Raw genomic sequence first — 112247 nt, 5'->3', positions numbered from 1 at the left:
GACGCGGAATAGGGGTTTGCCCTGAGAAATGTCGGTGGCGGTCAATAGGTTTGTGTGCATGACTGATTCGCGTGCCCTGGCTTTACCCGCAGATTACAAAGATCTCTTAGACGCGCTCAAGAAACGCGTGCGCGATGCGCGTCAGACCGCCCGTCGAACCGTCAACACACAGCTGATCGAGTTGTATTGGTCGATCGGGAAGACTGTGTTGGAGCGCCAGCAGGCGGAGCAATGGGGGAGCGGGGTCATGGGACGCCTGGCCGAGGACCTCCGTGCAGAGTTCCCGGAGATGAAGGGCCTATCGCGATCCAACCTTTTCTATATGCGGGGATTCGCAGCCGCCTGGCCGGATTCAATTGTCCAACAAGCCGTTGGACAATTGCCGTGGGGCCACATCACAGTGCTGTTGGACAAACTAGACATGCCGGAGGACCGGGATTTGTACGCTGGCGCCGCAGTTGACCACGGCTGGTCTCGCAACGTCCTGCTGAACATGATCATGAACCGGACGCTGGAAAGGACAGGCGCGGCGCCGTCGAACTTTGTCCAACGGCTTGTTGGACAAGATTCCGAACTGGCCCAGCAGGTGGCCAAGGACCCCTACAGCTTCGAATTTCTCGGCCTGTCGGGGGAAGTCGCCGAACGGGACCTTGAACTGGCCCTTACCAGCCGAATCACTGAAACCCTCAGGGAACTCGGGCCGGGATTCTCGTTCGTTGGCCGGCAGGTCCACTTCGATGTCGACGGCGACGACTACTACGTCGACATGCTGTTCTTCCACATGGACCAGAACCGGTTTAACTGCACTAAGAGTTTGCGCCGTCTGGGGGAGCAATTCGCTTTAGCTGCCTGACTCAGTGTTCGTTGTATAGTTCGGCGCCCCTTCTGACCCGATCGCTGATTTGGGTTGCCTGCACCTGTTCCTCCCGGATGTGGCGCAATGATTCCTCGAGCGCGGCGACTTCACCGAGCCAAGTCTTTTGCTTGGCTTCAGCAAGTCGGGTGACCGCGTTCGTCTCCAGCTCGTGAAGCCTAGGCAGCTGGGCAGGGTCAACTTGGAGCATGGGACAGCGCACACAAGCATGCTCATGAACGCAGGGCGTGCCGTAGGGGCGGTGGCAGGTCCCAAGGGCGACCCTCCGGAGGGTGAAGTGGTTCTCGAATTCCGCCCATTCCTCCGAGGTGGGATCCCGGTACTCCTGTGCGGGCCGGAAGACTCGCCGGTTGTCGATGAAGCTACGGTAGCTTCTGATGACCTGTTCGGGATAGACGGCGATGTAGCCCTGGGTCGTATTGAGATTCAGGTGGCCGAGTAGGTGCTGGGCAATGTGGACGGGCAGCCCGCTGTTAACGGTTTCCGTTGCAAAGATGCGCCGTAGGTCGTGAGGGGTGAAGGTTAGCGGGGTTCCGTCGATGTCCTTGCAGTCCGCTTTGGCGGCCAAAGCGCCCAGGAGGGTCCGGGCACCTGCTGTGGAGAGTACCCGGGGAACTCCGCCAAGCCTGAGCTGGAAGAGGTGAGGAAGCTTGGCTCCCCATCTGCGTTCCAGCGGGTCGAAGCGGCTTACAAGGGGGAGAGTGTCATCTGGTCCCTTTACCCTGCGGATAATTGTGGCGAGGACTGAGGCCAGTTCCGGAGAGGCCGGGATGAGGCGTTCCCTGTCGGTTTTCGAGGGAGCGACGTGCAGCAGGACTGTCGCGTCTCCAGCAGTCGGATCGTAACGCCGGATGGAGGTATGGGTCAGTTCAACGAGCTCCTCAACACGCAGTCCTGTCAGGCGGAGGACCTCAAGAATCGCCCAGCTCCAGAACGCTGTTTCTTCCGCGCGGTGCAACCGCATGACCGCACCCGTCTCCAGGTTCTCGATCGATGGCCACCCGTTGTCCCGGTAGTGGCCACGGACAACGCGGCGGTAGGTCGTCCCATGAACGGTCAGGAGTTCACCTTCCGCTGCTTGGGCTGCTGCTTGGAGAAGAGCGGCCGTTTCAGCGCGCTCCTTCGCCGCTGCTGAAACGAGGGTATTGAGCCAAGGTGCGAGGGTTCGGGTGCGCTGATGCATGCGCGACTGCCGTTGGTGCTTTTGCTTGGCCAGGTTGCTGGTTTCTGCCGCGCTAACCGGAGAGGGACAGGCCCACAGCGCCCATCGCTCGGGCTCGGTGATTGCCCACTGGGCTAGGTCGGTGTAGAACGCCCGCACGGCGGTCAGGTGCGCAAAGTAGTCTCGGCGTTCCCGCCCTCCAGGCAGGTACCGAAGGCGCTGCTTCCAAGCTGTTGCAGTGCCGTGCGGGAGCCTGATGGTGTCCTGCCCTGGATGATGGCGTTCAACGTCTGTCCAGAAGTTCCGGACCAGCATGCGGGTCAGTCCGGCCAAGGAGGAGTAATCGAGAGCGGCAGCTCTCTCCGTAAGGTAGTCGATAAGCAACGAGCGGATCCTCGGGTTGCTTACCCCGTACGTGTCAACGAGCTGTGGGACCGTGCGCCGTCCCTCCAGCTGCAGTGCACGGTAGTCGGCTGGCTCTCCTGATAGAGCCCCGCACGCCTGGAGGGCTTGCCAGACCACGCCTACCGACCGGGTTCTGCCCAGGGCTTTCCATTCAGCTTCGGCACTGAGGAACTGTGATGCCGTGACGCTCAGCAACGGGCCACCTGTACGGATCCTCAAGAGGGTCATCGCGTTCAGGGCCAACATTTTGGAGGTTTTCGACAGGCGGAAAATGTCGAGCTTCTCATCCATTAGGGCAAACGTTTCGGCGTCGACGACGCTTCTGTATGTGATGAACATGTGCGGCGGGGTGGCGGTCCGCAACCAAAGCATGGACGGTCGGACGACGCCAAGCACCACGAGCGCGATCACCGCACTGCCCTGCAGCGATTTCCTGTAAGGAATGAGGTCCTGTTGCCCCCATGACGTGCCGGCCTGGTCGCACCCTGCGGCAATCCAACGCTGCTGCCAGTTATCGCCAGGGAAAGTGTCGAGCCATGCCAAGAGGTAGGTCAAACCTTTTGCCCGTTCAATCTTTCTATTCCTGGTACCGGGGATCAGCTCCGTGGAGCGGGCAGTAATTTCGTTCAGGCTCCACCGGGCGCCCTTAGGGTCGGGGCGGGACTCCCGAGGGGACAAGACCTCCAGGGCGGTCACGGTGGCTGTCATGGCAAGGGACCGAAAAGCTCCGCCATGTCGCACGGGTCGTATCCCCAAGCGGGTGGTGGGGTTGAGTCCCGGGGCGCCTTGTGGTGCTCCAGGACACGTTGAACCATGTCCTGGGTGTTGGTGTGGATGTATTTGGACGTCGTGGTGAGGTGCTTGTGCCTTAGAACGGCCTGCACGTCGGTAAGAGGGATGGACGGGTCATTGGCCAGCCGGGAAGCGCAGGTATGGCGGAAATCGTGCAAAGTAACGCCGGTTCCTAGGGCCTTGTTTACTCGCACCAGCATTGCCCGCAAAGCAGAGTATTGCAGTGGTCGGTAAGGCCGGCGCACGGTACGCCACAGAGCATCTTCAGGCGATTTCAAAGGCATCTCGCCAAGGTAGAGTCTCAGCCAGGTCAATGAGTCGGGGGACGTCGGCACCCATTGGTACGCGCGAGTCCCTTTGGATACGACCGCGATTAGCTGATTACCCCAGTCGACGTCCCGGGCCTTCATTCCGAGCAGTTCGCTGGCCCGGGCACCCGTGGCCAGGTACATGGCCACTAACGCTTTGTCCCTGGTTGATGTCAAAGCCGTGAAGACCCGGGTTACGAGATCTTGTGACAGCACCCGGGGTGCTCCCGTGACGGTCTGCTGCCGGTAAGGCGCCCGTTTCTGCGGCTGGTAAGGGGCCAGCGGGTTGTGATGCTCGTATCGGCGCATCCCCAAGGCCGCGCCAGGCACCGGATTAGCGACCGGGCCATGCCCTAGCCGGGCGTGATATTCATAGAACGCAAAAAGTACCGAGAGCATGTGGTTGATAGAGGTTGGGCTGTACGCCCTGCTGCCTGGCTGCTGTGGTTGCCTCATCCAGAGGACCAGATCGCGCACGTCCTCGCGCCTCGCGGTATCCCAGCGAATCCCGACAGCGGCCAAGAACCTCCACCAGCGAAGTAGGTCGAATGCGTAGGAACGGATGGTTTGCGGGCTGCAGTCATTAGTGGCAAGCGTGAGTAGGAAGTCGTCGATCTCCCTCGCATCCGCCGTGAAATCGGTGACGCGCCATGGCAGTGGGCCGTCCGCCGTCTTTGTGACTCGGCCGATCTTGGGCAAGTCAGCGCCCGATAGAACCCGTGAAGAATGAAACTCCTGACGGGAATCGTTCCAGTCCATAGCTGAGCCTTGCAGCACGGCAGGCCGTCGGCCGTACGACACTCCGCCAAGCACCGAACTCAGGGCGAGCGGTCAAATGAGTCAAAGCCCAAGCCGGCACCATTGCCGCGCAGGGACATAGATGTCGCGGCGAAAGCGACTTGCTCGAGGAAGGTGTTCACGATGTGATTATTTGGTGTAAACTTTCATTATGAAATCACGTAGCGAAGAGCTCGCCTCGTATGTCAGTCTTGCACCAGAAGGACTCAAGACCCTCGCGAAAATCATTGACCAGTCCATACAGGACTCCATTGAGGCGAGGAAAGCTCGGGGCGATAGGAAGAGCCCAACTTTGTTGCATGGTCTCATAAGGGAAGGTGTGATTGTTTCTGCAGAAGATTCAGAACTTCTCAGTGAGCAGGGCATCAGGATCAGGGCAGGTGCCTCAGACTCGATTCTCGTGCAGATCAAAGACGCACCAGCGATGCTGCCCCTCACCTGCCGCCCTCAGACCTCCCGGCCTGCGGAAGAGTTCCTTCAAGACCCTGACTGTGATGCCACACTGTTTCCCGTGCCCGAGGGCAGTTTGCGGCTTTTCTACTCTGTGGCCAAGGGCCGTTTGGGGCGCCTAACCATTTCCCGCACGTTGTCGGCCCCTACAGACTACTATCGTGACTGCCAAATTCTGGACGAGATAGTGCTGCAATCTGGATTCGACCTTATTGCGACAGTCATACCCGAAGAAACCCGCAACGACGCCGACGATCTGTCCGGCCTCGTTCGAAGCAAGAACAAGATAGAAGAAGGCGCAACCGATGCTGAAACTGGTAGAGGAGCTGTCGAGACCGGCTAGCCTCCGAATTTATGGCCCCAGATTGCGCGACGCCCGACTTCTTCGAGGCCTTACAGCCAAGGAAACGGCACAGCGTCTCGAGGTTGGCCCGGTCAAATACTCCCGGATGGAGAATGCGGACGACCCTGTGACCGTAACCGAGGCCGAACTGGAACGCATCGCAGCATCACTGTCGTTCTCGACGACTTACCTCCAAACGCCGCCGACCACTCTCGTTTCCACCGATGATCTCTGCTTCAGGGCCAAGAAGTCCCTTACGAAAACCGCCCAGGACGTGATCAACTCATGGGCAACGATCTGCGGCGACTTACTCCACGAGACCTTCAAGTCCATGGCACCGGTACCTGTTCTGTTGCCAAATTTCCCAGCCGGGACCTCTCCGGAAGTAGCCGCGAGGGAAACCCGTACTCTGTGGGGATACGACGACGCCGAACCCATCCCACATCTGACGAGAAGACTGGAAAGGTCGGGTATTTACGTATTTTCTGCTCCTTTTGAATCTGGCGATCGCGCACACCATGACGCCCTTTCAACCTGGGTTGGCGAACGCCGCGAACATCCCATAGTCCTGGTTCGCGACATTGATTCATGGGAGCGCATCCGATTATCCCTGGCTCACGAGGTTGGGCACCTCGCCCTTCACCGATTTGGCAAGCCGGAGCTAGCTGAGGAAGAAGCCTTTGACTTCGGAGCCGCCCTCTTGATGCCTGCCGCGGCGTTCCGAAAGATGTGGCCCAACCACGTGACGCTTGGTTCTTTAAAAAAGATCAAGCTGCATTGGGGTGTTTCCCTGGCCGCCCTTATAGAGCGCGCTTTCCGCATGGGGCTATTGCGGCCGGAAGAGCGCATGAACCTCTACAAGCAGCTCTCACGCCGGGACCGACAGACAGGAATAACCCTTAGGGCTCAAGAGCCAGGATATGACGATCGCGAACCCGAGAGGCCGTTGCTAGTAAGCAAGCTCTTGGAAGGACGCTTCGGTCCGGACAGCAGTGTAGAAGTAATTTCTAGGGCGTGCGCTGACCGCCCTAGCGAGTTCATCCGCCCGCTTATCGAAGGCCAGTACAGATTGCCTCACCAACGAGCAAACGTTGTCAGCCTCTCGGCACGACGAGCTGTAAATTAGCTGCCGCAAACCCCCTCACAGCCGGGGAGGCGTCCTCTTCACACTCAGCTGGCGGTGACAACGCCAACCCCAATTTTAAAACTGTTGGGCCCTGTCGCCCTATCCTTTAGGGGGCGCAGAAGACTCATCTGTACCTTACCTTTGATCCTGCCGCTCGACCGCCGCGCGCCCAAAACACTTTTGAAAGGATGCCATGACGGCTTCCCCCGGTTACCTGGTCTTCTTGATCCGCATGAATGAGCCCCATCGCGTGTCTCAGCTTCAGCGCCTCAGCGCCTTTGGTGAAAGGAAGGAGCTTGATCTGCTTGACCTGGCTGAGAAATCTCTGACGACAATCCAAGACAAGTACTTCCGCGAGAACGGAAGTACGGAGGGTTATCGGCTTCGCCAAGCCAAAAGTCAGGGACGGACCCTGTTCATCCAGGTTAACAAAGGTCCTCACAGTGTTGGAGGTGAGGCCTACGAAACCACAACGGGAACATCCGTGGATGTACCAACCACGACCGCCATGCTTAACAGGATGCGCGGCATGCTTGCCATACCCAAGGACTCATACTACGGACTCCTTTTTGCAGAACGGCAGGGCAACCGCAACCTGAAAGAGATCATTCGAGGTCAGGCTCTTGTACCTAACGCCGTATTCAACAATATGACCATTCACGTGGATGCTTTTGCTGAGTCCAAAGATTGGCAACGGCTCTTGAAGGACCAACAGGCGTTGAGCCTGACCGAGCACCTCGAAATAGTTGACACAACAACGGACGGCTCGACGGCCAGGACACCGATCAAACTTGTAGCCGAGGGACCCCGAGTAAATAGCATCACCAACGGAGTTGTCGGGGCAATCACTTCAAGAGTTCAACGTCGAGACGCATTACTCGACCGCATGAGTGCAGCTGCAGACCTTGAGGAGAAGAAGGTAGCTCATAAGAGCGCGTTCTCCGTGGCCGACCAAACCGAGCTGGCGCGTCAGAAGAAAGCAATCCAAGATCTGCGCAAATCGCCCGAACTAGCGGACGAAATCAGAGACCAGCTCCGGGATGCCGTGCCAGTCCACGTGGATGGGTCAGTACATCACAAGCGTTTCGAGGTGGTTACGGGTCAGGATCGTCCCGAGCGCACCTTTAGTGTGGACCGCAACAGCCTTCCGCAGTTTGTTTACGAAACTTCTGGCGTCCTCTCCGACGCTGCCCTTTTTAAGACTTGGGTGACGCATGCCGAGGGGATTCTTCGTGCGCGTGGCGTAAAAATCCCAGCGGATTGGGCCTCCTAATGTCCGCTGTCGGCGGCTTCGGGTACCGTCGTGCCTAGAGACGAGGGCGAGGGCGATCATGGCAATGATGACGATTAAAGAGCGCACAGGCCTCTTAGATGTCCTGCGGGACAACGTAGAGACGTGGTCTATTCGAGTAGGGGCGGAGCGTCGAAAGGACCAGCGCCGGGCATTTGCTTGGTACTACTTGGTGCCCACAACCGTGTCGTTAGTTCCAGTTGCTTTAGCCATTACTCATGTTCACGAGATCCGAGTAGGCGGCATTGGGCCTATCCTTTCCGGGGTCTCCATTTTTACCGGCCTACTTTTCGGGCTTCTCGTGCTGATGTTCAATACAGGCGTTGCTGTTAGGAAAGATAGAGCAGTCCTTGAGAATGCGCATGGCGTTGCTCAGGTCATTGACGATGCCCGAGCCAACGTGACTTACTCCGCCTTGGTCGCTCTGTCCCTAGCTTGTGTCCTTATTGCCGCCGCAGCCACCAACAGGTCATCGGATGGCGTGCTGGACTGGGGTTGGACAGTGCCCTTGGTCTGGCTGGGAACGCATCTCTTGCTAAATTTGCTGACGATTCTCAAACGTTTGCGGACAGCGTTTAATAACATAACTCGGTGAGTCTGAACAACCACCCATCTACCTCCACTTAGCCGGGGATTGACGAGACCCAACCTCGGGCGCTTCCGTACCGGCCGTCCAAGAAATCGCCTGAGGCACGTCTGGGTAGTCTCAATGCCGCAGCCGGGTGCAAGGATCTGGCTTATCCCACTGTGGGGATTGGCGCAGCTTAGTGCGGTTAACGGGCTACGTCGTCGTGGAGCTCAAGACAGGAAAGTTCCAGCCTGAGTACGCTGGCAAGCTGAACTTTTACGTTGCCCTGGTGGATGACATGCTTCGCCGGGAGCATCACAACGAAACGATTGGCATCCTGATCTGCGGCACTAAGAACGACCGCAGCGTCAGGTACAGCCTCGGGCGGTCAACCTCACCCATGGCAGTCGCCGCCTATACATACGACAAGCTCCCGGCCTCCGAACAGCAAGCCCTGCCCAACGAAAGCCACCTGGTCGCTGCCCTCGAATGGGCAGAACCTGACGAGGGACAGGCCGAACACGCTTAGGCGGTAACGCCAACAATTGAAGTCACTCCCGCCACGGCGTGAGCCGCGGCCACCACCCGCGGACATTGCGTCGGTAGCTCAGGTATTGCTCGCCGTAGGTCTCGGTGAGGGTTGGTTCCTCGTAGCCCTTCACAAACGCGAACACCGTGGCGAGGACAATCACTGCATAGATCACCAGTCCCCAACTCCCGAACAGCAAAGCCTGGCCGAGGATCATGCTGACGACGGCGATGTACATAGGATTGCGCACATAGCGGTAGGCTCCCGTCACCACCAGCATCTCGGTCGGAGCGACAGGAGCGGGCGTTCCGCGCTGAAGGGCAAATAAAGCGAAGGCGTGCAGAAGGAACGCGGCGCCCGCGGTAACAGCGATCCACGCGATCACCACCACCAACCACGCTCGGCCCCAGTCGAACCAACGCCAGCCGGAGATCAGTCCGGGAATGAGTCCTGCCACGATGCCAGGGGCGAGGAACAGGAAGAGAACCGTCCCGATCCATGCACGTACCGGCGAGCCTGCCTGTGCCATGCCCGCCAGAATAGTCCCGCTCGGCGTAGCTCGCGACCCTCCCGCCAACTCGGCGTCCGGACTAGGATGGCGCGCATCAAAGAGCGGCCTGGAAAAACTCACCAAGAGGAGCACACCATGGGAATTCTCTCCGTTGACCTTTTCATCACCCTCGACGGCGTGTATCAAGCGCCCGGCGGCCCGGACGAGGACCGTTCGGGCGGCTTCGAGTTCGGCGGTTGGCAGGCGGCATATTCAGATCAGGAAAGCGGTGACGCGATCGTCGCAGGCATCGATCGGATGGATGCGCTCCTGCTGGGCCGCAAGACGTACGACATCTTTGCCGGGTATTGGCCCAACCAAAGCGACCACATTGCCGACACCTTCAATGCCCTGCCAAAGTTCGTTGTCTCGAGGACCCTGACGGATCCAGACTGGACGGGGACCACACCGTTGTCGGACGTTGCGGAGGTGGGAGCCTTGAAGGACCGATTCCAGGACATCCACGTGATCGGCAGCGGCGACCTCGCCCGGTCACTCCTCGAAGCCGACCTCGTAGACCGGCTGAACCTCTACCTCTACCCACTCACGTTCGGCTCGGGTAAACGGCTGTTCCCGGACGGTGCCGGTGTGCCCGCTGCGTTCCGCTTGGCTCAGCCGCCGCAGGGGTTCTCGAAAGGCGCTGTTGCGCTCGTCTACGAGCGCGCGGGCGCACCCGTGACGGGCATCGACATCAGCCAGGCGTAGCGGCGCACCAACTACAGCCAAGCAAAACAGAAGCGTGGGGGGGGGGGGGGGCCCCCCCCCCCCCCCCCCCGGGGGTGGGGGGGGCGAAATTGCCGCGGGCCCCCCCCCCGGGGGCCGGGCGGCCGGCCCCCCCACCCCCCCCACCCAAACCGCGGGGGGGGGGGGGGGGGCCCCCCCCCCCCCCCCCCCGCTTCTGTTTTGCCTGCTCTATAGTGCCGCGGGAACCGCGAGCGGTGAGCGCTGCGCACGTCCCCGCACCACAATCAAGGCCACGACGGCGATCAGGATGTAGACCATGTTGGCAGGGCCGGCCATCAATACCAGCGGGCTCTGGGGACCGGCAGCAGCCTGGTCGATCCCGCCTGTGGACAGGAAGAGCGTGGGGTCGTAGAGGGCGTGCAGGATCATGGGCCAGATGAGGTTGCCAGTGACCCGCAGGGTCAGGTACATGCAGATGCCGAAGCCGAACGTGAACACGATGGTCAGCAGCACGGTGAGGATCGGCATACCGGACAGGGCGTTGGCAGAGTGCATCAGGGCAAACACCAGGGAGGACAGCACCATGACTACCCATTCGGACTTTCCAGAGTCGCGCAGCATCTTCACCACAATTCCGCGGGTCAGGATCTCTTCGGCAAAACCGATCAGTAAGCCCGTGAGAAGCGTAATCACCACAACGGAGGCCTGGTAGCTGCTGTAGTTGATGCCCAGGAAGCGCAGCACGATCGCGGCCAGCAGGAAGAACGGAGCTACCCACATCCACCAGCTCCCCTTAACAGGTTGCGGAGCGAACAGCGGTTTGAACCACTTCACGGAGTACACAAAGGCAGCCAGGGCCACGCTGCCAACAATCAACGACAGAGTCAGGCCGACGAAGACGCTCTGAGGCGTGCGGAAGATGTCCTCAGCCACCACCTGGTCGCCCGCAGCGGTCCCGATGACCAGGCCGGCGCCAAGGTAGATCGCCATATAGAGCACGGTTAGCAGGATGGCCCGCCACCATCCACCCTTGTCCCAGAATGCTTTCCAACGCGATGAATGGACGGTCTGGTCCACGTAGAGCTCCCTTTTTTGCGCAAAGGGGAGCGGCATGCCCCCGATCAGAAATCTACTTCATGAAGGCCCTGCGCCGATCGCCAGGCGTGCCGGTAGTACTCGGCGTGTGCCAAGCCCGCTGCAGCTGCTTCGTCGATGATCACCGTGGCCCGCGGATGCTGCTGAATGACCGAGCCCGGCACGGCGGACGAGACCGGCCCCTCCAACGCAGCTGCAACGGCCTGCGCCTTGTTTGCTCCAAAGGCCAAGAGGACCAATTGCCTGGCCCGGAGGATGGTTCCCAAGCCCTGGGTGATGCAGTGGGTAGGGACCTCTTCCGGAGAGCTGAAGAACCGTGCGTTGTCCTTACGCGTTTGCTCGGCCAGGGCCTTGATGCGGGTGGTGGACGCCAGGGAGGACCCGGGCTCGTTGAACCCCACATGCCCGTTGGACCCGATGCCCAGTATTTGCAGGTCGATGCCGCCGGCCTCGGAAATCAGGGCTTCATACTCTGCTCCGGCTTGGGTGATGTCAGGGCCAGTGCCCCGCGGCGTCCACACTTGGTCCGGATTGAGGCCCAAAGGTTCCACTACCTCGCGGGTGATCACCGAGCGGTAGCTCTCGGGGTGCTCCGGTGGGACGCCGAGGTACTCGTCCAAGGCGAAGCCACGCACTCCCGAGACGTCGATGGTCCCTTCCGTGACTGCGGCAGCCAGCGCAGCGTAGGTGGTCAGCGGCGTGGAACCAGTTGCCAAGCCCAGCACGGTGGCGGGGTTCGTGGTGATCTGCTGCGCGAAGATCGACGCGGCAACGCTTCCTGCCTCGATGGGGTCGCGGACAATGATGACTTCTGCCATGGGTTTTCCTTTGAGTAACGGGTAAGGGACGCTGCTAGTCGGCGGCGATCGCCGCACCGACAGAGCCAATGGAGAGCCCGGGCGGAACCAACTGGACACGGTCCCCAAGCGCCAAGCCGGAAAGGAAGGGGGAGGGAGCGCTGAACCGGGCAAGCTCCCGCTGGATACCGCTGAGAAGTGGCTGTCCGAGGGCGTTCAAGCCGCCGCCAATGTAGATGGGGGAGGGGTCGTAAGTCAGCCCGAGGATTCGGATGGCTGTGGCAACACCTTCAAAGAACCGCTGCTGAACAACTTTGGCGACGGGGTCGCCGTCGAGCGCTGCCTCGAACAGCGAGACGGCGGGCCACTGGCCGTCGCTGCTCCACTGACGGGCGATGCCCGAACCTGATGCGATCAGTTCAAGGCAACCTGCCTGGCCGCAGGGACATTCCTCGCCCTGCAGCCCGAGGGGGAGGTGCCCAATTTCGCCCGCAGCTCCGGACGTGCCACGGACCACGACGCCGTTGCTGACGTAGCCTGCCGCCAGCCCGGTGCCGAGATTGAGGTAGGCGCTGGAACCGGAGGCGTCTGCCAGCAAGTAGTGGGCGCCGATGGCGGCGGCATTGACGTCGTTCTCCACCGCTACCGGCAGTCCCTGCTCAGTCTCCACCAGGCTGCCGAGGGCCAAGCCGGCAACGCCAACATTTACGGCATTGGCTACATACCCGGACTCCGTATTAACCGTTCCGGGAATTCCAATGCCCAGCCCGGACACAGTGCAGTTCGCCAGGCTTTCCGCGCCGCGCAACTCGTCGAGGACGCCGAAGAGTGAGCTGAGCAGCGCTTCATTCCCGAACCCGGTGGGACGGCGGACGGTGTGCAGGACCGTGCAGTCCTGATCGATGGCGACCGCTTCGATCTTGGTGCCGCCGATGTCGACGCCGATCCTCACCGTCCGCGTAGCTGAGGGCTCAGCCGAGTGCGGGGTGGGCAAGACGGGGGTGGAGCTCAGTGTCATCAGTGATCTTTCGGGTTTGGCACCCAAGTAGGTCGCAGCAGATGTCGTTTTGGGTGCTCAAAAGGGCATCTGCTGCTACTTAGTTGGGTGAAAGGGGGACGGGGCGGCCGGCTTCCAGGCTTTTGTTGGCGGCTTCCACGATCGCCACAATGCTGAGGATCTCCCGCAGAGGTACGTTCGGTATCCCGCTGCGGACGGAGTTTACGATCCCCTCCAAGAGGCCCACCAGCATGGGCGGGCCGGCTTCGATCGAGAACTCGGAACAGCCGCCCTCGGATTCGATGCGCCCCATAGTGAACGGGCTCCAGGCCGCTTCCCCCGTCATTGCGACCTCGCGGCCGTCTCCCCACTGCACCCTCACCGTGGTGGCGCCGCCCGGCGTACCCGGCCTCCCGGCGTCGACCGTTACAGTCTCCGGACCGGCACCGAGTGCGGCTACTGCGAGGTCCACCAAATGCACGCCGTACCAGGCCAGGCCAGGGTGGCCGGGCTGAGTAGGCAGGGGGCCGTCCAAGGTAACGGACTGACGCCGCACGCCGGACAGCGCGGCTTGGAACTCCGGTGTGAACCGCTTGGGACTGCCGGCCAGGACCAATGTTCCGGAGGCCTGCGCCTGGGCGAGCATGGTCCGGGCCTCAGTCAGGGTGGGAGCGAACCGCGTGTCCACATAGACCGGCTTGCCGAACCGCACTACGCGCTCAAAATAGCGTGGGTGCGTCCGCGCATCCGAGGACACGATCAGCAGGGCGTCACAAGCCTCGGCCACCTCTTCCGGCGAGTCGCACAGGGTGACGCCCAGCCCACACACCTCGTCAGTGAAGGCGTCGATCCGGTCGCGGCTCAACGGAAAGTCCGACGCCGATTCCCCCTTCCAGGCGTGCGTCACCGTGCCGCCGGGGACCACGCCGTCGGAACCGTTGCCGAAGAGGCGGGTAAACGACGGCGCGTGCGGGGAGTCGACGCCAACGAGGCCGAAACGGATAGGCGCAACAGGCGTCATCCCTTCACCCCGCTGTGCGTGATGCTGGCGACGATGTGCTTCTGCAGGAGGGCGAAAATCACCAGGCAGGGGATGAAGCTGACCAGCGTTGCGGCCATGACGTTGGACGTGGAGGCTGTCTCGGTGTTCAACGTTGCCAATCCCACTGTGAGCGTCCGGGCAGCGTCAGACTGGCCCACCACCAGCGGCCACAGGAGGTCGTTCCAATGCCACAGGAAGACGAAAATGGCCAGGGTTGCCAGGACGGGACGGATCAGGGGGAGCACGATCTGCCAGAAGGTCCGCCATTCGCCGGCACCGTCAATGCGGGCGGCGTCGAACAGTTCCTCCGGCATGTCACGGACGAACTGGCGGATGAGGAAAATCGCTTGGGCGTTGGCCAGCGTGGGCAGGATCAAACCCCACAGGGTGTCCACGCCGCCCATCTTGGAGATGAGGATGAAGGTGGGGATCAGCGTGGCCTGGACGGGCACCATCATGGTGGCGATGATGGCCCACAGCAACGCGTTACGGCCGGGGAAGCGTTTGCGGGCCAGTGCGTAGGCGGCCATGGAAGCCGTCAGCAGGACAACCACCACGGACACCGCCGAGTACAGGAACGAGTTCCAGAGCCAGAGCGGGAATTCGCCCACGTTGAAGATGCGCACAATGTTGTCCAACGTCAGAGATGGCGGCAACGCGTAGGGGAGCGTGGGGGCATCCTCCGGGGAGAGGGCCAGCACGGCAACGGCAATCAGGGGCGCCACTGTGAAGAGTGAGATCACTGCCAGCACCCAGGTCAAGGTGCGCTGGCGGCGTTTTTCGGTGCTGCGGCGGGGGCTGCGCGGGGCGGGGCCAGTGGCGGGCCGTTGCCCAGCGGCGGGAGCAGGCAGAGTGGCAGTCACTTGGAGTCCTTACCTTCGAAGAAGCGCTGCTGGATGAGCGAGAGGATGAGCACGATGACGAACAGCACCACGCCAATGGCCGAGGCATAGCCGAAGTCGAAGAACTTGAATCCTTCGTCGAACAGGAAGTAGATGAGGCTGTGGCTGGCCCGGGCGGGTCCGCCTCCGGTCATGACGTAGATGGTGTCGAACACTTGGAATCCCACGATGGTCTCGATGACCAGGACAAAGAACACCACGGGCTTGAGCAGCGGCAGCGTGACGTACCAGAACGATTTCCAAGCGCCGGCTCCGTCAATACGCGCAGCCTCGTGGACTTCGGCCGGTTGTGCTTTGAGCCCGGCCAGGAAGATCAGCATGGAGTAGCCGAAGCCTTTCCATACGGACACCACGGCCAGGGAGAGCAGGACCAGCAGTTGGGGCCCGGACGTGAAGGGGACGGGGCCCATGCCCAGGCCAACCAATGCTGCATTCAGCGGACCGTCCGTGGAGAAGATCCACGTCCAGATGATGCCGGCCATGACGAATGAGCTGAGGTAGGGGATGAACAGCAGGGCCCGGAAAGTCCCGGTGAACCTGACCAGTTTGTCCAGGAGGACGGCGCCGGCCAGCGATACGGCGATGATGAACGGGACGAAGATCGCCACGTACAGGAGCGTCACCTTGAGGCTTTGCCAGAAGTTGGGATCAGCAGCCAACCGGGTGTAGTTGTCTGCGCCCAGGAATTCGAAGTCGCCGTTGAGGCTGTACTCGGTCAGGCTCATGGCACCGGCCCCGAAGATGGGGAGGAACTTGAAGAGACCGAAAATGACCAGGGTGGGCAGGACGAAGAGGATGCCGGCCAGTGCCTCGCGGCTACGGGCTTTCTTGGCCCCAAAAGGCTTGAGCGGTGACGCCGTCAACTCGGGATGTCGGCCGGCCAGCGTGGTTCTGGTGCGGGTGTTTACAGACATGGGGTGACCAATCGGTGGTTGGGCTGGGCTCAGGATGCCGAGCGCTGCAGGATGCCGCGGGCTTCTTTGGCAGCACGGTCAAGGGCTTCCTTGGCGCTGACATCGCCGCGGAGGGCAGCTTGGATGTTCGGTGCGAGGGCACCCATGACCTGGCGTGCAACTGGTGACGATTCTCCGGGGTTGGCGGTCTTCAAAGCTTCTGCCATGGCCAGGGAGTCCGGGTCGGTGCCCAATGCCGCGGCGTCGGTCCGGGTGGGGAGGTTTCCTGCGGCGGCATTGAGGGCCTTCTGGGACTCGGCCGAGCTCAAGTAGCTCATCACCTTGTAGGCGGCTTCCCGGTTTTCCTTCTTGTTGATGGAGGTCAGTGCCAGCAAACCTGGGTTGCCGTAGGTCGCCTGGACTTTGCCTTGCAGCGGAGCGCCCAGTGCAACGTTTTCGGCTCCGAGTGCTGCGCGCATCTGCTTCAATTCCGGCAACGACGTGGTGGCCCGCATCGCGGCCTTGCCGGTGGCGATCGGAGCACCTTCAACCTTGGGTCCATCGGTGGCCGCATCCGCGGGAAGGCCGCCGAGCTTCTTCAGGTCAATCAGCAACTGGAGTGCCGAAACACCGGCCTCTGAATCAAAAGCGATGTCCTTGGCATCATCGGTGAAAACCGTTCCGCCGGCCTGCCACAGCAGCGGATAGAAGGACAGGTTCAACGTCTGTTCAGGGCTGCCGGCGTAATCCATCACGGCGACGCCCTTCTTCGCCAGAACCGGCGCCGCGCTGCGCAGGTCATCCCAGGTCTTGGGCAGCGGCACTCCTGCGTCCGCGAAGATCTTGGTGTTGTAAGCGGTGGTGTTGATGTTCTGGAACAGCGGAACGCCGAACACTTCGTCGTCGAACGTCGCGGCCTCCAGCGTGCCGGGATAGAAGCTGTCCTTGTCCTGCTCCACGGCCTTGTCCACCGGCAGCAGCCCGCGCACGTTGCGGTAGGTGGCTGCCTGGTCGGGCGTAATGAGCACGACGTCGGGTCCCGAGCCCGCGGCCAACGCCGCCGAGATCTGGGCGTCCCGCTTGTCGAACGTCTGGAGTTCGATGGACAGGTCAATTCCAGGGTTCGCCTTCTCGAAGCTGGCCTCGGTGTCCTGCCAGAACTTCTTGCTGGCGGTCTCGTCCTTGATGACGGGGTACATCCAGAGCGTCACCTTGCCGGTGGCCTGGCCGCCGTCGGACGTTGTAGAACCGGCGGAACCGCAGGCGGTGAGCGCCATGGCGGCGGTGACGACGGCGGCTGTCGCCAAAGCTGTGCGGTGCATCTTTCGAATGAACATGGTGGCTACTTTCGGGTGAGGGTGGCTTCTTGGATCGCGCTGAGCGCGAGCAGGTGGCGGCTGGCTGCTACGGGGGCGGTGAGGAGGGGGTCGCCGCATTCCCGCATCCAGTCGAAGAGGGCAGCGGAGAGATCCCTGAGGTTTTCCGACTGCTCCGGATGGCGGGCGATGTTGTCCAGTTCCTCAGGGTCTGTGGTGAGGTCGTAGAGTTCCGTCGCCGGGCTGGTGCCGATGGTGGGCCCGCCAAGGTCCGCCGGGAGGCTGCGGTGGATCCAGGATTGTGTGGGATCCATGGCGCGTGGTGCGTTGGAAAAGTTGACGATCAGTTTGTGGGTGGGTGTCCGCACTGATCGTTTGGGGTCGTAGTACGTGTGGTAGCTCAGCTGGCTGAAACAGTGGGTTCGCGTGGCCTCGCCTGCTTCGACGGCGGGCCGCAGGGTTGTTCCGGCGAGGCCGTCGGGAGTCGGCAGTCCTGCCAGGTCAAGCAAGGTGGGCAGGACATCCACGTGGCTGACGATGTCTGTCACGCGTTTCCCGGACCATGCCGCGTTGCCGGGATGGCGAAGCATCAGCGCAACGCCGAGTCCGGCGTCGTACAGGGTGCATTTGGCGCGGGGCAGCGCAAGTCCGTGGTCGGTGGTGAACAGCACCAGCGTCTGGTCGCGGAGGCCCAGCGAATCGAGTTCCGCCAGGATGCTGCCGACGCCTTCATCCATGTGTTTGACCGCGCCCTGGAGCTCGGCGATTTCCTCGCGGGCACCGGCATCGTCCACCAAATGGGCCGGAACGGAATGCCCCAAGGAGACGTCCGGTTCCACGCCATCGGCCAGGAACCCCATCACCCCGGGGCGGTCCCTTGCGGAGGGCACCCGGTGCGGCTCGGTGAAGCCGACCTGCAGGTAGAAAGGCCGGTCGCTGCCGGACATCCGACGCAGGGCGTCAGTGGCGCGATCCACGACGACGTCCCGGGCACCTCCCGTACGGGCGTGGTCGAAACCGAGCCTTCCGGCCACCACGTCGTCGGCCAAAACCCGTGATTCGTGGTGCACGCCGACGAGCTCGGTTTGGTAGCCGACGGACTTCAGCCTGTAGGCGATGTGGTCTTTCGGCTCTTTGAGGTCCCAGCCGAAGGGCTCGTGCGTCAGCCCGAGGACACCGTTGGTCTGGGGATACGTACCGGTGAACAAGGAGGCCCGGGCCGGGCTGCAGTGGGGAGCGGTGGCGAAGGCTTGCTCGAAGAGCACGGACTCATCGGCCAGGGCGTCCAAGTGCGGGGTTGAGACCGTTTCCACTCCGTACGTGCCCAGAAAACGGCCGAGGTCGTGGCAGTGGATCAAGAGGATGTTGCGCATGTCAGCCCATCCGTTCGAGGTCGGTGCGGGTGAGGGCGTGTTCCAGGGGCCGGCCGCTGATGAAGCGGCGGAGTTCGTCAACGACGATGCCGCCGGCCCGACGCCGCGAGTCAACAGTGGCGCCGCCGAGGTGGGGAGTGAGGAGCACGTTCGGCAGGGAGCGCCAAGGATCATCTACGGGAAGGGGCTCGGCGTCGAAGACATCCAACGCCGCGTCAATCCGGCCCGAGTGCACCTCTTTGTAGAGGGCTTCCATGTCCACGATGGTGGAGCGGGCCGTGTTCACGAATGCTGCCCCATCCGGCATCAGGGCGAGTTCGGCAGCGCCGATCAGCCCCACGGTTTCACTGGTGGCGGGGGCGTGGATGGCGAGGACATCGCTGTTTGCCATCAAGCCATGCAAGGTGGTGGAGCTGGCGGCGAGGGGATCCCCCTTGAGGAGGTACGGATCATAGACACGTACCTCGGCGCCGAGTGCCCGGCAGGCGTCGATATAGCGGCGGCCCGTGCGTGAGGCGCCGACTACGCCGATGCGGGCGCCGGAGATTTCACGGGCCCTGGGTACGGTGCGGGCATCGTCCCAGTTGGTGCCGGAGCGGAGGCTGTGATCGAGCTGGTGCACGCGGCGCAGCAGGCTCAGGGTAAAGGTGAGCGAGAGCTCGGCGACGGCCGGGGCCATGGCTGCGCCCGCTTGGGTGATGGGGATGCCGGCGGCCCAGAATGCGTCGCTGACAAGGGCGTGCAGCGAAGACGCGGCGTGGACGACGCATATGAGGTTCGGCGCCGCCGCCAGATGTTCGGCGTCGAGACGGGGGAAGCCCCAGGCTGTGATGAAAATGTCTGTCTCTGCTGCCGCGGCGGCGAAAGCCTCCAATGACTGGAGCTGGGCCGGTGCGATGGCGGTGACCTCGCCCAGCTGGTTCAGCGCAGCGTGGGTTTCCGGGGAGATGAAGGCCGCCCGTTCCACGTCCGGGATGCTCAGGAGAATCCTCGGCCGGGAGGTGGTGGGTGGCGGTGGTGTCGATGCAACGCCGTTGTTGATGTTCATGGGTTGAGATTGCCAGTTTCAATATATTTTGTCAATGACTAAAGTAAGTATCATGGAGAGTGTGAAAGCAACCGCGCTACGGATGCCAGAATGGGTGGGATCCTTTGCCGCGCAACAACAGGAGCCACCAGCAATGAAGCCACGTGCAGGCAGCAAGGCCCTGATCCGTGAGATCAACGAGGCCCTGGTGCTCGACGTCGTGCGGACTCAATCGCCCGTCTCCCGGGCCGCCATCACTGTCCAGACCGGCTTGAGCGCTGCCAGCGTCACCGGGATTACGGGCAAGCTCATCAACTCGGGCCTTCTGGTGGAATCCGAGATCGCGCCCAGCACGGGCGGCAGGCCAGCCCGCCTGCTCGAACTTGGCCGCGAGGGCGTTTTCGCCGCTGGCGTGAGGTTGTCCGCTACGGAAGCGCACGCCGTCGTCGTCGATTTGCGCGGTGACGTGGTGGCCACGCACAGCGAGCCGTTGGCATCCACGGAACCTGCCGAAGCCGCAGCAGCCGCGGCGAGGGCTGTGCGCGTTGCTGCAGGCGACCGGGAGCCCAGGCTTATTGGTGTGGGGGCAGCCGTATCCGGAGTGGTGGACCAAGCAAGTGGCCTGGTGCGGCACAGCGGGGCCATGAGTTGGGCTGACATAGCGTTCCAAGAGCTCCTCGAAGAGGCCACGGAACACCCCGTCGTCATCGACAGTTACGTCAACGCCTACACACGCGGGCTGCTTTTCGACGACGTCTTTGCAGGCCGCGAGATGCTCATCTTCAGCGTCGGCACCAGCCTGGGAGCCGCCGTCGTGGTTGAAGGCCGTATCCAGCGTGGCTTCAATGGTTCGGCAGGAGGGTTCGCCCATTCGCGGGCGATCACCGGTCCCGAGCCTGCCAGGCCCTGCCACTGCGGCGCGGAGGACTGCTTCGAGACCCGCGGCAGCCTCTGGGGCATGCAGCGTGAACTGGAGCGACGCGGCCAGGACAGGCAGCTGGACCCCGACGGCGACTCCGCACTGATTGCCGACGCAGCCCTTCACTTGGGCATTGGCATGGCGAACATGGCCAAGGTCCTGGGTCCCGGACAGGTGGTGGCCGGGTTCGCTCCCGAAGCCGTTCTGGGCACGTTTGCCGAGCAGACCAAGGACGCGTTCCTGCGCCAATACGACCACGCGAATACTCCGCCTCCAATATTTGACACCGCCATAGCGGATCCCGTAGCGCTGGCCAGGGGTGCTGCCTGTTCGGTGCTTGCGGGACTGTTCACTGCCAGCCCAACCGGGTAGCAGCAGATGCCGTTTCGAGAGCTCAAAATGGCATCTGCTGCTACCTGGATTCGGCCTAACGCCGCATGGTTTGCATCGCCTGCTGATCGTCAATCCGCACGAGGTTGGGTCCCCGGAGCGTGTACAGCAGACCGTCCTCGTCGGCTGTGATGTGCGGCCCGCTGTACCAGCCGCCATTGATCTCTGCCACAACAACGGACGCCGCGAACGTGATCGGGTCAATGCGGAACACCGTGGTATCGGAGACGCCGTAGACAATCCCGCGGCTGACTTGGAGGGCGCCGAAGTCCGTGCACACGCTGCTCAGGTCGCCCCGGTGAACCACTTGGCGGGTGTCGAGGTCAATGACGAACAGGCCCGCAGCCTTGCGTGACATGCCATAGAGGAACTTACCGTGGATGGCCATTGCGGCGATCCCTTGGGGCTGGCCCGGGTCAAGGCGCCACAGCTCCTGGTTTGCTACCGGATCCCAGGCAACCACGGTGCTCCGGGGGCCGGTGGCGTAGATGTTGTCCCCGCCGAGGTATGCCACTCCGTCTTTGGTGGCGACGGCCCGGACCATCTGGAGGGCGTCGATTGGATTGACCTTGGTGATGACCTGCGTTGTCACCGGGTTGTACGCGGCGAAGCAGCCGCCTCCGCCAGTATCGTTCTGCGCGCCGGCAATGACCAACCCGTTGACGGCGTCCCAGCAGACATCCAGTGGGCGGTTTTGCCCGGCAGGAAGGGCAGCCACTTGATAGGGGAGCTGCCCGGTAGAGGGATCGTAGGAGTAGATGCCCCTGGAGTTGTACTGACCCGTGAACAGTATTCCGCCCACCACCACGGCGTCCTTGGCCTCGCCCGTCGCCCGGAGGTAGGAAACCTGGTTTGAGGCCAGCTGGTGACGCGCGATGGTTCCTGTGCCGCCCACATAGACGTCCCCGCCGCCCGCGGCGAGGCCCATGCACGACTGCGGTCCGCCCGGTGCTCCAGCCTGGGTGAGGTCATGCTTAACGGCGGTCTTCGCCACAGGATCGACTTCAATGACGTCGTAGGAAGAGACGGTGAGCGCCTTGTTGCCGTAGACGTCCAAGCCCCACATGGCGCCAACATCCTCCGTGAGGATCTGGGTGATCTTTTTGCTGACCATGTTGTAGGACCAGACGCCCGGCTCCTTGACGAAGAAAACGTCGTTGCCCAACTGCCGGAACATCACGCCGGTCTTGCCGATGACCGTGTACTTGGAGTGGTCCGCCAGATTGATCAGCACGGACTTTCCGGGTCCCTTGACCCCAACTCCCAGCTGTCCGTTCAGGACGCTCAAGGAGGTCACGGACACACCGGTAGCCACCTCGGCCGGAAGGATGTTCGTGGAGGTCTTCGTTGTCCGATCGAACGCAAAGAGGCGGGCCGGGCTGGAGCCGTTGCCACCTCCCAGTGTGCTGCCTGTGCCGAAGTACACGTGGCTGGCAGTAGCGGCCACAGCCTGGGCAATCGTGGCTCCAGGGTCCGGGACACCCCAACTGGTCATGGCATTCGTGGCGGGATCGTATTCCCAGAGGGAGGGTGCGTTGGTGGTCAGCCCGCCACCGGCGACGTAGACCTTGCCGTCAGGGGCTACAGCCAAAGCCCGGATGTCCCGGTCTCCTGTTTCGCCGACACCCACTGCCGGAGCATTGGGTGTGCTGAGGTCCCAGCGGTAGAGGTTGGGCTTCCCATCGACGCCTTCGCGCAGCACGCCGGCGTACAGGTAGCGGCCGGTGGAGTCAGCAGCCAGGGCTTGGATGCTGTACCCGGAGCCGAGGTCTGTCCTTGAAGTGATGGTGCGGGTGGGGAGGTGGAAGCCGATGATCCTTACAGGATTGAGGTTGCGGGAACCGATGTAGACGGTGTCGCCCACCAGCAGCGAGCTCATCAGTGAAAACTGCACGACGGCGGGTCCCAGGTCGGTGATTTGCGGACCACCAGCGGTCTGCTTTTGTGGTGCAGCGTGGGCTGCGCCGGAGGACATTGCTGACAGTGCTACGGCGAGTCCGCCGATGCCCCCGGTCTGCAGCAATTGACGACGATTGATGGCAAATGTGGACATGGAAGATCTCCTCATTGAGTATCCCGTGGGGCAGTGATCGTTGGGTGGTGTGGTGTCGATGGGGACGTTCCGGAGACGTCCTGTGCACTGCAATCAGGGTTTCAGGCAGGGGCTGGGAAATCCATGATTCGAACATTTTCAGACATTGGCTGAGTGGAGGTCAGTGCGGACTTTTCCGGTGATGATCCCGGCGGAATTGGCTCGGAGGAAAGCCCGTCTTCTTGGTGAAGAGCCGGCTGAAGTAGGCGGGATCGTCGTATCCGGTGAGCGTGGCGACGCGTTGGACCGGCAGGTCAGTGTCCGCCAGGAGCGATTGGGCACGCGACATCCGGAGCTGGATCACCAGCTCCTTCGGCCCCAAGCCCGTCGCTGTCTGAACTGCGTGCCGAAGTTCAGGGGCAGTCAGGTTCAAGGAAGCGGCCAATTGCGGCAAGCTGAGCGGGAGATGGGCCAGCTCATGAAGCCTGCTGAGCAGTTTCTCTTCATCTCCGGGGGAACCACTGGCGCCATGGTTACGATGCTTGCCAGCTTCGACGAGTACCCGCTGGCAGAGTAGCGAAGCGTCCAAGTCTGAGTGGTGGCCGCCCATCGAGAGAGCCGCACGCAGGGCTGGAAAAAGTCCAAGTAGATCCATCAGGCCGCGCTCTGAGGAACCATCAAGCTGCAGCAAGGGGTAGTCGCGGGCGAAGCACCCCAACTCTTCAAACGCTCTCGCCATAGGTCCGGTGAACAACAGCCAGTGTTCCTTCCACCCTGCAGGACCCGGTCCGTACCCATGGCTCATGCCCGGAAAAAGCCACATGATCGCGGGAGCGTGGACTTCGAATCTTTTACCGTCAACAGAAAAGTGGCCCAAACCTTCGGAGACCAACACGATGCCGTGGCTGCTGAGCGTCCGGCCGGCAAAAGACGGTAACAGGCCACTTTGTTCCCCGGCGCCCAGACAAGCAAGGCCAAGGTCACGAAGGGGGAGTGCCGGATGGCGGTAACTTGACCAATTGTCCATAGGCTCCCATGCTGCCCTTACCCGAAGGCCAAAACAAGCCGCACAAAAGTCCAAGTAGCAGGAAGCCGGAGTCCATTCACTTCACTGCCTTCCACTGACACAGTGGAGAACATGTTGACCTCTAACGGCTACGCCTTGGACGAATCGGAGACCCGCCTCGCTGAGCTGGAACCAGTACCGCCTGCCGAGCGCAGGGATCGTGACGCACTGTGGGCAAGGCTCCGCCGGGAAGGCTACCTCTACTTGAAGGGACAGCTGAAAACGGACCAGCTGCTGGATTTTCGGGAGTTCTACTTTGAGTCCCTAGCCGCCGCCAATGTGTACGCGGCTGGAACGGATCCACGTGATGGCATTGCAGCGCCGGGTGACGTGGACCGTGCCGCGTTGCGCCGGGGGCTCTTCGACCGCATCGTGCCGGGGCCGGAGTACCAGGCGCTGTGTACTGCGGAGGGGATTGCCGACTGGTTCGCTTGGTTCCTCGGCGATGATGTCCATCTGCACCGCCGCAAGATCATCCGCCACACCAAACCGGGCGAAAGCGGCATCGGCACGGCCACGCAGGCCCATTATGATCTGGTCTATCTCCGCGAGGGCAGCGATCGCGTGCTCTCCATGTGGATACCGTTGGGCGATTGCCCTCGGGAGCGGGGTGGCTTGGCCTACCTTGAGGGCAGCCACCACTGGGTAATGGCCCAGGAGCGTGAGGGAACCCTGAAGATGCCTGCCGCCTCAATCACCGCCGATCTTCCGGGGCTGGCGAACGAGCGCGATGCCAGGTGGCTCGTTACCGACTACGAGGTGGGTGACGTCGTAGTCCACTCAGCTCATATTGTTCATGCCGCTCTGGACAACACGGACCGCCACGGCACCATGCGCCTGTCCACCGACATCCGCTACCAGCGTCTCAGCGAACCTATCGATTGGCGCTGGCAGGAGCACTGGAGTTACGACGACGGCCTCTAACCCGCCGCGGCGACTTTCCACCACTCCACGGTGGCCGCTGCAGCTTCCGGCAGGGGAGTCGGTTCCAAGCCCAGAAGCCGCTGGCTCGCGGCCGAGTCCATCACGAACGGGCGCTCGAACTGATACAGGAGCTCGGCCAGCTCGCGCATGTCCGTGGAGAAGATGCCCGCCACCCGCAGCACCCAACCCGGCACGGCACTCACCTTCGGTGCAGCAGTACCCGCGGCGGTCGCATGGGCTATGGCCATTTCCCGTTGGGTCACCGCCGGGCCGGTGGGGGCATGCAGCACGCTGTTCCACAGCTCGGGCTTCTGCGCGGCTGCAATCATCGCCGCTGCGAGGTCCGGGACGTATGTGAAGGAGTGGGGCTGGCCCGTAGCTCCGATGAACTGCACCGCCTTGCCTGCCAGGATCGGCGTGACCATGCGCTCGCCGGCATGAGCTGTCTTCACGCGTGGCCCGAAGAAGTCGCCGGCAACCACACTGACCGTGGTGGACGCGTGCGCCTGCCGGGCCTTCAGCAGCTCAGTCCGAATGCCCCGTTTGCCGCCCGTTGCTTCCCGCGGGCTCGATTCCGCCATGATCCGGTCCGGCTCGCTGTACGAGTAGAGACTTTCGGGGAAGACGACGACGGCGCCCGCGGCCTCCGCTGCGTCCATCACCACCCGCTCGGCGTGGGGGAGTTCGGCAGCCCATGCTGATGCCCGGTAAGCGGAACCGTGAATGCAATGGAAAACAGCGGCTGCGCCCTCCACTGCTTGATCCAGTTGCGCAGGATCCGAGACGTCCGCCCGGATCCGTTCCACCAGGGGGTGCTCCGGACCGCTGCCCGAGCGGGTCAGCACCCGGACTCGATGACCCTGCTCTGCCAGTTGCTCCGCGACAGTGTAGCCAACGGGTCCTGCTCCTGTGACGACGTACATGGGTTCCTCTTCCGGTTTGATGACGCAAAATCGAAAAGCGAGAGCAATGCTCTCTCAATCAGGATGAGCGCTCAAAACCTCAATGTAAAGAGCACTGCTCTCGTTTGTTGACAGCGCTCTCTATTGTGGGAAGCTGTGATCATGACTTCAGCTGAACCCGCCGCCGTCAAAGCCAAGGAGAAGCCCTCGACTCCCCGCGAACGTGCCCGAACGCAGACCATTGCCGACATTGTTCGGCTCGGTCGCGAGCACCTTGCTGTTCACGGCGCGGCCGCCCTGTCCCTCCGCGCAGTGGCGAGGGATCTCGGCGTCGTGTCCTCTGCCGTGTACCGCTATGTAGAGAACCGTGATGAACTCCTCACGCTCCTGCTGATCGACGCCTACAACCAGCTTGGCGACGACGTCGATGAAGCAGTGAAAGCTGAGGCCGAGGATGACTTCGCAGCGCAATTCAGGGCACTGGCTAAGGCGGTGCGTTCGTGGGCCATCCGCGAACCGGCCAGCTATTCCCTCCTTTTCGGCAGTCCCGTCCCGGGGTATCAAGCACCGGGTGAGCGCACTACCGTCCCTGGAACGCGGGTCATCGTCCGCCTCGTCGGTATCTTCGATGCCGCCTACCGGGCAGGCGCGCTCAACGCCGCGGTGAGTCCCGCCGTCGTGTTTCCCGAAAAGTTGGCCGCGGACCTGGCAGCCATTCGCGGCGAGATGAATCTCGCCGCACCCGACTCAACCTTGGCGCGGGGTGTCCTGGTGTGGACGTCCGTGTTCGGTGCCATCAGTTTTGAGGTTTTTGGGCAGTACGGACGCGATACCTTCGCTGCGCGCGATGAGCTTTTTGACCATCAGCTGAGCGTCCTTCAGGGCGTGGTGGGGCTCCAAGGCTAGGGCGCTACAGTATTCAGATGGTTCGAGGGCTGGCAGACATCGGTGCGGAGGGCGTCCTGCTCGCCGGTGCCGGACGCGCCATTCTCCTGCAAATCGCCGACCCCAAAGTAGGGCACGGCGTAGCTGAGCACAGCAATTTCGCTGAGCGCCCCATGGACCGGTTGCGTGCCACCATGACATACGTATATGCGGTGGTCTACGGGTCCGAAGAGCAGCTTAAGGCCGTTCGTCGCGCCGTCAACCGCGCCCATGCGCCCGTTCGCCGCGGGCCGGACGGTGCCTCCAAGGGATACAACGCCTTCGACGCCGGGTCGCAGCTATGGGTGGTCGCCACGCTCTACGACACCGCCGTTACGGTTTACGAGCAGATCCATGGAACGCTCGACGACGTCACCGCCGACCGCATTTACCGGGAGTATGCGCGGATCGGGACAGCCCTGCAGCTTCCGGCGGACAGGTGGCCGGCCGACCGTGCTGCGTTCGCTGCCTACTGGGACAGTCACGTGCGCGGACTCCAGCCCGACGATAAAGCGCTGAGGGTTGCCCGGAACCTGCTCCATCCGACTGGTGGACCGCGGCTCCTGCGGCTGGCGATGCCGCTGGCACGCTTCCTGACCGCCGGCCTGTTGCCCGACCACCTGCGTGAAGGCTTCGGTTTTGAGTGGAGCGCCGGCCACGCCCGCCGGTTTGAGCGGACCATGCGGCTGATGGGTCGCGTTTATCCGCGGCTGCCGCAGCGGATCCGGCACTGGCCCCGCGATTACTACCTGGGCCGGCTTGATGTGAAAGCCGGGGCCCCGCATGCGTAACTCCACCTCGGTGGAAGAATCCATCGACGCCCTTGCCCACCGCTACTTGGACCGGTTCCGGGGAGGCCGCCTGCACGCCGGGCTCACCGAGTTCGTGGTCTTTGGACTGAAGCAGGCCTGGGCGTGCGTGTTCGGCGCAGCGTTGCTCGCGGTGATCATCGGGGCCCGTCTCTGGTATCCGTCCGATGCTGGTCTGGCCAGGAACGATTTCCTGACCCTTGCCGCCGTCGTCATTCAAGTTCTGATGATCGCCTTCAAGCTGGAAACCTTGCGGGAGCTGCGGGTGATCGTGCTGTTCCATGTGGTGGGCACGGTGATGGAGTTGTTCAAGACGGACGTCGGATCCTGGGCCTATGAGGCGGAGGGCGTCCTCCGGATCGGTGCCGTGCCCTTGTTCAGCGGGTTCATGTACGCCGCCGTGGGGTCTTACATGGTGCGGGTTTTCCGGCTGTTCGACCTCCGCTTCGATCGATACCCACGCCGGTGGATCACGGCCCTCGTTGCCGGCGCGATCTACGTGAACTTCTTCTCGCACCACTACATCGTGGACCTCCGCTGGATGCTGCTGGCCGCCGTCGTGCTTGTCTACGGGCGGTGCGTGATGCACTTCAGGGTGTTCCGCCGTCGCTTCCGCATGCCCATCCTGGTGTCGTTCCTGCTGGTGGCGCTGTTCATTTGGTTTGCCGAGAACATCGGCACCTGGTCCCGTGCGTGGCTGTATCCAAATCAGCTGGAGGGCTGGCAGGCGGTCTCCATCGACAAGCTTCTGGCGTGGTTCCTGCTCATGATCATTTCCGTGGTGCTGGTGGCGTGGGTGTACAAGCCGGAGCCGCTGGACGCTTCTGATGCCGCCGAGGTTCCTAGGCTTCGCCGCGTAGCGCCTTGAGTGCGTTGCGGCGCGCCTGAAGCAAAGGCTCGACGTCGGAGACCCGGCTTAGGGTGACAGCATCCGGTTGTGGTGGCTTGCGTTGGGCGTCGATGACCAGGCCGCAGCCACCAATGTGGCCGGCCGCGAGCCAGGCGTCGGTTGCGGGCCAAAGCGTGAAAAGAATGGGACTGCTCCCAGCGGTGATAGTGATTTGCTCACTATGGAGCGCGTTGAAGACGGCGTCCTGGCGCTGAAGTTCCTCCAAATTGTGTGGAACTCCGGCAGAAGCACGCCATCGGTTTCTTGCCACCTCGCGGGGATCCTGGGTTGTTGTGACGACCTCCACCAGCGGTCCCGTCGGGGAAAAGGCGTTGCCGTGCATCACGCCGCCCTCGCTGCCATCCAATTGCCAGGAGCCCAGCATCATTGGGCCATCCCAGCTGTTGATCCTGAAAAGCGGGAGAAGTCCGGCGCCGTCCCGGACCTGTTGATCCATCCGGCCATTCATGGCCCAGAACGCGTCCGGGGGCAGGAATCCAGTGAGCCTCATCGCGCCAGTCTCGCAGTTCACCGACGGCGAAACCAGCCCCTGCGCCCCGTGATTCCGGGGAACTTTTCGGCTTGGAAAACAAAGTTGAGCGTACTTCACTCAACTTTGGATTGACTTAAACCTGAGGCTGAGTACAGTTGAGTGCAGAACGCTCAACTAGCCGATTGTTGAGCAGGCTTCCGGCACGTAGACCGCCCAGCGGACCGCTGTCAGGTGCAATCTCCAACATCGGCCATTGAAAGGAAACAAGATATGTCACGTGCAGTAGGTATCGACCTCGGAACCACCAACTCCGTGGTCTCTGTTCTCGAAGGTGGCGAGCCCACGGTTATCGCCAACGCAGAAGGCGGCCGCACCACGCCGTCCGTCGTTGCGTTCTCCAAGTCCGGCGAAGTCCTGGTTGGTGAAATCGCCAAGCGCCAGGCCGTCAACAACATCGACCGCACCATCGCATCCGTCAAGCGCCACATGGGCACTGACTGGAACGTCGCCGTCGATGACAAGAAGTACACGCCGCAGGAAATCTCCGCGCGTATCCTCATGAAGCTCAAGAACGACGCCGAGAGCTACTTGGGCGAAAAGGTCACCGACGCTGTGATCACCGTTCCGGCCTACTTCAACGACGCCGAGCGCCAGTCCACCAAGGAAGCCGGCGAAATCGCAGGCCTCAACGTCCTCCGCATTGTCAACGAGCCCACCGCGGCTGCACTGGCCTACGGCCTGGACAAGGGCAAGGAAGACGAACTCATCCTGGTCTTCGACCTCGGTGGCGGAACCTTCGACGTCTCCCTCCTCGAGGTTGGCAAGGACGAAGACAACTTCTCCACCATCCAGGTCCGCGCAACCGCCGGTGACAACCGCCTCGGTGGCGACGACTGGGACAACCGCGTTGTCGAGTGGCTCCTGAGCCAGCTCAAGGTCAAGGGCATCGACCTCTCCAAGGACAAGATCGCCCTCCAGCGTCTCCGTGAAGCTGCAGAGCAGGCCAAGAAGGAACTGTCCTCCTCCACCAGCACCAACATCTCCCTCCAGTACCTGTCCGTCACCCCCGACGGCCCGGTCCACCTGGACGAGCAGCTGACCCGCGCCAAGTTCCAGGACCTCACCAAGGACCTGCTGGACCGCACCAAGAAGCCGTTCCAGGACGTTATCGCAGAAGCCGGCATCAAGGTTTCCGACATCGATCACATCGTGCTCGTCGGCGGCTCCACCCGTATGCCTGCTGTCTCCGAGCTCGTCAAGGAACTCGCCGGCGGCAAGGAGCCCAACAAGGGCGTCAACCCGGACGAAGTTGTGGCCGTTGGTGCCGCTCTGCAGGCCGGTGTCCTGAAGGGCGAGCGCAAGGACGTCCTCCTCATCGACGTCACCCCGCTGTCCCTTGGCATCGAAACCAAGGGTGGTGTCATGACGCACCTCATCGAGCGCAACACCGCCATCCCCACCAAGCGTTCCGAGACCTTCACCACCGCTGACGACAACCAGCCGTCCGTTGCCATCCAGGTCTTCCAGGGCGAGCGTGAATTCACCCGCGACAACAAGCCGCTGGGCACGTTCGAACTGACGGGCATCGCTCCGGCACCGCGTGGCGTCCCGCAGGTCGAGGTCACCTTCGACATCGACGCCAACGGCATCGTCCACGTGTCCGCCAAGGACAAGGGCACCGGCAAGGAACAGTCCATGACCATCACCGGTGGCACTGCACTGTCCAAGGACGACATTGACCGCATGGTCCGTGAAGCCGAAGAGCACGCTGCAGAAGACAAGGCCCGCCGCGAAGCTACGGACACCCGTAACTCCGCAGAGCAGCTCGCCTACTCCGTGGACAAGCTGATCGCCGACAACGACGACAAGCTGCCCGAAGAGGTCAAGACCGAGGTCAAGGCCGACGTCGACGCCCTCAAGTCCGCGCTGGAAGGCACCGACGACGCAGCCGTAAAGACTGCGTTCGAGAAGCTCCAGGCCTCGCAGACCAAGCTCGGCGAAGCCATCTACTCGCAGGCCGCCGCAGCTGATGCTCCGGGTGCCGGTGCTGAAGGCGCTCCCGCCGGTGACAAGGCTGCTGACGACGAAGACATCGTTGATGCCGAAATCATCGACGAAGACGAAGCGAAGAAGTAGCCATGCCTCACCACGGCAACGAAGCAGAGCACTCAGAAGGCAACGAGCCGCGCAAGCCAGTTATCCGGGACAACCGCAAGGTTGACCCGGAGACCGGCGAGGCACGTCAGCCTGACAGCGAAGCTGCGGCTCCCACCGAAGGCAACGCCGCTCCCACGGACGGTGACGCCCTCTCCCAGGCTGAGGAAATCCTCAACGGGGTAGAGGTGCCGGCCGAGGAATCGGTAGCCTCCGGTGCCGCAGCTGAAGCCCAGGCAGCGGAGCTCCGCAACGACCTCCTCCGCCTTCAGGCTGAGTACGTCAACTACCGCAAGCGCGTCGAACGCGACCGTGCCGTAGCAGGGGAGATGGCCGTCATTGGCGTCCTGAACTCCCTGCTCCCGGTGCTGGACGACGTCGACGCCGCACGCCAGCACGGTGACCTCGAAGACGGCCCCTTCGCCGCCATCGCCACCAAGCTGGAGAATGCGCTGAAGACGTACGGACTGGAACGCATCGCGGACACTGGAGTCGAATTCGACCCCACCATCCACGAGGCACTCATCCAGCAGCCCGGCGAAGACATCGAGGTTGACACGGTCAGCCAGGTGCTGCGCTCCGGATACCGCTCCGGCGAGCGGGTCCTGCGTGCAGCCCAGGTCATCGTGGCTGTCCCGGCGTAGGTCTCACCTTCCGCCTTCGCGGATGAGGGGGCCCCGCCCCTTCGCCGGGTGGCCGAGGATCTGCGATCCTTGGCCACCCGGCTTCGGCAGGCCCGATGCCACTCCCGGGCCCCCTCATCCGCTACGGCTTAGAGGTAGTCTCGCCGTACGCTTTGTTTGTTGTAGAAAGGAAACGCTCTTGGCCAGCCAGGACTGGGTTGAAAAGGATTTTTACGCGATCCTTGGTATCGCCAAGGACGCGTCCGACGCGGATATTAAGAAGGCTTACCGCAAGCTCGCCCGGCAGTACCACCCTGATACGAATTCGGGGGATGCTGCTGCGGAGAAGAAGTTCAAGGACATTTCCGAGGCTTATTCGGTGTTGTCGAGTCCTGAGGACCGGCAGCAGTATGACGCCATCCGTGCCATGGGAGGTGCCCGGTTTGCTCCGGGTGCCGGTGCTGGCCGCGGTGGGGCAGGAGCCAACGGCGGGTTCGAGGACCTGTTCGGTGGCTTGTTCGGCGGCGGGCCGGGTGCCCGTCAGCCTGCGGGCGGCGGCATTCCTCCGGAATTCGCCGACCTGTTCGGTGGCGGCTTCGGCGGCGCCGGACCGACCGGATTCCAGCGGGCTCCGCAGAAGGGCTCGGACCGTACTGCCACCTCGTCCATCTCGTTTGCCGGCTCCATCAAGGGCACTACGGTGAGCCTGCGCGAAAGCAACGGCAACGTGATCGACGTCAAGATCCCGGCCGGAATCAAGGACGGGCAGAAAGTCCGCCAGCGCGGCAAGGGCAACGTCGGCCCGGCCGGCAACGGCGATCTCATCATCACGGTGAGCGTGAAGCCGCATGACTTCTTCCACCGCGACGGCGACAACATTCGCATCCACGTGCCGGTCACGTTCGCGGAGGCGGCGCTCGGCGCCACCATCGAGGTTCCCACGCTCGACGGCGACACCGTCAAGGTGCGCGTCCCGGCCGGAACGCCGTCGGGCCGTACCCTCCGGGTCAAGGGCCGTGGCGTGAAAACGTCCAAGGCGACCGGAGACCTGTTGGTGACCATCGACGTCGCGGTTCCGCAGAACCTGAACAAGGAAGCGGAGGAATCCGTAAAGGCGTTCGCTGCAGCCACCACCGATGCCGACCCGCGTCACGACCTGGCCGCAAAGGCCCGGTTGTAAGGAGGCGGTCATGGCCATCGACGTCAACCAGCCGATTTTTGTCATCTCCGTCGCTGCGGAGCTTGCCGACATGCATCCGCAGACGTTGCGCCAGTACGACCGTTTGGGCATCGTTTCGCCCAGCCGTGCGCCCGGGAAGTCCCGCCGCTACTCGCAGAACGACGTCAATAAGCTGCGGGAGGTCCAGCGCCTCTCGCAGTCAGGCGTCTCGCTTGAGGGCATCAAACGCATCCTCGACCTCGAAAACCAGGTTGCTGCGTTGCAGTACCGGGTGGCCGAACTGACGGAGGAGCTTTCGCGCCGCCGCTCACCCTTGGATGCGCGCATCTTCGCGGCAGGTGCGGCGGGCGACGTCGTCAGCCTTGCCCGTGGGCAGAGGCCGCGGGCGCGGTCCCAAGCTGTTGTGGTGTGGAGGCCGCGGGTCGGGGAGTAGCCCGCTATGCCCGGCTGCGGTCCCAGCTCACCACTACCCGGGCAGCACCCTCTTCAGTCCGTTCCACGTTGGTGACGATCTGCGACTCCTTGGCACCCATGTCACGGATCTGCTGCCGGTAATCCTCAAGATGCGCTTGCAGCGACTCTTCAGTCCATTCCCCAGGCCGCATTCTGGTGGAAATCTCCACCGGCTCTTCACGGACAAGAATCTCATCGGGCTGGGCCCGGGGCTTTTTGGCCGGCTCAGGTTCGCCAGGCTGGACCAGCATCCGGAAGGCGAACGCTCCGCCGGCTATTCCGGCGACCAAGCCCGCTGCGATGAGCCAGATGGCGCGTCCCGGTCCGCGCCGTTTGGAACCCGTTCCGGTGAGGTTTGCTGCCTTGATGGAGTCTCTTCGTGCCATGGGGAGTTCAACTTTCCGTCGGCGTTCGGTGGTCCGTGCATGAGCAGGCCGTAACCCGCCACACCATCGTAAGCATGCTGAGAACCCTTAGTAAGTCGAACCTGGCAATGACCTTGCACGGGAGCTTGAGGTCGACGCCGCCCGGCTGGCCCGCGCCGGGTCTCCACTGAACAGCGTGGCTGGTCCCGTCAGGTGGACCTGTGGCTTGATCGGCAAAACGGGCAGATAATGAAGGCATGGCACGGCAAGCAGCGCGCGTGCTGATGGCCCGACCATCGTGAGGGTGATGACGGTGTCGTTGTCCGATGAAGAACGCAGGAGCTTGGAAGAGCTGGAGCGGGAACTCGCTTCGACCGATCCCGATCTCGCCTCCGAGCTGACATCGGGCCGACCTCGGGGAGAGGCTGCCCGTACTATCCTTGGCAGTCTGGCCGTTTTAGGCGGCTTTGCGATGGTAATCGCCGGCATCGTCACTCAGCTTGTTGTCCTGGGCGTGCTGGGATTCCTTCTGGCCAGCGGCGGGGCGTATTGGCTGCTGTCCGGGACCTCGCTTCGGAGAAAGTCTGGAAGGCACGACGGCGAACCCGTACCTTAGCTGGGTTACATGCCTGCCGGGTCGGGCACACAGCTATGGTGCTGCTCAGTGCACTCGTGCGAGAGGCGTCCCCTAGGGAACCGGTGGCACGGGCGGCTGGACCGGAGCCTCTGGCTGCTTGACGGGTTGAGGTTCGCCCGGGGGGACCATCATCCGCCACGCCAGGACAGCGCCCGCGCCGGCAACAGCCCCGATGAGCAGGCCGATCATCCACCCGGACAGGCGCGGAGCGCGCTGCCGGCTGTTCCGCTTCAAGGCCTGCGTTGCCCTTGTCACAGCTTTGGCCGCCGCGCGCTGGGCTTCTTTGGCGGCCTTCTTGTTTCCTGTCAGCGTGAGCATGACGCCGTGAACCACGGACGGGACATCGGCATGATTGATTCGGGTCAAGGCCCACCTCACCACTGCATCGGCTTGGGACGACGTTCCGTCCGCCGCGTGTGAAACCCACTCCCGGGCCAGATCCTGCGCGGCGGGAATGATGTTCTGTGCTTTGTACATGATGCACCCCTCCAGGCGTAGATGTCTCCGCTAGCCAGCCTACGCCGGAGCCCCTGCGCCTAACAGATGCCCCGGCGTGGAAACGTCAGTCGCGGACTACAGCAGCCAGCTCCACCGGGTTCTCCAACCCTGCCCACTGACCACTGAGGGTCAGCTCGCCGTGGAGCTCAGGAGCAGCCGCCGAGCTGGCAGAAGAGTCCGCGGCCACGTCAACCACCCGGGCCACTTTCAACCGCAGCTCGCCGGCATCAATGATGGTCACGCCGCTGCCCGAAACCGGTGCCGAGGCACTCAGGGCAGGGACGCCGCCGTCGAGTTTTCCGCTGCCTTTCACCGTCACTGAGCTGGGACGGGGCTCCGGCTCGCCGTCGACGATCAGTTGGGCCTCTTCCTGGCCCGTCAAAATGGCGGTGGCCAGGGCTTTCACGTAGATGGGGTCGGCGCAGGCGTCGTACACGTAGCGCTTGCCCAGGACCGAGTGATCCATGGTGCCGATGAGCCACTCCTCAGCGCCGGCCAGCTCGTAGCCCCGGTAGCTGAGGGGAACCTGGTAGATGCGATCGCCGGCGGCGACCACGTGTGTCTCGATCCCGACCTCGCCGGCGGGATCGTCAAAACGGTAGGCGCCAATAAGCTCCGGCGTGCCGTCCTGGATGAACCAGGGCTGCTTCGGCAGGTAGCCGGCGATGAGTTCGAGCTTGGACGGGGACAGGTTTGCCTTGTGAATGATCGCCATGCATCCCAGCCTAGGGCAGGGTGCGGCGGCTCCCGAAGACTGGACTGATCGGCTTCCCTACGCGCCGGGTTTGGAAGCGAGCGATCCGGGGGCCGCGCCCACCATTCCCTCCACCGCGCGGGCAAGGTGTGTGCCGCGATCGTTGACGCCGTCCCAGCGGACCAAGGCCTGCGCGTTTAGGCCGTCCACCATGCCGAGGATCTGCCAGGCGACGGCGGCGGCATCGGAAACGTTGAACGCTCCGGTCGCGTTCCCGTCCTCCACTACGCCTTGGAAGACTTTCTGCCAGGCGTCCATTTGCTCCCGGACTGAGGCGGCCAGGGCTTCGTTGCGGCGTCCCAAGGTCCAGGCCTCCACCCAGATTGCGGTGACGTCCAGCCTGCTGTTGTCCAGGAGGGTGTCTACCAATAGGCCGAGCCGTTCGGAGGGCCCGGGACGCTGGCTCAGCAAGCCTGCAACTTCTTGTGTTTCCGCGGCCACGATGGTGGCGAACGTGCTGGAAACGAGAGCGTCCATATTGGGCTGATAGTGCGCTACCAAGCCTGAAGCGACACCAACACGGGCGGCAACATTGCGCAGCGTGAGTGCGGTGAGGCCCGCCTCGAGGGCGATCTCGCGGGCGGCTTCGGTGATTTCTGCGGCGCGCTCGGCCGGGGACTTTCGGAGCGCGCGCTTCTGTGGAGTGCTTGACATCAAAGACCAGTCTAGATTACTTTTGCAGCATTGTTGATCGTGTGATCAACAGGAGAATTGTACTGAAGACGAAGGAGTCACCCATGGCTTGGAGAATGCCGGCCGAAACCGCACCGCATGAGCGCACTTGGATGGCGTTTCCCCGCACCGGCCTGACGCTCGGCGACGACGCCGCCTCGGCCGAAGAGGCCTACGCGGCCTGGACCGCCGTCGCCCATGCCGTGGCCGAATTCGAACCGGTCACCATGGTGGTGGACCCCAGCGAGCACCAACGCGCCGCCCGCATGCTGGGCAGTGACATCGAGCAGGTCGAGGCGCCGCTGGATGAGTTCTGGATGCGCGACGTCGGACCCACCTTTGTGCTCGACGATGAACGTCCCGGCGTGCTTGGCGCCGTGGACTGGATCTTCAACGGCTGGGGCGCTCCGGCGTGGTCCGAGTGGCAGAAGAGTGCCGGAATGGGGCGCTTTGTTGCGGAAAAGTCCGGTGCTGAGCTGGTCAGCTCCCTCTTGGTGAATGAGGGCGGCGCCATCCACGTGGACGGCGAAGGAACCGTGCTGGTCACAGAAACAGTGCAGCTCGATCCGGGCCGGAATCCTTTTGCGGACAAGGCGGGTGTTGAAGCCGAACTGGCCCGCACCATCGGAGCCACCAAAGTCGTTTGGGTACCCCGCGGACTGACCCGCGACTACGAGGATCTCGGCACCCGCGGTCACATCGACATGGTGGCCACCCTCCCCACTCCCGGCCGTATCCTGCTGCACTCCCAGACCAATCCTGAGCACCCGGACTACGAGGTCAGCCGCACGCTTCAGGCATTCCTGGAAACGCAGACAGACGCGGCGGGCAAGCCCTTCGAGATTGTGCCGCTGCCCGCGCCCGAAACGCTGCGCGACGACGACGGCTTCGTGGACTGGAGCTACGTCAACCACCTCGTGGTCAACGGCGGCGTGATCGCCTGCGGTTACGGCGAAGAACGTGCTGACTCCGTTGCAGCAGAAATCCTGGCCGAGGCCTACCCCGGCCGGCGCATAGTCACCGTGGACGCCCGGCCCATTCTGGCCCGCGGCGGTGGCATCCATTGCATCACCCAGCAGCAGCCGCGTCTCAGCGCGGCGCAGTTCAACGGGGACGCAGCGTAATGGCCCACTTCGACGTCGTTGAAGCCTCCATCGCGCAACTGCGCGAGGCCCTGGAGGCAGGGGAGGTGACCAGCGAACAGCTCACCCAGTCTTACCTCGACCGCATCGAGGCCTATGACCGCACCGGCATCAAGCTCAACGCTCTGGTAGTCATGAATCCCGATGCTCTGGCCGACGCCCGGGCTTCGGACGCGCGCCGGGCGCAGGGGACTGTGCGTGGCACTCTGGACGGTATTCCCTACACAGCCAAGGACAGCTACCTGGCCAAGGGACTCACGGCCGCGGCCGGCTCGCCGGCCTTTGAGAATCTGGTGGCGCAGCGGGATGCGTTCACCATCGAGCGCCTTCGGGACGCCGGCGCAGTCCTGATCGGCCTCACCAACATGCCGCCCATGGCCAACGGCGGGATGCAGCGTGGCGTCTATGGACGCGCCGAAAGCCCCTACAACGCGGACTTCCTGACGGCAGCGTTCGGTTCCGGTTCCTCCAACGGCTCCGGCACCGCGACGGCTGCCAGCTTCGCGGCCTTCGGCCTGGGTGAGGAGACCTGGTCAAGTGGCCGCGCACCGGCGTCGAACAATGCTTTGTGCGCTTACACGCCCTCGCGCGGCGTCATCTCGGTACGCGGCAACTGGCCGCTGGTCCCCACCATGGACGTGGTGGTCCCGCACACCCGCACCATGGCCGACATGCTGGAACTGCTGGACGTCATCGTGGCCGACGACGCCGAATCCCGCGGTGATTTCTGGCGCGCACAGCCGTGGATTTCGCTTCCGAAGTCCTCCGAAGTCCGGCCGGAGTCTTACGTGGCGCTGGCTTCGGAAACGCTCGACGGCGGACGGTCGGCTTTGCGGGGCAAGCGCTTCGGAGTGCCGCGCATGTACATTAACGCAGACCCGGATGCCGGAACCAGCACACAGCCTGGAATTGGCGGACCTACCGGCCAGCGCATCGAGACGCGGGCTTCCGTGATTGACCTGTGGGAAGCGGCGAAGCGGGACCTTGAAACGGCCGGCGCCGAAGTGGTGCTGGTGGACTTCCCCGTGGTCTCAAACTACGAAGGTGACCGACCCGGCGCACCCACCATCTCCACCCGCGGCCTGGTCAGCTCCGGGTACCTCAAACGTGAAATTGAGGACCTCTCAGCGTGGGCGTGGGACGACTTTCTGCGTGCCAACGGCGATCCATCCCTCAACAGGCTCGCCGACGTGGACGGTGAAAGGATCTTCCCGCACCCGAAGGGCGCCCTGGCGGACCGTTATGCCGGATTCGACGACCATATCTCCGCTTACCCCCGGCAGGTCCGCGAGCGCGGCGTATCCAGCTTCACCGAGATTCCGGAGCTCGAATCCGGGCTGCGCGGCCTGGAGGAGACACGGCGCGTTGACCTGGAGGACTGGATGGACGGCCTGGGGCTGGACGCCGTCCTGTTCCCGGCAGCAGCCGACGTCGGACCCGCAGACATGGACGTTAACCCGGCCTCCGCGGACCTCGGCTGGCGCAACGGCGTGTGGGTGGCCAACGGAAACCTTGTTCCCCGGCACCTCGGCATCCCCACAGTCACCGTACCGATGGGAACCATGGCGGATATTGGTATGCCCGTGGGCCTCACCTTTGCGGGCCGCGCCTACGACGACACCGCGCTGTTGACATTGGCCTCGGCCTTCGAAGCAACGGGCTCACGGCGGACGGCGCCACCCCGGACACCCGCGCTGTAACGGATTCGACGGCGGATTTGATTGCGGGCAAGCCGGACCTAATGCGTGACCGGGCCCCGGCTCTGATTACAATCAAAGGGACGTCGACCACTGAGGGAATCATGAAGAAACTCACCACTGTCCTGATCGCTGCCGGGCTCATTGCCTCGGCATCCGCTTGTTCCGCCCAGCAGCAGCTGACCACCGCGGAAACCTGCGACCGCGTTGGCGTCGCTGCAGCCGGCATTCCCCAGAACGCCAGCCAGACCGCCACCATCCGTGTTGCCAACGCAATCCGGCCCATCGAGCCCGTGGCTTCCAACGACATGAAGCCGGTTGTCAGCGCCATCCTGGAGTACATGGATGAGCAGGCCAAAGAAACACCCGACGAGGCCAAGCTGGCTGAGCTCGGCGCTGCCTACCAGGAAGCCGGCACCAAGTACGGCGAGCTCTGCCGCGGCTAAAGACGCCCGCGCGCTGAACGCTCAGTCGTTGAAGACATAGAGCTGAGAGCTGAACACGCAAAGGGACCGGTTGATCAACCGGTCCCTTTTGCGCGCCGCAAACCATCTCTCACTTCCCATCCCTTTGGGGGCAACCCTCTATCACGTCCCGTCCCTTAAACCCGAACCGTCTCTCACTTTCCTGAAGAAAGTGAGAGACGGTTGGGTTCAAACAGGTGGGATGTGAGAGACGGTTACTTTTCGTCGGGGCCGAGATCAGGCCCGACGGCGAAACCCACCTCGCGCGTCGCGCTTCCGTGGAGTTCCAGGATGGCGAGCTCGTTGGCACCTTCCCGGATCAGCGGACCCGGCACGTACAGCGTGCGCTGCGGTCCGCGGCTCCAGTAACGGCCAAGGTTGAAGCCGTTCACGAAAACAACACCCTTGGTCCAGCCTTCGAGGCGGAGGAATCGGTCTCCCGGGCCAGCGGCGTCGAAGGTCGCGAACGAAACCGACGGACCGGCCACACCGGCGGACGCGGCGCCGCGAGGAAGAGCAACCGCTGAGGCCCGGAAGGCCTCCAGCGAACCCAGATCAACAGCGCCGACTTCCCAATCAACAACTTCCACGCCGTTCAGCAGCGCGGGCCCCATCAAGCCCTTGGCTTCGCCGATCCTCTGCCCGTAGTTCACCCGGCCTTGGTCCTCCAGGAGAATCTGCAGACGGCCACCACCGGGGATCACAATCGAGCGCTCGCCCAATTCCCGGCTCAGCACGCCCACGGGCACGCCGTCCAGGAAGAACTGTGCCCTGTCACGAACCTCGGTGAATGACAGGACTCCGCCACCAGGAAGCGAGGCTTCGTAAAGATAGAAGCCCCGGTAGTGCCCCGTCACCTCGACGGGCGGAACGGTTCCCCTCACCAAAGACGTAGACACAGCAGTGAGCACAGGCGCCGTCGAAGAAACCGCCACCACAGAAGCAGGAACGGGCACCCGGGGAGCCGGCACCTCGGCCGGAACCGGGAAATGCTTGGCAATGACGTCCCGGAATGCGAAGTACTTGGCCGTCGGATGCCCGTCCTCGGACAGGGGAGCGTCGTAGTCGTAGGAGGTGATGGTGGGCTCGTAGATGCCCTTGTCGTTCGCCCCGTTGCTGAAGCCGAAGTTGGTGCCACCGTGGAACATGTAGATGTTCACTGAAGCCCCGGCAGTGAGCAGGGCATCGAGTTCGGCGGCGGAAGCAGCGGCGTCGGTGGTGTGGTGGTGTGTTCCCCAGTTATCGAACCAGCCGTTCCAGAACTCGGCGCACATCAGCGGTCCCGTGGGTTGCCGTTCCCGCAAAAAATCAAGCCGTTCAAGCGAACGCGAGCCAAACGTCCCGGTCTTGTGCAGTTCCGGCAGCGATCCGTCCTCGATCATGGTCCCGAACGGCTGGTCGCAGGTGAACAGCGGAACATCAACACCCGAGCGTTTGGACAGGTCCACCAGATGCTGCAGGTACTCCTTGTCTTTCCCGTAGGCGCCGTACTCGTTCTCAATCTGGAACATGATCACTGGCCCTCCCCGCGTGATCTGCCGGGGCACCACCAAAGCCAGCACGGACTCCATGTAGGAAGAGACGGCTGCCAAGTAGCCGGGTTCACTGCTGCGAACGCCCACCGTGGGGTCGGTGAACAGCCAGGCGGGCAGGCCGCCGTTGTCCCATTCGGCGCAAATGTACGGACCGGGCCGGACTATCGCGCGCATCCCGGCATCCGCCACGAGGTCCAGAAAGCGCCCCAGGTCCAGCCCGCCGTCGGCCACGAAAGCACCCGGAAAAGGCGAGTGCTCATTCCACGGCACGTACGTTTCGATGGTGTTCAACCCCATCAACCGGGCCTTATGGATCCGGTCCGCCCACAGATCGGGATGAATCCGGAAGTAGTGGATGGCACCGGAGAGGATGCGGAACGGCTGATCGTCCAGGAGGAAGTCCTGATCGCCGATTGCGAAGTTGCTCAAGAAAGGTCCTAACAGGGTCTACGCGGAACGCAGCACAGCGTGGAAAGCGTACGAGGCGTTGCTCCAGATCACGAACAGCAGCGGTGCCGGCGCCAACGCGATACCCAGGACCGGCTGCATCACGGCGGCGGACACGATGATTCCCAGCAGGATCAGCATGGCCAGGCTGAGGTACCAGCGCTGCGCCACCAGATAAAGCGAAGCCTTGAAGATGCTTTTCAGCTTCGCCTCAGGCAGGAGTACGACGCCGGCAATCGCCGTGACGGCAAGGCTCACCGTCACGGCGGCTGCTACGACAATCAGCGGCACCAAAAGAGCCGCACCGGGAAGGGTAGAAGCGTTGTTCTGGATGACGGCCAGGTCCACGCCGAGGAACAACAGCAGCGCCACGGCACCCACGCCGAGCAGTGCGGCCTTCGCGAAACTGCGTTTGTATCCCCGGAGGAAAGCGGCAACCGGCTTGACCGCGCCGCCGTCGTCGTTCAAGGCCTTGAAGGCAGCGAAGATGCCGGCGAGGGACGGCGCAACGGTGACCGAGAGCGCCAGGAAGAACGGCCACGCAGAAGCGGGGTCGGCCACCAGCGAAAGGCTGAGGACCAGCGGAGCGTTGGCCACGGCGAGCAGTGCGTTCCCGGCAAGGAAGGTGTAAATGAACCCGAAAATACTCCCGAAGGTCTCGAATCCCGGCCCGGCCCACCGCCGCGGTTTAGCGCTCACACTACTCATCCTTTCATCCCGCTGGTGGCAATGCCCTGGATGAAGTAGCGCTGGCCGATGAGGAAGATGATGAGGATGGGGATCACGGAGATCACGGAGCCGGTCATGATCATGGCGTACTCGGCATCGAACTGGCCCACGAAGGACCGCAGGCCCAGCTGGACAGTCCAGAGACGGTTGGACGTGAGGTAGATGAACGGACCCATGTAGTCGTTCCACGTGTTCACGAACGTGAGCAGCGCCAGGCTGGCGAGGGCCGGCTTGGACAGGGGCAGGATGACGCGGGCCCAGATGCCGTATTCGCTGAGGCCATCGATGCGCGCCGCTTCGCAGAGCTCGTCCGGGATGGTCATGTAGTACTGGCGCATCAGGAACACGCCGAAGGCGCCGAACGCCTGCAAGAGAATCAGGGCGTTGAAGCTGTTGGTCAGGCCAAGGTTCTGCATCATGATGTACTGCGGCACCATGTAGGCCTGCCACGGAACGGCGATGGTGCCGATGTACGCGAGGAACAGGACGTCGCGGCCCGGGAAGCGGACCTTGGAGAAACCGTAGGCAGCCAGGGAGCCCGTGAGGACCTGGAGGCAGGTGATGATGACGGCGAGGTACAGCGAGTTCTGCAGGTAGCCCATCATGGGAATACGGGTCCAGATGTCCGTGTAGTTGCTCCACACGAACTCCTGCGGAATCCACTGGATGGGCACCGTGAGGACCTGGTTGTTCTCCTTCAATGACGAGGAAAGCATCCAGATGAACGGCACCATCAGCGCCGCCACCAGGACCACCAGGACACCGTAGATTACGATGTTCGCGGTCCGCTTCTTCTGCTCGCGCGGGGAGCGTTTGCGGTCAGTACGACGGCGGTCTTCCGCAGTAGGTGCGCCGTTCGGGAGCGGTGCTGCGTCCGTCACATGAGTGGCTTTGAGGTCTTCGGCCATGTTGGTCATCAGCGTTCCCTCCGCTGTTGGATCTTGAACTGCAGGACGGTAACCGTCAGCACGATGATGAACAGGACCAGCGAAATGGCCGAGGAGTACCCGAACTTACCTTCGCCGATGCCCTCTTGGTAGATCAGCTGGGACAGCACTGTGGTGGAGCGGCCGGGGCCACCGTTGGTCATGACCACAATGAGGTCGAACACCTTGAAGCTGGAAACCGTCAGCATGACCACCACAAAGAACGTGGTGGGACGCAGGGACGGGATGGTGACGTTCCAGAAGCGCTGCCAAGCACTGGCACCGTCAACTTCGGCGGCTTCGTACAGTTCGGTGGGGATCGCCTGCAGGCCGGCTAAGTAGAGGACCATGTAGTAGCCCATGTCGCGCCACACGCTGGTGATGATCACAGCCGGCATGGCCCAATCGGAGCTGGAGGTCCAGCCCGGCGGGTTGGCGATGCCGATAGCGCCGAGGAACTGGTTGATGGGGCCGCTGTCCGGGCTGAACAGCATGTTCCAGACGACGGCGACGGCCACCAGCGAGGTGATGTAGGGGAAGAAGATGGCGACGCGGAAGAAGCCGATGCCCTTGAGCTTGCGGTTCAGCAGCATGGCCAGGATGAGGGCCAGGGCCATGGTGAGCGGGACGTGGCCCAAGGCGTAGACCAGGGTGTTCCGCAACGCGATCCAGAAGGAGTCGGATGCGAACATCCGCTCGAAGTTGGCCAGGCCAACCCACTTGGGAGCGCTGAATGAGGTCCATTCCATGAAGGAGAGCGCGAAAGCGGCCACGACTGGAATGAGGGTGAAGGCCAGGAAGCCAAGGAAGTTCGGAAGGATGAACGTCCAGCCGATCAGCGTGTTGCGCCTGGCTTGCTTCCTGTTGCCGCGGCTGTGCACGGGGGCAGGTGCCTGGGTGATTGTTTCTGTAGTCATGATGACCGCTCCCGGCGTCGGGGGCGTTCCTCCATTTCAGGATCCGGAGAATTCAGGTCCGGTTCCGGTGCCGCGTCCAGGGACGCAGCACCGGAACCAGTTGCTTGCCTGGCCTTACTTGCCCAGGACTTCGCTGGTGACGCGCTTGCCCATCTCGGCCAGGCCATCATTGACGGAGCGCTCGCCGACCATGATGAGGTCGTGCTCCTGGTTGAGGATCTTGTCCGTCGCGGCAGACTTGTCGCTGACGGGCATTTCCAGGGCGGTCTCATCCGGGGCGAAAGCCTTCTTGGAGAGCTCGTCGGTCGGCAGGCCGTCCAGTTTGAAGTACTCTGCGGTGACGGACTCGTTCTGCAGGGCCGGGACTACGCCGATCTTGGAGATGGCCTTGGCTCCCTCTTCACCGGCAGCCCATTCGATGAACTTTTTGGCCTCATCGGAGTGGGTGGCGTTCTTGTTCACGGCGAAGGCCGTGGGCGAACCGAACGTGGTGACCTTGCCGTCGTCGTTCTTCTGCGGCAGTGGAGCCAAGCCCCAGTTGACGTTGGTCTTGCCGTCCTTCTTGGCCTGCAGGATGCCCGCCGTGTACCAGGTGCCCATGGGCATCATGGCAGCCTGGCCGGTCTCGAACATGGTGCGGTAGCTGGTCTTCTGGCTCTTGGCGGTGCCGAAGTCCAGGGTGGTGCCGGACTTCTGGAGGTCCAAGGCGGTGTTGTACTGGTCCTCCATGAAGCCATAGTCGCCGCTGTTCTGGTCAGCACCGTTCTGCGCTGCCGCAATGGCCTGGACCACGGAACGCCAGATGTGGTGGTAGGTGCCGTACGTCTTCTTGCCGCCTGCTTCGGTGGTGAGCTTCTTGGCGATCTCCGTGTACTTCTCCCACGTCAGGTCTTTGGGCTCCTCGATGCCGGCAGCCTTGAACAGGTCCTTGTTGTAGTACAGGAGCCAGAAGTCCTGGCGGTAGGGGGCAGCGAAGTACTTGCCGTCGATGTCGAAGGCGTCCAGGCCGGCGAGGTTGTCCTTGCCCACCTTGTCCACCACGCTGTTGATCTCCTGCAGTTGGCCGTTGTTGGCGTAGCGGGAGTAGTCAATGACGTTCTTCATGGTGAGGACGTCAGTTGTGTCGCCGCCGGCAAGCATGGTGGTGACCTTCTGGGGGTAGTCATCAGCCAGGATGTCCACGGGTTCGATGTCCACGTTGGGGTTGGCGGCCTCGTAGCCGTCAAAGAGGGCCTTGAACTCCGGGGTGCCCTCGTAGTTCCAGACCGAGACAGTCAGCCGGGTCTTGCCTTCGGCCGCCTGCGGTTCGGCGGGACCGGCAGCGCCGGCACAGCCGGTGAGTCCGAGCCCTGCAGTCACCGCAAGGGCGATTGCGGCGAGGGTTGTGCGCTTCATTGCGTTCTCCTTAGTAGGGGTTTAAGTCTGCCGCAGCTGCGGCTTCATGGTGCTTGGGTTCAGGCGCTAAGGCCGAGGTCCTCATGGACTACCTGGGCCAGGAGGTCCTTGCCGGCGAGGTACCGTTCAAGGTCATCCAGTGCGGCATCGGACATCCGCCGGGTTTCAGTCCCGAGCGAACCTGCGATGTGCGGGGTGATGATGACGTTGGGAAGGTCGTACAGGGTGGACCCAGCCGGCAACGGCTCGGGTTCCGTGACGTCCAGCAGCGCAGTGATTCGACCGGTGGCACACTCTTTTTCGAGGGCTTCCGTGTCAACCAGCGAACCGCGGGCGGTGTTGATAAGCGTCGCGTGGTCCTTCATGGCGCTGAGCTGGGGCGTGCTGATCATGTTGCGGGTTTCGGGGAGGGCGGGTGCGTGGATGGTGACCACATCAGATACGGGCAGGAGTTCTTCGAGGGTGACCAGCTTGCCACCGGCCGCCGCCACATCCAACGGATCGGCGTACGGGTCGCTGACCAGGCAGGTGACGTCCTGGAGTTGCTGGACCAGTTGCACCACCCGGCGGCCTATGCGGGAGAACCCGACGACGCCTACCACCCGGCCGATGTTGCCCAGTTCGCCGCGATCACCGATGTAGCTCCAGTCTTCCCGGTGCGTGCGGGCGTCGTTGGCCAGCACATGTGCCTTCTTGCCCGCCAGGACGATCGAAGCGAAAGTGAACTCGGCCACCGGGATCGCATTCGCGTCGGCGCCGTTGGTGACGGTGATGCCGCGATCCCACAGTTCCTCACTGACGAAGCTACGCACTGTTCCTGCACAGTGGAACACTGCCCGGAGCTTGGGCATGCGCTCCAAACGCCCAGCGTTGAGCTGCGGCACTCCCCAGCTGGTGAGGAGGATTTCCACCTCTTCCAAGCGACCCGTCAGCTCCGGCGCGTCCAGGGAATCCGTCCACGGCTGATCGCCGAGATCCACCATTTCGGACAGCCGCTCCAGTCGCGTGGAATCGAACTGGTCAGCAAAGGTTCCGCTATTCATGACCAGCAGTGCCTGGGGCTTGAGCGACATTGAGGGGATCCTCCCTTCGAAATATTCGGCGGCCTGTTCGACCGTGATTTATGTGTTGCATCACATCTAATAATCAGTACATACTCATAAACAAGACAGTTCATTCAACTCAATCGAACTTGATCTAAAACATTCAAGATCGAACAAATGAGAGAAGAATTCCTATGGCAACCGGCACCGCCGCCGTTGAAGCGCCACCCCTGCTCACCGCCTGGGGCTCGTGCGCCGATGTGGCCTCCCTGATGACGTCGCTCCGCGGCGCCCGGGACCGTCTCACCGTTTGTCCAGCGTCCGACGCCGGATGGCAGCGCGCTGCTGACCGCCCCCTTGCGGAACTGCGCGCCCAAGCATCGGCAGAAAAGGGGAGTCCCTGGTCCCAACCACTCGTGTCCCACTACGCGCGCTACTTCCGCGACGGCAACCGCACGGCGTACGAGGGACTGGTGGCGAGACGGCAGCAGCGACTGACGCGCGCCGTCGTGATGGCTGCTGTTGCTGATCCTGTCCCCGACGACGGGTGGCTTGACGAGGTGATCGACGGTGCCTACCTTCTCTGCGAGCAGAGTTCGTGGAGTTGGGCCGCGCACGACGACGTGTTCACCCGCAGTGGCGACGTGGTCCCGGACCGCTCCCGGCCGTATCTGGATCTCGGCGCCGGGGAGGTGGTGGCGCAGCTCGCGTGGCTGGACCATGTGCTGGGTGCTGCCCTTGATGAGCGTGCTCCCGGCCTGCGCCGGCGTATCCGTCTGGAGACACAGGAACGGGTCATCCGGCCGTTCTTGGACCGGCTCGACTGGCACTGGCTGGGGTTGGACGGCGACGTTCATAACTGGAATCCGTGGATTCACTCGAACATCATCGCCGCGGCATTGCTGCTGGTTGATGACCCTGATGAGCAGGCGGCGGTTATTGCACGCTGCATTGAGGGCCTGGACCGTTTCCTCGCCTCCATTCCCGCCGACGGTGCCATCGACGAAGGCTTCGCCTATTGGTGGAACGGGGCCGGCCGTGCGTTGGAAGGCCTCGCCCTGCTGGAGGAGGCCAGCGGCGGTGTGCTCGATCCTGACCTGCCGGTAGTCCGCGCCCTCGTCGCTTTCCCGCACCGCATGCACCTTGGCGGACGCTGGTTCGTCAACGTCGCTGACGGGCCCGCCCGCGCCCACGACGGACTCCCGTGGGACATGCTCCACCGCTGGGCTGTCCGTCTGGGGGATTCCGAAGCCGCCGCGCACGCGGCCGCCTTTGCCGCCGTCGAACCCGAGCCCAACGCCGCCGCCGGCCTGGGCCGCGTCCTCACCTCCCTCACCCAACTAGCTCGCACTAGTGGTTGTTCTGAGCCCTCAAAACAACCGCTATTGCCAGTCAGTTGGGGGACGTACCTGCCGTCGGTCCAGATCATGGTGGCGCGGCAAAGTCCGGGATCCTCCGATGGGCTCACGCTCGCGGCCAAGGGCGGACACAACGGCGAGCACCACAACCACCGCGACGTGGGGTCAGTGGTGGTCGCCGTGGATGGCGTGCCCCTGTTGGTCGACGCCGGCCAGCCCACGTACACCGCGCAAACGTTCGGCCCTGATCGGTACCGGATTCGGGCCATGCAGAGTGCTTGGCACAGCGTTCCGGCGCCCTTCGGATTGGAGCAGGGGACGGGGTCTTCGTTCGCGGCGACCGTTCTCCAGGAGCCCACCGCCGAGGAACCGACTCTCGCCCTTGGACTGGGGGCGGCCTACGGACTGGACCACGCTGAGCAGTGGATCCGCACCTCGCTCATGAATCGGGGGCTGGGGTCCGTGGTCATTGACGACCGCTGGAACCTGCCCGCACAGGCGCCCGAGGCAGCGCCCGACGTCGACATCACCTATCTGGTTGCCGGCACCGTCAGCGTCGGTACAGACGCGACGGCGACCATCACCTCTGTCGGAATTCCGACAGTCAGCAGCCCCGTGGGACTGCACTTGCGCTGGAAGCCGGCCACCGCCGTCGTGCTCGTGGACGAATGGCACCTCGACGACCCTCTCCTCAGCGACATCTGGGGAGAAAAACTGACCCGGATCCGTTTCCGTATGCCCGCCGAAAACCGCGCTTCGGGCGCGTTTACCCTCACAGTGGAGGCAACACCTTGAGTTCTGAACAGACCCCGGAAGCGGGCGGCAAGTCGCTCTTCTCCCTGCAACGGCGTGAACGGCTCATGGAGGAGCTGCGGGCGCACGGTGCCATTACTGTGCGCGACATCGCCGTGAAACTGGGCGTCAGTGAGCTGACCATCCGGCGTGATGTGAACACCCTCGCCGACGAAGGACTCGTGTCCCGCGTGCATGGCGGCGCCACGCTGCCCAGCCCGCTGGATCGTTCGGTGGCTGTGGGGCGGCAGTCCGCGCACAGCTACTCCATCGGCATGGTGGTTCCGTCGCTGGACTATTACTGGCCGCAGGTGATTTCCGGGGCGCGCGGCGAGGCCGAAGCGCAGAATCTCCGCATCCTGGTCCGTGGCTCCGCCTACGACGCTGCCGACAACCGCCGCCAGGTCCAGGCGTTGCTGGATACGCAGAACATCGACGGGTTGATCGTGGCGCCCGATATGGGCGGTGAGCACGGCAAGGAGCTGCTCCGCTGGCTCAATGCCCTGCCCATTCCGGTGATCCTGGCCGAACGGCGGGCGCCGTCGGAAATCCCCGCGCATCGTCTGGAGTGGGTCGCCACAGATCACTCGTTTGGCGCCGGCATGGCCGTGCGGCACCTGTGGCAGGAGGGGCACCGGATGATCGGATGCCTCACGGATTCCACCAGTCCCACCAGCCCGCATGTGGTCCGCGGTTGGAAACAGGCCCTTGCCGCGCTCAAGATTCCGCTGGAGAAGTCCATCCACGAGGACTCGGCCAAGCTGGACAACGGCGATCGCGCCAAACACTTCGATCACGTCCTGGACCTGTGCCGTTCCACCGGAACAACGGCCATGCTGGTCCACTCTGATACCCAGGCTGTGGCGTTCGTGCAGCACTGCGTGGACCGGGGCGTGGATGTTCCCGGCAGCATGGCGATCGTTGGATACGACGACGAAGTTGCCTACCTTGCCGAGCCCGCCATCTCCGCGGTCCGGCCACCCAAAAGCTACGTCGGCAAGGTTGCGGTGCAGCTCATGGCTGCGCGCCTGGCCGAAGGAAGGATGCGCCCTGTGCATCGCATTGACCTGAACCCCGAGCTGATTGTGCGGGAATCCTCCGTCGGCGCACCGCGGGGGTTGGCTGGAGTCGTCCTGGAGGATTCGCTCTGATGCTCTTGCCACCCTTGGATCACAGGCTTTCCCCCTTCACCGGCCTGACCCGCGAGCACTGGTGTGCGTACGCGGATCACCTCCTGCGTTCGGCGCATCAGTTTGGCACCGACGATCACGCCAATATCCATCTGCCCGGAGCCAACAGCCGCTACGGCCCGCGAAGTGATTCGCTGGAGGCCTTCGCACGGACGTTCTTGCTGGCCTCGTTCCGGATGGCGGGCGACCCGTTGAACACCGGCTGGATCGCCGAGTGGTACGCCGCAGGTCTCGACGCCGGAACCAACCCTGCCAACCCGGACCGGTGGCCGACGCCTGGTGAGCTGGGGCAGGCGAAGGTTGAGGCGGCGTCGTTGGCTGTTGGTTTGGCGCTGACCCGCGACGTGCTCTGGGACAAGCTGCCCGAACGCGTGCAGGAGCAGCTCATCGCGTGGTTCGAGACCGTGATCGGCGAGGAATATCCGCCCATCAACTGGGTGTGGTTCCAGATTGTGGTGGAGACGTTCCTGGCATCCGTTGGCGGCCGGTACTCCGACGAGGACATCGACGCCGGACTCGCCATCCACGACTCGCTGTACCGGGGCGGCGGCTGGTTCGCGGACGGTCCCGAGCGTGCCTACGACCACTACGTGGGCTGGGCGTTCCAGGTGTATCCGCAGCTCTGGGCGTTGATGGCCCCTCATGATCCACGCGTTGCCGCCCGCAAAACGCTCGACGGCGACCGGCTGGCTGATTTCCTGGACGACGCCGCGTTCCTTGTCGGCGCGAACGGTGCTCCGCTTATTCAGGGCCGGAGTCTGATCTACCGGTTCGCGGCCGCGGCGCCGTTCTGGGTAGGGGAGTTGTCCGGGCACACGCGGCTCTCGCCGGGTGTGGCGCGCCGGGCAGCGTCCGGGATGCTCGATTACTTTGCCCGGCACGGCTCCATCACCGACGATGGGCTCCTGTCCATCGGCTGGCACGGCGAGTTCGCGGGCATGAAGCAGGCCTACTCCGGCGCGGGATCACCGTATTGGGCGGCGAAGGGCATGCTCGGGCTCGCGCTGCCCGCGGATCACCGGGTGTGGACTGCCGTAGAGGCTCCGCTCCCCGTGGAGGTTGCCGACACCCAGCGGCTCATCGCTGCTCCGGGATGGCAGGTGGATGGGACCCGTGCCGACGGCGTGGTCCGGATACGGAACCATGCCACGGATCACGCCGTTGCCGGTGCTGTGGTGGCTGACTCGCCGCTGTACGCGAGGATCGGGTACTCGACGCACACGTTCCCGGACCTCACGCCGGAGTCGGTGGACAATGGCGTGGCGTTCGTTGATTCAGCTGGCCGGCTCACGCATCGGACGGGTTTTGAGTACCTCGGCTCGCACTCCGAGGGCGGGGTCCAGGTGGGAGCTTCCCGGTTCACCGCGCACTGGATCGAACCCGACCCCGACGCCGGGCCCGATCACGGCAGCGGGGTGGCCGGGGTTGCGACTCCCGGGCCCTCGGTCACGGTGGTTTCGGTGACGCGGGGGGCCGTTGAGCTGAGGTTGGTGCGTGTTTCCGGGGCTTCCGGTTTATCCTCGGGTGGTGCGCTCCGGATCGGCGGCTGGCCGGTGGATGCTGCGTCGTCGGTGGTGGGCTCTGTGCTTCCGGTGCCAGGTTTCGGTGTGGCGTTGGATTCGTCCGGGACGTTTGCCCGCCCGGGGGCCCACCCCATGGGTTCGGAACTCACCATTCCCTGGGTGGGCACCTCGGGCACCGCGCACGACGGCGACTATGCCGCCGTCGTCGTCCTCGCCGGTGACGGAGGTGCTTCGGCAGATGCGGGTGTCACGTTTGTTGCCGGGGAAGGGGAGGGCCTGGGGGATGGTCGGTTCGTGTTCCCGGACGGCACCTCCGTGGACCTCTCCCGGCTGTGGGGTGCCCGGCTCGGGGGTTAGCTGCGGGTTAGACGACTCCTACCCTCTTGTGTGCAGCGGGCCATCGAATCGGACACCTGACCGGGTCGCTCTGAGGTGGGGTAGAGCGTGACAGCCCGCCCGTTTCGACGTCTAGCTGCGGGTTAGACGGCTCCTACCCTCTTGTGTGCAGCGGGCCATCGAATCGGGCGAGTCCCCCCAGTCCACCGAGCCCACCCCTGCAGTAGGCTCGCGGGATGAGCCAAACTGATGATCGAGCACGCTTCCTCGCGGCCTATGACCGGGACCTCCGCACCGACGCCGAGACCCCGAGCGCCCTCAAGGTGACCCAGCACGGGCCCGTGCGATTGGTGACCTTCATGAAGGGGCGGGGCTTCGTCACGTACCAGGACCTCGGTGACGCGGATTCGCAGACCGTCAAGCGGCTTGTCGCTGAGGCAGTGGCCTACTTCCGGGCAGAACCTGACATCACCAGGGTCGAATGGAAATCCCGCGGGCATGACCACGCACCGGGTCTGCACGAGGCCCTCATCGAAAACGGCTTCACCCAGGATGATCCCGAGTCGATCATGATCGGTGAAGCCCAGGCCTTAAGCACAGCTGTTCCACTCCCCGACGGCGTGACCCTGCGGCAGGTCACGGAGGAACCAGACGTGCGGGCCATGAGCGCCATGCAGGATGAGGTCTTTGGCGAGCCGGTGTCCGATGAGATGGCCGATGCCCTGCTGCGCCGTCTCTCCCTCGATGACGGAATGCAGTTGTGGGTGGCCGAAGCCGAAGGTCAGATCGTCAGCGCCGGACGCTTGGAACCAGTTCCCGGCACGGCCTTCGCCGGGATCTGGGGTGGGGCCACCAGGGAAGAATGGCGAGGCCGGGGGATCTACAGGGCATTGACGGCCCGCCGCGCGCAGGCCGCACTCGGGATGGGGAAGACCCTCATCCACAGCGATTCCACCGAATTCTCGCGGCCAATCCTGGAACGCTCCGGGCTGCTCAAGGTCTCCACGACCACGCCGTACCGCTGGGTGCGTGACTGAACGTTCGGGCCCCCTCCCGCGCTCAGCAGGAGGAGACCCGAACTGTTCCGAGGAGCCTTACTTCCCAGCCGCGAAGTAGCTCACGCACTGCCCCTGGTTCGTGAACACTGGCGACGGACTGGTCTTCCAGCCATCGCTCTTGCACGCGTCCTTGCCGGTGGAAACAGTGACGCGATATTCCTTCGTGGTGCCGTCCGGCGCTGTCACGGTGACTACCGCCGTCGGGTTCTCAGCGGTGGGCTGCTGGACGGTCACCTTCGCGTTCGTGTCCAGCGGGTAGCCGACGACGGCGGGAATCGCCGTCGCGGTCAACGCCCGGTAGTCGGTGGTCCCCGGGGCGAATCCGACGACGGATGCTTGGTTGACGAGGAGCCGGCCGAGGTCGGCGAGTCCGGCGTCAGCCAAACGTGAACCCTCGATGGCTACCTCGGCGATCTTGGTGTACGACGCCGTGGTCACGAACGAAACCCTGATCCCGCGGGTGGGCACGGGGTCGAAGCGAACTGTCGTGGGCGCAGAAATCGAGAGCCCAGTGATGGTCCCGGCCGAAGTATCCTTCCACGTTCCGGAGGCATCCTGGTACTGGACCTTGAGGCTCGCCGCAGCTTTCTCCGCGGACGTCACAGTAACGGATGAAACGGTGTAGTCGCGGCTGAAGGCGTAGCTCAGGCTGTCACCCGCACGGCCGCCGCTCACCCAGTTGGACCAGCGGGTGGAGGCGTTGGCATCGCAGGTGTTCTTCGCGATGTAGGAGCCTTCGGTGTAGCTGGCGGTCGCGGCCGTGGTGGGGTCGTCCTTGCAGATGTTGCTGCTGGGAACCTGGTCCACTACCACGATGGTGAGTGTCGCGGACAGTGAGCCCGCCTTACCAGGAACCGTTACCGAGCCAACCGTCTGCAATAAAGAGTCAGACAGCGAAGCCCAGTCCCACGTAACAGGAATCGGGTTGCGGGCGGGCCCGTCGCCGATCTGTCCGGGGACGGCAGCAGGTGCAGCAGCTTGAGCGGCAGCCACCGTAGAACCAACACCAACTGTCACGGATGCGGGATCTGTGGCGACGTACTGCCCAACCGTCACAGTGAGGAGCGCGTCGTCGAAGGTTTGCCCATACGGGTCAACACCGGAACCCCGGAGGGTCACTTTCCCTTCCTTCTGCCAGACAGACGGATCAACTGAGGACCACGTCACAGCCAGCGGCTTGCCCGGTCCCGCCTCATACAGCGGGGTCACCGTAGAAGGGAGGACAGGTGCCACGCCCGTAAGCGTGCTCAGTTCAATGGGTGTGACACCCAGGAGTTTCAGATCTGCAATGTCCGTGAAAGCCCACGCCTGGTGTGGGCTGGCCGAAGCGGTCGCGGTGGTTCCGGTAGATGAAGCAAGTGCCACAGACGTTCCAGCGGCGGTCTGGTTGCCTGATACCTGCAGGGCAATCGCGGCGCCGGCGTTCACCAGAGTCCACTGTTTTCCGTTCTCAGTGGTCACTATCCACTGTGCAGAGGGAGTCGCTTTGGCCTGGTCCAGGCTTATTGCGGACAATGAAGCGGCACCGGACTGGCTTCCGTTCAACACCCCTCCGTTGCCGGTAAGGACCCGTCCGTCCGCGCTGGAAACAACCCACCGGCGATCGTTCGCGAACTCATCCTTGCCATCCACGGCGTTGAACGTCCACATCTGCGGAGCCACCCCAGCAGCGTCCGTGCCCAGTTCCTCGATGGAGGCCGTTCCGTTTGCACGACCGGTCAGGTACTTCCCGCTCGCCTCACCGCTGAGGTGGTAGCTGTGGCCGTCCTGCACAGGTGCGGCATCCCCTGAAACTCCACTGACGCCGTCGACGACGAACGTCACCACTGATGCGGCAGGAACCTCAAGCGTGGCGGACTTGGCCGCGGTGTCCACGGACACCGGCGTGCCCTTGACGAGTGCGTTCTTCTCGATGTCATCCAGAGGTGACTTCGTGGTGACCACGGGAGTGACTCTGGCGCCGGGTGCAATGGAGCCGAAACGGCTGAGGTCGATGGTGACCTTTTCCGGCGTCGGGGTGTCATTGAAGTGGACCAGCGTTGCGCCGTTGCCGTCGGCGCGGAGGGCGCTGGCGGTCTTGGCGTTGTCGTTCTGGATGAGGAAGTCGCCAGGCCGGATGTAGTGCGTGAAGTTCCTGGTGGTGTTGTATTTCTGGTTGGTCAGGACTTTGCACTTGGCTTGCTCTTGGGAGGCGCCATCGTTGATGCGGCGGTTGGAGAAGCCTTCGCGGCCTTCGTAGTTGCAGTCGAAGTCGATGTAGATGGAGCCCCAGCCCTTGTCTGCCTTCTCCTGCTTGTACGTGTCCTCCACAGGCTGCCAGAAGACCCACGCGTTGGGGTCGAGCTCACGGAGATCGTTGACCATGCGGCCGGCGATGCCCAGGCCGTTGGTGATGTTGGAGCGGTCCCAGCCACTGGTGGAGTCGCCGAGTGCCGGGTTGCCGGTCCAGAAGCCGCCCACTTCGCTCATCCACAGCGGCTTGTTCGTGGAACCGGCGAGGTCGCGGACCCGACGACGATCGTTGGTGCCGTAGGTGTGGACGTTGAGCTGCGCAACAGCGTCCTTGGCTTCCTGGCTGTAGCCGTTCCAGTTGGTCATGAACTTGCTGGGATCCGTCTCGTCCATCGCGGAGATGACGGCGTCCGTGCTGCCCTTTTCGAGTTCCGCGGCCAGCAATTTGGTCACGCGATCCTGGGCGGCTGGATAGATCAGCGCGCCCTCCTGCTTCTGCGTGTAGGAGGTTGGTGGTTTGCCCGTGGCGGCGTCGATGTCCGTACCCCAGTAGCCCGAGTTTGGCTCGTTGAACGGATCGATGGTGTCCACAGTGATGCCGCTGCCCTTTTCGAGGAGCTCGACGGCGTTCCTCATGTAAGCGGCGAACTTCGCTTCCGCTTCAGGCAGCAGATTCTCGCCCTTGGCGGTGTTCACTTGGCCGGATACGTAGCCGCTCTTGGTCATGAACCACGGAGGGGAATTACTGAAGGCTTCCCAGTGGGTAATCTGCTGGTCTGCTGCGAGGCGTTCCACCCACCAACGCTGGTTCTTGTCGGCGTCGGGGTTGTAGGAGGCGGGGTCGTCCGGATCCCACTCGTTCAAGAACGCGAGTTTGTTGGCCTGCGTCTTGTCCACGGTTCCGTCCGGGTTGTAAAGGTTCGACGCCGGCTGGCCGGGTTGCGCTTCAGCCACAGGCTTCCACCATCCCTCCACAGCGCTGCCATCGTTGAGGTAGTTGGCTACGTCTGATGCATTGCCGCCGCCCACGTTGTAGCGGGCGATGTTGAGGTTGAGTCCGTCCTCCCCGAAAACCTTCTGGTACAGCTCCTCCCGCAGCTCGGGGGAGTAGCCCGCCGTCGCATTCGCGAACCACACCAGGCTGGTTCCCCACCCTTCGAACGCTTCGCCACGGGTGGCGGGGTTCGGGGTGATGGTGACCGCTGTTGCGTCGTCGGCTTGTGCTTCTGGTGTGCTTGCGGGCATGAGTGCCAGGCCGGCGGCTGCTGTGACGGCTGCCGCCAGTACTGCCACTGGCCTTCGGATTCTTCGCGCGGAAAACGCCATGGGTGGACCTCATCGTCGGGGTTTCATCGGGTGCTGCCCGGTTTCCGGGAAGTCCGGGCAAGCCGAGACTATGAGGGTCTTTACATGGCATCAAGGCACTCGAACAGGCTCGTTCGTGGTCAGTCAGAAGTGGTCACAGATGTAACACCTTTGCCTTGCGCCGACTCATGGTTGTATAGATGTATACAAGTACACTTTCCTTGAGGCGGGCATGGCAGAACAACCACGAAACACGGGGGCTCATCTTGTCTACGGCGAGTTGAAGCGCAGAATTCTCAGCCTCGAGCTGAAACCGGGTGAGCGCATCTACGAACCCGCCATGGCCACGGCCTTGCAAGTCAGCCGCACGCCCCTTCGCGAAGCCATCCGCCGCCTGATTTCCGAGAGCCTGCTGGAACAGCAGTCCACTGGAGGAGTCTTGGTTCCCGCGCTGGATGAGAAGGTGATTTCCGAGCTGTACGATGTTCGCGCTGCGTTGGAATCCCTGATGGCACGCGAGGCCTGCGCCAACGCCACCGCCGATGACACTGAAGAACTCCGCGGACTACTGGCACGCAACGCTGCCATGGTGGAGTTCGCAGACGAGGCCATGAAGTACGGGGTTGCCCTGCATGCTTCGATCGCAAGGATCGCCGGGAACTCCTGGGCCCAGCGCTTCCATGAGCAGATCGCCAGCCAGGTTGAGCGCTACCGATACTTCACCAACAACGCCCCCGAACGCCGGGACGAAGCACTCGCCAATCACCGGCTCCTGGTCGAAGCGATCGCTTCAAAGGACGCGGAAAAGGCAGCCAGGGTCGCCTTCGATCACGTCATCGGCGCACGGGATGAAACCTTGCGGGTCATCTCCAGCTCCGGCCTCGTGGTCGAATGATCGGCGAACTCGGAAGGCGTTCGTCTACAGCCCTCCTGATCCACTCGACACTCATCCAGGCCGTCACGTTCCTGGTCCGGCCGGCCACCACGTACCGCGCACTCGAATTGGATGTTCCCGGGTTCGCTCTTGGCCTGCTCGCCGCCAGCTACGCTGTGTTTCCCCTGCTGCTCGCCCTGCCCATCGGCGGGCTGGTGGACCGACTTGGTGAGCGTCGGCTCATGGCGGTCGGGGCCGCCGTCGTGCTGGGTTGTTCAGCTTTTCTGTTGTTCTGGGGGACGTCAGTCCCTGCGCTTGTAGCGGGAACAGCGCTTCTGGGTGCCGGGCAGCTGGCTTGTGTGGTGGGGCAGCAGGCGGTGGTGGCGAACAACGCCGCATCGTCGCGGCTGGATTCTGCCTTCGGGTATCTGACCTTCGCCGCGTCCCTGGGCCAGGCCTTGGGACCGTTGGCGATTTCCGTGGTGGGCGGTGCTTCCGTTCGCCCGAACACGCAGGCGATCTTCCTGCTTGCTACGGCCATGAGCTTGGTGATGTTCCTGACCACGTTCGTGATCTCTTCAAAGGTCAGCCGGGGCCGGCGCACGCCCAAGGGCACTGGTACCAAGGGCAGCGCGGCCGCACTCCTCCGGACACCCGGAGTGGTCCGTGCCTTGGCTACCAGCGCCACCGTCCTGGCTGTGGTGGACCTGACCGTTGTCTACCTGCCGGCATTGGGCGCGGAGCGGGGCCTGACCGCAGCAACCGTGGGCCTGATGCTGACGGTTCGCGCCGTGTTTTCCATGGTTTCCCGGCTGGGGCTCGGCAGCGTCTCCCGCAAGCTGGGGCGCATGAAGTTGCTGATCCTGAGCCTGGCCATCTCCACAGCTGCCCTGGGGGTGGCCGCCATACCGATGCCCGAGTGGTTGCTCTTCGTCGTGATGGCGTTCCTCGGATTGGGGCTGGGAATCGGCCAACCCCTGACCATGTCCTGGCTCTCGGCCCAAGCGCCGGAAGGCCAGCGCGGACGGGCGCTTGCCTTGCGGCTTGCCGGGAACAGGGTGGGCCAAGTAGTCCTGCCCAGCGTCATCGGCGTGGTGGCGGTAGGGCTCGGTGCCGCCGGGGTATTCGCGGCATCCGCGGTTGCCGTGGGCGGGACCATGCTGTTGCTGCGCGGTGTGCGGCTGGACGACTGACTGAACTGACCTGGGAGGTTGATTGAGCGACTCACACGCCCCGACCGTGCACAGGCCTGGCGTTCGCCGGAGGTTCCCCGACCTCCTGGATGGTATGGCCGCTGCAAGGCGTCTTGGTGACGCTGGCCCGCTCAATGCGGGACACGACGAACCACCGCATGGCGTCGCGAAGCCGGCACCATCCAACCAAGTACCACTGGCCATTCATTGAGGCGAACAGCACGGGTTCGACGTCGCGGATGGTGGTGCTCCCATCTCCCGAGGTGTAGCGCATGCGGAGGACACGTTGCTCAGACATCGCCTCCTCCAGAGCCGACCTGATGGTGCGCGAAGAGGCGGGAGCCGCATTCACCCAGACGCGGCCCGCCAGTTCGTCGGCTCTTGCCCTGGTCTTGGGATCCAGGACGTCTACGATTTTCCGGATCCCGGCTGCTGCCAGATCTGCATAAGGGGCGTCGGGTGCAGCGGACACGGCTGCCATGAGCGCTACGGCCTGAGCCGGGGACAGGCTGACAGGCGGCAGGGAAGCGCCGCCAGCCAGCCCGTACCCACCTCCAGGTCCTGGGCGCGACCATACGGGCGCACCGCTGCTCTCCAACGCATCCAGGTCCCGCTTGACTGTGCGCACGGATACCTCGAACTCTCCCGCCAACCGCTCGGCCGAAACCCCCCTGGCTCCGCTGCGGCGCAGCAACTCGGAAAGAGCATGGAGGCGTTCTGCACGCTTCACTTTTCAGCCCGCATCAAATTCATGACATAAATAGTGACACACCCTTGTCCACAGCGCCTGTGAGGCTAGTGACATGACAACTACTACAAACAGTCCGGACATCATCCTCATCGCCGGCCACTGGCTGGGCGCTTGGGCGTGGGATGAAGTCCTTGAACACCTGGAAGCCGACCACTTCCGTGCAGTTGCGGTGACGCTCCCTGGACTCGATGGGGACGATCCTGAGCGGGCTGCGAAGACCCTCGAGGACCAAGCTGCAGCGGTCCTGGACATCTTTGCTCGACTTGGGGTTACCGAAGATCGGCCCGCGACCATCGTGGCTCATAGTGGGGCGAACGCCCCTGCCAGCCTTGTCCTGGACCGACACCCGGAACTTGTTCATCGGGTGGTGTGGGTCGACTCCGGCCCTTTGGCGACAGGGAGCGCCTTCGCCCCGGATCTCCCGGAAGAAGTCGACGAGTTTCCGCTGCCGTCCTTCGAAGTCCTCGCGCAGCAGGCAAGCCTCGAAGGCCTGAGCGCAGAAGCACTCGAGCGTTTTCGTGCCCGGGCGGTCCCCGAGCCCGGCCCCGTGCTTCGTCAGCCCGTCGAGCTCATGAACGAGGCCCGTCGCCAGGTCCGGACCACCATGGTGTGCTGCTCGATCCCTGGCGCGCAGGTGCTGGAGTTGGCCCACGCAGGCCATGCCATGTTTGCCGAAGTCGCGAACATCGGGAATCTCGACGTCGTTGACCTCCCCACGGGGCACTGGCCCATGTGGAGCCGCCCCCGCGACCTTGCCAAGGTCATTCAGACAGCTTCCTCACGAGCCGACTAAGCCAGTGCGCGTTGTTCGCGGAGGTCACTCCGCGAACAACGCCGCCAGGTCGTCCGCCGTCAACGAGCCACCGGCCAACGCGTCACCTTCCATCACATCTGCGAACAGCTGTGATTTCTTGGCCTTCAACGCCATGACCTTTTCCTCGATGGTGTCCTTCGCAACCAGCCGGTAGACCATGACGTTCCGGGCCTGGCCAATGCGGTGCGTGCGGTCCACGGCCTGGGCTTCGGAGGCGGGGTTCCACCAGGGGTCCAGCAGGAACACGTAGTCGGCCTCCGTCAGGTTGAGCCCGAAGCCACCGGCCTTCAGCGAGATCAGGAACACCGGAGCGGCACCGTTTTTGAACTCACTGACCACGTCGCCGCGGTTCCGGGTGCTGCCATCGAGGTAGCAATACTCCACCCCCTCTTCCTCCAGGCGTTCGCGGACCTTACCCAGGAATCCCGTGAACTGGCTGAAGATCAGTGTCCGGTGGCCCTCGGAAATGACGTCCTCCAGTTGCTCAAACAACACGTCGAGCTTGGAAGACCGCACACCGGACAGCGACGAATCCACCAACGATGCATCCAAGCTCAGCTGCCGCAGCAACGTCAACGACTGGAAGATGGTGAAGCGGTTCTTGTTGACGTCGTCGATCAGGCCGAGGATCTTCTGGCGCTCGCGCTGCAGGTGTGTCTGGTAAACCTTCTGGTGCCTCGGGTTCAGCACCACTTCCAGGATCTGCTCCTGCTTGGGCGGCAGGTCCTTGATGACCTGCTCTTTGGTGCGGCGCATCATCAGCGGACGGACACGACGGCGGAGCTTGCCCAGCTGCGCCGAGTCGCCGTTCTTTTCCACCGGCTTTTGGTAGTTCTCGGCGAACCGTTTGGGGCTGGGGAACAGCCCCGGCGCAACGATCGACGTCAGCGCCCAGAACTCCATGAGGTTGTTCTCCAGCGGCGTGCCGGTGATGGCCAGCTTGAACCTGGCCGGCAGCTTGCGCGCACACTGATACGCCTTGGACTGGTGGTTCTTCACGAACTGCGCCTCGTCCAGCATGAGCCCGGCCCAATGGAACGACGCGTAAGCATCGTAGTCAATGCGGAACAGGGCATAGGAGGTAATAACGACGTCGGCACCGGCCAACGCTTCGACAGGGGACAGGCCGCTCTTGGCGAAAGTTTCACCGACGGTCCGCACCACGAGCCCGGGAGCGAACCGTTGCGCCTCCAAGGCCCAGTTGCTCACGACACTGGTAGGTGCCACCACCAGGAAAGGAGCACGCGGAGTCACCTCAGCAGAGTCACCCTGTGCTGCAGCAGCCGTCTCCGCAGCCAGGTCCTTCGCCGCGCAGATCAGCGCAATGGCCTGCACGGTCTTACCCAGGCCCATGTCATCGGCCAGGACCCCGCCGAGGCTGTGCTTGTACAGGAAGCTGAGCCAGTTGAATCCTTCGAGCTGATACGGACGCAGCTCAGCGTTAAGTCCGGCTGGCAGCGGCAGCCCGGTCACGCCGTCGTCGAGCAATCCGCCCACGGCTTCGCGCCACGCAGCCGCTTGTTCGTCCACAATCCCGAGCTGCGCCAGCTCGTCCCAAAGACCAGCTTGGAAGCGGCTGATCTGCAGGGTGCCGTCCTTGTTGTCCGGGTTGTCCTGCAGGGAGCGGGCTTCGTCGATCAGCGCGCGCAACTGGTGCAGCTCTGGCAGATCCAGAGAGAAGTAGGCTCCGCTGGGCAGCAGCATACGGCTCATCCCGGCCGCGAGGGCGGAGAACACCGCCGCGAAGGAGACCGGCTCGCCTTCGAGCGTGATGACGATACCGAGGTCGAACCAGTCGCCGCTGGCCGTCTCCTTGGTGGAAATGGACACCACGGGAGCTTCGGCAGCTTCACGGTAGTCCGCGATGTCACCGGACGTTTCCACCACAACGTCGGGCAGTTCCCGCAACGCCGGGAGGACTTCTTCGGTGAACGCCAGCGTGTCCAAGCCGCCCAATTCCGCTGACGCCGCGAGCCGCGGAGCGCCCCACCCACCGGTGGCGGACTCGGCCAACGCCGAAACCACATCCCACGGCCGGCCAAGCGACTCAAGAATGCGGGCTTCCTCAGGATCGTCCCGGTAGCCGCGGTCGTCAGGGTGCCGCCAAAGCGGTTGCGCGGTGACCAGCGTGCCGGACTTGTAGTGCCACTCCCAGTGAAGCCGGACTTTGTGATCGTTGCCGTAATTGGCCAGCAGGGACAGCGTGGGAACCGCCAATGTGGGCAGCTCCACCGATTCGTCGGCGGCCTGCACCGGCGTGGACTGTCGCAATTTGGGGTAGAACGAGGTCAGGAAGCGGCTCTCATCCTCGGCAGGAATCTGAAGCGTTTGGCCGTCCATGACGAATTCCAGGAGCTCGTCAGTGATGCCACCCTCGATAGGGGCCAGGGTGATCAGGTTCTTTTGCTGCGGAACTCCGGGCAGGATATCCCCGGAATGGGTGAAGAAGATGCCATTGGCCGGCTTGCCCAGGAAGCCCACGGAGGCGGCGTCAACGGGCTCCCCGCCCACGGTGACTGACGGCGCCAGCTGCAGGCCGCCGTCGTGCGCATCCGCTTGAGCGTCCGAGGCGGCGTCCAGACGCGCCAAACTCAGTCCGACGACGGCGGGTTGCGCCTCCACGCGGACTGGCTCGCTCCCAGCGGAGTGGATGAGGGGGATGCCGGCTTTGGTGGCGTCGGCGAGGAGGGTCCAGAGGTTCTTGGCAGCGAAGTCGTTCAGGCTCAACCACATGGCCCCCGACGGCTGCTGGCGGCCGTTGCTGGAACCGTGCGCGGCGAGGAAAGTCTGAAGCCATTCGACGTGGACCTCGTTGAATTCCCGCCGGAAGCTGACATAGCTGAGGTTGTTCCAGGAGACGTCGCCACGGATCCATTTGCCCTTGGCGCCCATCATGACGGGACGGGCCTTGAGTTGGCGGACGCTGCGCATGGGGTCGCGGCGGCCTGTGTAGGAGAAGTGCGCGGCGGGCTCTTCCACCTCGAACTGGAGGGCGAGCTGGATGCCTGCCGCGCTGGGAGCAGTACCTGGCTTCGTGATGAGCCTGTTGAGGGCTTGTTCCCAGGCAGGACGGGCGCTGCCGCCCTGCTGGCCCGAGCCGACCCGTGAGGTTTGAATTCCGGGCGCCTGGGAAAGGAGCTGCGCCCGGATGGTGGGGTGGTCTTCGGCTGTGAAAAGCAGCGCGGCCACGTGCTTGCAATCCTTGCGGACCGGGCAACTGCAGATACCCACGGTGCAGCTCCAGCCGCTGGGCTTGCGCACCAGTTTCGCCGACGTCGAATACGGCTGCGGCCCGGTCCCGCGGATCTTGCCCATCAGAAGGCCCGTGGCTGCGTCGAAAGTAATCCCGCTGACGCGGCTGCCCATGGCATAGGCCAGTCCGGCCGCCAGGGAGCGGTCGTTAATGGCAGGAGTCTGTATGGCCAGTTCCCAGGTTTCGTCTGTGTGGGACGGCATGCGTCGGGCTACTTTCGGCAGGAGGTTATCTGCTCAATCTTAGTCAGCAGAAAACGGCTCCCAAACTTCGCCCTCCGTTAACCTCTTCCTCGATTGCCGCGCCGCTCCCACGCGTACGTTGAAAGTGTCCGGAGCACCATCAGCTTTCAGCAGTGAGGATTTCCCATGACTACCAACGAGTACCCCGTCGTCCTGAACAAGACCAGCTTCGAAGCCGGCAACGCGGATGTAGTGGATTCCAACGTCAACGTCGTGAACCATATGTACCAGGAGCTCCTCAACAGCGACGAAATCGCACCCGCTGCGCTCAACAGCTTCTTTGTGGACTTCTACCTGACCCAGGCACTGTCCGGCGGCTTCGCCCAGTACGTCTTCACCGCACCGGAACGCGAGGAAGTGGATGCTTACGTCCGCGCAGGCCTCGAAGCCATGGGTGCCACCCGCCACCTGGACCTCTTCAACCGCACCGTGGCCACGTTCGATGCGCTCACCGAGGACGAAGCAGAGGCCTACCTCGACGGCGAACTGGACGAGTCCGAAACGCCGCCTTCCTCAGTGGTTACCTTGGACGAGCTCGACGGCGAGTTTGAAGCGTTGCTTGAGGAAGAGGACCTCATCGACCTCAACGCGGCCTACCTCCGCGACCAGTCCGAACTGCTGGTTCTGACCGACGAAGAAATCGAAGCGCACATCGCCGAACGCGTCGCACTGATTCCGGACCTCGCCGAACGCCAGGCCGAAGCTGACGAAGAGGCCCTCGCCAATGCCCCCGAGTTCGAGGTCATCATCCGCGAACTGTGCGACGTGGCCGGCTACGCCCTGGAAAAGATCACCATGGGCGACCCCAACTACGAGCACGACGGCGTGAAGACCCTCGCCTGGCACTTCTCCACCGACCACGGCGACTACCTCATGATCGAGGACGACGACGAGGCCTTCATGATCCACCCGGAGACCAAGGAAATCATCGCGGCCGTAGAGTTCGAAGAGTCCGAGGAATTCGCGGACGCGTAAGTCTTCCTCGCCTCGCCGAGATCGCTGGAACGCTGCGGGTTCGCCGTAGCGTTCCAGCGGTCTCGCGGTGTTTCCAGCGAATTCGGTGCTCTAAGTCTTGGGCGTTGCGCTGCTGGCGCGGCGGAACTTGACGAAGCCCCACACTATGGTTGCCTGCCAGCAGACAAGCAGGCCGATCCAGATCCAGTCCAGACCCCGCTCTGTCGTGTTGACGATCATGGCAATCAGCCCCAGAGTCCACGCGATTTCCTGCACCCCCAGGAACGTCAAGGTCGGCGTCTTTTTGCTGCTGATGTCCTGTGTCATGTTCTCTCCCCAGTGAGTAGCCTGCAGTCTAGCGGACCCATGGATCGGCCTGGCTTGGGGGTTGGGCCCCCGAATACGCCCCAAAACTGCGGCGGCGTGCGCAAAACTCCGGCGAATTCGCAGCATTCCCGGGTTCCCGGCGCCGCACTGTCCACATAGCCGGATATGCCCGTTCCGGCCCGTGGTCCATGGTGGCCAAGCTGTACCGATGAACACACCGTCAACGCACAAAAACAGCACAGAGGCCTCAGTACTTCCTTTGCATGGATACATGTGGAGGACCGACGAGTTACTGCGTTTCGGTCTTAACAGTCGGCGCATCAAGAAACTAGTGGACTCCGATGAACTTCATCGCTTGAGATATGGCTGCTACATCAGGAGTGACAAATGGAATGCCCTGGGTCCTGGGAGGCGGGCCCGAGTACGGATCTTTGCCCATGCTCACGGAACACTGACCACGTCCACAGGCGGTTTCATTTATAGCCATTTGTCTGCGGCACGGCTCCACGGCCTGTTCGTATGGGGCGTGGACGACAAGGTTCATATCCTGCACCGTGCCAGGCCATCCTCGGACCGCTGGGGCAAGGATGTTCGGGGACACAAGGAAAGCTTCACTGAGGATGATGTTGTGCCAGTTCAGGGTTTGCGGGCGACAACACTGGACCGCACCATCTTCGACTGCGCCAGAATGCTTAGCTATCCGAAAGCCCTGGTGATCATGGACCACGGATTGCGCGTCGGCGCCGACATTAACGCACTTGCAGACCTGGCGGCAGCCTCCTCCGGAAAGCGGGGAGTCCGCACGCTTCGCAAGGCCCTGGCCAACGCGGATCCGCGGTCCGAGTCTGCTGGTGAGACGCTGACCCGTGAGCTGATGCAGAGGTTGCGCATCAAGCCTCCGCAGCCACAATTCGAGGTGCAGTCCCGTTTAGGTCGTCATCGGATGGACTTCGCTTGGGAAGAGGAAAAACTGGCGCTGGAGTTCGATGGCCGCACCAAGTATTTCGACTTCAATCCGACAGACGAAGTCATCTTTCAAGAACGACGGCGGGAAAAGGCACTCGTCGAGGAGGGCTGGCGGTTTATCCGGATCGAATGGAAGGACCTTTTTCAAGAGCGTGCCTTCAAGGAGCGCATCCTTCGTGCGCTCGGGTGATGCGGTCGACTCGTGAGTTCGCGGGAACCCTGCATGTTCGCACGCAACCTTTCGGCGACATCGCAGGTTTCCCGCGATCTCGGCGCAGCACCCGCGGCGCAGCACCGTCGGCGCAGCGCCTTAGTAGCCCGAACCCGCAGCGCCCTTGATCATCTCCCCGGCCGGGCTCACCAAGTACCAGACGCCGCCCACGCCTTGGCCTGTGACGTCGCCGGGAGCCTTGTCCTTGGCGTAGTAGTACAGCGGCATGCCGTTGAGCGTCACGTGCTTCTTTCCGTCCGGCGAGGCAATGGTTCCCACCGTTCCGGTGACGCCATCAACAGTGGGAGCGTCCGACGTCGTGGTGAAGATCGGCCACGCCACGAGGCAGGCGTCCACGCAAGCGCTGGTTCCAGAGTCCTTGACGTCCTTGGTGAAGAAGTAGAGGCTCATGCCATTGTTGTCCACCACGATCTGGCCTGCGCTGGAGGACGCAACCTTCATGTCGGCACCGTCGGCAGCGGTGGTGGAAGCCGAAGTTGGCGAAGCCGAGGTGGGGGCCGCAGAGGAGATAGCTGCGGTCGGAGTTGTCGTGCTGGTCCCGGGGCTCCCGCCACAGCCCGCCAGAGTGGCGGTCAGGATCAACGCACCGAATCCAAAACAGAGTCGTTTCTTCATGTCTAGCTCCTTTGACGAGCCGGCCGGAATAGACCGGCGCTAACCCCTACGACGCCGGTGGAGGAAGAATGGTTCACAAGGCTGAACCATTTACCGGTGCGCGTCGTCGTATAGGCGAGGGGCCGGAGGAAAACAGTGAGGGAGGTGGCCATGCCGTTGGACGAGGACGTGGTGGCGGCGATCTACCGCGACCATGGCACCGCCCTGAAACGCTTCGTTCTCAGCTGCACCTCCGACGCCCACCAAGCCAACGACGTCGTACAGGAAACCATCCTCAAGGTGTGGCAGCACGCCCCGCAGATCACGGGAAGCCTGCGCAGCTACCTCTTCCGGACGGCCCGCAACGTCATTATCGACAACTACAGGAAAGCGCAGCGTCGCCCGCTCGAAGCCGGTGAACAGGACCTCCCGGACCACGCGGCCACCGAACGCGTGGACGAGCTCCTGAACCGAGTGCTCATGGAGGAAGCGTTGCTCCGGCTCAGCCACGAACACCGGCAGGTTTTGGTGGCCCTCCATTACCAGAGGTTCACCGTCAGCGAGGCAGCATTGCAGCTGAACATCCCGACCGGAACCGTGAAATCCCGGGCTTTCTATGCTGTGAAAGCCCTCCGAACAATCCTTGATGAAATGGGGGTGGAACGATGACCGGCAACTCTGTCCACCAGTTGCTGGGCGCCTACCTTCTGGGTGGGCTCGAGGCAGACGAAGCCCGTACGTTCGAGGACCACCTTGCCACTTGCGCTGAGTGTCGCCGTGAGCTGGAAGAGCTTGAAAGCCTGCCCGCACTGCTCGACGCCGTTCCCCGGGCTGACGCTGTCGCGCTCACGGTCGCTGGGGGCACGGACACGCTCTCACCATTGGAACCCGAGGCGCTTCCTGAAAAAGTCCTGGTGGATCTGTCGGTCCGTCGAAAGAGATCACGACGGCGGTGGGCGGCTGTGGTGGGTGCGGTTGCCGCTGCTTGCCTTGCAGTTGGCTTCCTCGCCGGACCTCTGCTGAACCAGCCCCCGAAACCGGACGCAAGCTACTCAGTTCAGGCGGACAACGGCTTGCAGCTGACGGTGGGCATGGTGAAAAAGAACTGGGGCACTGAGCTCGCTGTGGAGGGCCGTTCGATGCCGCTGGAAGGCACCCTGTATCTGTGGGTAAAAGGCCGGGACGGCGCCGAAGAACGCACGTGCGGATGGACGGCCACTCAGAGCGGCCGGATCAAGATCACCGGGGCCACTCCGGTGCAGTTGGCCGGCATCGCTGGCGTTGAGCTCCGCGATGAGTCGGAGAAAACGGTGGCTTCGATTTCGGTGCCGTAGCGGTGGTTCCCGAGCGATCTATTGCTCTGTAACGCCGGTTCCCTGGGCGCGCAGTTCGGCCACCAGCGCCGGGTTCTCGCAGGCCTTGGCGAATGCCTCGATCCGGCGTTCGATCTCCCGGCCCAAGAGCCAGCCGCCGATCCTCTCGGCCAACGGCTTTATCAGCGCCGGCCGGCACGAAAAGGTGTACTTCCAGACCGCCCGGGTGCCGCCGTCGTCCGGTGTGAACCGCCAACCGCCGCCGAAGTTTTCAAAGAACCACGGCCCGGACACCATGGTCATACCCACGTTTCGGGGTGGCGTGTAGGAGACGTATTCGCTGACCATTGTCAGGCCCATACGGGAGACCGTCCGTGTCCGCACACCTTTGCCGGCGGCCGTGGCTCCGTCCAGGAAAGCCTGGGCGGAAATGAACGGGTCCCATGTGAGCCGGAATGCGCCAGTGGTCTGGGAGAGGGCGAAGGCGGTCTCCGGATCCAACCGGATGAATCGTTCGGCGCGCACCTGCGGCATCAGAACCCCTGACCTGAACCGAGCACCAGGAACACCATGAAGACAATGCCGAAGATGTTGATCGCCATGATGGCCAAACCGATGATGCCCGTGATGCGTCCGGCGTTCATGCGGCCGGCACGGAAGACGGCGATCAGCCCGCTCACCACTGCAACGATCGCCAGCACCACCGCAATCCCCGCCAGGACCAGCGCACCAAACCACCAGGCATCGTTGCCCTCGTTGTAACGGCTCATGGCGGATGCGACGGCTGCGATGCCCAAGGGGATGCTGACCACGGCTGCGATCGGCGAGAGCACGGCTGCGATGATGCTGGTGATCCCGGCACCCAAGCCGCGATGACCGGTGCGTTGGGGTTGCTGATAGTAGTCGATCGGTGGATGATAGCTCATGGTTCCCCCAAAGGTCCTTCGGCTAGATCTTGCGGTAGGTGAGGTCGAAGATCATGCGCCCGGCCTCGTGGGCTTTGTTCTCGAAACTGGTCCGAATGCGGCCATCGAACCGCGGAGCCCAGCCACCTTCTGCATCCACGCCCTCGTTCGGACCAGTGTGCTCGGTGCTGACCGGCGCGCGGCCTTCCCTCACCGGGGCGCCGCCCACAACGGATTCGACGCCGGACTGCCACACCTGCGTCAGCGGGCTCTCCTCGCCGCTGCGCTCGCCTTCGTGCATGTTCTCGAACTCAGTGGAGTCTGCCAGCACTTCGCGGACGTGCACTGCGTAGTTGGACCAGTCCGTAGCGATGCGCCAGTAGCCACCCTTTTTGAGGGCCTTGGCGGCGACCGAAGCGAACGCGGGCTGGATGAGCCGGCGTTTGTGGTGCCGGGCCTTGTGCCACGGGTCCGGGAAGAACACCCAAAGCTCGCTGACCGAGCCTTCCGGCAGCATGGACTCCAAAACCTCCGGGGCATTGGCTTCCACCACGCGCACGTTGGTCAGCCCGCGGCTGTTGATCTTGATGATGGTGTTGGCCAGGCCCGGGGTGTAGACCTCCACCGCGAGGAAGTCCTTGTCCGGGTTCTGCTCTGCGGCGTGAACCACAGCATCGCCCAGGCCGGAGCCGATCTCCACGATCAGGGGTGCTTTGCGCCCGAATACTGCCTCGGCGTCAAAAGTGTAATCAGGGTGAACGGAAGTGTTGGCGACGTGCCGCGGGACCTGGATCGCCCAGCGCTCAGCGTGCTCTTCCCACGCTGCCTGCCTGCGACCTTGCAGACGGGTTCCACGGCGCACGAAGCTGACGGGCCGGCCGCCATAGGTACCGAAGGAGGCCTGGGTGCCGGGCGTGACGGGTCGCGGGGAATCTGGGTTTTCACTCATCCTTTCCAGAATACTTTGGTTCAGGGGGACGGGTTAGTTCGGCCGGTGAGGCTATGGGGAGGGACCGGTCCAGCGTGCGAGGTGGGAGCCGTAGCTCAGCCGTATAGCAACAGCAAGAGCAACACCAGCCCCTCGAGTCCTGCAATACAAAGCCCGAAGATCCCAAACATCCACGCGATGGTCCGCTGCCCATCGGCATCGCGGTGTTTGGCCAGCCTGAGACAGGTCAGGCCACAGACCAACGCCCCGAGCCAGCAAGCTCCGGTGGGGACCAGGAGAATGGTGTGCGCAGCAATTGCATACGGGCGTGACTCAGCGCCAAACATGAAGAGCATCCCCACGGGGAAGACGATCATGAAGACAATGGGCACCCCGATGGCCAGTGCCAAACTCCAGATGCTTACCTTCAATCCCGGTGGGCGAGAATTCCGCGGGTGCGACTTCTGAGAAGCCGGCAGAGGATGCTCGGAAGTAGTGCAGTGAGGTGAAGGTTTGGGGGTCTTGTCCATGCCCTCAACGCTATGGATCGCGATGCTGCAGAGGCAGGGTAAATCTTTCCTATGTGGATAACGCTGCCAAGGCAGCTGGCCATACACCGCTGGCCATGCACCGCTGGTCCAATACCGCTCACCGGTCATATCCCGCCCAACGGACCCCCTGCCCAAGCCGCACTGACAGAATAGGACGTGTGACCTCCTCCAAGACGCCCGGGTACCAAGAGAAATCAGTCCTCCCTGAGATCGCGGTGGATGCAGAGATCGATGAAGAACCTGCACCGGATCCCACACAGTTAAGCGGCAGAAGGGGCCTGATCTACCTGGCCATCTGCCTCGTGTTGATCGGCCTCAACCTCCGCACCGTCTTCTCCAGCTTCTCCGCGGTGCTCCCGGAAATAACGTCCGACGCCGGCCTGCCGGGCTGGGCGTTGGTGGTCCTCACCACCGTTCCGGTCACGCTGCTGGGTGTCTTCGCACCACTTGCCCCCATCCTGGCCCGCAGATTCGGTGCGGAACGTGTGCTCCTGGGTGCCATGGCCGTCCTCACGATGGGCTTGCTGCTGCGGCCCGTGGAGTTCCCGGGTATGGGTCATTTGCCCGCACTTCTTGCCGGAACAGCTGCCTGCGGTGCCGCCGTCGCGCTCTGCAACGTCCTCCTTCCAGGCGTCGTCAAAAGGGATTTCCCGCACCGCCTCGGCCTGATGGGTGGCCTCTACACCACGGCAATCTGCGCTTCGGCCGCCCTGGGCGCCGGCTTCACGTATCCGGTCTTTACGGCAACCGGCCACTGGACCTCGGCGCTGTGGTTCTGGGCGGTTCCTGCCGCCGTCGTACTCTTGCTTTTCCTGCCGCTGGCAATCCGGCAGCCGGCGGTGAAGCACCACGCAGTCCACGGCGGCGTGAATGTGTGGCGCTCAGCCGTAGCCTGGCAGGTGACGATGTTCATGGTGCTGCAGGCGATGATGTCGTTCAGCGTTTTCGCCTGGATGGCGCCCATCCTGCGGGACCGGGGGATCGATGGCAGTACGGCGGGGCTGATCGTCTCGGTATCGATCGTGCTGCAGATGCTGGGCTCGCTGTTTGCCCCTGCCCTGGCCACGCGGTTCAAGGATCAGCGGATCATCAACATGGTGGTGGCGCTGATGACCGGAGGCGGTTTCGCGCTGACGATTTTTGGCCCCACCGAGCTGATCTGGGTCTGGACCGGGCTCAACGGGCTGGGCCAAGGATCGCTCACCGCGGTGGCCCTCACCATGATTATGGTCCGAACCCGCGACGCCCACACGGCTGCGCACCTGTCCGGGATGATGCAGGGCGTCGGCTACGGAGTAGGTTCGCTCGGCACGCTGATGGTGGGCCAACTCCATCAGGCAACGGGCGGGTTCGCAGCAGCCGGAATTCTTTTCCTGGTGGTCGGGTCCCTGGCCGCCTTCTTTGGTTACCGGGCAGGCCGCGACCGCTTCGTTTAACGTTGCGAGGCCCGCTCTGCATCCCAAAACCTCAGGGAAAGGTGCAGAGCGGGCCTGGCAACGAACGCGGGCTAACTTAGACGGTCAGGTCTTTGCCCTTGGTCTCCGGGATGGAGAAGGCGAACGCGATCCCCACCAGCAGAAGAATCACTGCGTACACGTTGAACAGTTGGGCCTGCCCGATGCTGCCGAGCCAGGTCTGCAAGTAGGGGGCCGTGCCACCGAAGACCGCGACGCAGATGGAGTACGGAACGCCGACGCCGATGGTGCGGATGTGGGTCGGGAACAGTTCGGCATACACGGCGGGGACGATTGAGGCGCTTCCGGCGATGAAGAACAGCATCACGGACATGGACACTGCCAGCTGCCACGGCGAGTCTTTGAGCAGCCATGTCATGGGGAAGTGCAGGAGGGCGGCGCCGGCGGCTGAAGCGATGATGACAGGTTTGCGGCCGATACGGTCCGAGAGCTTGCCCCAGAACGGCAGGGCGGCAATGAACACCACATTGGCAATAACACCTGCCCACAAGGCTTCGCCGCGGTCCATTTTCAAAGCGGTGGCAGCATAGCTCGGCGCCACGACTCCCCAGATGTAGTAGACAACGGTCAAACCAACGGTCAGGCCGATGACCTGGAACGCCTGCTTCCGGTACTTGATGATCTGCGGCAGGATCGGCAGGCGCTTCTCATTGGGAGCCTCTGCCTCGAAGGCCTCGGTTTCCTTCATCTTGGCCCGCATGAAGAGGGCGTAGATGCCCAGCACTCCACCGATCAGGAAGGGGATGCGCCAACCCCAGGCGCTCATGTCTTCCTTGCTCAACACGTTGGTCAGGATGGCCCCCAGCAGTGTTCCGGCCAGGATTCCGGCGGTGCCGGAGGTGTAGATCAGGGTTGCCCAGAAGCCGCGGTGTTCCTTGGGTGCCATTTCGGACAAGTAGGTCTGCGACGACGGCAACTCACCGCCGTGCGCAAGGCCCTGGATGAGCCGTGCGATCAGCAACATCACCGATGCGAAGGCTCCAACGGCAGCGAACGTGGGCGCGATGCCGATGAGGAGGCTGCCCACCGCGCCCAGCGCCACGGCCACGGTCATGGAGGTTTTGCGGCCAATCCGGTCGCCGATCCAGCCGAACACGAAACCGCCAAACGGACGCGCCACGAACCCGACGGCGAAGATCGCCAAGGTGGACAACACAGCTGACGTGGGGTCGGCCTGGCTGAACAAGGCGCTGGCGATGAACGGTGAGAACGTTGCGTAGATCGCCCAGTCGTACCATTCAACGGCGTTGCCGATGCCGGTGCCGATGAGGGTCCGCGCGTGGGATTTGTGGACCGTGACGTCGGCCGACGTTCCTGCGGTGGTGGTCATGAGATTCTCCAAGCTGATGCGGGGAAGGCTGGACGTTAGTTGCCGGCGAGGGCGGCGATGCGGGATACCGCGAGTTGGGCATACAGCGCTGCACCATCGGTGAGGACGCCGTCGTCGAACGTTGCGTAAGGCGAGTGGTTGAACGCCGACGTCGCGTGGTCGGCACCGGGGGCAACGGCACTGAGGCCGATGAACGTCCCTGGAACTTCGGCGAGGACGCGGGAGAAGTCCTCGGAACCACTCAGCGGCGTGGCCATCCGGGTGTGCCGGGACTCGCCGAACATTCCGGCGATGACCTTTTCCGCTGTGGTGGTCTCGTCCTCATCATTGATGGTGAGCGGGTATTCATCGTCGTACTGCACATGAACCTCCAGCCCGTGGGCCGCGGCGATGCCTTGCAGCAGCCTGGGTACTGCTTCCATCATCTTCCTGCGCGACGCTTCGGAGAAGGTCCGGATGGTGGCTTCTATGCGGGCGGTCTCCGGGATGACGTTGCGCTTGGTTCCGGCCTGCAACACGCCAACAGTGAGGACTACGGGATCGAAGAGGTCGAACTGGCGGGTGACCATGACCTGCAAGGCGGTGACCATTTCCGCCGCGGCGGTGACGGGATCCTTGGCCAGGTGGGGTGCCGAGCCGTGTCCGCCGGCGCCGTGGACGGTGACGAAGAGCCCCGCCGAGGAACTGAGCATGATGCCGGGCTTCGTGAGGAACTGTCCGTGATCGGCCACGGAAGAGAACACATGCATGCCGTAGGCGGCGTCCGCGCGCTTGCCGGCTGCGTCCAGAACGCCTTCCTTGATCATGTAGCCGGCACCGTCGAAGCCTTCCTCGCCGGGCTGGAACATGAGGATCACATCGCCGGCCAGCTGATCGCGGCGCTCTGCCAGGAGGGTGGCGGCACCGGCCAGCATGGAGGTGTGGAGGTCGTGGCCACAGGCATGCATCGCGCCATCCACGCGGGAGGTGTAGTCCACGCCGGTGGTCTCCTGAACGGGAAGCCCGTCCATGTCGGCTCGCAGCAACACCACGGGCTTCTCAGCCGAAGCGTGGGCACCGCCGCGGAGAACCGCAGTGACCGACGTCGTTTCTTCACCAAGGGTGATCTCGTACGGCAGTCCGTCCAGTGCCTTGAGCACCTTTTCCTGCGTGCGGGGAAGCTGCAGGCCGATTTCGGGTTCGCGGTGAAGGTCGTGACGGAGGCGGACGATGTCGTCCCGCAGCTCCTTGGCGTCGGCAGCGATGGTCATGTTTTACTCCTGGGTTTATCCGGGGTCTCTTCCTTAGAACATTGTCTGGTGATGTGCTTCACATGGTGGGAAACATCTGGAAATATGCATTTTTCGCTGCGATGATCATGAATTATGCAGCCATCTGCAAGAATCGGGTCATGGAACTCAGCGAAGAAGACCTGCGCCTGATCAACGCCCTGCAAATTTCACCCAGGCTCAGCTGGTCCGATGCCGGCCAGGTTCTGGGTGTCCACGCCACCACGTTGGCGGCTCGTTGGGACCGACTCCGGGAGGCAGGAGCGGCATGGACCACATCGCACCTCACGGGTGATCCGAAGAACATGTGCCTGGCCATGGTGGACGTTGACTGCGAAATGCACCTCAGGCCGGACGTGACCGCAGCTTTAGCCGAGCTCCCGGAGATCATCACCGTTGAGGAAGCTGCGAGCAACCGCGACCTGACGCTGACGGTGATCACACGGGACTTGGAACAGTTCAGCACACAACTGTTGCCCAGGCTGAAGGAAATCCGCGGACTCACCAAGTACCACACGGCGCTTTGCACCCGGATCCATATCAGCGGTTACGCCTGGCGCCTCAACGTCCTGACCAAAGCTGAGCAGCAGGCGCTCCGGGCACTCGCAGGACCGGAGGCCATTCCCCTGGGACCTGAATCAACGGCCGCCCCACTCCCTGAGAGCCACTTGGCGCTGATCCCGTTCCTTGCCAGGGATGGGCGGGCCACTGCGGCGGACATCGCCAGGGCTTTGGGGCGGAATCCGGCCACAGTCCAGCGGCAACTGGGAAGGGTCCTGGCCAGCGGGACGTTGTCCTTCCGCTGCGAAATTGCCCAACAATTCTCGGGCTTTCCCGTGACCATCCAGTGGTTTGCGAACGTGCCGGCGGGCCGGCACGAGGCAGCGGCCATCGAGTCGCGTGCCATTCGGAACGTCCGGTTCGCTGCGTCCACCACGGGCCGCACCAACTTCACCATCATCATGTGGCTGCGATCCTTGGCCGAAGTCCTGGAGATGGAGCTCACCGTCCAGCAACGGATCCCGGGCATCGAACTGGTGGAGAGCGTGGTCATGCTGAACACAGCCAAGCGGGTCGGATGGATGTTGAACCCGGACTCGACCGCCACTGGCGAGGTGGTGGCGCCCTACGCGGAGCTGCTGCCCGACGGCATTTAGGCGTGCTTGGTAGCCCTGAGGACCGTGTCCAGGGTGGTGCCTGACTCGCCGTCGGGGCCAGTGACGGAACGTTCGCGGTCGGTGAGGACGTTGACGAACCATGGCTCTCGGTCCAGTCGCAGCGCGCCGGCCAACTGCTCCGGAGTGAAAAACATGCCGGAGTCGTGGTGATGGCTCCACGACGGCAGCCCGTGGGGATGGTGTCCCACGATCAACAACGTGCCACCGGGTGCGACGGCGGCAGCGGCTTTCAAGGCCGAGTCGCGCCACGGCAGCAGGGGTGAGTGCAGGAACTGCGCCGAGACCAAATCAAACACCGGCTCCGGCGTCCACTCGGTGAGGTCCTGCTGCTGCCAGGTGATCCGGTCCCGGTGGCTGGTTTCCGCTGCATGCGCAGCTGCCCGTTCAAGCGCGACGGCGGACACGTCCACAGCGGTCACGGTCCAGCCCTGCTGTGCGAGCCACAGGGCGTCGCCGCCCTCGCCACAGCCGAGGTCCAGGGCCCGGCCAGGTTTCAGGTCCTTGGCTTCGGCCACGAGTTGCGGGTTGGGATTCCCGCTCCAAACCTTGGTCCGTTCCCGGTACATGCCATCCCACATGTCCACGGCGTTGTCCGCATCCTCATGGAGGTTCAGGCCGCTCTGTTGCGCTCCTTCATGCTGGTGCCCGTGCCGATGGGTGCCCGCACTGGTGGGCTGTTCGCTCAGGGGAGTACCGCCGTCGTGCGTCTTTTCAGTCATACGCCAAGCGTGCCGCTACGGGCGGACAGAAGGCAATGCCTGTTGCTGGTCCGGCAAGTTCCACGCCGGTGAGGGGCCGGCTATGGTATTTCCATTCGACGGTGGGTAGCCTTTGTCGCACACGCGCCCTTCGCGAATCCAGGGGCGCCTGAACTGGGGGATTCATGGTGTTCCTGGCGCGAAAATTCAGTCTGAAGGCCTGCCTGTCAGGTGCCCTTGCAGCTGTGGTGGTGATGGCAGCGGCGCCACCCTCGCAGGCGGTTTCACCAACGTCCGACGCCGGGGCGCTGACGGTCCAGGCGGTGGTCCAGGCAGCCGGCCCGGCCGATCCCCGGAAAATCGACGTAGCCCACCCGCGATTTGTGGAGCTCAACAAGGACGGCAGCAGGCTCTTTGTGGCCAGCCCCGAGGGTCGTCTTTCGGTCATCGATACAGCCCAGGGAGTGGCGACCAAGAGCGTCCAGGCCGGCGCCACCACGGCAATGGTGCTGAGTCCGAAGGGCACATCGGCCTTCATGGCGACGGGCAGCAGCGTCACTATCGTCGACACATCCACCATGACCGTAAAGTTTGTGGTCCCGATGGCCGACGACGTGACCGGCATGGTGGCCAGCCCGGGTGGAACGGCGCTGTACGTGGGACTCGCCAACGCGGGCGTGAAAGTGGTTGATGTTGCCCAGGGCAAGGTGACCGCCCAAATACCTACAGGTGGCACCATCACCAAGCTGCTCGCAACTCCGGACGGTGCCAAGCTCTACGCGCTTAAGGGCGCATCCGTCGCAGTCATTGATACCAAGAGCCGAACCGTCCTTGGCGCCGGGCCGATGACCGGAACGGATGGCACCATGTCACCGGACGGAACCCGGTTGGTGACGGTGCACGGATGGGGACTTTCGGTCATCAACACCGCCACCGATAAGGTCCTGGCCACTTTCTCGACGTTCCTGGCACCGTCCGCTCCGGTCTTCACTCCGGACAGCAAACACGCCTTTTTCGAGGACCATGGACAGCCGTACTACCCTTCACCGGGTCGTCGGGTGATCAGTAATCCCATGGTGTCCCAGCTCAATCTTGAGACTCTGAGTGTGGGGCAGGCCACTCCGGACAGGCAGGAGTGGAGCACCATGGTTGTCCACCCGGATGGAACACGCCTCTACCGGACCCAGTCAACGGTGGTCCAAGTGTGGGGCGCCAGGTCCGACACGTCAGCCATCCCGCTGGCCGAGACCATCGAACTCGGTGCCTCCGCGTCTGTCCAGGCCATGGCACCGGACGGATCCAAGCTCTACGCCGCCGCCTTTGAGGGCAACGCCATCTGGGTCATCGACACCTCCGGCCCGCCAAAGAACGTTTGGAAGGATTACAACTCCGACGGCGCCACTGACGTTCTCGCCCGGGATACCGCAGGCACCCTGTGGCTCTACCCCGGCGACGGAAAGAAGGGATGGCTTCCACGGTCAGCGGTGGGTTCGGGATGGAACGGCATGAGCCTCATCCTCTCTGCCGGCGACTTCAACGGAGACGCCCACGCTGACGTCCTGGCGCGGGATGCTGCCGGGGACCTCTGGCTCTATCCCGGGAACGGACGCTCGAATTGGCTGCCGAGAACCAAAGTGGGCGTGGGCTGGAATGCCATGACCGCCGTCGTTACCCCCGGCGACTTCAACGGTGACGGTAAAGCCGATGTCATGGCCCGCGACGCCGCAGGGGATCTCTGGCTGTATCCGGGCAACGGGGTAGGCGGCTGGCTCCCGCGCGTCAAAGCGGGAATTGGATGGAACCAGATGACCACCCTTCTGGGGCCGGGGGAGTTTGGGGCTCCGGGAGGAGACATCGTGGCCAAAGACGCGGCCGGCACCTTGTGGCTCTACGAAGGGAACGGCAGCGGGGGGTGGCTGCCGCGCAAGCAGGTGGGTGTCGGTTGGAACGTCATGACGGCGCTGGTGACACCCGGCGACGTCAACAGCGACGGGGTGCCCGATGTCCTGGCGCGCGATGCCAACGGAAACCTCAAGCTCTACCGCGGAACGGCGTCGGGTGGCCTGCAACCCGACCTGCAGGTGGGCGCCGGGTGGAACGTCATGACCGCCATCCTCTGATGCGGCTACGTGGGCTGGTTCCAGCGCTGCGCCCCGGCCCCTGAAGCGCCGAGCTCGTCGGACGGGTTCTGCAGTGTGCACGACTTCAGGCTCAGGCAGCCGCAGCCGATGCACCCGTCGAGGTCGTTGCGGAGGTGCTGGAGTGCGGCGATGCGTTCGTCGAGCTCCGTGCGCCACCGCAGCGACAACCTCGCCCAGTCCCGCTTGGTGGGAGTCCTGCCGTCCGGCAAGGAATCCAAGGCTTCACGGATGTCCTTCAACGGCAGGCCCACCCGCTGGGAGGTCTTGATGAATGCGACCCGCCGGAGCGTGTCGCGCCTGTACCGGCGCTGGTTGCCGGCCGTCCGCTCGGCTTCGATGAGCCCGTTGCGTTCGTAGAAATGAAGGGCCGACGGCGACACTCCGCTTCGCTCGGACAGCTCACCGATGCTGAGGGGCCGGTGTGTTGCGGCTTGCGACATGACATTGCTTCCGGTGGTGGGCGGTGGATTGACCTCAACATTAGTTGAGGTTCTAGGGTAACCACCATGACCTCTGACACCTCAACGGCCGGGATACTGAGCCGCCCCTACTTGCTGGCCACCGTGGGAGCCTGCGCGCTGGTATTCCTCAGCGCGTTCGAGTCCCTCGCAGTAACCACCATCATGCCGCTGGTAAGCCGCGACCTCGACGGAGCCAGCCTGTACGCACTGGCCTTCGCCGGGCCGCTGGCAACAGGCGTGATGGGCATGGTGGCAGCGGGGAACTGGTCGGATCGTCGTGGTCCGGCGGCACCCCTGTATTCTTCGGTGGCGTTGTTCGTGGTGGGACTGCTGATTGCCGGGATGGCCGGCACCATGGAAATCCTGGTGCTGGGCCGGCTGGTCCAAGGGCTTGGCGGTGGGGCAATGACTGTTGCCCTCTATGTGTTGGTGGCCCGCGTGTACCCGCCCGTGCTGCATCCCAAGATCTTCGCCGCCTTCGCCGCCTCCTGGGTGGTGCCGTCCTTGGTGGGACCCTTCGCCGCAGGGGTTGTTGCCCAGCTAAGCAGTTGGCACTGGGTGTTCCTTGGCGTTGTGGGGCTGGTGGTTCCGGCGCTGCTCATGGTGGTGCCGGCTGTGCGGGGGATACGATCCGGGGCTGCTTCGGAATCTGTCGGCGAGCCCATCCCGTGGGCGTTTGGCCGCATGGGGTGGGCTGCGCTCGCAGCTGTTGCCGTCCTCGGACTGAACCTGTCAGCAGAGGTTCCGGGCGTGGGCGGGGCGATTGCCGTCGTCGCGCTTGTCCTGGCACTGACGGCGGTCCGCCCACTGGTGCCCCGCGGAACGTTGACCGCCCGCAGGGGGTTGCCCAGCGTGATCCTGGTGCGCGGGCTCGCGTCTGCGGCGTTCTTTGGCGCCGAGGTGTACCTGCCGTACCTGTTGACGGAGCGCTATGCGTTTACACCGACGTTTGCTGGACTGACGCTGACCGGTGCCGCGCTGGCCTGGGCTGGGGCTTCTGCCGTTCAGGGGCGATTGGGTGCCCGGCTGGTAGATGCGCTGGCCGTGAAAATCGGGGCCGCGCTGGTGCTGGTTGCCGTGATCTCGACTTTGGTGACGGCCGCGTTTGCGCTGCCTGCGGCCGTGGCGATCGGCGGCTGGATCCTCGCCGGCGCCGGGATGGGCCTCATGTACCCGCGGTTGTCCGTGATGACGTTGGCACTGTCCACCCCTGAAAACCAGGGCTTCAACAGTGCGGCCATGTCCATCTCCGACTCCCTGGGCGGCGCGCTCTCCCTGGCTCTCACGGGACTCGTCTTTACCGCCTTTACGACGACGAACTCGTTTGCGGGGGTCTTCGCGCTGACGGCGGTGATCGCCGTCGTCGGGGTCCTGATCGCGCCGAGGGTCGCCGCACCCAGGGCCGCCGCACCCAGGGCTGCCGCGGGCAGGGTCGCCGCGGGCAGGGCGGGGGAGGGCGCCCGGCAGGGTGTGTCACGTGCCGAAGCAAGTGCACCCGACGCCGAACCCGAACTCACGCGCAACGCCTGACCCATTCCCGACCCGTTGTGGGGCCCGCTCTGCGCGCATTGGTGGCCCCGAGTCGCGCAAAGCAGGCCCCGCAACGGGTGGGGGAGGTAGTTGTGGGGCCCGGTCTGCGGGTTTCGCGGGCCCCGAGTCGCGCAAAGCAGGCCTCGCAACGGGCGCCTGAGCAGCCCCGATGCAGGTCCGCAGGAGAAACACTGCTAAGCTGGGAACACTTGATGTGCGGTGACGCCCTAAAGCAGGTGGCCTGAACGGCTGCGCGGCAGGGCATTTTTCATGTGAGAGGCACATCCTGCGTCGATGAACGCGTTCTATTTGGTCCCGGCCACCGCTGTTGAAGCGAATCGGTAGACCACCTGACTTTTCCTCGGCGAACCCCTGGCCCAACCGGCGTCGGGGGCCGATGTCCGCAACTGGACACCGCCCGAAAGACATGAAGTTTATGACTACTTTTGCTGCCCTTGGCACGCCCAAGCCCATTGCTGAGTCTCTTGCCGCAGATGGCATCGAAGTGGCATTCCCCATCCAGGTGAAGACCCTCCCGGATACGCTCGCAGGCCGCGACGTTCTGGGCCGTGGCCGCACCGGTTCCGGCAAGACCATCGCTTTCGCCATCCCGCTCGTGGCCCGCTTGGCCGAGCGCGAAGCAAAGCACTTCCGCAAGCCGGGCCGCCCCATGGGCCTCGTGCTTGCCCCGACGCGTGAACTGGCAACCCAGATCAACGCCACCATCGAACCGCTGGCCAAGGCCATGGGCCTGAACACCACAGTCATCTACGGCGGCATCTCCCAGGCACGCCAGGAAAAGGCGCTGCGCGCCGGCGTCGACATCGTCATCGCCTGCCCGGGTCGCCTTGAAGACCTGATCCGCCAGCGCATCCTGACCCTCGAAGCCGTTGAGGTCACCGTGCTGGACGAGGCAGACCACATGGCCGACCTCGGCTTCCTCCCGGTCGTCAAGAAGCTCATGGACATGACCCCCACCCAGGGTCAGCGCCTGCTCTTCTCCGCGACGTTGGATAACGGTGTTGACAAGCTGGTCAACCGTTACCTTTCCAACCCGCTGACGCACTCCGTGGACGATCCCCAGGCCGCTGTCACCACCATGGAACACCACGTCCTGGTGGTCAACGACCAGACCGTCAAGAAGCAGCTCATCGTCGAACTGGCCTCCGGCGCCGGCCGCCGCGTCCTCTTCATGCGGACCAAGCACCACGCCCGCAAGCTTGCCAAGACCCTCACCGACGCCGGCATCCCTGCCGTCGACCTTCACGGCAACCTGTCGCAGAACGCCCGCGACCGTAACCTTGCCGAGTTCTCCAACGGTGACGTCCGCGTCCTGGTGGCCACCGACGTCGCAGCCCGCGGCGTTCACGTTGACGACGTCGAACTCGTCATCCACGTGGACCCGCCCACAGAGCACAAGGCATACCTCCACCGCTCAGGCCGTACGGCCCGCGCCGGTTCCGATGGCACCGTAGTCACCCTGACGCTCCCCGAGCAGCAGAGCGACGTCAAGAAGCTCATGAAGGCTGCCGGCGTTGACGTCAACTTTGAGCGCGTCACGGCCAACTCCCCGTTGATTGCCGAGCTCGTGGGCGACATCGCGGACAAGGTTGATCCCCGCACCCGTGCGGCCCTCCTCGCAGCGAAAGCTCCGCAGGGTGGCGGCACGTCCACCGGTGCCAACGCCCAGCGCAAGCGCGCACGCCGCTCCACGCAGGCTGCTCCCACCGCTGGTGGCCGTGGCGGTCGCAACGGACGTGGCAAGGTTGCGGCTGAACCGGTTCGTACGGACGTCAACCGCGCTGAGCGTCGGGCAGCAATGAACGACGACGTCGCCCGCAGCTCACGTGGTCGCGGCAAGGCAGCTTCCACTCACCGCAACGACGTTCCCGGCTCGCAGGGTCAGAATGGCCGCAGTGGTCGTCCGGCTACGGGTCAGCGCTCAGCTTCGGCTCCGCGCACGGCGTCCACCACGAGCACCCGCACCGGTGGAAACAAGGCCGTTTGGTCTTCCGCCACGGGCGCTGCGTCCGGTGGATCCTACGGTTCGGGTGCCTCCGGCAACTCCGGCCGCGGTGGTGGCTCCGGCGCAGGTCGTCCGGCACGCAGCGGCCCGCGTCGCGCTTCGGCTCCCGCGTCCAACGAGCGTCGCGGCCGCTAACCCCCCACCCGTTGTGAGGCCCGCTCTGCGCGCTATTCCTGTGGTTTAGCGTGCAGAGAAGGCCCCGCAAGTCACCAGCCCCGGGCGCGCCACTCCTCAAGGTGTGGCCGCTCGGCGCCGAGTGTCGTGGGCAGTCCATGGCCAGGGTGCACCAAGGTTTCGTCCGGATAGGCGTCGAACAGTCGTTCCGACACGTCGTTCAACAGTGAAGTGAAGCGTGCAGGATCTTTCTGTGTGTTGCCGACTCCTCCCGGAAACAACGAGTCCCCACTGAAAATGTGGGCCGGCCCGTCAGGATCCTGGTACACAAAAGCGATCGAGCCAGGGGTGTGTCCACGCAAGTGAACCGCCGTGATCTCGATGTCGTCAAACCGCTCAACGTCGCCATGCCCAAGCCGGACATCCACCGGAACCGGCAACGCATCGGCGTCGTCCGCTCCTGCGGAAGTGCTGGCGCCGGTAGCTTCCACGAGTTCCGGCAGAGCCCGGACGTGGTCCCAGTGCTGGTGGGTGGTGGCAATTCTGGCCAACTTCGTCTCGACTGGCGAATCAGCGGCAGCGTCCTCAAGCAGCTGCTGAATGGCCGGAAGGTCGTCGGCGGCGTCGATCAACAACTGCGCCCCCGTGGACTTCGACGTCAACAGGTACACGTTGTTGTTCATCTCGCTGACGGAGATGCTGCGAATGGTGACGTCACGCAATGAGTGAATAAGCGAATCCATCGTGTCAGTCTATGCAGTTGCCGGGTTGGTTTCGCGGCCCTGCGACACCCAGTTGGGGTCGGCCGATCGTGAACCCACGACGCCGGCCGCGGCCTGGTCGAGCACCTCAAGTTGTGCTGTCCCCAGTTGCAGGGACAGTGCCCCCAGGTTCTCGTCGATCCGGTGCGCTTTGCGCGTGCCGGGGATGGGAACCACGGAAATCCCAAGGCGCTGACCTTGGGCGAACAGCCAAGCCAGGGCTACCTGGGCCGGAGTTGCATCCAGCCCACTGGCTACCTCGCGAACCGCGGCCACCACGGCCTGGTTCGCATCAAGTGCCTCGTCACCAAAACGGGGGATCTTATGGCGGAAGTCATTCTCCCCGAGATCGCCCGCGCTGACGGTTCCTGTAAGGAATCCACGGCCCAGCGGCGAATAAGGCACGAACCCCACGCCAAGTTCCTTGGCTGCAGGAACAACGTTGAGTTCAACATCCCTGCTCCAGATTGACCATTCACTCTGGACCGCGGCAATGGGATGAACAGCATTGGCCTGCCTGAGCTCCTCGGCTGTCACTTCCGACAGCCCGAGGTGCCGGACCTTGCCCTCTCGGACCAGCTCCGCCATAGCCTCCACGGTTTCCACTATCGGAACGCGGAGGTCCCGGCGGTGCATGTAGTAGAGGTCAATCACGTCAGTGTCCAGGCGGCGGAGGCTCGCTTCCGCCGCTTGCCTGATGTAGGGCGCATCCCCGCGGACTCCCGTGTACCCGTCCGCGGGGTTGCCCTCAATTCCAAACTTCGTGGCTACCTGGATGTCGTCGCGGCGCTCCTTCAGGAGCCTGCCCACCAGTTCCTCGTTGCTTCCAGCGCCGTATACATCCGCAGTGTCGATGAACGTGATGCCCGCGTCCACCGCATGCCTCAGTGTTTGCAGGCCGTCTTCAGGATCGATTCCGCCGTAGACCGGGGTCAGGGCCATTCCGCCAAAGCCGAGGGGGCTGACCGTGAGGCCGCCGAGCTGAACTGCAGTCATGAAAGTCTCCAATGCGCGTAGGTGTTCCAGAGGGCCCTTTGTTGGCGTGAACTCTGTGGACGCGGAAGGTATTCCTGCTGGGGAGTGGACGTGGCCGGCCCTGCCCTGCCCGATTCGATGGTTCGCTGCGCATTCGATGGTAGGAGACGTCTACTACGCAGCTAGCCATCGAAAGGGAGCGCCCGGCGGAGTGGTTGCTACTCGGCGTTGGCTGCAGGCTTATCGGCAGGCAGGGCCTTCAAACCGGCGGCACAGCCCACGATTCCCGCGATGAACAGCAGCTTCAGCGGGCTCGCGGACTCCACGCCCGTGATCATGGCCCAGCCGACAGTCAGTGCTGCGCCGATACCCACCCACACGGCGTAGGCAGTGCCGAGGGGGATTCGCTTCACCGCGATGCCCAGTCCCAGCATGCTCAACACCGCAGTAATGGTGAAGACCACGGTTGGCATGAGCTGTGTGAAGCCGTTGGACAGGCCCAAAGCGGTGGCCCACACGGCTTCGAGCAGTGCTGAAGCCAGAAGAATGATCCAGAAGATTCCGTTGCCGGCGTTCTTGGTGTTGGCTGTGTTGGCTTTGTTCCCAGTCATGGCTACGCCACCACCTTCAGGCCGACCACACACGCGCCGATGCCGGCGAGCAGGAGCAGCCGGGCCGTCGTCGCGCGTTCAACCTTGGTGACCATCGCGTACGTTGCGGTCAGTACGACGCCGACGCCAACCCACACCGCATAAGCCGTGCCTGTGGGGATGGACTGCATCGCGATGGCGAGTCCGGCCATGCTGGCAACAACGGACACCAGGAAGACGACGGTCGGAACGGGTTTACGGAAGCCCTTGGACCGGTGGAGCGCTGCGGCCCAGACGGCCTCGAGTGCTCCGGAAAGGATGAGAATTATCCACGACATGACATTTTCCTTTGGCCAGTCTTGTCGCATTCCGGGTACTGAACCGTCGTCCGGAGGTTCCAGAGCGGAACCTTCAATTCAGGCTAGCAACTCCCGTGCGGGGTGGCCACTTCTGGTGGTTAACGTCACCAGCTCAGGAGTGCGACTCCACGTGGTCGATCGAGATCACAGCGATGAAGCCGCGGCCCAAGATTTCCGGGCTGCGGGTATCGGAGCCGACCACGGCGTCATACCGTGAGAGCTCAACAGGTTCGGCCGCGCTGGTTGCCGGGGCGTCGCCGTCGGACTCTTCCTCCACAGCCGCGCCGGGCGCAACAGTGGCCTTACCCTCCAGCAGGACGGCAAGCTGGCCTTCGAAGACCGGGTGCGCACGCTTCTTGGAAATCTCCACAATGGACGTGTAGCCCTTGAACGCTCCCTCCCGGGCGATGACATTCAGATCCCGGATGTCCCCTGTCGGAAGAGTGGCCCCCGACGCAGCCTCGCCCGAGAAACGGAACGGTCGGTACTTCTCGAGCGGGTGCTCGGATCCGTCCACCGTGAGCAGCAGCAATTCGCCCTCGATGATGGTGATCACGCGCTCCATGCCCGGGAAGACGGAGAAATCTCCGGCCTTGGAGACGTCGGCGATGCTGACGCGCCAATCCCATGCCCCGTCCTGGGCCGATGCGGCCTTCGGATGGCTGGCGAGTTCACGCGTCACCCCGCCCCCGTTGCGCCACGGTTCAGGATGGATGTCGGCAAAGCGGATGATCTCCATCCATCCAGCCTAGTGGTGGACACCGCTTCTGCGATGGCAATGCGGCTTGCTAACGTCATATGTGGAAAACGTTGGGATTTTTTGGCTGGAGGCACGGGAATGTTCGTCAAAGTGTGCGGATTGAGCACGCCGGAATCCGTCCGTGAAGCCGTCGACGCCGGTGCGGACGCCGTGGGATTCGTGCTCACGGCCAGCCCGCGCGAAGTCAGCCCGGATCAGGTGCGCATTCTGCTCCCGCTGGTTCCGGACGGTGTTCGTGCAGTGGGCGTGTTCCGGCTCGAGTCCGCGGCTGATGCCGTTGCCACGGCCCGGGCGGCTGGACTCGAGTGGCTCCAGCTCCATGGTCACCGGACTGCCGACGACGTAAAAACAGTGCACGACGCCGGGATGCGGCTCATCCGCGCCGTCACCATGGGTGCCTCCCAGGACGAGTTCGCTGATCTGGGCGAGGACGTGTTCCTGGTTGACGCCGCGGTGCCGGGGTCGGGGGAGGCCTGGGACTACGCATCGGTCCGTGGCAAGGGGCTCGACGGCCGCCAGTGGCTGCTCGCCGGCGGACTCGAATCCGGGAACGTAGCCTTCGCAGCAACTACGGCCGGCGCGTGGGGTGTGGACGTGTCCTCCGGTGTCGAGTCATCCCGTGGCGTGAAGGACCTGGCCAAGATCCGCGCGTTCGTCGAAGCCGCCAAAGCCTGACGCACTCTCACATCCCGCGTGCTTGGGCGGTTCGCTCTCCCAGGTCCCGCGTGCATGGGCGGTTCGCTCTCCCAGGTCCAACGACGTTGTCGGTGACACCCTCTAGACTCGCTCCCAAGAGAACGAATCACACGGACACCAGGAGTCAAGCAATGAGCACGGAACACTTCACCCTGACCATGAGCCGCGAGTTTGATGCCCCTCGTGAGAAGGTTTTCGACGCCTGGATGGAGCCTGACAAGCTTGCGCAGTGGTTCGGACCCGTGGAGGTGGAGGCTCCCCGGGAGAAGATCATCGTTGAGCCGCGGGTGGGCGGCATCTGGCAGGTGGTTATGGTGTGGTCGGACGAGGACGGCGAGCAGGAAGCCCCCATTGAAGCCGTCATCACGGAGCTGGAAACCCCCGCTCTTCTGGTTGCTCAAGCCAAAGCCGCTCCGGACGCCGATCACGAGTTTGAGGAGATGCGCCTGGAGTTCGAGGACCTCAACGGCCGTACCCGCATGAACGTCACGCAGGGACCATTCGAATCCCAGGAGTGGGTGGACATGACCCGCGACGGCTGGGGCACCTCGTTCGACAAGCTGGACGAACTGCTGGCCTGAACCGCACAGAAATACACTCATAGGTCAGGGAAAAATCAGGGCAGACCCCTAGGCTTTTTGTCAGGCCCACAGGGGAGAATGGGAACTATGAAAACGCTCCTTAACATCATCTGGCTTGTCTTTGGTGGGTTCTGGCTGGCCTTGGGTTACTTCGCGGCGGGCATCATTTGCTGCGTGCTCATCGTGACCATCCCGTGGGGCATCGCTTCGTTCCGGATCGGTGCCTACTGCCTGTGGCCCTTTGGCCAAATGGTGGTGGAGAAGCCGGGCGGTGCCGGGGTGTTCGCGCTCCTTGGCAACGTGATCTGGCTGCTCGTTGCGGGCATCTGGATCGCGATCGGCCACGTGGTCACCGCAGTGGCCATGGCCATTACCATCATCGGCATCCCGCTGGCCATCGCCAACCTGAAGCTCATCCCGGTGTCCCTGATGCCGCTGGGCAAGCAGATTGTGCCCACCAACCAGCCGTTCGTCAGCACCTACCGTTAGGCCGGTGGGTTCCCTTTAGACGACTCGCTGCACAGCAGTCGATTCCTACCGTCCAACCTGCAGCGGAGCGTCTATTCGGGGAAAGCCATGCCCTGAAAGGCTCCGTCTTTGAGGAGTGCCACCGAAGAACTCCCGTCCAATTCCGCCGCGATGCTGACATCCTCGGCGAAGCCGGCGTCGATGAGTTCCCGCCCACTGGAACAGCCGCGCAGAACAGCCGCCAGCCGGGGTTCGGCTGAGTTGAACGCAGCAGCAGCGATCTCCGACTCGGGAGACAGATTGCGACGTCCAGCTGCCTGGAGCCCGGCGATGAACGCGCCCGCCCCCAGCTGATCCTCCACCGCCGGCCGCAGCGCCCCGTTTGGCCACTTTTCGCCCGCTGCTATCACGGCAATCACGGCCTCTGCGGGCAAGGTTGCGTGTGCCCACTCGGCCGTCGCCGCGGCATTCCGGAGCGATACAGCCACTACCTGACGAGCCGATGACCCAAGTTGGTGGCTGATGGTCGCACCGTTGGGGGAGGGGAGAACCACGCGGTCCAGCACGCGGGCACGGCGGAGGCTGGACGGTGACAAGCTCAGGCCTTCAGAATCCCGGGGTCCCGCGAGCAGGGCATCATGACGGAGCGCGAACCCGCTCGCCGCCGCGTCCCGCAGAGGGTATGGAAACACCATGGCCCCGCGGTCCACCGCAACACTCACGCACGTGGTGAACGACAGGACGTCAACCACTACCGCAAGGTCGGCTCCGGGCACTACCGCGCGGGCGCCGTCGAGCCCCCATTCGAACCGGACCGCGTACGGAAGCTGCCGTTGCGGTGCACCAGGTTCGTTGACCGAACCACTCACGCGAGTTCCGCCGAGAGGTTGCGGCGCGCGGCGTCGAGCCACAAGGCTTTGGCGCGTTCCCCATGGAACAGCGGGTCAAGTCCCAGAAGATGACGTACGACGGCGGCGCGCCCCTTCGCGAAGTCGGCGTCGCTGACGTGCGCGTAGTCTTCGCGGACGGCCGCCAGATAGCGTGCATAGGCTTGCTGGTCGCCACCGAGGACGGAAAGATCGGCGTCGCAGAGGAGGGCCCCGGCATGATCACCGGGCTCGGGGGAGTGGGAGGACGTGAGTCGGACCAGCCGTGCCACTTCGGCCACATCGGTGGGGGATAGCCCCACGGCCGTCAGCCGGTCCTCGGCCAACAGGGCTGAGTCTTCCTCATCTTGTCCGGCCACACCCTCATAAACAGCGTCGTGAAACCACGCTGCCAAGGAAACTGTCCGTGCAGGCAGGGCCGGTTCGGTGAGAACGTCCAGGGCCTCAAGAACTGCCAGGAGGTGGGTACGGCTGTGATACTTCCTGCCGTCCCCGCCCCACCGCTCCAGCAGTTCAAGGCCCAATTCCTCGTGGCCGGGAAAGATGCTGTTCCATCTTTCCATCAGAGGGACCGTCAAGGCTTTGCTTCGTTCCCGCGCAGGAATCCGCAGCCCGCTGGCAATGAGTTTACGGACCAGGACCCGAGCCTCAACGGGGATGGCGCCGGCGAGGACCAAGTCGTTGTAGCGCCGTTCGGGAACGTCGTAGTGGTCGCCGTCGAAGGCCCTCTCCGGAACCCCGGCAGCGGCTGCAAAAGCATGAAGCTCCTCCAGCGATGAATCCGATACCAGATGCGAGAAAACGGTCCCGTGTGCTGGCCACAAGGGCGGATCGATGTAGACGGCCATTGCCAAAGTGTAGTCCCAAGCGATCCTTCCCAGTTGCCGGCCGTCGGGACGTCTACCGCCGTGCTGCCGCCCCGGAAATTCGGGCTTCACTGCCCGTACTGTTCACGGCAACTGGGAAGGAGCCTGGAGATATGTCAGCGCTCGGCGGGCAGGATGTTCTGGTTGCCGCGGAACACGTTGTCCGGATCGAACTCACCTTTTACCTTGGACAGCCGCCGGTAGTTCTGTTCGCCGTAGGCCGCCATGATGCGGTCCTGACCTTCGTCGCCGATGAAGTTCAGCCACACTCCGCCCGTGGTGTGGGGAGCAATGTCTTTCCGGAATTGTTTCACCCATGCCTTGGCCTCTTGACCGCCCTCCTTCGTTTCGGACAGGCCGAACGGATGGCTGACCCATGCTGCGCCGCGGTGTTGCAGCGGTGTGTTTGCCGCGGCGGGCCCAGCGACTGCTCCGCCCCAACGTGCCACCAGTTGCTGGGAGTTCGGTCCCGGAAGGCATTGGGCAGATTCCACCAGAACGTCCAGGGCGTCGTCGGAGAGTTCGTTGTGATAGTCCGCGCTCCAGTAGTTGTAGTGGTCCGGAGGGTCATCGATCATGCATTGGAAGTCTGCGTAACCCATGGGCGCCACGAGGTCCACTGCGGGACCGAGCTCCTTGAACGGTTTGGCGTGTTCTTCGCCTGCTTCAACATCGCCGGCGTGGATGTAGGCCATGCCGACGGCGAGTTTGCCCACCATGTCCTCCGGGACGAACTCTTCCGGGGGAGCGGTGAGGTACACGAGTGCTGTCCCTACGGCGTCGGGCGCGTCAAGGGCGAGCTGTCGGTAGGCCCGGGACAAAGCCGTGGCGTCCTCACCGGGAAACAGCATCAGGCCAGCCATCACGGTGGGGCCGACGTCGTGCAGTTTGAAGGTCAAGGACGTTGCCACTCCGAAGTTCCCGCCTCCGCCGTGGAGTGCCCAGAACAGCTCGGGGTTCTCGCCCGGGCTGGCGGTCACCCGATCTCCGGACGCTGTGACGAGGTCGACGGAGAGCAGGTTGTCGCACGCGAAGCCGTAAGACCTTTCCAACCAGCCGGAGCCTCCGCCCAACGTGAAGCCGGAGACACCCGTGGTGGATGCGCGCCCGCCGGTCACTGCCAAGCCGTACTGTTGGGTTGCGCGGTCGAACTCACCCCACGTGAGCCCGGCACCCGCTGTGGCGGTTTTCGCCTCCGTGTTGACGCTGATTGACTTCATCGGGCGCACATCGACCACCAATCCGTCGTCGTTGGTGGACATGCCCGCCACCGAATGTCCGCCTGAACGAACCGCGACGTCCAGATTGTGGTTGTGCGCGTATCTGAGTGCCTCAGCAACTTCGCCGGGATCAGAACATTTGGCGATCACGGCCGGCCGGCGGTCGATCATCGCGTTGAAGAGTTTCCGGGCCTCGTCGTAGGTGGGGTTGTCCGGTCGAATCCATTCCATGGGACGCTCCTTCGCGCCTAAGACTCTCTCCCTAGAACAGGGTACGGCGGCGGGTCCTTTGGTGCTAGAGCACGACGGCGCCCCGATGACAGCGGGTACGACGACGATGGCGGCGGCGCACCACTTCGCGCCCGCGCACCAGTGCTTACGGGTGCGTCGCGCGGGAACGGGTGCGCCGGTGACGCCGAAGGGGTGCGCCCTGCGGAAACGGATGCGACCCCAACCGTGCCGCGCCGTACCAGCTACCCCAACAAGGCCTTTGCCCGGGCCGAGGCATCGCTTCGAATCTGTTTGACCGCAGCCACCTCGGGCTCGAGTTCCACCATCCGCGTGGTCAGGTACTTGTCCAGGACGGCCGTGAGTTTCGCATCGAAGTTGGTGTCCGCACGGCAGGTGGCATCGGTGACGGCGATCTTGAGCTCCTTCTTGCCTCCAGCGTCCAAGCCGGCGGAAGCGGCCTCATCCGGGCGGCTGTAAGGGAAGGCCGTGGTGGACATGCAGTTTTTCCACGCGTCCACCGCACTTTGGATGTCGGCGTCCGCAGCCGCAGCGTTCGTGGCAACCAATAATGAGTTGAACGCCAAGCCGGTGGCCCGCATGTAGTCGTTGGCATTGCCGTAGATGGCTGTAATGCCCTCGGCCGTGCACCCTCCCCAATGCATGCCTGTCCCTTCCGAAGACTGGACCACTTTTTGCTCCGAGGGCCCGCCACCGTTCAATGCTGTCTGGAAGGCAGGATCGGCAAAGAGCTTTCCCAGTTCAGAGTTCGTGGCCGGCTCACCGGGCCCCTGGGGCTTGAATGAGGCGTAGCCGGATGCGCGGGCAGTTTCAACGGTGAGTGTGGTGTAACCGATGTGGTGTTTCAAATCCATTGACTGCTGTCCGGATGGGGCGGGGGTGTAGTCATAACCGGCTTTCGCCATGCACTGCCGGACAGCCTCCGCCACGCCCCTCTGTGCCGTGGCATCCTCGGACGCAAACTGCTCAGCGGCTGTGGTCATTCCGGAGACCGGTCGGTCGGCGGGCTTGGTCAGGATGGAGGAAACTCCAGGTGTGCCAGCGGCGGCCAAGGTTACAGCTGCGCCGGCGGCAAGAATCAGTGCCCCAATAGTCTTCTTCTTCACTGTCTCTCCTTCGTGACGAATTATCGTCTGTTTTTGGCAATGCGGTGGCCAGCCCCGGTAGTCGCAGGGCGTTAGGTAGCACAGGTAGAGCTAGCCGATCAGCCTGTTCTGGTAGGCAAATGCCACCAGCTGTATACGGTTCTTGAGCGTGAGCTTGGAAAGAATGCTGCCGATGTGGGTCTTGACGGTGGCATCACTGAGCACCAGCGACGCCGCGATCTCCCCGTTGGCCAGGCCCTTGGCCGCCAGCATGAACACATCGCGCTCGCGGGCGGACAAGGGCTCCAGTACGGACGAATTGGCGGCCGAAGGAGTGGTGTAGTCGCGAAGCAATTCATTCGTGACCGACGGTGCCATGACTGCATGGCCCGAGTGGACGGTCCGGATGGCCGCCAGCAGGAATTCCGGTGTCGCATCCTTGGTGAGGAAACCGCCGGCACCGGCTTGAATGGCCCGGACTACTGCCTCATCGTGCTGGATGGTGGTGAGCACTATGACCTTGGTCTGGCCCGTGCTGTCCGTGATCCGGCGGGTGGCGGTAATCCCGTCCATCACCGGCATCCGGATATCCATCAGCATCACGTCCGGCCCGACTTCCGCAGCGAGGGCAACGGCCTGCTGGCCGTCCGTTGCCTCTCCCACCAGGTCCAGGTCCGGCTGGCTGCGAAGGATCATCTTCAGGCCTGCGCTGAAGAGAGGCTGGTCGTCCACCAGCGCTACACGGATCTTTGTCCCACTCATGGCAGGATCGCCTCCACTTCGAAGAGCTGGCCGTTGGTGACCGCAGAGAGGTGGCCGCCTGCCGCCGTCGCGCGTTCACGCATGCCGGGTAAACCGCGGCCGGTTCCCGACGGCGGCACTTCCGTTCCGCCGCCGGCCAGCCTTGAGCGGATGGTCAGACGCAGGCCGGTACTGTCGCGATGCGCTGTAACGGTAGCGCCAGCGCTACGGTCGCCGTGCTTGAAGGCATTCGTGAGGCTCTCCTGCACGATCCTGTACACGGTGAGATCCTCCACGGGCGAGAGCCTTTCCAAGTCGAGGGTGTGAAGTTCCACGGGCATACCGCTGCTGTGAAGCCGTTCCGCCAAGGCCGGCAGATCAGCCGCTCCGGGGGCCGGGCCGTCGAGTTCGGAGCCGAAGCTTTGCACCAGTCGTCTGGTCTCCTGCAGTGCACTCCTGGCTGACGACGCAATGATGCCGGCCGCTTCCTCCACTGATTCCGGCTCGGTCCGGTGGACATAGCGGATCCCCTCGGCCTGCGCCGTGATCACAGCCAACGAGTGTGCAAGAACGTCATGCAATTCCCGGGCGATCCTGTTGCGCTCTTGCTCAACGACCAGCGCCCCGGCCGTCGATTCGAGGCGCGATTCCGCTTGCTCTTTGGCCTGCCGGTTGACGGCAGCCTGCCGAACAGTGGCTGCTGCCGCCCACCCCGCAAGGTTGAGGGCGGTGAAGGAAGCGAAAACCAGGAAGGCATACAACGCGATCCTGAAAGTTCCTGCTTCAGCTAGTTGTTTGCCGAACACGAAATTGATCCAGCTGGTGTCAGCGAACCAGTTCACGGCCACCATCCCGGCGGCGGTAACAGCGGCGACGGGCAGCGGCCACCGCTGCGGTTCCCTCCAGCCCAGGGTTGCGAAAAAGATGAGAACGGGGAGCATGACGAACTGGGTTGCGCCGGTCACCATCACGCTCGGGAAGACGCCGAATGCCTGGAACCCCAAGGCTGCGAACGCGAAGATGAAGGCCGGAACCGGAATCAGCTCCGCGGCGGCCACCGCTGCGGTCAGCGCAAACAGGACGGCACTCGCAGAATCGAAGCCGTGCTCGTCGAGGATCATCAGCGCCACGAGCATGGCAGCGGCAACGATCGGTGCGGCTGCGGGACGGAGGGCTTGGATGCTCGTGGACATGTCCTCAACACTAGGGTGCCCGGCCCCGGCGTCGGCGCCGTTTCGGACGGTTTCACCCGTGAGGTGGAGCAAGTTCGTCCGAGGTGCTGAGGTTGCGCACGACGGCGGCGCACCACTTCTCGCCTCACGCACCAGTGCTTACGGGTGCGTCGCGCGGGAACGGGTGCGCCAGTGACGCCGAACGGGTGCGCATGGCGGAAGGGGGAGCTGCCTTGCGGTATGGGGTGCTGAGGTTGCGCACGACGGCGGTGCACCACTTCGCGCCCCGCGCACCAGTGCTTACGGGTGCGTCGCGCGGGAAAGGTAGCGCCAGTGCCGCCGAACGGGTGCCCCGAGCGGGAACGGGTGCGCCAGTGAAGCCATTGACGCTAACAGTAATATTCGTTTTGCGAAGAAAACAGCACTGTTCAGACGCAGATGCGGAACTACACTCGGTTTATGCCGCAAATACGAATCTCCGAGGCCGCCCGCTTCCTTGGTGTCAGCGACGACACCGTGCGGCGCTGGACGGAGAATGGAACGCTGACCGCCCAGAAGGACCCGGCCGGACGCCTCGCAGTGGACGGGCTGGAATTGGCAACGCTGGCCAGGGACCAATCCCATCTGCCGGACGATCCATCCCGAACAGGAAGCTCGGCCCGGAACCGGTTCGTTGGCCTGGTCACGGGTATCACCGCGGACAAGGTCATGGCGCAAGTGGAGCTTCAATGCGGCCCCTTCCGCGTGGTGTCGCTGATGAGCAGTGAAGCCGTGCGCGAGCTCGGCCTGGAGCTCGGCTCGGTGGCCACAGCCGTGGTCAAGGCCACCACGGTCATCATCGAAACACCCCAGGGAAAGAGCATCATATGAGGATCACCCGTAAGCCATTGGCTGCGTTGTTGCTTGCGAGCGCTCTCTCAACGGGCCTGGCAGGCTGCGCTTCAGGCACTCCAGCCCCGGCCAGCAGCGGAACGTCGGGGCAGCCTTCGGGAGAGATCACCGTCTTCGCCGCAGCATCACTGAAAACGACCTTCACCCAATTGGCCGAGGACTTCGAAGCCAGGAACCCGGGCACCAAGGTGCATCTGAGTTTCGCCGGCTCCTCCGACCTGGTCACGCAGATCACCCAGGGCGCCCCCGCTGACGTTTTCGCTTCAGCCGACACCAAGAACATGGCCAAGCTCGCCGATGCCAACCTCGTGGATGGCACGGCGACCGACTTCGCCACGAACGTCCTGGAGATTGCCGTCCCACCCAGCAATCCGGCGTCGATCTCTTCTTTTGCCGACTTGGCCAAGCCCGGCGTCAAGGTGGTCACGTGCGCAAGCCAGGTGCCGTGCGGAGCAGCAACGGACGCCGTTGAGAAGGCAAGCGGAACCACCCTAAGTCCGGTCAGCGAGGAATCGTCCGTGACCGATGTCCTGGGTAAGGTCACCTCGGGCGAGGCAGATGCAGGCCTGGTCTATGTCACGGACGTCAAGGGAGCCGGCGACAAGGTCAAGGGCATCCCCTTCCCGGAATCGGACCAGGCCGTCAACACCTACCCCATAACCACCGTAGGTACCAGTAAGAACAAGGCGTTGGCAGCGGCATTCATTGCCATGGTCACCGGCGACGACGGCCGGAAGATCCTGGGCGACGCCGGCTTCGGCACGCCGTAGCGGACCGGGAACGCTGATGAGACGAGACACCTCCGGGTACAACGGCATACCGCGGTGGATATATGCCGTGGCCGCTGTCGGAGGATTGCTGGTGGTCCTGCCATTGGTGGCAATGCTGGCCAAGGTCAACTGGCCGCAGTTCATCCCACTCATCACCTCGGAGTCCTCGCTCGCAGCACTGAGCCTGAGCCTACGGACCTCGGCTGCCAGCACGGTGCTCTGCATCGTGCTGGGGGTGCCTTTGGCGTTGGTGCTGGCGCGTGGCGACTTTCCAGGTCAGCGCCTGCTGAGGGCGTTTGTCCTCTTACCGTTGGTGCTGCCGCCTGTTGTCGGGGGCATCGCGCTGCTGTACACGTTTGGGCGGCAGGGCCTGCTGGGGAAGTCCTTGGAAGCGGCCGGCATCCAGATTGCGTTTTCGACTACCGCGGTGGTCCTGGCCCAGACGTTTGTGGCCCTGCCATTCCTGGTGGTCAGCCTGGAGGGGGCGCTGCGGTCGGCTGGAAACAAGTACGAAGCCGTCGCAGCGACGCTCGGCGCCCGGCCTACCACGGTCCTCCGCCGGGTCACGCTTCCGTTGGTCCTGCCGGGGCTCGCGTCCGGTGCCGTGTTGTCCTTCGCGCGCAGCCTGGGCGAATTCGGAGCTACGCTGACCTTTGCGGGAAGCCTGGAAGGGGTCACCCGTACGTTGCCGTTGGAGATTTACCTGCAGCGCGAGACCGACGCCGATGCCGCCGTCGCGCTGTCCTTGGTGCTGGTGGCGGTGGCGGTTGCTGTGGTGGGGCTCAGCTACGGCAACCGGCAGCGCAGCAAATCAGTGGAGGTCCAATCGTGAGCTTCGAACTGCGGGCCAGCCTCGGTGCCAGGAATTTCGACATTTCCCTCAAGATCAGCGACGGTGAGACGGTTGCCATCCTTGGTCCCAACGGGGCCGGGAAGTCGACGCTGTTGGGTGTGATCGCCGGCCTGCTGAGGCCGGATTCCGGCGCTGCAAAGATGGGCACAGCGAAAGGCGGCGAACGTGCGTTGTTCAACTTCGACGGCGGCACTCGGTTCTGGAGCCCGCCGCACCTCAGGGGGACTGCTTTGCTGGCCCAGGAAGCGCTCCTGTTTCCCCACCTGAACGCATTGGACAACGTGGCGTTCGGACCGCGCAGTGCGGGGGCTTCGAAGGTGGAGGCACGGGAAACTGCCCGGCACTGGCTGGCGGAGGTTGACGCCTTGCCGCTGGCCGACAGGAAGCCCGCCCAATTGTCCGGCGGGCAGGCCCAACGGGTTGCCGTGGCCCGCGCTTTGGCAGCCGAACCGGAACTCCTCCTTCTGGACGAGCCCATGGCCGCGCTGGATATCCACGCAGCTCCCTTGCTGCGCCGCGTGCTCAAAAGGGTGCTTCAGGACCGCAAAGCCATCATTGTCACGCACGACGTCCTGGACGCCTACATGCTTGCCGATCGCGTCATCGTGGTGGAAAACGGACGGATCGCCGAGGAAGGCCCTACACGCCAGGTCCTTGAAAGGCCCAGAAGCCACTTCGCAGCCGGCTTGGCAGGGCTTAACCTCGTTGCCGGAACCCTCAGTGAGGACGGAATTACGACGCCGGATGGCCGGCTTTTTGCCGGCCAGCATGATCCCGGCTGGTCACCCCGGCCCGGCCAGGCAGGCGTGGCAGCGTTCCCGCCGTCGAGCGTTTCCGTTTTTCCCGGGGAGGTGCACGGCAGCCCGCGCAACTCCTTCCCCGTGGTCATTACGGACCTCGAACCACACGGCGACCAGATCAGGGTGCGCGCAAGCCTGGGACACGCCGCGCAGGTCCTGTCCGCCGACATCACCCCGGCCGCCTCTGCCGATCTGGGCCTGGTGCCTGGCATGGAGGTGAGGTTCGTGGTCAAGTCCGCGCTGGTCTCGCTGTACCCGGCCTGAAATTAGTCCCGGTACATCCGCTCGGCGTAGGACGGTCCGTAGTAGGTCTCCAGCTCTTCAAGTGGCGTCTCCGGCTGGGTGTAGGCCTTGGACAGGACCGCGATGCTGGGCAGCCCTTCAGGTTCCCAGGTCTCGGGCTGCCACAAGCCGCTGCGTATGAAGGCCTTGCCGCAGTGCGTGAAGACTTCGTCAATGGTGACCACGATGGCGGCGCGGGGCCGGTGCCCTTTGACCACCATGTGATCGAAGAAATCGGCGTCCCGGACGATCTGAGCCGTCCCGTTGATCCGCAAGGTGTCCGTCCGGCCGGGGACAACGGACAGGATGCCGACGTTGGGGTTCTCCAGGATGTTGTGGAAGCCGAAGGCGAGCTTGTTTCCGGGCCGTTCCGGAATGGCGATGGTCTGGTCGTCCAGGACGTGGATGAATCCTGCGGGGTCCCCTTTGGGAGAGGCGTCCACGCGACCCTGGGCGTCCGTGGTGGACACCACGCAAAAGGGGCTCGAGGCCAGCCACAGGCGATCGAACTCGCTAAGTGACGTACGCACCTTCTTTCGCGTGCGGTCAAGGGGCAGGCCTATGAGTTCTTCGAGTTCGGCCGCGCTTGAAATGGTCTCCATGGCCCCAGCCTACGGGTGCACGAGCTACCCGTTATTCACATAGTCATGGTTTTATCTGGACAGTGGTTTCGCCGTGGGCAAACATGGAACACAGTGGGCCGGAAATCAAAGTTGAGCGTAGTAGACTCAACTTTGAAAGCATCGGATCCACTCCAGAAAGGGAGCACTCTTTGGACGTCAAATTCACCACCAAAAGCCAGGAGGCCCTTTCTGCGGCCGCCATGAATGCCTCGACTGCCGGCAACCCGCAGCTTGAGCCCGCGCACCTGTTGAAGGCGCTGATGGACCAGCGCGAAGGTGTTGCGGTGGCCCTGCTGCGCGCCACCGGCGCCGATCCTGATGCCGTGAGCGTGCAGGCCAGTTCGGCCATCAAGCTGCTACCGTCTTCCTCGGGCAGTTCTGTCCAGCAGGCGCAGTTGTCGCGCCAATCCATGCAGGCCATCCAGGCTGCCCAGAACGAGGCCGACAAACTCGGCGACTCCTTCGTCTCCACTGAACATCTGCTGCTGGGCCTCTCGGCTGGAAGTGACGCCGTCGGAAAGCTCATGCGCGACGCCGGTGCCTCCCACGAGGCGCTGCTCGCCGCCTTGCCGGGAGTCCGCGGGGACAAGAACGTCAACTCGCCGGACCCCGAGAACACCTTCCAGGCGCTGGAGAAGTTCGGTACCGACCTGACTGCCGTGGCGCGTTCCGGCAAGCTGGATCCGGTCATCGGGCGTGACAGCGAGATCCGCCGCGTTGTCCAGGTACTGAGCCGCCGAACCAAGAACAACCCCGTCCTCATCGGTGAGCCCGGCGTTGGTAAGACAGCCGTCGTTGAGGGCTTGGCCCAGCGCATGGTGGCAGGTGACGTCCCGGAGAGCCTGCGCGGCAAGACGCTCATCGCCCTGGACCTCGCCTCCATGGTGGCCGGTGCAAAGTATCGCGGCGAGTTCGAGGAGCGCCTGAAAGCTGTCCTTGAGGAGATCAAGAACTCCAACGGCCAGATCGTCACGTTCATCGACGAAATCCACACAGTGGTAGGTGCCGGCGCCACTGGCGAGAGCGCCATGGATGCAGGCAATATGCTCAAACCCATGCTGGCCCGCGGCGAGCTTCGCCTCATCGGTGCCACCACCTTGGACGAGTACCGGGAAAACATTGAGAAGGACCCCGCACTGGAGCGCCGCTTCCAACAGGTCTACGTTGGCGAGCCCAGCGTGGAGGACACCATTGGTATCCTCCGCGGCCTGAAGGAGCGTTACGAGGCGCACCACAAAGTAGCCATCGCCGACTCGGCGCTGGTGGCCGCAGCGACGCTGTCCAACCGCTATATCTCCGGACGCCAACTCCCGGACAAGGCCATCGACCTCGTGGATGAGGCCGCGTCCCGGCTGCGCATGGAAATCGATTCCGCGCCGGAAGAGATCGACCAGCTTCGCCGCGCCGTCGACCGTTTGACCATGGAGGAGCTGGCCCTGCAAGGCGAGACCGATCCTGCATCGGTGGAACGGCTGGCGGCCCTCCGCGCGGACAAAGCCGACAAGAACGAGGAACTCAGCGCCTTGAATGCGCGCTGGGAGGCTGAGAAAGCCGGGCTCAACCGTGTGGGCGATCTCAAGGCGAAAATCGACGAACTGCGTTCGGCGGCGGACAAGTCCCAGCGCGAAGGCGACCTCGAATCGGCGTCGCGGATCCTTTACGGCGAGCTGCCCGCCCTGGAACGCGAGCTGAGCGCCGCTGCCGAGGAGGAGTCGGCCCGGAGCGAGTCAAAGCCCGAGCTGATGGTTGCTGAAGACGTGACCGCCGACGACATCGCCGAGGTGATCTCCGCCTGGACAGGGATCCCGGCCGGCCGCATGCTGCAAGGCGAGTCGCAGAAGCTGCTGCACATGGAAGAGGAGCTTGGCAAGCGTCTGATCGGGCAGAGCAAGGCTGTGCAGGCTGTGTCCGATGCTGTGCGCCGCGCCCGCGCCGGCATCAGCGATCCCAATCGCCCCACGGGGTCGTTCCTGTTCCTTGGCCCCACCGGCGTCGGTAAAACAGAGCTGGCAAAGGCCTTGGCGGACTTCCTCTTTGACGACGAACGCGCCATGATCCGGATCGATATGTCCGAATACAGCGAGAAGCACTCGGTGGCCCGCCTGGTGGGTGCCCCTCCCGGATACGTGGGCTATGAGGAGGGCGGCCAGCTGACCGAAGCTGTGCGGCGCAGGCCGTACTCAGTGGTGCTGCTGGACGAGGTGGAGAAAGCCCACCCGGAGGTCTTCGACATCCTCCTGCAGGTCCTCGACGACGGCCGGCTCACCGACGGTCAGGGCCGCACCGTGGACTTCCGCAACACCATCCTGGTGCTGACGTCCAACTCCGGAAGCCAGTTCCTGGTAGACCCCACCATGGATGCCAAGGCCAAACGCGAGGCTGTCATGGCTGTGGTGCAGGCATCGTTCAAGCCGGAGTTCCTGAACCGCCTGGACGAGATCGTGCTCTTCGATCCACTCTCCGTGGAGGAACTGGCCCGGATCGTGGAGCTCCACGTAGCCGAGCTCAGCAACCGACTCCGGGATCGCCGCTTGAGCCTGGAAGTTTCGGACGGAGCCCGTGCATGGTTGGCCATGTCAGGGTTCGACCCCGCCTACGGGGCCCGGCCCCTGCGCCGGCTCGTCCAGCGGGAGATCGGCGACCGCCTCGCCAAGGAGATCCTCGCCGGTGAAATCAGCGACGGAGACACCGTGCTGGTGGACACCGCAGCCGACCTGGACGAGCTCACCGTTGAGGGCTTCGAAGCGCTGACCGGCCCCGACGGCGGCGCTCCCGTGGGAACGGGCCTCACGGTCCGCCGGAAGTAAGGCCGCCGGAAGTAAGGTCCGCAGGAAGTGGCCCGCCGGATGCATGTGCAGCCGCGGGCTACTTCTGCAGGAGGTCTTCCTTGATGGTGTTGCCCGAGTCCACCACGATGAAGCAATCGACGCGACGGTCGCCCCGATCCCAACTGGTGGTGCTCGGATAAACGTTCTGCTGCAGCAGAACGTAGTTATCGGCGGCCTCGTTGAGCTTGGCCACCGCGGCCTTGCACACCTCGCGACCCTTGTCCCGCAGGGCGTTGGTTCCGGGGAAGGAATCGTCGCCCGGGTATGCGTGCACTCCAATGAGCTGGGCCGAGTGTTCGGTATCGCAGGCAACGGCGCGTGCTTCGCTGGCGTTGGGATCAAAGTCGGCGAAGCAGTCGCCCACTTGGAAGTCCTTGGAGTTGGCGTCACGGGGGAGCGGGCCAGGGGTAGCCGTGGCGCTCGGAGTGGGGACAGCGGCTTCGGGGCGGGTTCCCAACAGATTCAGCAGTACCCAGATCACCACGCCAATGAGGACGAGCACGCCCACTACGATCCCGCCGATGACCAATCTCTGCCTCTTGACTGGATCACCGTGGGCTTCCGGAGGCGACTCCTGCCCCGGATAGGGCTGCTGCCCGGGATCCGGCTGTTGCCCGGGATCCGGCTGTTGCCCCGGATACGGCATGGCGTAGGAAGGTGCCTGTCCGTCGGTAGGTGGCATGGCGGGATCCGGCTGGGACCCGGGGTCGGGCACGAAATCGGGGTCAAGTTCGGGTGCGGGATCCGGCTGAAGTCCGGACGGCGGCGGCAACGGGACTGCCGATGGCTGCTCGCCGGGCGCAGGAGGTTGCCCACCAGCCACGGGAGGTTGCTCACCCGCTGCAGGTGGTCGCCCACCAGCCGCTGGTGGCTGCTCATCAGCGGCAGGCGGTGGGTTTTTGGGCGCGGACGGCACCCCATCCTTGTCCTGATCGCGTGGTGAACCATCGCGCGGTGGAGTATTGTCCTGGCTCATTTCCGGAGTGTGCCTTCCTGCTGTGACGCCGCATTGAGGCAGACTCTACCCAATTTTTGGCCCCCGGGGAGGTGTTTGGCCGTGCTTTTGGCCTGAGTCGGCATGGACGCGGGCCTGTGGTGGCGCGCAGGCACCCCTGAAAGCATGTAATCTAGACATACGACAAATTGACCAAACATTCCGGGGCCTCACCGATAGCCAAGGTGACCACCTCCGGTCCAAGTACAAAAGGGGGTCACGCCATGGGGCGCGGCCGTCAAAAGGCAAAAGCTACCAAGCAGGCTCGGGATATTAAGTACTACTCCCCGAACACTGACTATTCGGCACTTGAGCGGGAGCTCACGGGTCCGTCCAGTCGTGTCAAGAGCCACTTCCCCGACGATCCCCCGGAGCCGGACTATTCGGCTTATGAGGACAAGTACGCGGAAGACGACGACGACGAGGTTGACACCCGCCGGATCGGATAGCTGTCGCAACCAACAGGTGCCGTAGGCACTGAGTAGCGCACCGCCGTCGTACTACAAGGTCAACGCGCATTTTCGGATGCCGTCTATCTTTTGAAAAAGGGCCCCAGGGCACGTCATTCATTGGCGTACCCTGAGGGCCCTTTTTTGCGTAGGCTGGAGGTTCGAGCGCATCGAAAGGAACGCCATGCCGGAGGCTGACAGCTACAAACAGGGGACACCATGTTGGGTGGACCTTTCCTCCAACGACATTGACGTTTCCAGGAAGTTCTACAGCGACCTCTTCGGATGGGAGCTGGATGCCATGGACGCCGGGAACGGTATGACCTACTACATGGCCAAGCTCAAGGGCCGTTACATCGCCGGAATGATGCAGCAGATGCCCGATGCTCCGGAAGGGATGCCGTCCTACTGGGCAAATTACCTGGCGGTGGACTCGGCTGATGAAGCGGCGCAGCGCGTGGAAGCGGCTGGAGGAACCTTGCTTTCCCCTCCTGACTCCGTCCCCAACGGTTCGGGGCGTATGTTCTTCGCCACAGATCCCACCGGGGCCCAGATCGGGTTCTGGGAGGCGGGCAACCACCCGGGATCAGGCCTGGTCAATGAACCGGGCGCCATGATTTGGAATGAGCTCCAAACACATGACGTCCCCAAAGCCGTAGCGTTCTACGAGGCTGTGACAGGGTGCACCAGCGAAACTGAACCGGCCGGTGACCTGCAGGAGTACACCAGCCTGCTGGTGGAGGGACGACGGGTTGCGGGTGCCCTGAAGCTGCCCATTGAGGGGTTGTCGCCGTTCTGGATGACCTACTTCAACGTGGTGGATATTGATGCCACGGTGGAGCAGGCCGTTGAGTTGGGCAGCCACGTCATTGCCCCGGCCTTCGACGTGCCGGGAGTAGGCCGCATGGCCGTCCTCATGGATCCTGCCGGGGCAGCATTCAGCATCATGACGGGCCTGGCAGCATGACGGCACGGAAACATTACGCCAACGGTGAGCCGTGCTGGGCTGACCTTCAGACCAGGGATGTGGCCGCGGCCAAGGATTTTTATCAGCAGGTTTTCGGGTGGAGTTTCAAGGACCTTCCCACTCCTGATGGCCGAAGCTACGCACAAGCATTCGTCAAGGACCAGTTGGTGGCTGTGATCGCACCGCAGAACCCCATGCAGGAGGCGGCCGGAACGCATGGCCAGTGGAACATTTATATTGCTGCCACGGACACTGACGAAATCGCCGACGACGCCGTTCACGCAGGGGGGAAGCTCCAGTTTGGTCCCGAAGCTGTGGCGGATACGGGGGTCCTGGCGTTCATCGAACCTCCCGGCGGCGGAACCACTGGTGTTTGGCAGGCTGGAACGCATGTGGGCAGCCACCTGTTCAACGAGCCCGGTGCGTTGGCGTGGGCTGAACTGTTGACGCCCGAGCCGCAGTCCGCCGTCGCATTTTTCCAACAGCTTTTCGGCCACGAGGTCACCGAATATCCCCAGGACGACGGCGGCAGCTACAGCACGCTGATGGTCAAGGGCGACGAAGTGGCCGGCATCGTTCCTGCCGATGAGGGCGACGAGGCTGGTTGGCAGATCTACTTCGGTGTAGCGGACCTGCGCAAAGCCGTGGAAGCGGCAGTGGCAGCCGGGGGAGAGCTCCTCGTGGAGCCGGAGGACAAACCGGAAACGGGATCACTGGCCACCATCCAGGATCCGCAGGGCGGAATCCTGAGCCTGATCCAGACATAGAAACAGACAACAAAAAGCGGCCGGACAGTCCAAGACTGCCCGGCCGCTCCTTTTATGAAGCGATATACCGCTTAGGCGTACGCGTTGACCAAACGGACAGCGCCGCCGTCGACGCCCTTGGCACCCTGGACGTAGTCCGGGCCGGTCTTGTCGATCGAGTCGCTGTCAGCTGAAACGGTGCCCATGACCCAGGACGGAAGGCCGCGGTCGTTGAGGCGGGCCACTGCAGCGTCTGCTGCTTCGGCGGAAACGATGGCAACCATGCCGACGCCGAGGTTCAGTGTGCGCTCCAAGTCGGCCAACGGCACGTTGCCCAGCTCCGAGACCAGCTTGAAGATGGCCGGGAGTTCCCAAGTGTTGCGGTCAACAGTTGCCACCAGGCCCTGCGGAAGGACGCGGGCCAGGTTGGCAGCCAGGCCACCACCGGTGACGTGGCTGAAGCCGTGAACTGCCGCGCCGCCGGTAACAGGGAAGGTGCGGGCAAGGTCCAGGCAGTCGGCCGCGTAAACGCGGGTCGGCTCCAGGAGCTCTTCGCCCAGCGTGCGGCCAAGCTCGGAAACCTGGCGGTCCAGGGCCCAACCGGCGTGGTTGATTACGCGGCGGACCAGGGAGTAACCGTTGGAGTGAAGGCCGGAAGAGGCCATGCCGATCACGACGTCGCCGGCGCGGACGCGGTCCGGACCGAGCAGGGCGTCGGCCTCGACGATACCGGTTGCGGCACCTGCGACGTCGTACTCGTGCTCACCCAGAAGGCCCGGGTGCTCAGCGGTTTCGCCACCAACAAGGGCGGTGCCGGCAACGGAGCAGGCAGCAGCGATGCCGCGGACGATGTCTGCGATGCGCTCCGGAACAACCTTGCCGCACGCGATGTAGTCGGTCATGTAGAGCGGCTCAGCACCTACAACGACGATGTCGTCCACCACCATGCCCACCAGGTCGAAACCGATGGTGTCGTGGATGTCCATGGCCTGCGCGATGGCCACCTTGGTGCCAACACCGTCCGTGGACGTGGCCAGCAGCGGCTTCTTGTAGGTGAGCAGCTTGGAGACGTCGTACAGGCCAGCGAAACCGCCGACGCCGCCAATCACCGAAGAGTTGTGCGTCGCCTTAATGGCGCCCTTCATGAGTTCGACTGCGCGGTCGCCCGCTTCAACGTCGACACCAGCAGAAGCGTAGGTGATGCCTGTTGTGTTCGGGGTGCTTCCAGCGGCGGGTGTTGCGGAGCTCATACAGACTCTTTCTTGTCGGCGTCGGTCAAACGATCAGCGTCGGTAAGGAGGTTTTCGAATTCGGCGTCGGGCCCTGGATCGCAGCCCGTGGCGCCCGGCTTCTCGGCGGGGTCCTCGGAATCGTCCACGGTCTGGGACTGGGCGGCCGGTTCCAGGCCACCGAGGTCGGTGCGCTCCAGCAGGTTCTTACCCAGCTTGTCCGCATGCGGCAGCTCGATGGGGTACTTGCCGGTGAAGCAGGCCGTGCAGAGGCGTTCGCGTGGCTGCTGGGTAGCGCCAATCATGCCGTCTTCGGAGATGTAGGCCAGAGAGTCAGCGCCGATCGCCTGTGAGATCTCCTCGATGGTGGCACCGTTGGCGATCAGTTCCGCGCGGGACGCGAAGTCGATGCCGTAGAAGCAGGGCCACTGGACCGGGGGAGAGGAAATCTTGACGTGCACCGCGGCGGCACCGGCTTCCCGGAGCATCCGGACAATGGCGCGCTGGGTATTGCCGCGAACGATGGAATCGTCCACCACCACAATGCGCTTGCCGCGGATGACGGATTCCAAGGCGTTGAGCTTGAGCCGGATACCCAGCTGGCGCAGGGTCTGCGAGGGCTGGATGAACGTGCGGCCCACGTAGGCGTTCTTGACGAAGCCATGGGCAAAGGGGATGCCGGATTGTTCGGCGTACCCAACAGCTGCGGGGGTACCGGACTCAGGAACGGGAATGACGAGGTCTGCCTCATGCGTGTTTTCGCGGGCCAGCTGGCGGCCCATCTCAACGCGTGCCTCGTATACGGAGCGGCCGGCAATGGCAGCGTCCGGACGGGCGAGGTAGACGTACTCGAAGACACAGCCGGCGGGGGTTGCCTCGGCGAAGCGCTGCGAACGGACGCCGTCCTCGTCGATGGCAATGAATTCGCCGGGCTCGATCTCGCGGATGAAGCTCGCACCAACAGTGGCAAGGCCTGCCTGCTCGGAAGCGACAACCCAGCCGCGGTCCAGGCGGCCAAGACACAGCGGGCGGATGCCGTAGGTATCGCGGGCTGCGTAGAGCGTTCCTTCGTCCATGAAGACGAAGCAGAAGCCACCCTTGATCTTGGGCAGCAGCTCCAGTGCAGTCTGCTCCAGGGTCTTGCCCTCTTCACCCTCCAGGAGGGCGGTCACCAGTGCGGTGTCCGAGGTGTTGCCCTGCTTCATCTCACCGGTCAGCTGGCCGTCGTTGCGCTCAAGGATCATTTCCCGGAGCTCAGCGGTGTTGGTCAGGTTGCCGTTGTGGGCCAAGGCAACCGTGCCGGTTGCTGTTGCACCCAGGGTTGGCTGCGCGTTGGCCCAGTGGCTTGCACCGGTGGTGGAGTACCGGCAGTGGCCAACGGCCAAGTGCCCGGTCAGGGTGTTCAGGGTTGTCTCATCGAAGACCTGGGACACAAGCCCCATGTCCTTGTAGACATTGATGCGCTTGCCGTCACTGGTAGCTATACCAGCCGATTCTTGTCCGCGGTGCTGCAGCGCATACAGCCCGTAATAGGTGAGTTTTGCTACTTCTTCACCGGGAGCCCAGACCCCAAAGACGCCACAAGCGTCCTGAGGGCCTTTTTCGCCGGGGAGAAGATCATGAGAAAGTTTTCCGTCGCCACGTGCCACTGGTCGATTGTCTCATGTTGTGGCCGTGGTACGTTCCCCCGCAGCCTATGTGACCCCTTGAACGGGCTTAGAACAGGCGTGTTCCTTCAAAAATGCGGTGTGTCTCACATTTGGCTCCCCTCCGAAGAGGCGGGCCGGGCGCCCGACTTAGCGGACGTCGTCGTTCTCTGGTCCTTGGTCCGGAACCGAATCCGGAACGGCTTCCACGACGGCACGCTGGGAGCGCTTGACGCTGATGCGGTCCAGGACCAGGGCGAGAATCGAGAAGAGGATGACGCCTCCGCCCGCGCAAACGATCAGGAAGAAGCCGAACACTGTGCCAGCGTCGAAGGCGGGGTCGGCTTGGCGGCCGTACGCGATGATGGCGGCCACGATTGCACCGACCACGGCTCCCAAAATCATGAAAGGTACAAACTTGGGTGCCCGGCGGACCGTGATCTCGCGGCGGGCGGAGTTGGGGGTGGTGTCCTCTGAAGCCATGCGTTAAAGCCTACCGTTTGGCGTTTGTGTACAGATAATGCCCCCAAGGAGTCGCCTTAGGGGCATTATCTGTACACAAACTTCGGGGTTAGCTGCCGCGGTACGTCGAGAATGCGAACGGGCTCAGCAGGAGCGGTACGTGGTAGTGCTCACCGGCGTCGGAAACTGTGAAGTTCAGATCCACTTCCGGGAAGAACGTCTCCGTGCCGAGGCCCTCGTAGTAGGCGCCGGTGGCAAAATTCAGGCGGTAAGCGCCGCCCGGGATCCGCTCCGGGCCGAGGGTCTTGATGCGGCCGTCGGCGTCGGTTTCGCCCTTCGCCACCAGGGTCCAGTCGTCGCCTTCACGGACGTAAAGTACGACGGCGACACCCGCCGCTGGGCGGCCGGAACCTGTGTCCAGGATGTGCGTGGTTACTTGTGAAACGCTCATGCGTTGACTCCTTCGCTGACCAAACCGGAGAGGCGCAACAGTGCGATCTCCCGCAGCTGGCCAGCCACAATCGTGTCTTCTTCTTCGGGGGTGTGGGTGATGCGTTCCTGAAGGGTGCTGAGGATTTCCTGGGCGCTGCGGCCGGCGGCACGGATCAGGAAGACCCTGCCGAACTTTTCCTCGTAGGCCCGGTTGCCCTCAGCCAGGGCGGTAGTGGTGTCGCTGTCTCCAGGATCCACTCCGGCCTGCTCCGAACGCGACATCGCGGCCTCGGTGGTCTGGGCCTTGGGGCGTTCTCCGATGCGGGGGTGGTGTGCCATGGCGGACTCCACCTCGGCAGCGGTGAATGGTTCGGCGGCGCGCTGGGCCTGGCCCAGCAGGTCGTCGACTGTGGCGAAGGGCCGCGCATCAGCGATGGCCTCCACCCAGCGGCTGATATCCAGGCAGGGGGTCAGGATCCTGATGGCCTCGTCCCGGTCAACACTGTTGAATTCTGCAAGCTCCATGCTTGTGACATCCTCGTGCAAATGCTGGCATCCATGGTGTGGGCTATGCGGAACTCTTGCTGGTGCAAGAGGAAGCCTTTGCTTCCAGCTTCCGCATCATGGAACTGTTATTTCAGCATACGTAATTCAGTTAAGCCGAGCGATCGGCCTGGTGTCAAGAGACTACCGCCTTGTGGCGCCGTGTCCGCACTGTCAGGTACAGGCGATGGGCGGTGATGACCAGGGCCAGCCATGCCACGCCGATAGCCCAGGCTGCCAGCACATCCGTCAGCCAATGGTGGCCAAGGTAGACGCGGCTCAGGCCCATGGTGAAGGCAAAGACTCCGGCCGCCAGCACGGTGATGACCCGCGCCCGCAAGGTTTTGAGCCGGAGGATGATCAGGTAAGCCACGATGCCGGCAATCACGATGGAGTTCAGGGAATGGCCGCTGGGGAAGGACGCGGAATGCTCGTAGGGAGGAATGGCGTCCGCCATGTCCGGGCGGGCGCGGCCGAAGATGGGCTTGCCCAAAATAGTGATGACCAAAGATCCCAGGCCAGCAGCGAGCATCAGGATGACGGGCGTCCATGATCGCCGCTTGGTGGCCAGGAAGATCATGATGCCGACGGCAAGGATGGGCATGCCCACGGTGCCGCCAATATTCGTGTAGGCAGTGGTGGCTGAGTCCAAAGCTGGAGAGCGGACGCTCTTTGCTGCGGCCAGGACGGGATCGTCCAAACCTGCAACGCCGTCGGCTTCCGTCACGGACTCGTAGACTTCGCCGAAGACCAGGGCCAGTGAGAGGGCTGCGGCGAGCCCAACCATCAAGGTGATGATGAGCGCGGTGTAGGGCCCCAGCAGTGACGTGGCCTTTTCGGCGCCTCGGGCCAGTGTCCGGCCCGCGGGGGATTTCCAATTGGTCAGGTCCTGCCCGGCGACGAACCTGTCCTGGCTTACTTCGCCGCGAACGCCTTGCTCCGGCGCCTCTTTTCCTTCAGTCGTCACTCATGTCCCCTATCCGTGGCGGCCTCAGTATTGGTGAGCAACCTTAGCAGTTGCTGCCCGGAGATTCCTGGGAGCGCCTTTCGGGCCGGCTCGCGCTACTTCACGTGGTCAGGCAGGGGTTGGCTTTCAGGCAACGGCTGGCCCACTTTGACCAGCAACGTCTGCTCCGGGCCAAGCTCTTTGCCACCCTTGCTGGCTGGGCGCAGTTCCGGGACGGGCTGACCCGAGGTGGGATCGATGAGGACCGAATGGTCCTCACCCGGGGTGAAGGCGTTTCGCTCGCCCCATTGCCGGAGGCTGAGGACCAGGGTGAACAGATCGCGCCCCGCGTCCGTCAGCTCGTATTCGCTTCGGGTGCCTCGTTCGTTGGGAATCCTGGTCATGACGCCTCTCTCCACCAGGAGGCGGAGGCGGTCCGAAAGGATGTTTTTAGCCACGCCCAGTGATCTCTCGAACTCGGAGAAGCGCCGCTTGCCGTCCAACGAGTCCCGAATGATGAGCAGGGTCCATTTGTCGCCCACCAAGTCCACGGCTCTGGCGACGGGACATTCGGGGTCCGTCCATTCAACTTCACTTGGTTGCAACATGAAACCATTCTGCCATAAGCTCATATGGTTGCATTATGAAACCAATTATGGAGGCGCTGTGAGCACACACTTGAAGGAATCAAGCCGAGGACTCAGCAGTCGGCTGTTGTTCCTGCTCGCTGTGACGGCCGGGTTCATGGTGTCCAACATCTATTACGGGCAGCCCCTGCTTGAGCGCATCGGGACGGATCTGGGGATTCCAACGTCCGGGGTGGGCTGGATTGTGGCCTCGTCCCAGGCCGGATACCTTCTTGGGCTGGTTCTCTTGGTGCCTTTGGGGGATGTCATGAACCGCCGGTTGCTCATCACCCTTCACATCGCGGCGACGGCCATAGGCGGATCCGTGGTGGTCCTGGCAGATTCACAGACGGCCCTGCTGGGTGGCTTCCTGTTCCTCGGATTGGCCTCGTCGGTGGTTCAGACCATCGTGGCGTATACCGCCGCCTCCAGCACCCCCGGGCAAAGGGGCGGAAACATCGGCACCGTCACTGCCGGCGTCGTGAGTGGCATCATCCTTGCCCGGACGCTGGCGGGAGGCCTGACGGATCTGTGGGGATGGCGGTCTGTCTACGTACTCGCGGCGGTGGCAGGTGCGGTCCTGGCCGTCGCGGTCTTTCGCGCCTTGCCCAAGGAGCGGGCCGGGAGGGGAGAGGTGCGCTACTGGAGGGCTGTCTCATCGGTGGTGGTCCTGACGCGGTGTGACCGTGTGTTCCGTACTCGGGCGCTCATCACCATGCTGCTGTTTGCGTCCTTCGGGGTGCTGTGGAGCGGTATGTCCCTGCTGCTCAGCAGTCCCGCGTGGAATCTGCCGCCGAGCCTGATCGGACTTTTTGGGCTGGCTGGCCTCGTCGGTGTGGTGGCCGCGTCCAGGGCAGGCGCCGCGGCGGACCGTGGATGGGCGCAGCGGGTCACGGCTTGGGGCCTCGCTGCGCTTCTGGGTTCCTGGGTGGCTTTGTCCCTCGGCAGTTGGTCGCTGCTGTGGTTCGTAGCGGGCATCATCGTCCTCGACGCCGCAGTGCAGGCCGTCCATGTCAGCAGCCAGACCCTGATCGTGGCAGGAGCTGAGGAGTCGGCCAGCAGCATGATCGGCAGCTACATGGTGTTCTATTCCGTGGGAAGTGCAGCGGGCGCGGCAGCTGTTGCGCCGGTCTACGATGCGTGGGGTTGGACCGGGGCCAGCGTCCTGGGCGCGGTCTTTGCGGCGTTCGGGCTGGCGATCTGGGGCGTGGACCGGCTCATTCCCTACAAAACGAGAGGGCAGGCGCGGTTGGCTCGCCCCACACAGCACGCTGGGGCAGAATGACCTCAACCAGCTAAGGAGTTCGCACATGCCGCACATTCTGACGTCCCGGTTCCTGTTCGGTCCCGGCCCGAGCAATTGCTACCCCGAAGCCATGGCTGCCCTGGCCTATCCCGTGCTGGGGCACCTTGATCCGGTGTTCATCGAGCGGCTCGACCACACCTGTGAGGGACTCCGGACTGTTTGGGGAACGTCCAATGCGCGGACGCTCCCGTTGAGTGCCACAGGTTCCGGCGGCATGGAAGCAGCCTTCGTGAACACCGTGTCCGACGGCGACGTGGCAGTTATCGCTGTCAACGGACTGTTTGGGGCGCGGATGTGCGAGGTCGCACGGCGCTGCGGGGCCACGGTGGTCCGGGTTGATCACGAATGGGGCCAGCCTGTCGATGCCGATCGTGTGCTTTCTGCGCACCCGAATCCGAAAGTCATTGCGGCAGTCCATGCTGAAACTTCAGTGGGCGTCATTTCCGACATCGCCGCGCTCGGTGCCGGAAAGGGCGATGCCCTACTGATCACCGATGCCGTTACGTCCATTGGCGGACTGGAGTTGTTGGCGGACGACTGGGGGATCGACGTCGGATATGCCGGCACGCAGAAGTGCCTTGGTGTGCCGCCGGGACTGTCGCCATTCACTGTGTCCGACCGGGCTTTCGAGCGCCGCGTCAAGGATCCACGATCCTGGTACCTCGATATCGGGTTGCTCGGCGGGTACGTCGGAGCGGCCAGTGGCGCCCGGACCTATCACCACACAGCGCCCGTGACCATGATCGCCGGGCTTGAAGCTGCTTTGGACCGGATTCTCGCCGAGGGGTTGGACGTGGTGCAGGCCCGCCACCGTGCCGCCGGCGCCGCTCTGCAGAACGGGCTGCAGGAAATGGGGCTGGAACTGTTCGCTGCCGAAGGCTCCCGGTTGCCGAGCCTCACCACCGTGAAGGTGCCCGACGGCGTCAACTCGGCTGCCGTCCGCGCTTACCTTCTGGAGAACTTCAGTATGGAGATCGGCTCGGGGGTGGGGGAGTTTGCGGACACGGTGTGGCGCATAGGGATGATGGGCCCGAACGCCAACAGCGCCTCGGTCACCTTGGTGCTGGGGGCGCTGAAGGAGGCGATCGCGAAAGCCTAGCCCCGGTTGCTCTCTCACGTCCCGCGTGCTTGGGCGGGACCCTCGTTACCTTTTTCGTAGCCCGTTTCCTGGTGCAGGATATGGGTGTGCTGGCCTGCTGACCCCGGCATGATTGCGACCCTCTGTTGATTC

Annotated in this window: 109 protein-coding genes and 1 riboswitch (1 of these 110 running past the window's edge); of the genes, 50 read left to right on the top strand and 59 right to left on the bottom strand. The window is 63.5% G+C overall.

Annotated features, from left to right (window positions below):
- Both ACIQLI_RS14825 and ACIQLI_RS14820 read left to right on the top strand, forming a co-directional pair.
- Positions 1-12: the 3' end of a substrate-binding domain-containing protein gene (locus ACIQLI_RS14825; RefSeq protein ID WP_400389833.1), read on the top strand. The gene continues 1068 nt to the left of window position 1, outside the view; the window shows 12 of its 1080 coding nt (coding positions 1069-1080); the start codon falls outside the window, past its left edge; it ends in the stop codon at positions 10-12.
- A 46-nt stretch (positions 13-58) separates the two neighbouring features.
- Positions 59-853 carry a PDDEXK nuclease domain-containing protein gene (locus ACIQLI_RS14820; protein WP_400389831.1) on the top strand — a complete coding sequence of 265 codons (795 nt, stop codon included), beginning with the start codon at positions 59-61 and terminating at the stop codon, positions 851-853.
- Between the two features lies 1 nt (position 854).
- Here ACIQLI_RS14820 and ACIQLI_RS14815 read toward each other — a convergent pair whose 3' ends face one another.
- Both ACIQLI_RS14815 and ACIQLI_RS14810 read right to left on the bottom strand, forming a co-directional pair.
- Entirely contained in the window at positions 855-3149 is a 2295-nt protein-coding gene (locus ACIQLI_RS14815) for a tyrosine-type recombinase/integrase (RefSeq protein WP_400389828.1), read from the bottom strand.
- Positions 3146-4300, bottom strand: coding sequence for a tyrosine-type recombinase/integrase (locus ACIQLI_RS14810; protein ID WP_400389826.1), 1155 nt, complete (start codon positions 4298-4300; stop codon positions 3146-3148). The genes ACIQLI_RS14815 and ACIQLI_RS14810 overlap by 4 nt, the downstream gene beginning before the upstream one ends.
- A gap of 190 nt (positions 4301-4490) precedes the next feature.
- Here ACIQLI_RS14810 and ACIQLI_RS14805 point away from each other — a divergent pair, with 190 nt between their 5' ends.
- From ACIQLI_RS14805 to ACIQLI_RS14785, 5 genes are all read left to right on the top strand, one after another.
- Complete coding sequence (locus tag ACIQLI_RS14805; RefSeq protein ID WP_400389823.1) at positions 4491-5132, top strand: hypothetical protein; 642 nt, start codon at positions 4491-4493, stop codon at positions 5130-5132.
- Positions 5095-6258, top strand: coding sequence for a helix-turn-helix domain-containing protein (locus tag ACIQLI_RS14800; RefSeq protein WP_400389820.1), 1164 nt, complete (start codon positions 5095-5097; stop codon positions 6256-6258). The genes ACIQLI_RS14805 and ACIQLI_RS14800 overlap by 38 nt, the downstream gene beginning before the upstream one ends.
- A 193-nt stretch (positions 6259-6451) precedes the next feature.
- Positions 6452-7531 carry a hypothetical protein gene (locus tag ACIQLI_RS14795; protein ID WP_400389817.1) on the top strand — a complete coding sequence of 360 codons (1080 nt, stop codon included), beginning with the start codon at positions 6452-6454 and terminating at the stop codon, positions 7529-7531.
- 58 nt (positions 7532-7589) lie between these two features.
- Positions 7590-8144 (top strand): hypothetical protein, encoded by a 555-nt coding sequence (locus ACIQLI_RS14790; RefSeq protein ID WP_400389814.1) that lies wholly within the window; start codon positions 7590-7592, stop codon positions 8142-8144.
- A 172-nt stretch (positions 8145-8316) separates the two neighbouring features.
- Positions 8317-8646, top strand: a complete 330-nt coding sequence (locus ACIQLI_RS14785) for a PDDEXK nuclease domain-containing protein (protein WP_400389811.1) — start codon at positions 8317-8319, stop codon at positions 8644-8646.
- A 22-nt stretch (positions 8647-8668) separates the two neighbouring features.
- Here ACIQLI_RS14785 and ACIQLI_RS14780 read toward each other — a convergent pair whose 3' ends face one another.
- Positions 8669-9175 carry a methyltransferase family protein gene (locus ACIQLI_RS14780; protein ID WP_400389808.1) on the bottom strand — a complete coding sequence of 169 codons (507 nt, stop codon included), beginning with the start codon at positions 9173-9175 and terminating at the stop codon, positions 8669-8671.
- A 117-nt stretch (positions 9176-9292) separates the two neighbouring features.
- Here ACIQLI_RS14780 and ACIQLI_RS14775 point away from each other — a divergent pair, with 117 nt between their 5' ends.
- Complete coding sequence (locus ACIQLI_RS14775) at positions 9293-9901, top strand: dihydrofolate reductase family protein (RefSeq protein ID WP_400389805.1); 609 nt, start codon at positions 9293-9295, stop codon at positions 9899-9901.
- A gap of 207 nt (positions 9902-10108) precedes the next feature.
- On the opposite strand, the gene ACIQLI_RS14770 is transcribed toward ACIQLI_RS14775, so the two are convergent.
- From ACIQLI_RS14770 to ACIQLI_RS14730, 9 genes are all read right to left on the bottom strand, one after another.
- Positions 10109-10957, bottom strand: coding sequence for a CPBP family intramembrane glutamic endopeptidase (locus ACIQLI_RS14770; protein ID WP_354227531.1), 849 nt, complete (start codon positions 10955-10957; stop codon positions 10109-10111).
- 44 nt (positions 10958-11001) lie between these two features.
- Positions 11002-11793 (bottom strand): glucosamine-6-phosphate deaminase, encoded by a 792-nt coding sequence (locus tag ACIQLI_RS14765; protein ID WP_400389802.1) that lies wholly within the window; start codon positions 11791-11793, stop codon positions 11002-11004.
- A gap of 34 nt (positions 11794-11827) precedes the next feature.
- Positions 11828-12790, bottom strand: a complete 963-nt coding sequence (locus tag ACIQLI_RS14760; protein WP_400389799.1) for an ROK family protein — start codon at positions 12788-12790, stop codon at positions 11828-11830.
- 79 nt (positions 12791-12869) lie between these two features.
- Positions 12870-13790 carry a Gfo/Idh/MocA family protein gene (locus ACIQLI_RS14755; RefSeq protein WP_400389796.1) on the bottom strand — a complete coding sequence of 307 codons (921 nt, stop codon included), beginning with the start codon at positions 13788-13790 and terminating at the stop codon, positions 12870-12872.
- Positions 13787-14674 carry a carbohydrate ABC transporter permease gene (locus tag ACIQLI_RS14750; RefSeq protein ID WP_400389793.1) on the bottom strand — a complete coding sequence of 296 codons (888 nt, stop codon included), beginning with the start codon at positions 14672-14674 and terminating at the stop codon, positions 13787-13789. Before ACIQLI_RS14750 ends, ACIQLI_RS14755 begins: the two co-directional genes overlap by 4 nt.
- Positions 14671-15627, bottom strand: a complete 957-nt coding sequence (locus ACIQLI_RS14745; protein ID WP_089596363.1) for a carbohydrate ABC transporter permease — start codon at positions 15625-15627, stop codon at positions 14671-14673. Before ACIQLI_RS14745 ends, ACIQLI_RS14750 begins: the two co-directional genes overlap by 4 nt.
- 29 nt (positions 15628-15656) lie before the next feature.
- A complete protein-coding gene (locus ACIQLI_RS14740; RefSeq protein ID WP_400389789.1) occupies positions 15657-16943 on the bottom strand; it encodes an extracellular solute-binding protein in 1287 nt (428 codons plus the stop codon).
- Positions 16944-16948: 5 nt separating this feature from the next.
- Positions 16949-18295 carry a sulfatase gene (locus ACIQLI_RS14735; protein ID WP_400389786.1) on the bottom strand — a complete coding sequence of 449 codons (1347 nt, stop codon included), beginning with the start codon at positions 18293-18295 and terminating at the stop codon, positions 16949-16951.
- 1 nt (position 18296) lies between these two features.
- Positions 18297-19343 (bottom strand): hydroxyacid dehydrogenase, encoded by a 1047-nt coding sequence (locus ACIQLI_RS14730; RefSeq protein ID WP_400389783.1) that lies wholly within the window; start codon positions 19341-19343, stop codon positions 18297-18299.
- Positions 19344-19476: 133 nt separating this feature from the next.
- On the opposite strand from ACIQLI_RS14730, the gene ACIQLI_RS14725 reads away from it, so the two are divergent.
- Positions 19477-20613, top strand: coding sequence for an ROK family protein (locus ACIQLI_RS14725; protein ID WP_400389781.1), 1137 nt, complete (start codon positions 19477-19479; stop codon positions 20611-20613).
- Between the two features lie 55 nt (positions 20614-20668).
- On the opposite strand, the gene ACIQLI_RS14720 is transcribed toward ACIQLI_RS14725, so the two are convergent.
- Entirely contained in the window at positions 20669-22684 is a 2016-nt protein-coding gene (locus ACIQLI_RS14720) for a hypothetical protein (RefSeq protein ID WP_400389778.1), read from the bottom strand.
- A 160-nt stretch (positions 22685-22844) separates the two neighbouring features.
- Complete coding sequence (locus ACIQLI_RS14715; protein WP_400389775.1) at positions 22845-23690, bottom strand: AraC family transcriptional regulator; 846 nt, start codon at positions 23688-23690, stop codon at positions 22845-22847.
- A gap of 111 nt (positions 23691-23801) precedes the next feature.
- On the opposite strand from ACIQLI_RS14715, the gene ACIQLI_RS14710 reads away from it, so the two are divergent.
- Positions 23802-24653: a phytanoyl-CoA dioxygenase family protein gene (locus ACIQLI_RS14710; protein ID WP_400389773.1), complete on the top strand. Its 852-nt coding sequence runs from the start codon at positions 23802-23804 to the stop codon at positions 24651-24653.
- Here ACIQLI_RS14710 and ACIQLI_RS14705 read toward each other — a convergent pair.
- A complete protein-coding gene (locus ACIQLI_RS14705) occupies positions 24650-25576 on the bottom strand; it encodes an NAD-dependent epimerase/dehydratase family protein (RefSeq protein WP_400389770.1) in 927 nt (308 codons plus the stop codon). The genes ACIQLI_RS14710 and ACIQLI_RS14705 overlap by 4 nt on opposite strands.
- Positions 25577-25717: 141 nt before the next feature.
- On the opposite strand from ACIQLI_RS14705, the gene ACIQLI_RS14700 reads away from it, so the two are divergent.
- From ACIQLI_RS14700 to ACIQLI_RS14690, 3 genes are read left to right on the top strand one after another with little or no spacing between them, the layout of a single operon-like run.
- Entirely contained in the window at positions 25718-26461 is a 744-nt protein-coding gene (locus ACIQLI_RS14700; protein WP_400389768.1) for a TetR/AcrR family transcriptional regulator, read from the top strand.
- 17 nt (positions 26462-26478) lie between these two features.
- Complete coding sequence (locus ACIQLI_RS14695; RefSeq protein ID WP_400389765.1) at positions 26479-27270, top strand: oxygenase MpaB family protein; 792 nt, start codon at positions 26479-26481, stop codon at positions 27268-27270.
- Positions 27263-28156 carry a DUF817 domain-containing protein gene (locus ACIQLI_RS14690; protein WP_400389762.1) on the top strand — a complete coding sequence of 298 codons (894 nt, stop codon included), beginning with the start codon at positions 27263-27265 and terminating at the stop codon, positions 28154-28156. Before ACIQLI_RS14695 ends, ACIQLI_RS14690 begins: the two co-directional genes overlap by 8 nt.
- Here ACIQLI_RS14690 and ACIQLI_RS14685 read toward each other — a convergent pair.
- Entirely contained in the window at positions 28131-28688 is a 558-nt protein-coding gene (locus tag ACIQLI_RS14685; protein ID WP_400389759.1) for a hypothetical protein, read from the bottom strand. The genes ACIQLI_RS14690 and ACIQLI_RS14685 overlap by 26 nt on opposite strands.
- A 252-nt stretch (positions 28689-28940) precedes the next feature.
- On the opposite strand from ACIQLI_RS14685, the gene dnaK reads away from it, so the two are divergent.
- From dnaK to ACIQLI_RS14665, 4 genes are all read left to right on the top strand, one after another.
- Positions 28941-30806, top strand: a complete 1866-nt coding sequence (dnaK, locus tag ACIQLI_RS14680; RefSeq protein WP_400389756.1) for a molecular chaperone DnaK — start codon at positions 28941-28943, stop codon at positions 30804-30806.
- A 2-nt stretch (positions 30807-30808) separates the two neighbouring features.
- Positions 30809-31468, top strand: a complete 660-nt coding sequence (locus ACIQLI_RS14675) for a nucleotide exchange factor GrpE (RefSeq protein WP_172323961.1) — start codon at positions 30809-30811, stop codon at positions 31466-31468.
- Between the two features lie 178 nt (positions 31469-31646).
- Positions 31647-32627 carry a DnaJ C-terminal domain-containing protein gene (locus tag ACIQLI_RS14670; RefSeq protein WP_400389752.1) on the top strand — a complete coding sequence of 327 codons (981 nt, stop codon included), beginning with the start codon at positions 31647-31649 and terminating at the stop codon, positions 32625-32627.
- Between the two features lie 10 nt (positions 32628-32637).
- Positions 32638-33060, top strand: a complete 423-nt coding sequence (locus ACIQLI_RS14665; RefSeq protein WP_354227570.1) for a heat shock protein transcriptional repressor HspR — start codon at positions 32638-32640, stop codon at positions 33058-33060.
- 4 nt (positions 33061-33064) lie between these two features.
- On the opposite strand, the gene ACIQLI_RS14660 is transcribed toward ACIQLI_RS14665, so the two are convergent.
- Positions 33065-33466: a hypothetical protein gene (locus ACIQLI_RS14660; RefSeq protein WP_400389748.1), complete on the bottom strand. Its 402-nt coding sequence runs from the start codon at positions 33464-33466 to the stop codon at positions 33065-33067.
- 286 nt (positions 33467-33752) lie between these two features.
- On the opposite strand from ACIQLI_RS14660, the gene ACIQLI_RS14655 reads away from it, so the two are divergent.
- Positions 33753-34061 (top strand): DUF3040 domain-containing protein, encoded by a 309-nt coding sequence (locus ACIQLI_RS14655; protein ID WP_400389745.1) that lies wholly within the window; start codon positions 33753-33755, stop codon positions 34059-34061.
- A gap of 72 nt (positions 34062-34133) precedes the next feature.
- On the opposite strand, the gene ACIQLI_RS14650 is transcribed toward ACIQLI_RS14655, so the two are convergent.
- The 3 genes from ACIQLI_RS14650 to ACIQLI_RS14640 all read right to left on the bottom strand — a co-directional run bounded on the left by ACIQLI_RS14650 (position 34134) and on the right by ACIQLI_RS14640 (position 35988).
- Positions 34134-34559 carry a hypothetical protein gene (locus ACIQLI_RS14650; protein ID WP_400389743.1) on the bottom strand — a complete coding sequence of 142 codons (426 nt, stop codon included), beginning with the start codon at positions 34557-34559 and terminating at the stop codon, positions 34134-34136.
- An 85-nt stretch (positions 34560-34644) separates the two neighbouring features.
- A complete protein-coding gene (locus tag ACIQLI_RS14645; protein ID WP_400389740.1) occupies positions 34645-35295 on the bottom strand; it encodes a hypothetical protein in 651 nt (216 codons plus the stop codon).
- 57 nt (positions 35296-35352) lie between these two features.
- Positions 35353-35988, bottom strand: coding sequence for a TetR family transcriptional regulator C-terminal domain-containing protein (locus ACIQLI_RS14640; RefSeq protein WP_354227582.1), 636 nt, complete (start codon positions 35986-35988; stop codon positions 35353-35355).
- Positions 35989-36071: 83 nt separating this feature from the next.
- Between ACIQLI_RS14640 and ACIQLI_RS14635 the strand changes: the two genes are divergently transcribed.
- The 3 genes from ACIQLI_RS14635 (at position 36072) to ACIQLI_RS14625 (ending at position 39291) form a co-directional block, all read left to right on the top strand.
- Positions 36072-37130: an agmatine/peptidylarginine deiminase gene (locus ACIQLI_RS14635; RefSeq protein WP_400389738.1), complete on the top strand. Its 1059-nt coding sequence runs from the start codon at positions 36072-36074 to the stop codon at positions 37128-37130.
- Positions 37130-38848: an amidase gene (locus ACIQLI_RS14630; protein ID WP_400389735.1), complete on the top strand. Its 1719-nt coding sequence runs from the start codon at positions 37130-37132 to the stop codon at positions 38846-38848. Before ACIQLI_RS14635 ends, ACIQLI_RS14630 begins: the two co-directional genes overlap by 1 nt.
- Before the next feature lie 101 nt (positions 38849-38949).
- Positions 38950-39291, top strand: a complete 342-nt coding sequence (locus ACIQLI_RS14625) for a hypothetical protein (protein ID WP_354227586.1) — start codon at positions 38950-38952, stop codon at positions 39289-39291.
- Positions 39292-39524: 233 nt separating this feature from the next.
- On the opposite strand, the gene ACIQLI_RS14620 is transcribed toward ACIQLI_RS14625, so the two are convergent.
- The 6 genes from ACIQLI_RS14620 to ACIQLI_RS14595 form a co-directional block, all read right to left on the bottom strand.
- Positions 39525-41273 (bottom strand): beta-galactosidase family protein, encoded by a 1749-nt coding sequence (locus ACIQLI_RS14620; RefSeq protein ID WP_400389732.1) that lies wholly within the window; start codon positions 41271-41273, stop codon positions 39525-39527.
- An 18-nt stretch (positions 41274-41291) separates the two neighbouring features.
- A complete protein-coding gene (locus ACIQLI_RS14615) occupies positions 41292-41990 on the bottom strand; it encodes a DUF624 domain-containing protein (protein WP_400389729.1) in 699 nt (232 codons plus the stop codon).
- Positions 41991-41995: 5 nt separating this feature from the next.
- Complete coding sequence (locus tag ACIQLI_RS14610; RefSeq protein ID WP_091552267.1) at positions 41996-42937, bottom strand: carbohydrate ABC transporter permease; 942 nt, start codon at positions 42935-42937, stop codon at positions 41996-41998.
- A complete protein-coding gene (locus ACIQLI_RS14605; RefSeq protein ID WP_089596338.1) occupies positions 42937-43863 on the bottom strand; it encodes a carbohydrate ABC transporter permease in 927 nt (308 codons plus the stop codon). The genes ACIQLI_RS14610 and ACIQLI_RS14605 overlap by 1 nt, the downstream gene beginning before the upstream one ends.
- Before the next feature lie 114 nt (positions 43864-43977).
- Complete coding sequence (locus ACIQLI_RS14600; protein WP_400389725.1) at positions 43978-45258, bottom strand: ABC transporter substrate-binding protein; 1281 nt, start codon at positions 45256-45258, stop codon at positions 43978-43980.
- A 59-nt stretch (positions 45259-45317) separates the two neighbouring features.
- Positions 45318-46331 (bottom strand): hydroxyacid dehydrogenase, encoded by a 1014-nt coding sequence (locus tag ACIQLI_RS14595; protein WP_400389722.1) that lies wholly within the window; start codon positions 46329-46331, stop codon positions 45318-45320.
- A gap of 164 nt (positions 46332-46495) precedes the next feature.
- Between ACIQLI_RS14595 and ACIQLI_RS14590 the strand changes: the two genes are divergently transcribed.
- The 4 genes from ACIQLI_RS14590 to ACIQLI_RS14575 all read left to right on the top strand — a co-directional run bounded on the left by ACIQLI_RS14590 (position 46496) and on the right by ACIQLI_RS14575 (position 52537).
- Positions 46496-48454 carry a heparinase gene (locus tag ACIQLI_RS14590; RefSeq protein WP_400389719.1) on the top strand — a complete coding sequence of 653 codons (1959 nt, stop codon included), beginning with the start codon at positions 46496-46498 and terminating at the stop codon, positions 48452-48454.
- Positions 48451-49602 (top strand): LacI family DNA-binding transcriptional regulator, encoded by a 1152-nt coding sequence (locus ACIQLI_RS14585; RefSeq protein WP_400389716.1) that lies wholly within the window; start codon positions 48451-48453, stop codon positions 49600-49602. The genes ACIQLI_RS14590 and ACIQLI_RS14585 overlap by 4 nt, the downstream gene beginning before the upstream one ends.
- Entirely contained in the window at positions 49602-51521 is a 1920-nt protein-coding gene (locus ACIQLI_RS14580) for a DUF2264 domain-containing protein (protein WP_400389713.1), read from the top strand. Before ACIQLI_RS14585 ends, ACIQLI_RS14580 begins: the two co-directional genes overlap by 1 nt.
- Positions 51522-51736: 215 nt before the next feature.
- The gene (locus tag ACIQLI_RS14575; protein WP_400389710.1) at positions 51737-52537 is read left to right on the top strand and encodes a GNAT family N-acetyltransferase; all 801 of its coding nucleotides are present in this window, start codon (positions 51737-51739) and stop codon (positions 52535-52537) included.
- Between the two features lie 57 nt (positions 52538-52594).
- Here ACIQLI_RS14575 and ACIQLI_RS14570 read toward each other — a convergent pair whose 3' ends face one another.
- On the bottom strand, positions 52595-56083 hold the full coding sequence (locus tag ACIQLI_RS14570) for a discoidin domain-containing protein (RefSeq protein ID WP_400389707.1): 3489 nt from the start codon (positions 56081-56083) through the stop codon (positions 52595-52597).
- A gap of 244 nt (positions 56084-56327) precedes the next feature.
- Between ACIQLI_RS14570 and ACIQLI_RS14565 the strand changes: the two genes are divergently transcribed.
- Together ACIQLI_RS14565 and ACIQLI_RS14560 are read left to right on the top strand one after the other, a co-directional pair.
- The gene (locus ACIQLI_RS14565) at positions 56328-56990 is read left to right on the top strand and encodes a GntR family transcriptional regulator (protein WP_400389704.1); all 663 of its coding nucleotides are present in this window, start codon (positions 56328-56330) and stop codon (positions 56988-56990) included.
- Positions 56987-58162 (top strand): MFS transporter, encoded by a 1176-nt coding sequence (locus ACIQLI_RS14560; RefSeq protein ID WP_400389701.1) that lies wholly within the window; start codon positions 56987-56989, stop codon positions 58160-58162. Before ACIQLI_RS14565 ends, ACIQLI_RS14560 begins: the two co-directional genes overlap by 4 nt.
- 31 nt (positions 58163-58193) lie before the next feature.
- On the opposite strand, the gene ACIQLI_RS14555 is transcribed toward ACIQLI_RS14560, so the two are convergent.
- Positions 58194-58892, bottom strand: a complete 699-nt coding sequence (locus tag ACIQLI_RS14555; protein ID WP_400389698.1) for a helix-turn-helix transcriptional regulator — start codon at positions 58890-58892, stop codon at positions 58194-58196.
- Between the two features lie 73 nt (positions 58893-58965).
- Here ACIQLI_RS14555 and ACIQLI_RS14550 point away from each other — a divergent pair, with 73 nt between their 5' ends.
- Positions 58966-59706, top strand: a complete 741-nt coding sequence (locus ACIQLI_RS14550; RefSeq protein WP_400389695.1) for an alpha/beta fold hydrolase — start codon at positions 58966-58968, stop codon at positions 59704-59706.
- A 24-nt stretch (positions 59707-59730) separates the two neighbouring features.
- Here ACIQLI_RS14550 and ACIQLI_RS14545 read toward each other — a convergent pair whose 3' ends face one another.
- The gene (locus ACIQLI_RS14545; RefSeq protein ID WP_354227617.1) at positions 59731-63183 is read right to left on the bottom strand and encodes a DEAD/DEAH box helicase; all 3453 of its coding nucleotides are present in this window, start codon (positions 63181-63183) and stop codon (positions 59731-59733) included.
- A 165-nt stretch (positions 63184-63348) separates the two neighbouring features.
- Between ACIQLI_RS14545 and ACIQLI_RS14540 the strand changes: the two genes are divergently transcribed.
- The gene (locus ACIQLI_RS14540; protein WP_400389691.1) at positions 63349-64197 is read left to right on the top strand and encodes a hypothetical protein; all 849 of its coding nucleotides are present in this window, start codon (positions 63349-63351) and stop codon (positions 64195-64197) included.
- 90 nt (positions 64198-64287) lie between these two features.
- Here the strand turns inward: ACIQLI_RS14540 and ACIQLI_RS14535 are convergent, their stop codons facing one another.
- Entirely contained in the window at positions 64288-64503 is a 216-nt protein-coding gene (locus tag ACIQLI_RS14535; protein WP_400389688.1) for a hypothetical protein, read from the bottom strand.
- A 208-nt stretch (positions 64504-64711) separates the two neighbouring features.
- On the opposite strand from ACIQLI_RS14535, the gene ACIQLI_RS14530 reads away from it, so the two are divergent.
- Complete coding sequence (locus tag ACIQLI_RS14530; RefSeq protein ID WP_400389685.1) at positions 64712-65659, top strand: hypothetical protein; 948 nt, start codon at positions 64712-64714, stop codon at positions 65657-65659.
- Positions 65660-65779: 120 nt separating this feature from the next.
- Here ACIQLI_RS14530 and ACIQLI_RS14525 read toward each other — a convergent pair whose 3' ends face one another.
- Positions 65780-66316: a hypothetical protein gene (locus ACIQLI_RS14525; RefSeq protein ID WP_400389682.1), complete on the bottom strand. Its 537-nt coding sequence runs from the start codon at positions 66314-66316 to the stop codon at positions 65780-65782.
- 150 nt (positions 66317-66466) lie between these two features.
- Between ACIQLI_RS14525 and ACIQLI_RS14520 the strand changes: the two genes are divergently transcribed.
- Together ACIQLI_RS14520 and ACIQLI_RS14515 are read left to right on the top strand one after the other, a co-directional pair.
- A complete protein-coding gene (locus ACIQLI_RS14520; protein ID WP_400389679.1) occupies positions 66467-66964 on the top strand; it encodes a sigma-70 family RNA polymerase sigma factor in 498 nt (165 codons plus the stop codon).
- On the top strand, positions 66961-67629 hold the full coding sequence (locus ACIQLI_RS14515; RefSeq protein WP_400389676.1) for a zf-HC2 domain-containing protein: 669 nt from the start codon (positions 66961-66963) through the stop codon (positions 67627-67629). The genes ACIQLI_RS14520 and ACIQLI_RS14515 overlap by 4 nt, the downstream gene beginning before the upstream one ends.
- Before the next feature lie 18 nt (positions 67630-67647).
- On the opposite strand, the gene ACIQLI_RS14510 is transcribed toward ACIQLI_RS14515, so the two are convergent.
- From ACIQLI_RS14510 to ACIQLI_RS14495, 4 genes are all read right to left on the bottom strand, one after another.
- A complete protein-coding gene (locus ACIQLI_RS14510; RefSeq protein WP_400389673.1) occupies positions 67648-68142 on the bottom strand; it encodes a type II toxin-antitoxin system RatA family toxin in 495 nt (164 codons plus the stop codon).
- Positions 68142-68534 (bottom strand): hypothetical protein, encoded by a 393-nt coding sequence (locus ACIQLI_RS14505; protein WP_400389670.1) that lies wholly within the window; start codon positions 68532-68534, stop codon positions 68142-68144. The genes ACIQLI_RS14510 and ACIQLI_RS14505 overlap by 1 nt, the downstream gene beginning before the upstream one ends.
- Positions 68535-68556: 22 nt before the next feature.
- Positions 68557-69462 carry a tRNA (guanosine(46)-N7)-methyltransferase TrmB gene (gene trmB / locus ACIQLI_RS14500; RefSeq protein WP_400389668.1) on the bottom strand — a complete coding sequence of 302 codons (906 nt, stop codon included), beginning with the start codon at positions 69460-69462 and terminating at the stop codon, positions 68557-68559.
- 95 nt (positions 69463-69557) lie between these two features.
- Positions 69558-69851 (bottom strand): hypothetical protein, encoded by a 294-nt coding sequence (locus tag ACIQLI_RS14495; RefSeq protein ID WP_354227634.1) that lies wholly within the window; start codon positions 69849-69851, stop codon positions 69558-69560.
- Positions 69852-70150: 299 nt separating this feature from the next.
- Between ACIQLI_RS14495 and ACIQLI_RS14490 the strand changes: the two genes are divergently transcribed.
- Positions 70151-71428 carry a CynX/NimT family MFS transporter gene (locus tag ACIQLI_RS14490; protein WP_400389664.1) on the top strand — a complete coding sequence of 426 codons (1278 nt, stop codon included), beginning with the start codon at positions 70151-70153 and terminating at the stop codon, positions 71426-71428.
- Between the two features lie 76 nt (positions 71429-71504).
- Here ACIQLI_RS14490 and ACIQLI_RS14485 read toward each other — a convergent pair whose 3' ends face one another.
- Together ACIQLI_RS14485 and ACIQLI_RS14480 are read right to left on the bottom strand one after the other, a co-directional pair.
- Entirely contained in the window at positions 71505-72797 is a 1293-nt protein-coding gene (locus ACIQLI_RS14485; protein WP_400389661.1) for an MFS transporter, read from the bottom strand.
- Positions 72798-72832: 35 nt separating this feature from the next.
- The gene (locus ACIQLI_RS14480) at positions 72833-74047 is read right to left on the bottom strand and encodes a M20 family metallopeptidase (protein WP_400389658.1); all 1215 of its coding nucleotides are present in this window, start codon (positions 74045-74047) and stop codon (positions 72833-72835) included.
- Between the two features lie 140 nt (positions 74048-74187).
- Between ACIQLI_RS14480 and ACIQLI_RS14475 the strand changes: the two genes are divergently transcribed.
- Positions 74188-75222 (top strand): Lrp/AsnC family transcriptional regulator, encoded by a 1035-nt coding sequence (locus ACIQLI_RS14475; RefSeq protein ID WP_400389655.1) that lies wholly within the window; start codon positions 74188-74190, stop codon positions 75220-75222.
- On the opposite strand, the gene ACIQLI_RS14470 is transcribed toward ACIQLI_RS14475, so the two are convergent.
- On the bottom strand, positions 75219-75962 hold the full coding sequence (locus tag ACIQLI_RS14470) for an SAM-dependent methyltransferase (protein ID WP_400389652.1): 744 nt from the start codon (positions 75960-75962) through the stop codon (positions 75219-75221). The two genes, ACIQLI_RS14475 and ACIQLI_RS14470, sit on opposite strands and share 4 nt — an antisense overlap.
- A gap of 164 nt (positions 75963-76126) precedes the next feature.
- Between ACIQLI_RS14470 and ACIQLI_RS14465 the strand changes: the two genes are divergently transcribed.
- The gene (locus ACIQLI_RS14465) at positions 76127-78061 is read left to right on the top strand and encodes an FG-GAP-like repeat-containing protein (RefSeq protein WP_400389649.1); all 1935 of its coding nucleotides are present in this window, start codon (positions 76127-76129) and stop codon (positions 78059-78061) included.
- A 5-nt stretch (positions 78062-78066) separates the two neighbouring features.
- Here the strand turns inward: ACIQLI_RS14465 and soxR are convergent, their stop codons facing one another.
- On the bottom strand, positions 78067-78522 hold the full coding sequence (gene soxR / locus ACIQLI_RS14460; protein WP_400389646.1) for a redox-sensitive transcriptional activator SoxR: 456 nt from the start codon (positions 78520-78522) through the stop codon (positions 78067-78069).
- A gap of 66 nt (positions 78523-78588) precedes the next feature.
- Between soxR and ACIQLI_RS14455 the strand changes: the two genes are divergently transcribed.
- Together ACIQLI_RS14455 and ACIQLI_RS14450 are read left to right on the top strand one after the other, a co-directional pair.
- A complete protein-coding gene (locus ACIQLI_RS14455; protein WP_400389643.1) occupies positions 78589-80073 on the top strand; it encodes an MFS transporter in 1485 nt (494 codons plus the stop codon).
- A gap of 436 nt (positions 80074-80509) precedes the next feature.
- Positions 80510-82234: a DEAD/DEAH box helicase gene (locus tag ACIQLI_RS14450; RefSeq protein WP_400389640.1), complete on the top strand. Its 1725-nt coding sequence runs from the start codon at positions 80510-80512 to the stop codon at positions 82232-82234.
- Between the two features lie 71 nt (positions 82235-82305).
- Here ACIQLI_RS14450 and ACIQLI_RS14445 read toward each other — a convergent pair whose 3' ends face one another.
- From ACIQLI_RS14445 to ACIQLI_RS14425, 5 genes are all read right to left on the bottom strand, one after another.
- A complete protein-coding gene (locus tag ACIQLI_RS14445; RefSeq protein ID WP_400389638.1) occupies positions 82306-82956 on the bottom strand; it encodes an MBL fold metallo-hydrolase in 651 nt (216 codons plus the stop codon).
- A 9-nt stretch (positions 82957-82965) separates the two neighbouring features.
- On the bottom strand, positions 82966-83970 hold the full coding sequence (locus tag ACIQLI_RS14440; RefSeq protein WP_400389635.1) for an aldo/keto reductase: 1005 nt from the start codon (positions 83968-83970) through the stop codon (positions 82966-82968).
- A 197-nt stretch (positions 83971-84167) separates the two neighbouring features.
- Positions 84168-84560, bottom strand: coding sequence for a DMT family transporter (locus tag ACIQLI_RS14435; protein WP_400389632.1), 393 nt, complete (start codon positions 84558-84560; stop codon positions 84168-84170).
- Positions 84561-84562: 2 nt separating this feature from the next.
- Positions 84563-84877: a multidrug efflux SMR transporter gene (locus ACIQLI_RS14430; protein WP_089596307.1), complete on the bottom strand. Its 315-nt coding sequence runs from the start codon at positions 84875-84877 to the stop codon at positions 84563-84565.
- Positions 84878-84887: 10 nt separating this feature from the next.
- Positions 84888-84953: riboswitch (guanidine-III (ykkC-III) riboswitch) on the bottom strand.
- A 57-nt stretch (positions 84954-85010) separates the two neighbouring features.
- Positions 85011-85637 carry a HutD family protein gene (locus ACIQLI_RS14425; RefSeq protein WP_400389629.1) on the bottom strand — a complete coding sequence of 209 codons (627 nt, stop codon included), beginning with the start codon at positions 85635-85637 and terminating at the stop codon, positions 85011-85013.
- A 99-nt stretch (positions 85638-85736) separates the two neighbouring features.
- On the opposite strand from ACIQLI_RS14425, the gene ACIQLI_RS14420 reads away from it, so the two are divergent.
- The 3 genes from ACIQLI_RS14420 to ACIQLI_RS14410 all read left to right on the top strand — a co-directional run bounded on the left by ACIQLI_RS14420 (position 85737) and on the right by ACIQLI_RS14410 (position 87424).
- Complete coding sequence (locus ACIQLI_RS14420; RefSeq protein ID WP_400389626.1) at positions 85737-86333, top strand: phosphoribosylanthranilate isomerase; 597 nt, start codon at positions 85737-85739, stop codon at positions 86331-86333.
- Between the two features lie 152 nt (positions 86334-86485).
- Entirely contained in the window at positions 86486-86935 is a 450-nt protein-coding gene (locus ACIQLI_RS14415; RefSeq protein WP_400389623.1) for an SRPBCC domain-containing protein, read from the top strand.
- A gap of 87 nt (positions 86936-87022) precedes the next feature.
- Positions 87023-87424, top strand: a complete 402-nt coding sequence (locus tag ACIQLI_RS14410; RefSeq protein ID WP_091470118.1) for a YccF domain-containing protein — start codon at positions 87023-87025, stop codon at positions 87422-87424.
- A 71-nt stretch (positions 87425-87495) separates the two neighbouring features.
- Here ACIQLI_RS14410 and ACIQLI_RS14405 read toward each other — a convergent pair whose 3' ends face one another.
- The 6 genes from ACIQLI_RS14405 to ACIQLI_RS14380 form a co-directional block, all read right to left on the bottom strand.
- Positions 87496-88272: a 2-phosphosulfolactate phosphatase gene (locus tag ACIQLI_RS14405; protein WP_400389620.1), complete on the bottom strand. Its 777-nt coding sequence runs from the start codon at positions 88270-88272 to the stop codon at positions 87496-87498.
- The gene (locus tag ACIQLI_RS14400) at positions 88269-89138 is read right to left on the bottom strand and encodes a DUF4031 domain-containing protein (protein WP_354227669.1); all 870 of its coding nucleotides are present in this window, start codon (positions 89136-89138) and stop codon (positions 88269-88271) included. Before ACIQLI_RS14400 ends, ACIQLI_RS14405 begins: the two co-directional genes overlap by 4 nt.
- Positions 89139-89272: 134 nt before the next feature.
- Positions 89273-90607 carry an FAD-binding oxidoreductase gene (locus ACIQLI_RS14395; protein WP_400389617.1) on the bottom strand — a complete coding sequence of 445 codons (1335 nt, stop codon included), beginning with the start codon at positions 90605-90607 and terminating at the stop codon, positions 89273-89275.
- Between the two features lie 242 nt (positions 90608-90849).
- Positions 90850-91731, bottom strand: a complete 882-nt coding sequence (locus ACIQLI_RS14390; protein WP_400389614.1) for a hypothetical protein — start codon at positions 91729-91731, stop codon at positions 90850-90852.
- Positions 91732-91821: 90 nt separating this feature from the next.
- Complete coding sequence (locus ACIQLI_RS14385; protein WP_400389611.1) at positions 91822-92472, bottom strand: response regulator; 651 nt, start codon at positions 92470-92472, stop codon at positions 91822-91824.
- The gene (locus ACIQLI_RS14380; protein ID WP_400389608.1) at positions 92469-93644 is read right to left on the bottom strand and encodes a sensor histidine kinase; all 1176 of its coding nucleotides are present in this window, start codon (positions 93642-93644) and stop codon (positions 92469-92471) included. Before ACIQLI_RS14380 ends, ACIQLI_RS14385 begins: the two co-directional genes overlap by 4 nt.
- A 438-nt stretch (positions 93645-94082) precedes the next feature.
- Between ACIQLI_RS14380 and ACIQLI_RS14375 the strand changes: the two genes are divergently transcribed.
- The 4 genes from ACIQLI_RS14375 to ACIQLI_RS14360 are packed head-to-tail and all read left to right on the top strand — an operon-like array spanning position 94083 to position 97201.
- Positions 94083-94493, top strand: coding sequence for a molybdopterin-binding protein (locus ACIQLI_RS14375; RefSeq protein ID WP_400389605.1), 411 nt, complete (start codon positions 94083-94085; stop codon positions 94491-94493).
- Positions 94490-95284, top strand: a complete 795-nt coding sequence (gene modA / locus ACIQLI_RS14370; protein ID WP_400389602.1) for a molybdate ABC transporter substrate-binding protein — start codon at positions 94490-94492, stop codon at positions 95282-95284. The genes ACIQLI_RS14375 and modA overlap by 4 nt, the downstream gene beginning before the upstream one ends.
- Before the next feature lie 16 nt (positions 95285-95300).
- The gene (locus ACIQLI_RS14365) at positions 95301-96116 is read left to right on the top strand and encodes an ABC transporter permease (RefSeq protein WP_400389599.1); all 816 of its coding nucleotides are present in this window, start codon (positions 95301-95303) and stop codon (positions 96114-96116) included.
- A complete protein-coding gene (locus ACIQLI_RS14360) occupies positions 96113-97201 on the top strand; it encodes a sulfate/molybdate ABC transporter ATP-binding protein (RefSeq protein WP_400389596.1) in 1089 nt (362 codons plus the stop codon). The genes ACIQLI_RS14365 and ACIQLI_RS14360 overlap by 4 nt, the downstream gene beginning before the upstream one ends.
- A 2-nt stretch (positions 97202-97203) precedes the next feature.
- On the opposite strand, the gene ACIQLI_RS14355 is transcribed toward ACIQLI_RS14360, so the two are convergent.
- Complete coding sequence (locus tag ACIQLI_RS14355; protein WP_400389593.1) at positions 97204-97821, bottom strand: pyridoxamine 5'-phosphate oxidase family protein; 618 nt, start codon at positions 97819-97821, stop codon at positions 97204-97206.
- A gap of 170 nt (positions 97822-97991) precedes the next feature.
- On the opposite strand from ACIQLI_RS14355, the gene clpB reads away from it, so the two are divergent.
- Positions 97992-100649: an ATP-dependent chaperone ClpB gene (gene clpB / locus ACIQLI_RS14350; protein WP_400389590.1), complete on the top strand. Its 2658-nt coding sequence runs from the start codon at positions 97992-97994 to the stop codon at positions 100647-100649.
- Between the two features lie 58 nt (positions 100650-100707).
- On the opposite strand, the gene ACIQLI_RS14345 is transcribed toward clpB, so the two are convergent.
- Positions 100708-101646, bottom strand: coding sequence for a septum formation family protein (locus ACIQLI_RS14345; protein WP_400389587.1), 939 nt, complete (start codon positions 101644-101646; stop codon positions 100708-100710).
- 242 nt (positions 101647-101888) lie between these two features.
- Here ACIQLI_RS14345 and ACIQLI_RS14340 point away from each other — a divergent pair, with 242 nt between their 5' ends.
- From ACIQLI_RS14340 to ACIQLI_RS14330, 3 genes are all read left to right on the top strand, one after another.
- Positions 101889-102113, top strand: coding sequence for a DUF3073 domain-containing protein (locus ACIQLI_RS14340; protein ID WP_011776148.1), 225 nt, complete (start codon positions 101889-101891; stop codon positions 102111-102113).
- Between the two features lie 184 nt (positions 102114-102297).
- A complete protein-coding gene (locus tag ACIQLI_RS14335) occupies positions 102298-103080 on the top strand; it encodes a VOC family protein (RefSeq protein ID WP_400389582.1) in 783 nt (260 codons plus the stop codon).
- Positions 103077-103847 (top strand): VOC family protein, encoded by a 771-nt coding sequence (locus tag ACIQLI_RS14330; RefSeq protein WP_400389579.1) that lies wholly within the window; start codon positions 103077-103079, stop codon positions 103845-103847. Before ACIQLI_RS14335 ends, ACIQLI_RS14330 begins: the two co-directional genes overlap by 4 nt.
- 71 nt (positions 103848-103918) lie before the next feature.
- On the opposite strand, the gene purM is transcribed toward ACIQLI_RS14330, so the two are convergent.
- The 7 genes from purM to ACIQLI_RS14295 all read right to left on the bottom strand — a co-directional run bounded on the left by purM (position 103919) and on the right by ACIQLI_RS14295 (position 109692).
- A complete protein-coding gene (gene purM / locus ACIQLI_RS14325; RefSeq protein ID WP_089596294.1) occupies positions 103919-105076 on the bottom strand; it encodes a phosphoribosylformylglycinamidine cyclo-ligase in 1158 nt (385 codons plus the stop codon).
- Positions 105073-106704, bottom strand: a complete 1632-nt coding sequence (gene purF / locus ACIQLI_RS14320) for an amidophosphoribosyltransferase (protein ID WP_354227705.1) — start codon at positions 106702-106704, stop codon at positions 105073-105075. Before purF ends, purM begins: the two co-directional genes overlap by 4 nt.
- Before the next feature lie 147 nt (positions 106705-106851).
- Positions 106852-107184 carry a hypothetical protein gene (locus ACIQLI_RS14315; protein WP_400389574.1) on the bottom strand — a complete coding sequence of 111 codons (333 nt, stop codon included), beginning with the start codon at positions 107182-107184 and terminating at the stop codon, positions 106852-106854.
- Positions 107185-107272: 88 nt separating this feature from the next.
- Entirely contained in the window at positions 107273-107614 is a 342-nt protein-coding gene (uraH, locus tag ACIQLI_RS14310; protein WP_017199951.1) for a hydroxyisourate hydrolase, read from the bottom strand.
- On the bottom strand, positions 107611-108120 hold the full coding sequence (gene uraD, locus ACIQLI_RS14305; protein WP_400389571.1) for a 2-oxo-4-hydroxy-4-carboxy-5-ureidoimidazoline decarboxylase: 510 nt from the start codon (positions 108118-108120) through the stop codon (positions 107611-107613). Before uraD ends, uraH begins: the two co-directional genes overlap by 4 nt.
- Before the next feature lie 154 nt (positions 108121-108274).
- On the bottom strand, positions 108275-109105 hold the full coding sequence (locus ACIQLI_RS14300; protein ID WP_400389568.1) for a phosphatase PAP2 family protein: 831 nt from the start codon (positions 109103-109105) through the stop codon (positions 108275-108277).
- 95 nt (positions 109106-109200) lie between these two features.
- Positions 109201-109692, bottom strand: a complete 492-nt coding sequence (locus ACIQLI_RS14295; RefSeq protein ID WP_400389566.1) for a winged helix-turn-helix transcriptional regulator — start codon at positions 109690-109692, stop codon at positions 109201-109203.
- Positions 109693-109750: 58 nt separating this feature from the next.
- Here ACIQLI_RS14295 and ACIQLI_RS14290 point away from each other — a divergent pair, with 58 nt between their 5' ends.
- Together ACIQLI_RS14290 and ACIQLI_RS14285 are read left to right on the top strand one after the other, a co-directional pair.
- The gene (locus ACIQLI_RS14290) at positions 109751-110995 is read left to right on the top strand and encodes an MFS transporter (protein WP_400389565.1); all 1245 of its coding nucleotides are present in this window, start codon (positions 109751-109753) and stop codon (positions 110993-110995) included.
- Between the two features lie 25 nt (positions 110996-111020).
- Positions 111021-112115 carry a pyridoxal-phosphate-dependent aminotransferase family protein gene (locus tag ACIQLI_RS14285; RefSeq protein WP_400389562.1) on the top strand — a complete coding sequence of 365 codons (1095 nt, stop codon included), beginning with the start codon at positions 111021-111023 and terminating at the stop codon, positions 112113-112115.
- Positions 112116-112247 lie beyond the last annotated feature (132 nt).

This window comes from Paenarthrobacter sp. NPDC091669 (assembly GCF_044756725.1).
Taxonomy (GTDB): domain Bacteria; phylum Actinomycetota; class Actinomycetes; order Actinomycetales; family Micrococcaceae; genus Arthrobacter; species Arthrobacter bambusae_C.
The sequence above is the reverse complement of the archived record's forward strand: the minus strand, read 5'-3'. Positions and strand labels throughout refer to the sequence as shown.

Coding starts and splice junctions, on each gene's coding strand:
- ACIQLI_RS14705 (WP_400389770.1), bottom strand. CDS start 25,576: ATGTACGTCGTCACAGGAGCAGGACCCGTTGGCTACACTGTCGCGGAG.
- ACIQLI_RS14775 (WP_400389805.1), top strand. CDS start 9,293: ATGGGAATTCTCTCCGTTGACCTTTTCATCACCCTCGACGGCGTGTAT.
- ACIQLI_RS14480 (WP_400389658.1), bottom strand. CDS start 74,047: ATGACCATCGCTGCCGACGCCAAGGAGCTGCGGGACGACATCGTCCGC.
- ACIQLI_RS14375 (WP_400389605.1), top strand. CDS start 94,083: ATGCCGCAAATACGAATCTCCGAGGCCGCCCGCTTCCTTGGTGTCAGC.
- ACIQLI_RS14765 (WP_400389802.1), bottom strand. CDS start 11,793: ATGGCAGAAGTCATCATTGTCCGCGACCCCATCGAGGCAGGAAGCGTT.
- ACIQLI_RS14745 (WP_089596363.1), bottom strand. CDS start 15,627: ATGTCTGTAAACACCCGCACCAGAACCACGCTGGCCGGCCGACATCCC.
- ACIQLI_RS14685 (WP_400389759.1), bottom strand. CDS start 28,688: ATGAGGCTCACTGGATTCCTGCCCCCGGACGCGTTCTGGGCCATGAAT.
- ACIQLI_RS14550 (WP_400389695.1), top strand. CDS start 58,966: ATGACAACTACTACAAACAGTCCGGACATCATCCTCATCGCCGGCCAC.
- ACIQLI_RS14700 (WP_400389768.1), top strand. CDS start 25,718: ATGACTTCAGCTGAACCCGCCGCCGTCAAAGCCAAGGAGAAGCCCTCG.
- ACIQLI_RS14655 (WP_400389745.1), top strand. CDS start 33,753: ATGACGGTGTCGTTGTCCGATGAAGAACGCAGGAGCTTGGAAGAGCTG.
- ACIQLI_RS14400 (WP_354227669.1), bottom strand. CDS start 89,138: ATGGCCGTCTACATCGATCCGCCCTTGTGGCCAGCACACGGGACCGTT.
- ACIQLI_RS14710 (WP_400389773.1), top strand. CDS start 23,802: ATGTTGACCTCTAACGGCTACGCCTTGGACGAATCGGAGACCCGCCTC.
- ACIQLI_RS14355 (WP_400389593.1), bottom strand. CDS start 97,821: ATGGAGACCATTTCAAGCGCGGCCGAACTCGAAGAACTCATAGGCCTG.
- ACIQLI_RS14510 (WP_400389673.1), bottom strand. CDS start 68,142: ATGCCGCAGGTGCGCGCCGAACGATTCATCCGGTTGGATCCGGAGACC.
- modA (WP_400389602.1), top strand. CDS start 94,490: ATGAGGATCACCCGTAAGCCATTGGCTGCGTTGTTGCTTGCGAGCGCT.
- ACIQLI_RS14315 (WP_400389574.1), bottom strand. CDS start 107,184: ATGGCTTCAGAGGACACCACCCCCAACTCCGCCCGCCGCGAGATCACG.
- ACIQLI_RS14560 (WP_400389701.1), top strand. CDS start 56,987: ATGATCGGCGAACTCGGAAGGCGTTCGTCTACAGCCCTCCTGATCCAC.
- ACIQLI_RS14330 (WP_400389579.1), top strand. CDS start 103,077: ATGACGGCACGGAAACATTACGCCAACGGTGAGCCGTGCTGGGCTGAC.
- purM (WP_089596294.1), bottom strand. CDS start 105,076: ATGAGCTCCGCAACACCCGCCGCTGGAAGCACCCCGAACACAACAGGC.
- ACIQLI_RS14610 (WP_091552267.1), bottom strand. CDS start 42,937: ATGACCAACATGGCCGAAGACCTCAAAGCCACTCATGTGACGGACGCA.
- ACIQLI_RS14455 (WP_400389643.1), top strand. CDS start 78,589: ATGACCTCTGACACCTCAACGGCCGGGATACTGAGCCGCCCCTACTTG.
- ACIQLI_RS14760 (WP_400389799.1), bottom strand. CDS start 12,790: ATGACACTGAGCTCCACCCCCGTCTTGCCCACCCCGCACTCGGCTGAG.
- ACIQLI_RS14740 (WP_400389789.1), bottom strand. CDS start 16,943: ATGTTCATTCGAAAGATGCACCGCACAGCTTTGGCGACAGCCGCCGTC.
- ACIQLI_RS14590 (WP_400389719.1), top strand. CDS start 46,496: ATGGCAACCGGCACCGCCGCCGTTGAAGCGCCACCCCTGCTCACCGCC.
- ACIQLI_RS14340 (WP_011776148.1), top strand. CDS start 101,889: ATGGGGCGCGGCCGTCAAAAGGCAAAAGCTACCAAGCAGGCTCGGGAT.
- ACIQLI_RS14695 (WP_400389765.1), top strand. CDS start 26,479: ATGGTTCGAGGGCTGGCAGACATCGGTGCGGAGGGCGTCCTGCTCGCC.
- ACIQLI_RS14605 (WP_089596338.1), bottom strand. CDS start 43,863: ATGACTACAGAAACAATCACCCAGGCACCTGCCCCCGTGCACAGCCGC.
- ACIQLI_RS14800 (WP_400389820.1), top strand. CDS start 5,095: ATGCTGAAACTGGTAGAGGAGCTGTCGAGACCGGCTAGCCTCCGAATT.
- ACIQLI_RS14660 (WP_400389748.1), bottom strand. CDS start 33,466: ATGGCACGAAGAGACTCCATCAAGGCAGCAAACCTCACCGGAACGGGT.
- trmB (WP_400389668.1), bottom strand. CDS start 69,462: ATGAGTGAAAACCCAGATTCCCCGCGACCCGTCACGCCCGGCACCCAG.
- ACIQLI_RS14425 (WP_400389629.1), bottom strand. CDS start 85,637: ATGGAGATCATCCGCTTTGCCGACATCCATCCTGAACCGTGGCGCAAC.
- ACIQLI_RS14505 (WP_400389670.1), bottom strand. CDS start 68,534: ATGAGCTATCATCCACCGATCGACTACTATCAGCAACCCCAACGCACC.
- ACIQLI_RS14790 (WP_400389814.1), top strand. CDS start 7,590: ATGGCAATGATGACGATTAAAGAGCGCACAGGCCTCTTAGATGTCCTG.
- ACIQLI_RS14815 (WP_400389828.1), bottom strand. CDS start 3,149: ATGACAGCCACCGTGACCGCCCTGGAGGTCTTGTCCCCTCGGGAGTCC.
- ACIQLI_RS14415 (WP_400389623.1), top strand. CDS start 86,486: ATGAGCACGGAACACTTCACCCTGACCATGAGCCGCGAGTTTGATGCC.
- ACIQLI_RS14595 (WP_400389722.1), bottom strand. CDS start 46,331: ATGTCGCTCAAGCCCCAGGCACTGCTGGTCATGAATAGCGGAACCTTT.
- ACIQLI_RS14530 (WP_400389685.1), top strand. CDS start 64,712: ATGAACACACCGTCAACGCACAAAAACAGCACAGAGGCCTCAGTACTT.
- ACIQLI_RS14675 (WP_172323961.1), top strand. CDS start 30,809: ATGCCTCACCACGGCAACGAAGCAGAGCACTCAGAAGGCAACGAGCCG.
- ACIQLI_RS14580 (WP_400389713.1), top strand. CDS start 49,602: ATGCTCTTGCCACCCTTGGATCACAGGCTTTCCCCCTTCACCGGCCTG.
- ACIQLI_RS14545 (WP_354227617.1), bottom strand. CDS start 63,183: ATGCCGTCCCACACAGACGAAACCTGGGAACTGGCCATACAGACTCCT.
- ACIQLI_RS14540 (WP_400389691.1), top strand. CDS start 63,349: ATGACTACCAACGAGTACCCCGTCGTCCTGAACAAGACCAGCTTCGAA.
- ACIQLI_RS14430 (WP_089596307.1), bottom strand. CDS start 84,877: ATGTCGTGGATAATTCTCATCCTTTCCGGAGCACTCGAGGCCGTCTGG.
- ACIQLI_RS14640 (WP_354227582.1), bottom strand. CDS start 35,988: ATGTCAAGCACTCCACAGAAGCGCGCGCTCCGAAAGTCCCCGGCCGAG.
- ACIQLI_RS14735 (WP_400389786.1), bottom strand. CDS start 18,295: ATGCGCAACATCCTCTTGATCCACTGCCACGACCTCGGCCGTTTTCTG.
- ACIQLI_RS14345 (WP_400389587.1), bottom strand. CDS start 101,646: ATGAGCCAGGACAATACTCCACCGCGCGATGGTTCACCACGCGATCAG.
- soxR (WP_400389646.1), bottom strand. CDS start 78,522: ATGTCGCAAGCCGCAACACACCGGCCCCTCAGCATCGGTGAGCTGTCC.
- ACIQLI_RS14625 (WP_354227586.1), top strand. CDS start 38,950: ATGAAGAAACTCACCACTGTCCTGATCGCTGCCGGGCTCATTGCCTCG.
- ACIQLI_RS14440 (WP_400389635.1), bottom strand. CDS start 83,970: ATGACTGCAGTTCAGCTCGGCGGCCTCACGGTCAGCCCCCTCGGCTTT.
- ACIQLI_RS14810 (WP_400389826.1), bottom strand. CDS start 4,300: ATGGACTGGAACGATTCCCGTCAGGAGTTTCATTCTTCACGGGTTCTA.
- ACIQLI_RS14450 (WP_400389640.1), top strand. CDS start 80,510: ATGACTACTTTTGCTGCCCTTGGCACGCCCAAGCCCATTGCTGAGTCT.
- ACIQLI_RS14755 (WP_400389796.1), bottom strand. CDS start 13,790: ATGACGCCTGTTGCGCCTATCCGTTTCGGCCTCGTTGGCGTCGACTCC.
- ACIQLI_RS14665 (WP_354227570.1), top strand. CDS start 32,638: ATGGCCATCGACGTCAACCAGCCGATTTTTGTCATCTCCGTCGCTGCG.
- ACIQLI_RS14295 (WP_400389566.1), bottom strand. CDS start 109,692: ATGTTGCAACCAAGTGAAGTTGAATGGACGGACCCCGAATGTCCCGTC.
- uraD (WP_400389571.1), bottom strand. CDS start 108,120: ATGGAGCTTGCAGAATTCAACAGTGTTGACCGGGACGAGGCCATCAGG.
- ACIQLI_RS14420 (WP_400389626.1), top strand. CDS start 85,737: ATGTTCGTCAAAGTGTGCGGATTGAGCACGCCGGAATCCGTCCGTGAA.
- ACIQLI_RS14285 (WP_400389562.1), top strand. CDS start 111,021: ATGCCGCACATTCTGACGTCCCGGTTCCTGTTCGGTCCCGGCCCGAGC.
- ACIQLI_RS14795 (WP_400389817.1), top strand. CDS start 6,452: ATGACGGCTTCCCCCGGTTACCTGGTCTTCTTGATCCGCATGAATGAG.
- ACIQLI_RS14820 (WP_400389831.1), top strand. CDS start 59: ATGACTGATTCGCGTGCCCTGGCTTTACCCGCAGATTACAAAGATCTC.
- ACIQLI_RS14730 (WP_400389783.1), bottom strand. CDS start 19,343: ATGAACATCAACAACGGCGTTGCATCGACACCACCGCCACCCACCACC.
- ACIQLI_RS14575 (WP_400389710.1), top strand. CDS start 51,737: ATGAGCCAAACTGATGATCGAGCACGCTTCCTCGCGGCCTATGACCGG.
- ACIQLI_RS14525 (WP_400389682.1), bottom strand. CDS start 66,316: ATGAAGAAACGACTCTGTTTTGGATTCGGTGCGTTGATCCTGACCGCC.
- ACIQLI_RS14395 (WP_400389617.1), bottom strand. CDS start 90,607: ATGGAATGGATTCGACCGGACAACCCCACCTACGACGAGGCCCGGAAA.
- ACIQLI_RS14485 (WP_400389661.1), bottom strand. CDS start 72,797: ATGACCACCACCGCAGGAACGTCGGCCGACGTCACGGTCCACAAATCC.
- ACIQLI_RS14720 (WP_400389778.1), bottom strand. CDS start 22,684: ATGTCCACATTTGCCATCAATCGTCGTCAATTGCTGCAGACCGGGGGC.
- ACIQLI_RS14630 (WP_400389735.1), top strand. CDS start 37,130: ATGGCCCACTTCGACGTCGTTGAAGCCTCCATCGCGCAACTGCGCGAG.
- uraH (WP_017199951.1), bottom strand. CDS start 107,614: ATGAGCGTTTCACAAGTAACCACGCACATCCTGGACACAGGTTCCGGC.
- ACIQLI_RS14470 (WP_400389652.1), bottom strand. CDS start 75,962: ATGACTGAAAAGACGCACGACGGCGGTACTCCCCTGAGCGAACAGCCC.
- ACIQLI_RS14535 (WP_400389688.1), bottom strand. CDS start 64,503: ATGACACAGGACATCAGCAGCAAAAAGACGCCGACCTTGACGTTCCTG.
- ACIQLI_RS14335 (WP_400389582.1), top strand. CDS start 102,298: ATGCCGGAGGCTGACAGCTACAAACAGGGGACACCATGTTGGGTGGAC.
- ACIQLI_RS14690 (WP_400389762.1), top strand. CDS start 27,263: ATGCGTAACTCCACCTCGGTGGAAGAATCCATCGACGCCCTTGCCCAC.
- dnaK (WP_400389756.1), top strand. CDS start 28,941: ATGTCACGTGCAGTAGGTATCGACCTCGGAACCACCAACTCCGTGGTC.
- ACIQLI_RS14565 (WP_400389704.1), top strand. CDS start 56,328: ATGGCAGAACAACCACGAAACACGGGGGCTCATCTTGTCTACGGCGAG.
- ACIQLI_RS14445 (WP_400389638.1), bottom strand. CDS start 82,956: ATGGATTCGCTTATTCACTCATTGCGTGACGTCACCATTCGCAGCATC.
- ACIQLI_RS14645 (WP_400389740.1), bottom strand. CDS start 35,295: ATGGCGATCATTCACAAGGCAAACCTGTCCCCGTCCAAGCTCGAACTC.
- ACIQLI_RS14715 (WP_400389775.1), bottom strand. CDS start 23,690: ATGGACAATTGGTCAAGTTACCGCCATCCGGCACTCCCCCTTCGTGAC.
- ACIQLI_RS14780 (WP_400389808.1), bottom strand. CDS start 9,175: ATGGCACAGGCAGGCTCGCCGGTACGTGCATGGATCGGGACGGTTCTC.
- ACIQLI_RS14410 (WP_091470118.1), top strand. CDS start 87,023: ATGAAAACGCTCCTTAACATCATCTGGCTTGTCTTTGGTGGGTTCTGG.
- ACIQLI_RS14465 (WP_400389649.1), top strand. CDS start 76,127: ATGGTGTTCCTGGCGCGAAAATTCAGTCTGAAGGCCTGCCTGTCAGGT.
- ACIQLI_RS14805 (WP_400389823.1), top strand. CDS start 4,491: ATGAAATCACGTAGCGAAGAGCTCGCCTCGTATGTCAGTCTTGCACCA.
- ACIQLI_RS14635 (WP_400389738.1), top strand. CDS start 36,072: ATGGCTTGGAGAATGCCGGCCGAAACCGCACCGCATGAGCGCACTTGG.
- ACIQLI_RS14385 (WP_400389611.1), bottom strand. CDS start 92,472: ATGAGTGGGACAAAGATCCGTGTAGCGCTGGTGGACGACCAGCCTCTC.
- ACIQLI_RS14435 (WP_400389632.1), bottom strand. CDS start 84,560: ATGACTGGGAACAAAGCCAACACAGCCAACACCAAGAACGCCGGCAAC.
- ACIQLI_RS14725 (WP_400389781.1), top strand. CDS start 19,477: ATGAAGCCACGTGCAGGCAGCAAGGCCCTGATCCGTGAGATCAACGAG.
- ACIQLI_RS14380 (WP_400389608.1), bottom strand. CDS start 93,644: ATGTCCACGAGCATCCAAGCCCTCCGTCCCGCAGCCGCACCGATCGTT.
- ACIQLI_RS14515 (WP_400389676.1), top strand. CDS start 66,961: ATGACCGGCAACTCTGTCCACCAGTTGCTGGGCGCCTACCTTCTGGGT.
- ACIQLI_RS14475 (WP_400389655.1), top strand. CDS start 74,188: ATGGAACTCAGCGAAGAAGACCTGCGCCTGATCAACGCCCTGCAAATT.
- ACIQLI_RS14520 (WP_400389679.1), top strand. CDS start 66,467: ATGCCGTTGGACGAGGACGTGGTGGCGGCGATCTACCGCGACCATGGC.
- ACIQLI_RS14600 (WP_400389725.1), bottom strand. CDS start 45,258: ATGAAGCGCACAACCCTCGCCGCAATCGCCCTTGCGGTGACTGCAGGG.
- ACIQLI_RS14365 (WP_400389599.1), top strand. CDS start 95,301: ATGAGACGAGACACCTCCGGGTACAACGGCATACCGCGGTGGATATAT.
- ACIQLI_RS14650 (WP_400389743.1), bottom strand. CDS start 34,559: ATGTACAAAGCACAGAACATCATTCCCGCCGCGCAGGATCTGGCCCGG.